This window comes from Leifsonia shinshuensis (genome assembly GCF_022606355.1).
GTDB lineage: Bacteria > Actinomycetota > Actinomycetes > Actinomycetales > Microbacteriaceae > Leifsonia > Leifsonia shinshuensis_B.
The window spans coordinates 57,672-170,968 of record NZ_JAHHZQ010000005.1 but is presented as its reverse complement, the minus strand read 5'-3'; the positions used below and the strand labels follow the sequence as shown (position 1 = coordinate 170,968).

The window sequence follows — 113,297 nt, the reverse complement described above, 5'->3', positions numbered from 1 at the left end:
GCGGCCCGGAGGTCGTCGACGTCGGCTGCGGCACCGGAGGAGACCTCGACGATGCGCGTTCCGCCGATCGTGACGGCCTGGTCGTACCGGCTCCGGTGGGCGCGCAGGATCACGCACTCGTCGCGGACCGCCGACGGAGCGCCGCTCGCTCCCGAAGCCCGGCTCGCCGCGGCGGCGATCGTGAGCCCCGCGGCGGCGCCCGACGTGACGCAGGCCGCCTCGACGCCGAGCAGGCGCGCGATCTCCTCGCCGGCGCGGCGGTGCAGCAGGTGCAGGTCCACGAACGACAGGGAGGCCTCGCGCATCGCCTCGACGACCTCCGGCGGCATCAGCGACCCGCCGACCGCGGTGACCGTGCCCCACGCGTTGATCAGCGGGGTGACCCCCAGCTCGTCGTAGATCCCCATGCCGCGGTGCTCAGCCACCCGATCGTGTCGCGCGCTCGAGCTGCTGCAGGATGTGCTCGTACCCGTGGCCCGTCGCGCGCGTCAGCCCCAGCTCGCAGGTGCGGTTGAGGGACGCGTAGGCGTCATGATCCCCCGCGACGACCTCCGCCGCCTCGCGTGCGGTCGCGGCCGCTGTGAGCTCGGGATGCAGCAGGCCGCGGTCGCCCGCGAACCCGCAGCAGCTCCAGTCGAGCGGAACCTCCACCCGGTCGGCGACGGCGTCGGCGATGGCGCGCAGGTCCGCGTCGATGCCGAGCTGCGCGGACGAGCAGGTCGGGTGCAGCACGAGCGAGCGCAGCGTGCGGGTGACGGTCAGCCGAGACAGGAGGCGCCGGCGCGCGAAGGTCACCGAGTCGACGACCTCGATGCCCGCCTCGCCGAGCGCCACGATCAGTCCCTCGGTGCAGCTGCTCGCGTCGCAGACGACCGGCAGCGCTCCGCCGTCGGTCGCGGCGATCAGCGCCTCGCGCAGACGGCCGGACATGTGCCCGTAGCCGCCGAGGTGCCCCTTGGACTTCCACGGAGTCCCGCAGCACAGCCCCGAGATGCCTTCGGGGATGCTCACTGGCACCCCCGCGCGCTCGCACAGCGCGAGGAAGGCCTCCGACACGTCGGGCACGCCCTGCTCCGTGCCGAACATGGTGCCGACGCACGCGGGGAAGAAGACCGCCTCGGCCTGCGCCGCCGCACGCGGACGCCTCCTGCGCCCTCCCCGGGGGAGGTCGGCGGAGTACGACGGCACCTGCTCGGCCCCCAGAACCGCCCGGCCGGCGGCGGCGAGCGAGCCGGCGACCGACGCCGGGGCGGCGTGTGCGACGGTCAGCGCCGCGCCAACGGCCGCGGTCGCCGGACCCCACACCCGCGACGCCCCCGACCACAGCGCGTCAGGCACGGGACGAGCCTGACGCGCGCGCAGACTGCGCACGAGATCGCCGGTGTTGATGCCGACCGGGCAGGTCGTGGCGCACATGCCGTCCACGGCGCAGGTCTGGACACCCTGGTACTCGAAGTCCGCCGCCAGGGTCTTCACGAGCTCGGTGTCGCCACGCGCCTCGGCGGCGGCCAGCTCGCGCCGGACGACGATCCGCTGACGCGGCGTGAGCGTGAGGTCGCGCGACGGGCAGACCGGTTCGCAATACCCGCACTCGACGCAGCGGTCGACGATCGGATCGACGGCGGGCGTGCCCTTCAGGTCGCGGAGGTACGCCGTGGGGTCGTCGGTGATGATGACGCCCGGATTGAGGAGGCCGTCGGGATCGAACAGGCGCTTGACCTCGCGCATGACGGCGTAGAGCTCCTGGCCGTACTGGCGCTCCACGAACGGCGCCATGACGCGCCCGGTGCCGTGCTCGGCCTTGAGCGCGCCGCCGAGGCCGAGGATGAGGTCGACCAGATCCTCGGTGAACGCCCGGTACCGGCCGAGGTCGCCGTCGTGGTCGAACCGCTCGGTGAGCATGAAGTGGACGTTGCCGTCTTTGGCGTGACCGAAGATCACGGAATCCTCGTAGCCGTGGTGCTCGAAGAGCGCGATCAGGGCGTCGCACGCCTCGGCCAGGCGCTCGACGGGGACGACGACGTCTTCGAGGAGGGCGGTCGTGCCGGTGGGACGCGCCCCGGCGACCGAGGTGTAGAGACCCTTCCGGATGTGCCAGAGCGCACTGCGACGCGTGGCATCGCGCGTCAGCTCCACCGGCGCGATGGCGTCGAGACCACCGACGGTCGCGGATGTCCGCTCGAGGACGTCGCGCAGCGCCTCCTCGTCCTCCTGCTGCAACTCGATCAGGAGGGCGGCGTGGCCGACGACGTCGAGCCCGGAGAGATCGGCCGGGCAGTCGGGCAGACGCTGCGCGACCCGCAGCGAGGTGGCGTCCATCAGCTCGACCGCGGCGAAGCCCGCCGCGGCGAGCGCGGGCGCAGCCGCCGCGGCGTCGGCGAGCGTGCGGAACACGGCGAGCCCGGTGGCGACGGCAGGCCGCAGCGGGACGGTCCCCAGCACGGCCTCCGCCACGAAGCCCAGCGTCCCCTCGCTGCCCACCAGGAGGTGGGCGAGGATGTCGACGGGCGCGGTGAAGTCGGTGAAGGCGTTCACGCTGTAGCCCATGGTGTTCTTGCGCGCGAACAGCCGCTCGATCGTGGCGACGGATGCCGGGTCGGAGCGCACGCGGTCGCGCAGCGCGATCAGTCCCCGGTGGAGGTCCGGCTCGTGCATCGCCAGTACCAGGTCGGCTCCCGGGTCTGCGGTGTCGAGCACCAGTCCGCTCGGCAGCACGACGGTCATCGATTCCACGGTGCGGTAGGCGTTGGACTCGATCCCGCAGGTCATCCCGCTCGAGTTGTTGGCGAGCACCCCGCCGAGCGTGCACGCGACCTCACTCGCCGGGTCGGGCCCGAGCATGCGGCCGTGGCGCGCCAGCGCCGCGTTGACCTGGCGGACCGTCGCACCGGGCTCGACCCTGACCCGGAGTCCGCCGTCGACGACCCTGATGCGGCGGAACCCGCGACGCGTGTCCGCGAGCACGGAGTCGGTGACGCCCTGCCCGCTGAGGCTCGTGCCTCCCGAACGGAAGGTCACTGAGCGCCCGGCGTCGCGCACCCGCCCGAAGAGCGCGGTCACGGCGGCCGTGTCCTCGGGGGTGACCACCTCCGCCGGAACGAGATGGTAGTGCGAGGCGTCCCTGGCGACGGCGTGCCGCCTGGTCGCGTCCGCCGGCGCAGGGGCCACCGCGGTCACGGGCCGGCGAGCTCGAACTTCGAGCTTCCCCCGCGCACGAAGCCGCACGCGCGGTCCACTCCGGCCAGACAGCCCTTGGCCGACATCAATGCCGTGTAGTAGTCGATGTAGCGGAAGCCGTAGGTCTCGCCGCGCGCGAACGCCTGGCCCTGGATGGCAGCGGCCCAGCGCTCGAACGCCTCCTCGGGGATCGGCACGTAGAGGTCGGGCACGAAGCCGTCGGCGTCCTCCCAGTTGTCGGCGTGCAGGAACGTGGCGACGCTATGGCGGCCGAGCGGGCTGTCGACGGGGAGCGACGCGAGGAACCGCGCGCGTTCGGCGAGCACGGCGGCGTGCTCGTGATCCCGGTGGATGCTCTTCGGCCAGTGCGTGATGATGGTGTCCGGCTTCTCGACCCGGATGATGTCCGCGATCTGGTCCGCCGCCGTGTCGTCGGCCGGGAGGAAGCCGTCGGAGTAGTCCAGCACCCGGAACTCGGCGCCGATGCCTGCAGCGAACTCCTCACCCTCGCGCACCTTCTGCACGCGGTACTCGTCGGGTGAGAGCCGGGGGTGGCCCCGCTCGCCGTACGTGCACGCCAGGATGATCGTCCGCGCGCCCTCGAGCGCCAGCTTCGCCAGCGTGGGTCCCGCGGTCAGGTCCATGTCACCGATATGCCCGCCGATGGCCAGCACTGTCCTCATACGATTCTCTCTCGTCTCTCGTGTCGTTCTCGGTCGGTTCACTTCATGCCGGACAGCACCACGCCGCGCACGTAGTACTTCTGCAGGAAGAGGAACAGGATCAGCACGGGCAGCGTGCTGATGACGATTCCGGCCATGACGATCGGCATCGTGCGGTTGGGGTCGATGAAGCTCTGCAGCAGCTGGATGCCGACCGGCAGCGTCATCAGGTCGGGGTTCGTGGAGGCCATCAGCGATGTCCAGATGTACTCGTTCCACTGCCCGACGAAAGTGATCAGGCCCAGGGTGATCGCCACCGGCTTGGCCTGCGGCAGCACCACGCTCCAGAACAGCCGCCACTCGCCCGCGCCGTCGATCCTGGCCGCTTCGAGCATCTCGTTCGGCACGCCCACCATGAACTGCCGCATCAGGAAGATCCCGAAGCCGCTGACGAGGAAGGGGAGCATGAGCGAGACGATGTTGGTCGTCATCCCGCCGTCGCCGCCCTGACCGAGGATGTTGTTCCCGCCGACCAGCGGCCAGTTCAGCATGATCAGGAAGTCCGGGATGAGCAGCAGGAACGGCGGCAGCATCATGGTGGCGAGGATGAAGCGGAAGATGACGTCCCGCCCCCGGAAGCGCAGCTTCGCGAGCGCGTAGCCGGCCATCGCCGAGGTGATGAGCACCGACGCGGTGACCGAGACCGTCACGATCACGCTCGTCAGGAAGAGCTTGCCCAGCTGCAGCTCGGTGAAGGCGGCGGAGTAGTTGCTCCAGGTGAACTCCTGCGGGAGGAAGTGATAGGGCAGGATGCCGTACTCCCCGGAGCCCTTGAACGAGCTCGACACCATGTCGAAGAACGGCAGGGCCATCGCGACCCCGCCGAGGGCCACGACGAGGTACGAGAACCAGGGCGTGCTGACGCGTTTGTTGCGGCGGCTCATCAGTCGTCGTCTCCCGCTCGTCGGCTGACCCAGAGCTGGATCAGGGTGATGATGAAGATGATCACGAACAGCACCATGGCCATCGCGCTCGCCGTTCCCCAGGCTCCGAACTTGAAGGCCTGCTGGTACATCTCGAACGCGGCGACGTTGGTGGAGTTGACCGGCCCGCCGTCCTTGGTCATCACGATGATGAGGGCGAACGACTGCAGGCCCGCGATGCACTGCGTGATGAACACGAACACCAGCGACGGCCGCAGCAGCGGCAGCGTGATGCTCCAGAACGTCTTCCAGCTGTTCGCGCCGTCGATCTCGGCCGCCTCGTAGACGCTGCGGTCGATCGCCTTGATGCCGGCGGTCAGGATGAGCACCGCCGCGCCGATGGATGCCCACGCCTGCACCACGGCGACCGACGGCAGCGAGATCTTGGGATCGGACAGGAATCCGATCGAGTTGATGTGCAGCGCGTTGAGCAGGCCGTTGATGAGGCCGGACGGCTGGTACATCATCTTCCACACGTTGCCGATCGCCACGACCGTGGCGACGACGGGGAGGAAGTAGAGGAAGCGCCAGAAGCCCTGGAACCTCAGCCGCTCGATGCACTGCGCGACGATCAGCGACCCGGCGACGGCGAGCACGACCGACAGTGCAGCGAACACCAGCGTGTTCACCAGGATCGGCGACACGAAAGTGCCGTTGAAGTTGAGGATGTCGGTGTAGTTCTGCACCCCGATGAAGTGGATCTGGGTGAGGTCGTACCCTCCCCACTTCGAGAGCGAGAGGAAGATCGCGAAGAACGACGGCAGGATCAGGAAGATCAGGAAGAAGAGCAGCGACGGGGCGAGGAACAGATAGCCCGCACGTCCCTCCCTCCGGAACCGCCGGCTCCTGGTCTTCGCCCGTGGCTCGCTGGCGTTGAGCTCGCTCACCGCTTCGCGGGTGGCGGTCGCGACTGTGCCTGTCATCTGTCTGTGCCTGTCATCTGCTGTCTCCGCGGTACGGGAGGGGTGGCATGGGGTACCACCCCTCCCGCGGGTCGTGTCCGGTTACTTGCGGTTGATCTCGGCGACCAGGCTGTCGAACGTCTGGCCCACCGGTGCGTTGTTCACGAGGATCTGGTCGAGCGCGTTGTGCAGCGACGTCTTCGCCTTGTAGGCGTTCGCGGCGTTCGACTCGGCCATCGCGTAGCCCGCGGCCTCGTAGATCGGCTTGAGGTTGGGGTCGGCCGCCTGGAGCTTCGGGCCGAGGATGTCGGCGTCGGCCTTGCGCGGCGGGATCAGACCGTTGGAGGCGAGGAAGTCGCCCATCTCGGTCACCCCCTCCTTGTTCTTGTGCGAGTTGAACCAGGTCAGGAACTGCCAGGCCTGCGCCTTGTGCTTGCTGCCGGCGTTCACACCGGTGAAGAAGGCGTACGCGAGCGAACCCTGCTCACCGGCCTTCGGGCCGGGCACCGGGGCCGTTCCGACGTTCTTGTACTCGTCCTTCATCTGGTTCTTGAGGCTGCCGATCCACCAGCTCGCCTGAATCGCCATCGCCACCTGGTTCGCGGGGAACGCCTTGGTCGGCATGATCGACGTCGTCGTCGCGCCCTTCTGTGCCAGCGCGGATTCCAGCTCCATGGTCGCCTTCGCCTTGCCGTCGAGGGCGGAGCTGCCGTCCGGCTTCAGGAACTTGCCGCCCGCCGCGTCGAGCAGCGACAGGAACGGGTGCGCCGTCTGGTTGTCGCCGTCCTGGATGAGCGACAGACCCTCGACCTGGTAGTTGCCCGACGCGTCCTTCTTGGTCGTCTTCTCGGCGACCTCCTTGAGCTGCGCCCAGTCGGTCGGCGGCGTGTCGTAGCCGGCGTCGGCGAGGATCTTCTTGTTGTAGTACAGGACGTAGGTGTTGAACTCCGTCGGGTACCCGAACACCTCGCCGTTTCCGCCGGTCACGGCCTGCGCGGCAGCAGGGCTGTAGTTGGACTTGATGTCCTTGGCGACGTCCGCCGGCGGCTTGTCGAGCACGTTGTTGGCGGCGAGCTGGCCTCCCCAGAGCGCGTACGAGCTCAGGATGTCCGCGCCGCGGCCGCCGGTCTGGCGCACGTTCAGCGTGGTCAGCAGGTCGTCGAACTTGACGGTCTGCTGCTTGACCTGGATGTCGGGGTGAGCCGAGTTCCACTCGTCGATGAGCTTGCTGATGCCGCTCTTCATGGGCTCGTCGCCGTAGTGGCTGAGGAAGGTCAGGGTGACCTTCCCGTTGTCGTCGCTGCTGGACGCCCCGCTGCACGCGCTCATGACGAGGGCGGTCGCGGCGGCGACGGCCGCCGCGGCGACGAGCCGCCGGCGACGTCCGGACAGAACTGTTCTCATGGTCTTCCTCTCGGTGATGTCGTCGCCGCTCAGACAGCGAGCGGCGCGTGCAGGATCGCGAAGGTGCGGGTGACGCTGAAGCCGGTCTTGAGGTACAGGTGGCCGGCGGCCGAGCTCTCCTCGGTCCACAGGAACCAGGCGCTGTGCGCGCCGAGCGCCCGCATCCGCTCCAGGGTGAGGTGGAGGAGGATCTCGCCGAGGCCGGTCCCCCGGCTCTCAGGGAGGACGCCGAACGGGCCGAAGCGCTCGAGCACGTTCTCGTACGTGCCGTGCATCGCCCAGCCGAGCATCCGGCCCTGCGGGTCGCGGACCGTGATGATCCGCTCGAGCGACTGGCCGCCCAGCACCCCCTCGCGGATGCCGCGTGCCCAGTCGGGATTGAACCGGGTGCCCGCGATGCGGATCAGCTCCGGCAGGTCGTCTCCGGTCGGCGAGCCGAAGCGCCAGCCGGCGGCGACGAGGTCGTCGGCCCTCTTCTGGATGCTCTCCGGCATCGCGTAGTCGTTGAGCGTGCGGTCCATGGCCACGGACTCGTACTGCGTCGTGAAGCCGAGCGAGGCGAGGAGCCGCGCCGCGTCCGGGTAACGCTGGCCGTCGAGGCCGGGCAGGAAGTAGTTGGGCGTGTACGACGAGAAGTACGCCGTCGTGGCGCCCTGCTCGGCGAGCCAGTCCATCGTGCGGCGCAGCAGCGCTGTGCCGATGCCGGAGCGGCGGGCCTCCGGAACGACGAAGAAGAACGGGATCCAGCCCGACTCCGCCTCGAGGTCGGCGCCGTCGGCTGCGATCAGGCGGCGGACGCCGTAGGCGGCTCCCACGATCGCGCCGTCCTGCTCCGCGACCAGCAGGCCGTCGGAGTCGAAGTTCCTGTCGAGCAGGAACATGTCGCGGAATCGCGACTCGGTGATCCCGTCGGCGGGGGCCGAACGGGTCCAGGCCTCGGCGATCCGCGATCCGTCGCCCGTGATGAACGAGCGGATCGTCGTTGTCGTGGTGGTCTGCAGCATGTCTCTCCTCGCGCTCACTTCGCTGTGGGGGCTCGACGCCGGTGCGATCGAAATTACCTTCATGGAAACGATCATGTCAAGCATTTTCAGCCAAGAAAACCATCTTGGCAATGATTTACGTGCTCGTTACACGGCCGAAACGCGTGGATAGAGCAGGACGTCCGGACCGTACACGTCCGTGACCCGGGGCGTCGGACCGAGGAGCCCGGCGGCCGGGAGGCCCGACTCCACCGCCGTGCGCAGCTCGGCCGACCCCCAGAGCAGGTCGATCGCGTGCCGGCGATCCGGGCCGTCCAGGCGCTCGCCCGGCGGCAGGAACCGGAACTCCTCCGGGTACAGCTCGGCGATCGCGTCGAGCACGGCGAGCCCCGTCGCGACCGGGCGGAACGTGCCCCGGTCGGTCACGTGCAGCTGCACACCGCGCACGGTCGACCCCGCGTACTTGTGGAACGTCGGAGCGAACCACACTTCGCGGAACAGCACGCCGGGCAGGTCCCGTTCGCGGAGCCGGCTCGCGAGCCGCCCGTCGATGTAGGGGGCGCCCAGCGTCTCGAACGGCCGCGTCGTCCCACGGCCCTCGCTCACGTTGGTCCCCTCGAAGATGCCCGTGCCGCTGAAGGCGAAAGCCGTATCGAGCGTCGGCATGTTCGGCGACGGAGGCACCCACGGCAGTCCCGTGCCGTCGAAGTCGTCGCTCGGAGCCCAGCCGTCGACCTCCACCACGTGCAGGTCCACCGTCAGGCCCCGCCTGGCGAGGTCGCGGGCGGCGAACAGCCGGGCGAGCTCACCCGCCGTCAGCCCGTGGCGCTGATGGATGTCGCTGCGCCCGACGAAGCTCGCGAACGCGGCGTCCGCCAGCCCGGGACCCTCCAGCAGCACGCCGCCGAGCGGGTTCGGCCGGTCCAGCACGACGAAGCGCAGCCCGGTCCGCGCCGCGCTCTCCAGCGCGTCGAACAGGGTCCAGATGTACGTGTAGTAGCGGACGCCGAGGTCCTGCATGTCGAACACGATGGTGGAGACCCCCGAGTCCAGGAACACCCTGTCGAGCTCCGCACCGGACTTCAGATACGTCTCGACGATCGGGAGGTCGGTCCGCGCGTCGTATGCCTCCGCCTCGGTCTCGCCTGCCTGCACGGAGCCGTTGAGGCCGTGCTCCGGCCCGAACAGCACGGTGACCGGAGCGCCTGCCGCGACGAGCGCGTCGGAGGTCCGCTCCAGATCCGGCATCGTCCCCGTGAAGTTCGTCAGCAGCCCGATCCGGCCGTCTCCGAGCAGCCGGATGTCGGCGGCGGCGCACTGAGCGCCCGTCCTGGTGCGGGTCATGGTCCTCTTCCTCTCGTGCGCCGCCGGACCCGCGCGGACGGCACAGGACGCGACGGCACTCAGCTGTCGCCGCGGAGTTCCTTGACGATCTCGTAGGTGCTCTTGAGTGCCTGCACGGTGCGGTCGTAGCGACCGCGCGCGACGCCCACGAACAGGTAGTCGATGATGGTGAGCTGGGCGATCCTGCTGGCCATCGCGCCCGAGCGGAACGTCGTCTCGCGCACGGCGGTGCGCAGCACGCTCTCCGCCTGCTCCGCGAGCGGGGAGTCAGGGACGTTCGTGACGGCGACGGTGTGCGCGCCGTTGCGGCGCGCGGCACTGAGGAAGGCCATCGTCTCGCGGGTACGCCCGTTGTGCGAGAAGCCGATCGCGACATCCCCCTGCTCGACGAGAGCGGCGGACACCAGCGCGTCGTGGGCGTCGTGGAAGGCGAGGGCGACGTGCCCGATCCGCAGCAGCTTCTGCGCCAGGTCCTGCGCGCCGGCGTTGCTCGCGCCGACGCCGAACAGCACGACGCGCTTGGCGCGCTCCAGCTTCCGGATCACCCGCTGGAGGACCTCCATGTCGAGGCTGTCGGCGGTCTCCCTGATGCCCAGGATCTCGCTGCCGGCGATCTTGGCGACCATCTCGGCGAGGGTGTCGGACGGACTGATGTCGGCACCGTAGGCCCCGTCGCCGTTTCCGCCGAACTCCGCGGACTCCTTGGCCAGCTCTGCGGCGAGCTGGAGCTTGAGCTGCGGGTAGCCGGTGAAGCCCAGCGCCCGGCAGAATCGCACGATGGACGCCTCCGACGTGTCGCAGGCGCGCGCGAGTTCGCTGATGGTGTTCTCCATCACGATCTGCGGGCGCTCGAGGATGACGTCCGCTACGCGCCGCATGGTGGGCGGGAACGAGTCGACGTGAGACTGGATGCTCGTCTGAATACTCACGGTGAGAACACTAGTGACGTTGTCGCTCAGTGCCACACGTCCCCCCTTCCAGCCTTGATGTCGTGTCACTGTACGGGGGATCGCGGAAATCTGTCAATCATTTACTTGTGAGCGAGAGATGTTGTAACTTGTCTTCATCCAGACCTCGGAGGAATCAGTGAGCCCAGAAGCCGGACCGCGCGTCGTGGCCGTCGACCTCGGAAAGACGACCTGTCGCGTGCGCCTCCACGGTCGCGGCGCGGGCGGCTCGCGCTCCGGGCACGGCGCTCCCGGGCTCGCGGCGCAGCTCGGCGCGGAGCAGGCGTTCGACGCGATCGCTCCCCTGCTCGACGGTCTCGGGCTCGGCTCCTCCTCCGCGCTCGACGCGATCGGCATCGGAGCGGCGGGCGCGGAGTCCGCCCCCGCCGCCGCGCGCCTTCTCGCGAACCGGGTCGCCGAGCGCTGGGCGGCGCACACCGTCGTCGCCTCCGACGTGCTGACGGCGCACCTTGGCGCGTTCGGCGGCGCGGCAGGAACCGTGCTCATCGCCGGCACGGGTGCCGTCGCCTTCCGCATCGACGACGCGGGTGAGCGGCGGCGCTCCGACGGGTGGGGGCCGTGGCTCGGGGACGACGGCAGTGGACGCTGGATCGGCCAGAACGGGCTGCAGGCCGCGCTCCGCGCCGCCGACGGCCGCGGCGAGCGCACAGCCCTCGTCGACGACGCCTCCTTGCTCGCCGGCGGCCTCGACGCCCTGCCCGCGCACATCGGCGGCGCCGACGCCGCCCGCCGGCTCGCCTCCTTCGCCCCGGCGGTCCTCGCGCGCGCAGCGGCCGGAGACTCCGTCGCGACCCGCATCGTCGCCGACGCCGCCGAGCAGCTCGCAGGCACCGCCGCGTCCATCACGCCGCCCGGCGGGGACGTCGCGGTGATCGGCGGCCTCGCGGACGACCCCGACTTCCTGAACCGCCTCACCGCCGCGCTTCACGCTCGGGGGCTGACCCCGCAGCGACCGCTCGGCACCGCCATCGACGGTGCGGCAGCGCTCGCTCTGCGCTCCGACCTGCCCCACGAAAGGTATGCCATCCGTGTCTAGACTGACCGACCTCACCGGGCGTCCGCGCGACGTCCTGCACCGCGAGCTGGACGCGCTGACCACCGAGATCGTTGCGTCTGACCTCGGTGACCTCGACACCTTCGAGACGTCGCGCCTGGTCTCCCTGATGAACGAGCACGACAGCGGGGTGCCCGCCGCCGTGCGCGAGGTGCTCCCCCAGGTCGCGGCGGCCATCGACGACATCGCCGCGCGGATGCGCGAGGGCGGCCGGCTCATCTACGTGGGCGCGGGGACCGCCGGGCGCCTGGGAGTGGTCGACGCGAGCGAGTGCCCGCCCACCTTCAACATCGACCCGTCGCGGGTGGTCGGCGTGATCGCCGGCGGCGACACCGCCATCCGCACCGCCGTGGAGGACGCGGAGGACGACCACGAGGGCGGCGGCGACGCGATGGCGGAGATCGAGGTGACGGCGCTGGACTCGGTCGTCGGGCTGTCGGCGTCCGGCCGCACACCCTTCGTCTCCGGCGCACTCGAGTTCGCGCGCACCGCAGGAGCACTGACCGTCGCGGTCGCCTGCAACCGCGACTCGGTGATCGGCCGCGGGGCCGACCACGCGATCGAGGTCGTGGTCGGCCCCGAGTTCATCGCCGGCTCGACGCGCCTGAAGGCGGGGACGGCGCAGAAACTGATCGTCAACATGATCTCGACGGTGACGATGGTCCGCCTCGGCAAGACCTACGGGAACATCATGGTCGACCTCCGGGCGACGAACGAGAAGCTGCGGGCACGCGCCGAGCGCATCGTCATGCTCATCACCGGGTGCACGGCCGACGAGGCCGGTACAGCGCTCGAGGATGCCGGCGGCTCCGTGCAGGCGGCCGTCCTGATGCTGCTGCGCGGCCTGAGCGCCGAGGACGCGACGGCCCTCGTCGCCTCCAGCGACAGCCTCCGCGCGGCGCTCGCCCGAGCGTGAGGGCGGGGGTGGGCGCGGCCGCCGGCGCGGCCGGTTTCGCGATCCGCCCGTATGCCGCGGGCGACGACGACGCCCTCCGCGACATCTGCCTGCGCACGGGCGACGCCGGAGGGGACGCGACCGGGCTCTACTCCGACGACGACCTGCTCGCGGACATCTTCCTGCTCCCCTACCTCCGCTTCGAACCGGAGCTCGCGAGCATCCTGGTCGACGGCGACGTGCCGGTGGGCTACCTCGTGGCGACGGCCGACAGCGTCCGGTTCGCCGATCGCTACCGCTCGGAGTGGCTCCCGGGATTCGCCGAGCGGCACCCCCGCGCGCGCCACGTGGAGACCTTCGCCGAACGCGTGCTGGAACTCGGACACGAACCGGAGCACTCGATCGGACCCGACCACACGCTCTACCCCGCACACCTGCACATCGACCTCCTCCCCATCGCGCAGGGCCACGGCTGGGGACGGAAGCTGGTGAACCGACTGCTCGGCCAGCTGCGCGCGGCCGGGGTCCCCGGCGTGCAGCTCGGGGTCGGCGAGCGCAACCGGAACGCGCAGGCGTTCTACCGGCGGCTGGGGTTCCGGCCGCTGCCGTCGGCGCCGGGGGATGAGTTCCGGGTGGGGATGCGGACGGGAGCGGGGGCCTGAGGCCCGCACAGATCCGGCGATCGCCCCGTCCTCACCGGGTCGACGTTTCGAAAGCGCCTCGGAAGAGCTCGACGAGCCCGTCTGGCATGCGGGGGTCAGTGACGTCGCGCGCTGCGACGATCGAGGGCCACCCGTCCCACCAGAGCGTGTCCAGAGCGTCGTTCGCCGCCGCCCTCCTGATGATGCTCTCTGGCACTCGCTGCGGGTCTGGCGCCCGGAGGTCGGCGAAGAGCTCACGATATGCGTCGGGCAGCACGGCAGATCGCGGGTCGAGTCCGACGACGACGAGGCTTCCGGTCGGATCGGTGTTGACCATAGCGCATGCAAGGTCCGGTCGCCGGTCGCGCAGGATGTCCACGAGCTTGAAGACGTCACCGGTCCAGTATTCGCTCGCCCGCTTCCGTGCGGCTTCCTCCGTGCGTCGCGGTAGCACGTCGTCGAGCACCACGACTGTGCCTGGCCCCGCGAGGCGCTCGACGTTGATGAAGTCGCGCAATGCGAACTCCGCGAGGTGCATCCCGTCGATGAACACGAGATCGGGTGGCACACCTCCGAAGAACGCCAGTGCATCGTCGCGACTGAAGAACTCGTCGCTGGTCTGCCGCACCAACTCGATGTCGGCGGGAAGCGTGCGGGAGATGCGTGGTGCGGGATCTACTCCGATCGTGACCGCTTTCGAGAGCTCGAGCCCGAATCCCTCTGCCACGCCGATCTCGAGGTAGGTGCGTGGGTGCAGGACCCGGTGCAGTCCGGAGAGGAACTCGTGCCGGGTCTGCCGCGGTGTCGGGTACAGGCACGAGTCGACACGATAGATCGGATACCCGTCGGCGGAGATGCCCTCGATCTCCGGCGACGGCACACTCATCGGCTCACGCCGTCGCTCTGCTGCGCGAGGGCGCGCCCGATGACCGCGCCGACGAGCAGCGCCGCCACCGCCGGTCCGCGGGTCGGCGCCGTCGGCAGGATCGAGGTGTCGGCGACGACGAGCCCCTCGACGCCCCGCACGCGGCCCAGGCCGTCGACGGGGGCGTCGCCGCCGCCGAACGGGATCGTGCCGCACGTGTGCAGCGACGTGCCGAGGCGTGCACGGATCCAGTCGTCGAGGAGGTCATCGTCGGCGAGCGTGCGGGGAACGGGTGCGGTGTCGCCTGTCGAGCCCTCGCTCCACGCCCTCGTTCTGAGCAGGTCGACACACAGCCGGACGGCGTCCCGCATCCGTCTTCTGTCCTCGCCGGAAGCCAGGTAGTGGTAGTCCAGTCGCGGCAGCACCGCGGGATCGGCGGAGGTGAGGGTGACGACACCGTGGTTGCTGGGCGTCATCACGCTCGCCATCAACGCGAGCGGACTCTCGTCGCGGAGGTGCTCGGCGTCGGTCAGCGCCGCCATCGGCTTGAGCGTGCCGAGCACCTCCACTCCGTCGGTGTGCAAGGCGCCCCCCAGCCACCCGCCCGGTGGAGCGGGTGATGGATTCCTCGGCCGCCACTCGATCGCGATCTGCGGGTGATCGCCGAAGGCCCGCCCCACCCGCGGCGCGTCGACCACGACAGGCACGCCGAGCGCCGAGAGCTTCTGCTCCGCCCCGATGCCGGAGAGCATCAGCAGCTGCGCGGACTTCACGGCGCCCGCGCACACGACGACCAGCGGCGCTCGGACGACATCGAGCGCCGCAGAACCGGACGTCCCTTCACCGCGCACTTCGACGCCCACCGTGCGCTCCCGGGCGAAGATCACCCGGGTGACCGTCGAGTCGCCACGTACCGTGAGGTTGGGGCGGTCGAGCGCGGGCAGGATGAACGATATCCCGGCATTGCGCCGCACTCCCCGGAAGATGTTGCACGGGACGGGACCGAAGCCGGGCGGCTGATCCGCGTTCTTGTCCGGGTCGGCCGGGAACCCCAGTTCACCGGCGGCGGCCCCGAAAAGCACCGAGGCGGGATGATGCAGGTCGGTGCGCTGGACGGGGATCGGACCGCTTCTGCCGTGGATCTCACCGGCGACGTGCGCGAGGAGGGGCGCATCGCGGTCGTCCTCGAGCGCGATGAGCTCGCCGAGCGTCGCCGCGGCACTCCAGCGTTCGCCGCCGAGGCGAGCCCACGCATCGAGATCGGCGCGTCGGGGACGGATGAAGTAACCGCCGTTGGTGGTCGACGAGCCGCCGAGGATGCGCCCCCTGACGATCCCGTAGGGGCGGCCCGAGGTCAGCAGCGAAGGGAACGTCCACGAGTAGGCACCGTCGGGCACCGCGCCGCGCACCGTTCCGGCGTCCAGCAGCTCAGTGGGGAACTCCGATTCGGCGAGCGGCGTCGGACCGGACTCCAGGAGCAGCACCCGTCGGCTGCCGTCCGCGGAGAGCCGTTCGGCGACGACGCACCCGGCCGATCCGGCCCCGACGACGATGACGTCGTACGCCTCCGTCGCGTGGGCGATCACTCGGAGTACCCGCCTGGCCGGCCCCCGAACAACACCGGAAGGTCGGCCAATGCTCTGTCGAGCACGTCGACCAGATCGCTGTCGTGGTCGCGCAGCCACTGCTCGTACGACGCGAGCGAGACGGCGAGGTAGATCCACGCGATCTCCTGCGGCCTCAGATCGAGCGGGTCGAGGCCGAGACGATTCGCCGCGAACTCCGCGATCACCGCACGCCACGACGCGTAGCGCAACGTCGAGTGCGCGACGAGCGTCGGCACGTTCAGCAGCAACTGCATGCGCTCGCGATGGTAGCCGAGTTCGTCGTCCGGGTAGCGGTTGAACTCCAGGATGGCGTCGTGGAGCGCCTGGAAGATCGGCATCTCAGCCGGCACGTGGGCGAGGCGCTCGCGCATCTCGTCGACGAGGATCTCGAACTCGCCCCACGGCAGATCGTTCTTCGACGGGAAGTAACGGAAGAACGTCCGCCGGCCGATTCCGGCCGCGGCGGCGATGTCGTCGACCGTCGTCTCGTCGAACCCGCGCTCGAAGAACAGCTGGAGACCGACATGGCTGAGGTGGGCGATCGAGGTCGTACGTCTCCCCGACGCAGGGGAGGCGGCCCGTTCAGTCATAACCCACATTCTTACCCAACCTGAAGACACGTGGCACCAAGTGTCAAGACGTGTTCGTCCGACTGTAGGGTCTGAAGATGGACCTCGTCGACACGCGTTGGGACGGGATCGAGCCGGGCTCGCTGGTGATCGTGCCGGTCGGCTCGACCGAGCAGCACGGACTCCATCTGCCGTTCGACACGGACACCCTGATCGCCGAGGCCGTGGCCCGCGGGGTCGCCGAACAGATGCCACCAGGCGGAACCGTGCTCGCCCCCTCGATCGCCTACGGCGCGAGCGGTGAGCACCAGGACTTTCCAGGCACCGCCTCCATCGGCACAGAGGCGCTGACCGCCGTGCTGATCGAACTCGGCCGCTCGATCGGCACCTGGGCCGACCGCACCGTGTTCGTGAACGGTCACGGCGGCAATCTCGAGGCGCTGACCGCCGCGGTCGACCGGCTCCGGTTCGAGGGGCGCGACGTCGACTGGGTCCCGTGCGTGCCGCCCGGCGGCGACGCGCACGCCGGCCGCGCGGAGACCTCTCTTCTGCTGCACCTGCACCCCTCGCGCGTGATGCCCGATCGCGCCGCGGCCGGACCTGTCGACCACATCGAGGCCCTGCTTCCGGAACTCCGCGAGAGGGGCGTGCGTGCGGTCTCGCCCAACGGCGTCCTGGGCGATCCGCGCGGCGCGTCCGCCGCTGAGGGCCGACACCTCCTCGAACGGATGGTCGCGGAGGCCGCCCGTCGCATCCGGCGCGAACCACAGGGCCGCGGATGACCGGGCTACCCGACGGCGTCGTGCTTCGGCTCCGAGCGGATGTGCGGGCCAGCGACGGCGGACGTGCCCTGGTCGGCGGGGCACCCACCCGGGTGCTCTACCTGAAGGACGCCGCCCGGGGGCTTGTGGCGAACCGTCGCCTCGACGTGCGGGACGCCCCATCGAGGGCGCTCGCGGACATCCTGCTCGACGCCGGACTCGCCGACCCGGTGCTGGAGACGCTCCCGACGTCCGCCGTCGGCACCGAGGATGTCACCTTCGTCATTCCCGCCTACGGCCGTGCGGACGGACTCGATCGTCTGCTGGCGAGCGTGCCGCCCGGTCATCCGCTGATCGTCGTCGACGACGCATCGCCCGACCCGGAGCCGATCGCGGCCACCGCCGCCCGGCACGGTGCGAAGCTCGTCGTGCTCGAACGCAACCTCGGTCCGGCCGGAGCGCGCAACGGCGGGCTCGAGCAGGTGACGACCCCGTTCGTCGTCTTCGTCGACACGGACGTGGTCATCGACGACGGGGTCGTCCCTACCCTGCTGCGGCACTTCGCGGACGAGCGCATGGCCGTCGTCGCTCCTCGTGTGCTCGGTCTGCGGGACGGCGCGGGGGCGAACTGGATCGAGAGGTACGAGGCCGCCCGGTCTTCCCTCGATCTCGGCCCGACCGGTGCGGCGGTGAAACCACGCGCACCGGTCTCGTGGGTGCCGGCCACCTTCCTGCTCGCCCGGGTCGAGGCGCTCGGCGCCGGTTTCACTCCCGGGATGCGCGAGGGGGAGGACGTCGACCTGGTCTGGCGGCTCGTCGCGGACGGGCTCAGAGTGCGCTACGAACCGGGCGTCGTCGTGCGGCACGAGCATCGCGCGACCACACGGGAGTGGCTGTCGCGCAAGGTGCTCTACGGATCGTCGGCGACCCCGTTGGAGCGCAGGCACGGAAACCTCATCGCCCCTGCGGTGTTCGCGCCGTGGAGCCTCGCGTTCATGCTCGCCCTGCTCGCACAGCGGAAGTGGTCACCGTGGGCGGTCCTGGCCATCGCGGGCTGGGCGACGGTACGCATCGCGCGCAAGCTGACACGCAGCGATCATCCGTACCGTGACGCGTCGCGACTCACGCTCAGCGGTATCGACGCCGCCGTGAAACAGACCATGGCGCTCCTGGTACGGCATTGGTGGCCCGTCGCCGTGCTGGCGGCCTTCGTCTCCCGGCGCGCGCGAAGAGCGCTCCTCGTCTCCGCCGCGCTGGACGCCGCACTCGAGTACCGCCGCACCCGTCCGCGGCTCGACTTCGGCCGGTTCGCGCTGGCGCGCAGGCTCGACGATCTGGCCTACGGCTTCGGGGTGTGGAAGAGCGCGTTCACCGGGCGCTCACTGCGAGCGCTGCTCCCCGACATCGTCCGCGGCCGCCGCCGTCCGCGGGGTGAGGAACAGGCCGATCCCCGGAGGGGTCTTGCGACTGGCACTTAGTGCCACCTAGAGTGGGCAGCGTCGCGGAGAACTCCACGATCGAACACGATCGCTGCACTGTCGCAAGGAGTAATACATGGATGCAATGCCTGAACCGGACAACGCCGCCAGTGACGTCGTCGAAGCCGACACCCTCGTCGAGGAGGTTTCGATCGACGGGATGTGCGGTGTCTACTGAGGCGCACGCCGAGGTCATCGACCTGGAGCGTTCCTGGCGATTGCACCCTCAGGTCTCGGTGCGACCGGAGCCCTTCGGTGCCCTGCTCTACCACTTCGGAACCCGCAAGCTCTCGTTCCTGAAGGACCGTCGTCTGCTGGCGGTGGTCGAGGCGCTTCCCACGCAGGAGACGGCACGCGACGCCTGCCTGGCGTCGGGGGTCGCTGAGGGGGAGCTGCCCCGGTTCGGCCAGGCCCTCGATGCGCTGCGCCGGTCGGAGATGCTCGTGGAGGCTGCGTCGTGACCGTTCTGGAGACCACCGGGGCGACACCCGGGACCGCGACGGGCAACCGCCTCGTCGACCTCTTCGAGTACGGGCTGGACGCGCCGATCTGCCTGACCTGGGAGCTCACCTACGCCTGCAACCTGTCGTGCGTGCACTGCCTGTCGAGTTCCGGCCGGCGCGATCCGCGCGAGCTCACGACGGAGGAGTGCAAGGCCGTCATCGACGAACTGGAACGCATGCAGGTGTTCTACGTGAACATCGGCGGCGGGGAGCCGACTGTGCGCAGCGACTTCTGGGAGATCGTCGACTACGCGACCGCCCACCACGTCGGCGTCAAGTTCTCCACAAACGGCGTCAAGCTCACTCCCGAGCGTGCCCGCCAGCTGGCGGGCAACGACTACCTCGACATCCAGATCTCCCTCGACGGTGCGACGGCAGAGGTCAACGACTACGTGCGCGGGCCCGGTTCGTACGACACAGCCCTCCGGGCGATGCGGAACCTCCAGGACGCGGGCATGAAGAACTTCAAGCTCTCCGTCGTCTGCACGCGCTACAACATTCCGCAGCTCGACGAGTTCAAGGCCATCGCAGACAGGTACGGTGCCCAGCTCCGGCTCACGCGCCTCCGCCCGTCCGGGAGGGGTGCCGACAGCTGGGACGACCTGCACCCGCTCCCCGAGCAGCAGCGCGAGCTGTACGACTGGCTGGTCGCGCACGGCGACGGCGTGCTCACCGGCGATTCGTTCTTCCACCTCTCCGCCTACGGGCAGGCGCTTCCGGGCCTCAACCTGTGCGGCGCCGGACGCGTCGTGTGCCTGATCGACCCGGTCGGCGATGTGTACGCGTGCCCGTTCGCGATCCACGAGGAGTTCCTCGCGGGCAACGTGCGGATGCCCGGCGGGTTCCAGCGGGTGTGGCGGGAGTCGGAGCTGTTCCTTCGGCTGCGACAGCCGCAGTCCGGCGGGGCGTGCACGTCCTGCGCCTTCTTCGACACCTGCAAGGGCGGCTGCATGGCCGCCAAGTTCTTCACGGGATTGCCGCTCGACGGACCGGATCCGGAATGCGTCCAGGGCTACGGCGAGGAGCTCCTGAAGAATGCGAAGGCCAAGGAGCGTTCGCTTCCGCGGCCGTCGATCGACCACTCACATCGAACGTCACCGCCCAGGCCGGTCTCCGGACTCGGTCCTGTGCGCCTCACGCTGAAGCGGCGTGACGAGCTCGGCAAGCCGACGGCCAACGCCTGCGAGCCCGACCCCCTGGCGGGCTTCACCGGCTGACCGCCAGCCTCACCGACACACGACGCCGCACCGCGGCACCCGAACGACGACACCGACCGCAACCAGGGGCACCACCCCGGGGCGGTTCACTGCGCCCTCGAGACGCGGAACACACTCCCGCCGCAGGCCGACCGGCACGCGGCGGGGAGAACAAGAGAAGAGGAAGAGAAATGGGAGTTCTCGAAGGCAAAGTCGCCTTCATCACCGGCGCAGCCCGAGGTCAGGGCCGGAGCCACGCCGTGCGCCTCGCCGAGGAGGGTGCCGACATCATCGCCGTCGACATCGCCGCTCAGATCGACACCGTCCCTTACCCGATGTCGACGCCGGATGACCTCGCGGAGACCGTGCGCCTCGTCGAGGCGCTCGACCGCCGCATCTACTCGCAGATCGCCGACGTCCGTGACAAGGCCGCACTCCAGAGCGCGTTCGACGCCGGCACCGCCGAGCTCGGCTCCGTCGACATCGTGCTCGCCAACGCGGGCATCGCGCCGATGTCGATGCATCCGGTGCAGCAGGAGTGGACCGACGTGATCGCCACGAACCTCACCGGCGTGTACAACACGGTGGAGGTCGCGAAGCAATCGCTCATCGACCGCGGAACGGGCGGCGCGATCGTCCTGACCAGCTCCACGGCCGGTCTGACCGGAATCGGCGGCGACACCCCCGGTGGACTCGGGTACACGGCTGCCAAGCACGGCGTCGTCGGGCTGATGCGCTCCTACGCCAACTACCTCGCGCCGTATTCGATCCGCGTGAACACGGTGCACCCCACGGGCGTCAACACCCCCATGGTCGTCAACGACTTCATGCAGGAGTTCCTCCAGAGCGACCCCGCGATGGGTCAGGCGATGGCGAACGCGCTCCCGGTCGCCATGGTCGAACCCGTCGACATCTCGAACGCGATCGTGTGGCTCGTGTCGGATGCCGCGCGATACGTCACGGGCGTCACGCTGCCGGTCGACGCCGGCTTCGTCAACAAGCGATAGCACGGATGAGCCTCGGCCGGCGTCTGTTCCGGCCGAGAGAGAAGGAAGGCACGACATGGGAATGCTGGACGGCAAGGTCGCCCTGATCACCGGTGGCTCGCGAGGACAGGGGCGCGCGCACGCCGTGACCTGTGCGCGCGAGGGCGCCGACGTGATCATCGTCGACACCCTCAGCCAGATCGGGAGCGTCGTCTACCCGATGGCGCAGCAGGCCGACTTCGACGAGACGGTCGAGCAGGTCGAAGCGCTCGACCGTCGCATCATCGCGGTGGAAGGGGATGTGCGCCAGCAGGCCGATCTCGACCGCGCGGTCGAGCGCGGTGTCGCCGAGTTCGGGCGCATCGACATCCTGATCGCGAATGCGGGCATCTTCTCGCTCGCACCGGCGCACGAGCTCACCGACGAGATGTGGGACGACATGATCGGCGTCAACCTCACCGGTGTGTGGAAGTCGGCCAAGGCCGTTCTGCCGCAGATGATGGCGCAGGGCGGCGGCTCGATCGTGATGACCTCGTCGATCAACGGACTGGAGCCCGGCGAGAACTACGTGCACTACTGCGCGGCGAAGTTCGGTGTCGTCGGCGTGATGAAGACGCTCGCCCTGGAGTACGCGAAATACGGCATCCGCGTCAACGCCGTGCATCCCGGAGCCATCCTCACGCCCATGACCAGCTGGCAGGGCGCGTGGGACATGATGTCCGGCAAGCCGGCGGGCGAGGGCACGGAGGCTGACATGCTCGAGGCCGGCTACTCGTTCCACGCCCTCAAGGGGAACGGCTTCCTCTCGCCGCAGCGCATCGCGGACGCCGCGCTGTGGCTCAACTCCGACCTGGCGTCGTCGGTCACCGGGATCTCGGTGCCCGTCGATGCAGGCCACCTCCTCATGCCGGGCTACAACAACGCACCGGTCAAGAAGTGATGAGCGCCGCTCGACCAGCGACGCGGTAGATAAGGAGTGCATGATCATGGCAGGACGTGTTGAAGGCAAGGTCGCGCTCGTCACGGGTGCGGCGCGGGGGCAGGGTCGCAGCCACGCGCTGCGGCTCGCCCAGGAGGGCGCCGACATCATCGCCGTCGACCTCGCCGGGCAGATCGACAGCGTGCCCTACGCGATGTCGACACCGGCCGATCTCGACGAGACCGTCAGACAAGTCGAGGCGCTCGACAGGCGGATCGTGGCGAAGCAGGCGGATGTGCGCGACTTCGCCGCGTTGAGCACCGCTGTCGACGAAGGCGTCGCCGAACTCGGTGGACTCGACATCGTCTCGGCGAACGCGGGGATTTTCAGCTTCGGCACCCTCGACGCCCTCACCGACGAGGAATGGAACGACATGATCGCCGTGAACCTCACTGGGGTGTGGCACACCGTCAAATCCGTTATCCCACACCTCCGTGCGAACGGCGGCGGCTCCGTCATCCTGACCAGCTCCACCGCAGGGCTCCTGGCGATCGAGAACATCGGCCACTACGTGTCGGCGAAGCACGGCGTCGTCGGCCTGATGAAGACGGCCGCGCTCGAGCTGGCGCGCGACGGCATCCGCGTCAATTCGGTGCATCCGACGAGCGTCGACACCGACATGATCCAGAATGCCGCCACCTACGCGTTGTTCGCACCCGACCTGCCGCCGGACGAGCGCACGAAGGACGTGCTTGCGCCGCGGTTCCAGGCGATGAACGTGCTGCCGGTGCCGTGGGTCGAGCCGGTCGACATCTCCAACGCCGTGCTCTGGCTCGCCTCGGACGAGGCCCGGTACGTCACGGGGCTCGAGCTGAAGGTGGATGCCGGCCAGACCCTCAAGTAGCGCAGAAGGCGCTGCACCCGAAACCCGCTCGACCGGAGCAAACCGAAACAGGAGGAACACCATGGCAGGACGTGTGGAAGGCAAGGTCGCCTTCGTCACGGGAGCGGCACGAGGACAAGGCCGCTCGCACGCCGTACGTCTCGCCGAGGAGGGAGCCGACATCATCGCGGTCGACCTCGTCGAGCAGATGCCGAACGTGCAGTACCCCTCGGCGACACAGGCCGACCTCGACGAGACCGTGCGTCAGGTCGAAGCCCTCGACCGCCGAATCATCGCGAGCAAGGCCGACATCCGCGACCGTGCAGCGTTGAAGACGGCGCTGGACGCCGGGGTCGCCGAGCTCGGCCACCTCGACATCGTCGTCGCCAATGCCGGCATCTGCGTCATCGCCGGCTGGGACGAGACGACGGAGGACATCTGGAACCAGACCATCGACACCAACCTCACCGGCACCTGGAACACCGTCAGCCTCGCGGCGCCGCACCTCATCGCCGCCGGCGGCGGCTCGATGATCCTCACGAGCTCGGCCGCCGGAATCAAGGGTCTGCCGTTCCTCAGCGCCTACGTCGCGGCAAAGCACGGCGTCGTCGGCCTGATGCGCGCCTTCGCGACCGAGCTGTCCGAATACGACATCCGGGTGAACACGCTGCACCCGACGGGCGTCGACACGCCGATGGGCGACATGGCGGACAACCCGTTCGGCCCGCTCCTCGAGAGGCACCCGAAGCTCGGCGGGATGCTGGTCAACCTGTTGCCGATCGAGGTCACGCAGCCGCGCGACCAGTCGAACGCCGTGCTGTTCCTGGCCTCGGACGAAGCGCGGTACATCACGTCGACCGAGCTGACGGTGGATGCCGGAAACACGCAGTACTGAGCGCGGCGTCACCACCACGAGCCGCGAGAGACGAGGGATTCGATGACCGACGGTGTGAGCGACGACCTGCGTCACCGCATCCTTTCGCGTGTCGTCGGCCGCGAGCACGAGCTCGAGCTCGCGCTCGCGGCCGTCGCCGCCGGCAGGGACGTGGTGCTGGAGGGCCCACCGGGAACGAGCAAGACCACGATGCTCAAGGCGATCACGGCCGAGTGGGGCATCCCGTTGCTCTTCGTCGAGGGGAACGGCGACCTGACGCCGGCGAAGCTGATCGGGCACCACAACCCCGCCCGCGTGCTGCGGGAGGACTACAGCGCGGAGAACTTCGTCGCCGGTCCCCTGGTCGAGGCGATGGAGAAGGGCGGCTTCCTCTACATCGAGGAGTTCAACCGTGCGCCCGAGGACACCTTGAACACCCTGCTGGCGGCGATGGCCGACCGTGCGATCGAGGTGCCGAGGGTGGGATCCATCCAGGCGGGCGCGACGTTCCGGGTCATCGCGTCGATGAACCCGTACGACAACGTCGGAACGACCAGGCTCTCCACGAGTGTGAGCGACCGCCTGAACCGCATCGTCGTCGACTACCAGGACGCCGCCAGCGAGGAGCGCATCGTCGCCTTGCGCTCCGGCATCACGGTCGAGCCCGCCGAGCGCATCGTGCCTGACGCCGTCGCGGTCACTAGGGCCACGCGCAGACATCCCGCCGTGCGGCAGGGCAGCAGCGTGCGCGGTGCGATCGACTGCGCCCTGATCGCGGCTCAGCTCTGTCGGCTGCGCGGCGTGACCGACGCCGGCGACGAGCGTTACCCGCAGCTGATGTTCGACGCCATGCTCGTCGCGCTTTCGGGTCGCATCAGGCTCGACGAGGCGGCGGAGACCACCCCTGAGGCGGTGCTGCGCGAGATCTGGGAGGACCGGTTCGTGCTGGAGCCCGCCGCGCACACCGGGCCGACGTGAAGAGCCGTTCCCGCCGACTCGCCGGTGCGACGGCAGAGGAACGAGCTGTCGCAACGTCCGCTGAGACGCACTCCCAAGCAGCTCACCGAGGAGCCGACCGTGTTCGAGTCCCGGGCCGGTAACGGCGGCTTCGCGCTGCGGGCCGGGCAACGCGGAGCGGGGGCGACGGCGAAGCCGCTGCCGTCTCTGCAGGAGGCGGGTTTCACGGACGAGCCGGGTGCCGTCGTCACGGTCGACGAGCAGATCGCGGCGGAGCCCGCCGTGCGCGAGCGTGCGCGACGGATCGCCGCGCGGCTCGCCGTGCCCCGCCCGCGTGCCGAACGCTCGGCGCGACGAGGGCAGGGTGTGCTCGCGAGCCTGCCGTATCGGGGAGTCGCCGACGACATCGATCTCGACGCCACCATCGAGGTGCTGACCGAGAGGCCCGTGCCCGAGGACGAGGACATCGTCGTGCGCGACCGGATCCGCACCGCACGCGCCGTGGTGCTGGCCGTCGATGTGTCAGGGTCGGCCAAGGGCGAACGCATCCGCACGGCCGCTGCCACTGTCGGCGCACTCGCCGGGGAGCTCGCACGGGACCGGCTGGGGGTCATCGCGTTCTGGTCGGATGCCGCGATACTGCTGCGTCTCGGGGAGCCGATCAAGCCCTTCGATCTGCTGGAGCAACTGCTGCGCATCCCGGCCCGCGGGCTGACCAATGTGGCCTTCCCGTTGCAGTTGGGAGCGGACCAGCTCGCCGGCGCTTCCGAGCGGGACGCCCGGGTCGTGCTGCTCTCGGACTGTGTGCACAACGCGGGCCCCGATCCGCGACGGATCGCGGCCGTGCTGCCGAGGCTGGACATCCTGCTCGACGCGAGCGGGGAGAAGGACGTCGAACTGGGGAAGGACCTCGCGCGCGCGGGGCGCGGTCGGCTGCGGCTCATCCGCGACTTCCACGACGTGCCGCCGGCGATCACTGAGATCTTCCGCGACGGGTGATGCCCGCCCCGACCCGCCGGTCGACGCACCGCCCCGCGCCGGCCCCATCGCCCTGGTACGCGGCACCATACGAAGAGACGAAGACGAGAACGAGGGAGCAAGACGATGCCCTGGAAGCAGAACCCGTGGTTCGAGACCGTGCTGGAGGCGCAGCGGCGCGCGAAGAAGCGGCTGCCGCCGTCGGTCTACGCGGCCCTGGTCGCTGGATCCGAGCGCGGGAGGACGCCCGACGACAACACGAACGCGTTCGGCGAGCTGCAGTTCGCGCCTCACGTCGCGGGTCACCAGACCGACCGCGAGCTCGGCACCAGCGTGCTCGGCATCCCGATCTCGATCCCGGTGCTCATCTCGCCGACAGGCGTCCAGGCGGTTCACCCGGACGGCGAGGTCGCCGTCGCGCGTGCCGCTGCGAACCGGGGAACGATCATGGGGCTCAGCTCGTTCGCGAGCAAGCCCGTGGAAGAGGTCGCCGCCGCGAACCCGAACACCTTCTTCCAGATGTACTGGACGGGCACGCGGGAGGCGATGGTTCAGCGGATGGACCGCGCGCGTGCCGCAGGGGCGAAGGCCCTGATCGCCACACTCGACTGGTCGTTCTCGATCGGGCGGGACTGGGGAAGCCCGGCCATTCCCGAGCGGCTGGACTTCAAGGCCATGGTGGACTTCGCGCCTGAGGCACTCGTGCGCCCGACGTGGCTGACGCAGTATCTCAAGTCGCGACACCTGCCGGACCTGAGCGCTCCCAATCTGCAGCCGCCCGGCGGCGAGGCCCCCACCTTCTTCGGCGCCTACTACGAATGGCAGCAGACCCCGCCGCCCTCGTGGGAAGACGTCGCGTGGCTGCGTGAGGCGTGGGGCGGACCCTTCGTCCTCAAAGGCATCACAAGGGTGGACGACGCCAAGCGCGCGGTCGACGCCGGAGTCGACGCCATCTCGGTGTCCAACCACGGCGGCAACAACCTCGACACGACGCCCGCCACCATCCGTTGCCTACCCGCCGTCGCCGAGGCTGTCGGCGACCAGATCGAGGTGCTGCTCGACGGGGGGATCCGTCGAGGCGGCGATGTGGCCAAGGCGCTCGCCCTCGGCGCACGCGCCGTGATGATCGGCCGGGCGTACCTGTGGGGCCTCGCCGCGAACGGCCAGACCGGGGTCGAGAACGTGCTCGACCTCCTGCGCATGGGCCTCGACTCCGCGGTGCTCGGCCTCGGGCACAAGTCCATCCACGAACTGAGCCGCGACGATCTCTACATCCCCGAGGGCTTCGAGCGCGTGCTCGGTGCGCAGAAGGAGGCGCCGACCTCTTGACTTACGGCCATTCGGCGGACTCAGGAAGACCCCGGAAGCCACTTCCTGCTCCCCTACCTCCGCTTCGAACCGGAGCTCGCGAGCATCCTGGTCGACGGCGACGCACCGGTGGATACCTCGTGGCGACGTCCGACAGCGTCCGCTTCGTGGTGCACCGACTGCTCGGCCAGCTGCGCGCGGCCGGGGTCCCCCGCATGCAGCTCGGTGTCGGCGAGCGCAACCGGAACGCGCAGGCGTTCTACCGGCGGCTGGGGTTCCGGCCGCTGCCGTCGGGGCCGGGGATGAGTTTCGGGTGGGGATGGGGATGCGAGGCGGCGGGCTGTGGCTTCGCCCTACTGCATGAGAGCGTCGAGGTAGATGTTCGGAGCGAACTCCGCCAACTCAGCCACGATGTCCGCACCAACGTCGATCCCTGCTCGCCCGTGCCACCCAAAGTTGCCATGCCAATTGCACCGTTTGACAACGAGAGCGTCCGATTGCTGCTCCGCGGGAGCCCTACGGATACTCGTCACCGATGGAATAGTCGTCGTAGGTGCCCTCATCCACCACGATTTCGGTAGATGCTTTCCCCGTTCGGATCGTCAGCAGCCACGATTCCGGCGCGACCCGAATGCCGCCCACTCCGACGCCGCGAGCAGGAAGTCCGAGCTCGCCGTGTTCATCGGTGTGGCGCTTGTCGACCACTGTGCCAGCGACACCTTCTCCAGTAATCGTTCGGCGTCGTTGCGCTTCCATCCGCCAGATGGCTAGTCCACCTATTGCCGCGACAACACACAGAACTATCGCAAGGATCAATAAGCCCGCCATGTGCCCGCCCCCATCCAGGAATCTACTTCAGCTTGGAAGTGCCATCACGCTACCGCCTGCATTGCCACGTCGACCGTGGGACTCACGCCGGATCAGGAACACTGCAACCCCATAGGTCACGACGCCAAGGAGGCGGAGCGGACCGGCCAGAGGGCGGCACGCGTGCCTCCCGCCGCACCTCCCCGCCCCTGCGAGTCCCCACACTCCCCAGCACCCCACCCCGCCTCCGAGCTACAGTTACCTCTGATCCGGATCCACCCTGCTGGACGGAGACGAGCACGGCGCCGGCGCCGTCGAACCTCCAGTTGGGACTGTCTAAACCGCCACCCGTGCCGGCGTCGATCCTGCCGCAAGGCCGGGAAACGCCTTCCCCGATACGGAGTTCTCGATGTTCTGCCGGTTCTTCGCCGCAACCCGCTTGCGGAACACCACGACGCAGATCCCGGCGACCACTGCTCCCGCCCCGGCGACCAGCATGATGATCGACTCAACTCGCACTGTACCGACCTCCCACCGCCCGACGCAGAACGCGCCTACCCTCGCGCGACAACACAATCGGCAGGTCGCCGAACTCGCTGTCCGCCACGACGATCACCGCCGGGTTCCTGCTCCGTCGCGATTGTCGTCGGGTCGGCTCGATTGCGGAGCTGAGCGCGACAGCGCGACCACTAATTGGTGTTAGGGGGCAGTAGATCACGAGGGAATCCTGAGAGAACGCGAGCCACACCTGTATGGCGGCTTGGTAGTAGACGCGGCCGGCATTGATGCGCGGGCGCAACGCTTGGTACGCCTTGCGCGTCAGCCTCGCGCGTATGACCGTCTCTGCCCCGGAAGCCGTCCGAACGGCTACCGCCTGTTCCTGATTTGACCATGCTCGAATCAGCCAGAAGAGGGCCAGGAAACCAATGCCCATACCGACGGCGATGGCGGTCGAACCCGGCTGGGACGTCATGATCGTCACGATCAGAATCGTGATCATCGCCACCGTCAGAAGCGCCAGAGGAACCAGGCGAGATCCGCGAGCGAGAACGAACACGGCCACCTGCTCTCAGAGTTCCCACCGGGGCGCCCCGGCCCATTCCGGAGATCATCCCGTCAGCCCCGCACGACGAGCATAGTCGGAGCGGAACCCACATCCTGAGTGGGAGTCTCGATGGCCCACGCCCATTCGCACCTCCCGTCCGGCCGCACACCGAAGGCCGGGCGGACCCTCCGCATCGTGGTCGCCGCGATCCTGATCGCCGCGGCGCTCGCCACCGCCGCCGGGCTCGCGCTGCTCTGGCCGGATAGCGGCACGGTCAGCAGCGTCTCGTCTCTGGCAGCGCGGATGCTTGATGAACCTTGAGGCAGTGCACCAGCCAGATCATTCGCGATGCCCGATATGTGCCGCCAATTGCCTGACAGCTCGAGGTGTGTCCGAGAAGGCAGTCATTCCGCGGTTGCGCATCACCGGCATCGGCAAGACCACGCGTCCACCGTCCGGTAGGTCAACCTCGATGAACACTCGAGTGCGCGCTGTGTAGCCCGCCGCCACTTCTCGGACCTCGACATTCACGATTTCGGCCGCTCCGACCGTCAGAAGGGGACGGCCTGCTCCGGACCCCCAGAACTCGAGCAAGCCGTCGTGCTCCACCACCACCAAGTACTTCGGCACAGGTGAGCCCGGAGCCAAGCCGAGCAACCGATTGATTCCATACCTGAAGTCGGGAGTCACCATGATTCTGGCCACGGTCCCGTCCGGAAACGACCTTTGCAGCGTTCGGAAGCTCACCACGCTGGGGTGCGCCTCGAGAACCAGTGCGCCGAAGAGAACTCCGATCCCGCCGGCGATGCCTACGACAGTCAACACCGCAGCCCATGCGCCTCCACGTTCGGCGGCACCAGTCAGCGCCCTGAAGGAGAACCAAACGACAAACACGAGGCCACCGACCAGGCCAACAGCGGTGCCGGCAGAACGCTTCATGGCGCCACAGGATTCTTCGCCGCCCAGGCACGTGCTTGCATCTGCCGCGACTTGCGCTCGACCTCGGAAAGATATTCGTCTCCAGCTGGACGAATTACGACGTAGGAAGCAGGGTCGATCTGATCGAGGTTTCTGAATTGATCCGACTGCCAGGTGTAGCCCTGGTTGCGCTCTCGAGCCGCCTGTACCTGATACCCGGCGATGGCAGCGACCAAGAGCACGGCCACGACGAAGATGCTGCCGAGGAGAGAGAAGAACACAACTGTCGCCGCCGCGTCTGGCTGGCTCGGTCGGGACACCACGGCCACGGCTGTCGAGAAACATGACAGCACGAAGACCCCGATCAGCCAGAGACCGATTCTCGAGAGTCTGAATGATGGTGGACCTGAAACCCGTACGACTCGTCGAAAGTCCGTCATCAAGGCCTCTTGCCATCAGGAGGGAACAGCCACGAGCCCCACCCCGCCACGTTGCCAGCTGCGCCGGTATTGAACCCAAAGGCACCGAGTCCGCCGGTGATCTGATCCGTCACAGTTCCCGATGTTCCCAGAAGTCTAGCCAGGGGGCCAGGGATTCCCGTGCCCAAGCCAACGAGGTCGAGGGCGCCGACTATCGGGTTCGAAGCGTAGGCCGTTCCCGACCGTTCCACTCAAATCCGATCCTTGATCGGGGTCTGAGACCCGCACTAGATCCAGCGATCGCCGCATCCTCACCGGGTCGATCGTTTGATGGCGGACTTGATCATGCTCCGCGTTCGGAAGTAGACCCAGGCGTATCCGAGGAGCACCAACAGGCCAGCTGCACCGAAGATCCCACCGAGGCCAGTAGGAGCGAAGATCGCAGCGACGAAGAGGCCCACACCACCCAGGAGAAGGGTCAGTCGGGCGCCGAGAATCATCCCCAACTGTCCCGCGGACATCTGCGTCCCCTCGTGCCTCTCAGTCACACCACGCATCATTCCATTCCGGGGACTCCCGGGGAACACCGCCGCGAGCATCCGGGCTACGGCACGAACGCCTTTCCGATCACCATCACCCCCGCGATCATGAGGATGACCCCCACCGGGACCATCCGCGACGGCGTCGATCCTGCCGCAAGGCCGGGAAACGCCTTCTCCGATACGGAGTTCTCGATGTTCTGCCGGTTCTTCGCCGCAACCCGCCTCCGGAACGCCACGACGCAGATCCCGGCGACCACTGCTCCCGCCCCGGCGACCATCATGATGATCGATTCAATTGTCACTGTGCTGGTCTCCCACCCAACGAGCTGAGCGACGCGACCACGGCGACCCTCGAGCACCTACCCAGCTGCATCACCGTGTCGCCACGTACACGGAGACACCGATCGCGACGACGACGAGCAGCACCACGAGCGACCCCACGGGCGCTCGACCGCGGGCCCACGCCATCGGGCGCCGATACCAGGGGAGGGTGCGAGGTTCACCCACCCATGTCCCACCGTCGTAGTACAGCCAGAAGTGTTCGTGGGGCGACGGGTACCGGTAGAAGGAGGCCACAGGCGCTTCCGGCGTGGGCGGCACCCCGAGACTCGCACGGGATGCGGGCGCGGTGGACGGTTCGTCGGCGTCCTCCCCACCGAGTCCGGAGCCGTGGGGCGACCGTCTGCTGTGCTCTTCTGCCGACATCTCCGTGACCTCCTCGCGCCTCACCGCGCCGAACCGCATCCTCCCATGTGATCGAACAGCGGGAACACCGCCGTGCTCGCATCCCGCCCCGCCTCCCCGCCCCTGCGAACCCCCACACGCCCCAGCGCCCCACCCCGCCTCCGAACTACAGTTACCTCTCGAACCCCCCGAACGGAGCTCCGATGGCCCACGCCCATTCGCACCTCCCGTCCGGCCGCACACCGAAGGCCGGGCGCACCCTCCGCACCGTCGTCGCCGCGATCCTGATCGCCGCGGCGCTCGCCACCGCCGCCGGGCTCGCGCTGCTCTGGCCGGATCACGGCACAGTCAGCAGCGTCTCGTCGAAGCTGGAGTTCGCGCCGAAGGGCACCGCCTTCCCCACCGGCAGGATCGTCGGCCTGCAGGACAGCTGCCCCGGCTATTTCTCGTCGGGCGCCGCGACCTCCGCCCCGGGCGACACCCGGGCGTGCCAGTTGGCGAAGGTGCTCCTTCTTGAGGGCAAGGAGCGGGGCCGCAGCGTCACGATCCCGCTGCTGTGGCCGTACGCGACGGCCGGGCTGCACGTCGGCGACCAGCTGGAGCTGGTGGTCCCGCCTCAGGCGTCGAGGTCGGACGGCACCCAGGGGATCACGGTGAACGGCGTCATCCGCGACCAGCCGCTGTGGGCGTGGGTGATCGTGTTCGCCATCGTCGTCGTCGCCGTCGGGCTGCTGCGCGGCTTCATGGCCCTCGTCTCGCTGGCGTTCGCCGGGTTCATGCTCGTGGAGTTCATCCTGCCCGCCTTGATCAGCGGGCAGCCGGGGCTGTGGGTGGGGGTGGTCGGGGGCTCCGCGATCATGTTCGTGGTGCTCTACCTCGCGCACGGGCCCTCGATCCGTACGAGCGTTGCACTGCTCGGCACCCTGTTCGGGATCGTGCTCACGGCAGGGATCGCCCAGCTCGCCGTCACGACGACCCACCTCACGGGCGTGACCGGGGATGTCGGCGGCATGCTCGCCGGCGCCTCGCAGATCGACTTCCGCGGCGTCCTCACCTGCGCGATCATCATCGCCGGCCTCGGCGTACTCAACGACGTGACCGTGACCCAGGCGTCGTCCGTCTGGGAGCTCCGCGCGGCCTCCCCCGCCCTGTCGCGTCGTCAGCTGTTCGCCCGGGCCATGCGGATCGGACGCGATCACATCGCCTCGACGATCTACACGATCGCGTTCGCCTACGCCGGCGCCGCCATGGTCGTGCTGATCATCCTCTACCTCTACAACCGCTCCGCCCTGAGCCTGCTCTCGCAGGAGGACCTGGCCGCCGAGGTCGTGCGCACCCTGTGCAGCGGGATCGGCCTGGTGCTGGCGGTGCCGGTCACCACGGCGATCGCCGCCGCCCTGGTGCCGGCCGAGGTCGTCGGTGCGGAGGAGAACAGGCTCCGCGACGCGATCCGGCTGCGCTGGTACGCGTTCTTCCCGCGGTCGGCGAAGCTGGAGGAGCCGGTGCGGCCGTACTGAGCGCGTGGGCCGGGCCGCGCTCAGACCCCGGCCAGCCCGCGCTGGAGGGACGTCGCCGCGCCTGAGCGCAACTCCCGCCGCGTCGTCACACCGAGCTTGGTGAACACCTTGCCCAGGTGCCACTCGACCGTCCGCGGGCTGATGAAGAGCTGGGCCCCGATCTCGGGATTGCTGCGTCCCTCCGCGGCGAGGCGCGCGATGAGCGCCTCCTGCTCGGTCAGATCGTTCGTCGTGTCGACCGTCCTCGCGCGTGCGGTCTCGCCCGTCGCCGCGAGCTCCCGGCGGGCCCGCTCGGCGAACCCCGCCATGTCGACCTCCTGGAAGAAGGCGAGGGCGGCGCGCAGCTGCTCACGGGCGTCGACCCTGCGACCCTGGCGGCGCAGCCACTCGCCGTAGACGAGCTGCGTGCGCGCCGACGCGACCCGGATGCGGGTGCGCGCCAGGCGTTCGAGCGACTCCCGGTACAGCACCTCCTGATCGTCGCCCTCCGAGAGCAGCGCGCGGCAGCGGGCGAGGACTCCGAGCGCCCACTCCGTCTCTGAGGCGCGTGCGATCTCGGTCAAGCGTTCGAGGGCGTCCGCCCCGGTCTCCGGGTGCTCGCCGCGGGAGGCGGCCTCGATCAGCTCGGGGTAGACCCAGGTCGAGAGCCCGAGCTCGAACGGATGGGTCGCGGCGCGCTCGGCGACGGCGAGCGCCTCGTCGTAGCGCCCGAACGCGTTCAGGAAGACGGAGCTGGTGAGCTCCGTCCCGGCGAGCCAGAGGCCCTCCCCGCGCGCGGAGACCTCGGCGCGGTTCGCGTCGAGCAGCGACCGCGCACGCGACTCGTCACCGCCCCAGGCCGCACGCAGGAACGCGATGTGCGGGCTCAGCCCGCGCCCGGTCGCCTCCGTCACAGCGTCGGCTTCGGCCGCGACGGCGAGCGCCGCCGGCAGGTCTCCGACGAAGAGGTCGACAGTGAACCGCTCGGTAAGGGCGATCGGGAGCATCGTCAGCGTTCCCGTGCGCCGGGCGAGCTCGACGCTCCGGGCGGTGAGCTCGAGCCAGCTCCGGTCGTCGCCCACGGCCCTGGCGGCCCGGGAGGCCGGCCACAGCCAGCGCAGCGCGTCGTCGTCGCCCAGCGGGTCGGCCCGCAGCGCGTCGAGCGCCCGGCGCAGCAGCGGGACCCCTGCGGCGTAGCCACTGGTGACGAGCTGAGCGAAGCCGTCGAGCAGCAGAGCGCACGCAGAGGAGGGGACGGCCGGGCGACTCCGCTGGGCGATCGCGGTCGCCACCTCCCGCAGAGCACCCCCGCCGTCGGCGAGGCGGCCGGCGAACAGCGCTGCTGTGAACGCGTCGAGATAGGTGTCGCGGGCGGTCGCGGGGTCCAGCGTCTCGAACCGGCTCGCCGCCTCCAGGAGCAGAGCCGGCGCCTCCCGCCCTCGCGTGGAGGCGAAGGCGAGCCGCGCGGCGATGAGCTGAGCCCGTGCGGCGTCGACGTCTCGGAGCGGACCGGCCTTCGCCAGCGCGAACAGGCTACGCGCCCGCTCGAGGCCGCCGGCCTGCATCCACGCGTCGGCGGCATCGAGCGCACGGCCTGCCCGGGCCGCCGGATCGGGCGTGAGCTCTGTCGAGCGGGTCAGGAACGAGGCCGCCGCCGCCCAGCCGCCGCGCGCCCGCGCGCGGTCCGCCGCCGCCTCCAGCTCCGCCGCGATCTCACCGTCCACACCGAGCGCCGCCTGCGCCCGGTGCCAGGCGCGGTAGTCGGCCTCGCCCTCCCCGACGACCGCCTCGGCGAGCGCGGAGTGCGCCGCGCGGCGCTCCCCGTCCGTCGCCGCGCGCACGACGGCCGACCGGAGCAGCGGATGTCGGAAGCGGACCTGCGCGCCCAGTTCCAGCAGCCCTGCCTCCTGCGCCGGAGCGACCGCAGCGGCCGGGACGCCGATCCGTTGGGCCGCACGCCAGAGCAGCGCGACGTCACCCGACGGATCGGCGGCCGCGATCAGCAGCAGCCGCCGGGTGTCCGCGGGGAGGCGTTCGAGTCGCTGGGCGTACCCGCGCTCGATCCGGGCGGCGAGGCGTCCGTCTCCTGGGGAGGAGCCGAAGGACAGCTCCGCCGCGCCCGGGTCGCGCGCCAGCTCGAGCAGGGCGAGCGGATTGCCCCGCGCCTCCGCGACGATCCTGCTGCGCACCCGGTCGTCCAGCGGGCCGACGGTGGCCTCCTCGAGGAGGGCCTCCGCGTCGGCGTCGGCCAGGCCGGGCACCCGGAGGCCCGGGAGGTCGTCGAACAGGTCGGACTCCGTGTCGCCTGCGTCGCCCTGCCGCACCGCGAACAGCATGCCGATGCGCTCGGCGGCGATGCGCCGGGCGACGAACGCGAGCGTCTGCGCCGACGCCGTGTCCACCCACTGCGCATCATCGACGACGCACAGCAGCGGAGCCGCCTCTGCGGCGTCGGCGAGCAGGCCCAGCACGGCCAACCCGACCAGGAACCGGTCCGGCGGCGCTCCGCTGCGGAAGCCGAACGCTGTGCCGAGGGCCTGCCGCTGCGGCTCGGGGAGGCTGTCGACGCGCTCCACGAACGGGGCGCAGAGCTGCTGGAGGACCGCGTAGGCGAGCTCGACCTCCGACTCGACGCCGTTCACCCGCGCGATCGTGAACCCGTCCGCCCGGTGCACGGCATCGTCGAGAAGCGCCGATTTGCCCGCGCCCGCCTCACCCCGCAGCACCAGCGTCGCACTGCTGCCGGAGGCCGCCCGTGCGAGCAGCGCATCCAGCCGCGCGCGCTCCTCGCCCCTGCCCCGCAACGCACGGTGCTCTTCCTCGATCGTCATGGCCCACCGCCGGTACCGACCCTAGGGATCCCGGCATCCGCTGGCAAGGGACCGGCCCGGGTACCGACGGGCCGACACCCGGGGGTCACCCGGGCGCGACGGGTGCCGCCGGCGACGAGCATTGCTGCCATCGAAACGAGATCCCGGCACAGACGGGATCCGAGGAAAGGGATCCATCATGAACACCACCACAACCACCACCGCTCGCTCGGCCCTCGGCATCGGCGTCGACCTGCGCGACGGCTTCGCCGAGGTCGCCGACGGCGTGACGCTGCACTACGTGGAGGCCGGCACCGGCCCGCTCGTCCTGCTGCTGCACGGCTTCCCGGAGTTCTGGTACGGCTGGCGCGATCAGATCGCACCGCTCGTGCAGGCGGGCTACCGCGTGGTCGCACCCGACCTCCGCGGCTACAACCTGTCGTCGAAGCCCGCGGAGTTCGAGGACTACACCGCCGACAAGCCGGCCGCCGACATCGCGGCACTGATCCGCGCTCTCGGCAGCGAGACCGCGACCGTCGTCGGCCACGACTGGGGCGGGTCGATCGCCTGGACCCTGGCGATGAACACCCCGGAGGTGGTCGAGCGGCTGATCATCATGAACGCGGCCCACCCGCGCAAGCTGAACGAAGGCCTGAAGAGCCCGCGTCAGCTCGAGCGCAGCTGGTACTTCTTCTACTTCCAGCTGATGGGGACGCCGGAGCGCCACGCGGCCAAGGACGACTGGCGGTTCTTCGCCCGGTTCTTCCGCGACGCGCAGCCGACCTACACCGACCAGGAGCTCGACCGCTACCGTGAGGCCTGGTCGCAGGACGGCGCCGCGAAGGGCATGATCGACTACTACCGCGCCGCCGTCCGGCTGGGGTCGAAGCAGCAGGTGCTCCCGGTCAGGGCACCCACGCTGGTGATCTGGGGCCAGCAGGACCGGTTCCTGGGGTCCGGCCTCGCCGAGCCGCACGCCGAGGACGTGCCGAACCTCGTCGCCGTCGAGCGGCTCGAGAACGCCTCCCACTGGGTGCACCACGACGAGGCGGAGCGGGTCAACGAACTGCTCCTCGGCTTCCTTCGCGAGGGTGAGGCGACTGCATAGTCCTGGCGACCGGTTGCGCAGCGAGCGTGGCCGAACGGGCGGGTGTCCCCGAGGGGAGCGCCCGCCCGCTGGTGTCACGGGTCGAGCTCCGGCTCGCGATGAACGACCTCCTGCTGGAGCTGGTCGACGACCCTGACGTCGTCGGCGACCGTGTCACGGTGGCGGAGATCACCGGGATCCCGCGGGCCGCCTCGCCGCGCTCGAGGAGGCCGCCGGAGTCAGCTGGTCCGTCAGTCGGCGAGTCGGCTGGTCGACCGCTCGGCCGCTCGGCCGCTCGGCGGAGGCGGGGCAGGAGTGTCGGTCAGCGGCTTCCGGGCGTCCGGCCGAACGCGCGCCGGAAGACGTCGATGAAGGTGCTCGCCGACGACCAGCCGCAGCGGTGCGCCACCTCGGTGACCGGCGCGCCCTCCGCTAGCAGGACCAGGGCGCGGTGGAGGCGGAGCTGCGTGCGCCACTGCGGGAAGGTCATCCCGAGGTCGGCGCGGATGAGCCGCGACAGCGTTCGGTCGCTCGCCCCGATCGCCCGCCCGAACTGCGCGAGCGTGCGGTCGGCCGCCGGATCCGCGTCGAGGAGCTCCCCGAGCCGGCGCACGAGCGGATGGGTCGCGGTCGGCACGTGGATGGCCTGGCCGGGCGCCGCGCGCAGCTCGTCGAAGAGCACGGCCCTCAGCCGTGACCGGGCGGCCGTCTCGGCGGTTCGGGCGGTGTAGGCGACGATGATCTCACGGAGCAGCGGGCTCACCGTCACCACCGTGGGTTGTGCAAGGCCCAGCGGGTTGTCCTCCACCGGGAGCCCGACGAACCGCAGCTCGAGCTCGCCGTACGCGCGGTGCGCGTGGACGGTACCGGCCGGCACCCAGATCGCCTGGGAGCCCGGCGTCACCCAGACGCCCGCGTCGGTCGTCACCGAGACCACCCCGCGACGTGCGTACACGAGCTGGTGCTGGTCGTGCACGTGTGCGTCGATGAGGCCGCCGTGCCCGAGGACCCTGGTCGTCGTCGGGGCGACCGGCTCGTGGCGGAATTCCTGCATGATCGGACAGGATAACGGAAGCGGGACACCGCGTCGCCTTGGGATTCTCGAAAGCATGACCCTTCGCTCCCCCATCACCCTGCTCGCCATCGGGCACGCCTGCGTCGACGTCTTCCAGGGTGCCGTCGCCGCGCTCGTGCCCTTCTTCGTCGCGGAGCGGCACTACAGCTACGCTCTCGCCGCCGGGATCGTCCTGGCCGCGTCGCTGCTCTCGTCCGTGGCCCAGCCCCTGTTCGGGCTGCTGACGGACCGCCGCGCGTTGCCCTGGCTGCTGCCGGCCGCGACGATCCTCAGCGGCCTGGGGATCGGCCTGAGCGGGCTCGCCCACGAGTACGCCCTCACCCTGGTCTTCGTCGCCGTCTCCGGGCTCGGCGTCGCCGCCTACCACCCGGAGTCGGCCCGCCTGGCCCGGGTCGCGAGCCGTGGGAGCCATGTCGGGATGGCCTGGTTCGCGACCGGAGGGAACGTGGGCTTCGCACTCGCTCCACTGCTGGTCGGCGCCACGGTCGGCACCCTCGGGCTGTCCTGGACGCCGGTCGTCGCGCTCCCGGCTCTCGTGGGCGCCTCCCTCGCGGTCCCCGTGCTCCGGATGCTGGCACGGCGTGGCGACGCCGCGATCGGGACGGACGGCACCGGGATGACGGACGACCTCCGGTCGTTCCTGCGGTTGACCGTCGTGATCATGACACGGTCCATCGCGTTCGTGGGCCTCGGCGCCTTCATCGCGAGCTATGCGGAGCAGCGGCTGCCCGGGTGGCCCGGCGTCGGCACGGTCGCGCTCACGATCCTCTACCTCGGCGGGATCGTCGGGTCCGTCCTCGGCGGCTACTTCGCCCGGCGGTGGGGCCGCGTCGCCGTCTCCGCGGCCTCGAACCTCGTCACCCTGGTCGCCATCGCGGGCGTCGTCTGGGTGCCGGGGCCGGCGCTCCTCGTGTTCGCGGCGACGACCTCGATCGGCCTCTACGTCCCGTTCTCGCTGCAGGTCACGCTGGGGCAGGACTACCTGCCCTCACGCGTCGGGACCGCGAGCGGCATCACGCTCGGACTCGCGGTCAGCATCGGCGGGATCGCCACGCCGCTGATCGGCGTCCTCGCCGACGCCGCCGGCCTTCAGCTCGCGCTCGCGACGCTGGTCGCGATGCCCGTGCTCGGCTTCGCCGTGCTCTGCACGCTGCGGGATCCGGCGCGGCGGCCGGTCGCGGAGGAGGCGACGGCCGTCGCGGTCTGAGCCCGCGACGGGCGGGGCGCTGTCAGCCTTTCTCCGCGGCGGCAGCCGCCCCCAGCTCCGCGAGCTGCGCCCGCGCGGCGGCCACCAGCTCCTCGTTCGTGTTGGCGTGCCCGCCCAGCCCCCAGCCGCCCTCGACCGCCTCGGTCAGCAGCACCCAGGTGCGCTGCTTCAGCGACGGGTCGCCCGCGGCCTCCGCGACGAGGTCGGTGAACCGCTCGACCACCGCGAGCTGCTTCGGCCGGTCGAGCGCACCGGCGTTGGTGAGCACCTGCACGCGCACGTAGTCCGAGTCGCCGTCCACATTTGAGATTGCGCCGGCGGGGAGGTCGTGGACGAAGGCCGCGGTGTTCGCGCGGAACATCGGGATGTCGGGCACCTGTTCGATCACTTTGAGGGTGTCGGCGAGGGTCCGGGCGAGCGCGTGCGGGTCGGAGAACGTTCCTGCTGTGGCGTAGACATCGATCATGGGCATGGGGATCAACTCCTCGAATCCGGGTGTGCGACCAAGTGTGGAGTATGATGAGCGTCATAGTCAACACCTCCTGACGGAAAGGGCCGGTGGATGGTCTCCGACGCGAAGTCACGGATGATCGAGGGTGCGGCCAGGCTGTTGGCCGAGAAGGGCCTCCAGGAGACCTCCTTCTCGGAGGTGCTGGCGGTCACTGGCGCTCCCCGTGGGTCGATCTACCACCACTTCCCCGACGGCAAGGCGAGCCTGGTCGCGCAGGCGCTCGCCCACCAGGGCGCCACGTCCAACGCGCTCATCGAATCGGCCCGCGGCAAACCGGCCGTCGAGGTCGCCTCGACGTTCATCGGAGCCTGGCGGAGCCTGCTGATCGTGTCGCACTTCCGCATCGGCTGCTCGGCCGTCGCCGTCACCGTCGCGGCCGACTCCGACGACCTGCTGCAGCGGGCCGGAGACGTGTTCCGCGGCTGGGCCCAACTGCTCACCGAGCTGCTGACGCTCGGCGGGATCGACCCCGGCGTGGCTCCCGCGACGGCCACCCTGCTCATCGCGGCCAGCGAGGGCGGCGTCATCCTCAGCCGTGCGCAGGCGAGCATCGACCCGTTCGACGCCGTCGCCGAGCAGCTGCTCGCCCAGGTGCGCGCCCTGAGCGGCGGGACACCGGGCTGATGCCGCAGTCCAGAGAGCTCGAGGCGGCGGCGAGGGAGCTCGGCGAGCGCGACCCGGTGCTCGCGCGCCTGCACGCGCAGCTCGGCATCCCGCACTTCCCCATCCCCTTCGAGAGCCCGTTCGCGTCGCTGGTCCGCGGCATCTGCTACCAGCAGATCGCCGGGGCCGCGGCCTCGGCCATCCATGGCCGCCTCGTCGCCGCGCTCGGCGACGTGGTGCCCGAGCGCATGCTCGCCCTGTCGGACGACGATCTTCGCCGCGTCGGGCTCTCGAAGAACAAGGTTGCGTCGCTTCGGGATCTCGCCGCGCGGGTCGTCGACGGCGACGTCGTGCTCGACACGCCCTCCCTCGACGCCCTCACCGACGACGAGGTGATCGCCCAGCTCTCGCGCGTGCGCGGGATCGGCCCGTGGTCGGCGCAGATGTTCCTGATCTTCCACCTCCACCGCCCCGACGTCTGGCCTGTCGGCGACCTGGCCGTCCGCAAAGGGTACGGCCGAGGGTGGGGCGTGCCCACCCCGACGCCGAAGGAGCTCCAGGCGGCCGGTGACGCGTATCGTCCCCACCGGACCCTCGTGGCCTGGTACTGCTGGGCGGTCGCGGCCGACTCCGCCTCGGCGAATCCGATCGCGGGGCCGGCGCCTCAGTAGCCCGCGGGCCAGGCGAAGGCCGGCGGTGCGGTGACGGCGGTCCCCTTCTTGGCGACCACGATGTCGATGTCCTCGTGGGAGGTGAGCTCGATGGAGCGCGGGTCGCCCGCCGTGGCCTTCCCGTCGACGAAGACGGTGACGGTCTGGCCGTCGGTCCCGTCGCGATACGGGCCGACCTGCCCCGGTCCCAGCTTCTGCTGCCACTCGTCGAACACCTGGCCGAGCGTGAACACCTGCACGGTGGGCGACTCGACGTGGATGATGCCCGACTCGTCGTGCGTGTGGATGGGCGAGATCCTCTGCCGGGCGACGTCGATGCCGAGCTCGGCGGGGACCACGACGGGCGAGCCGTCGACCGTGACGCTGAGATGCTGGTGGATGTGCAGGGCCGTGCCCTCGGCGGTCAGCATCTGGAGGCCGGCGGCCGTCACCCCCGACTCGACGTCGGTCGGGGCGGCCCACTGCGCGCTGCCCGCCGAAGTGCCGGAGGCCGATGCGACCGACGCCGACGGCTTGCCGCCGAGCACGACCGCGGTGATGATCCCGGCCACGACGAGCACGGCGACGACGACCCCGCCGGAGATCAGCCACTGCCGTCGACGCGCCAGGCGCGCCTGCTGCCGGCGCAGCTCCGTCGCACGCTTCTGCGCTTCGAGCCGCCTGTCGCGTGCGGGGGTGTCGTTCACTCCTTCAGTCAAGCAAGCTCCGGCTGTGCCGCTGCCGCGCGCTCGATCCGAAACCTCTGGGTATCCTCAGGTTCCCCGATCGCTGTGGCCCTGACCGTCGGCGGGAATGCGCCGATAGTGCAGGTATGCGCACACTCATCGCAGTGCTCGGCGCAGCTCTGGCCATGGCTGCGCTCCTGACGCCCCTCCCGCCAGCCGCGCAGGCGGCGCAGACCGCGCAGGCCGCGCCGGCGGCCACGGCCTCCCCTGCTGCCGATTCCGTCTTCGGCAGCCGGCTCTACGTCGACCCCACCAGCGACGCACGCCTGGTGGCCGACGGCCTGGCCGCCGCGGGAGACACGAGGCGGGCGGCACTGATCGAACAGATCGCCAGCCAGCCGACCGCGGTCTGGCTGGGCGACTGGTACGGTCCCGCGCTGCTCTCCAGCGTGATCCAACGGCATCTGCGCGCCGCCGCCGCACAGGGCGCGACGCCCGTGTTCGTCACGTATGCGATCCCCGATCGCGACTGCGGCGGCTTCTCCGCCGGCGGCTTCACCCCCGACCAGTACCTCGACTGGAACCGTCGGATCGCGACCGCGCTGGCCGGCAGCAGGGCCGTCGTGCTGATCGAGCCCGACTCCCTCGCCATGCTGCCCAGCCCGAAATGCGCAGGAGTCGCGGACACCCGCCTCCCCCTGCTCCGCTCCGCGGTCGGCATCCTGGCCGCCGCCGGACTCAGCACCTACCTCGACGGAGGCAACGCCCGCTGGCTGACCCCGGACGTCCAGGCCTCCTACCTGAACGCGGCGGGCATCTCCGACGCGCGCGGCTTCTTCACCAATGTCTCGAACTTCGACGCCACCCAGGCCGAACGCGACTACGCGGGCAAGGTGTCGTCGCGCGTCGGGTGGAAGCACTTCGTGATCGACGTCTCCCGCAACGGCAACGGCTGGACGGGGGACTGGTGCAACCCGCCCGGTGCCGCCCTCGGCCAGAACCCGCAGATCACCGAGTCCCCCACGGTCAAGCTCGACGCGCTGCTCTGGGTCAAGCACCCCGGGGCCAGCGACGGCCCGTGCTACGGCGGTCCCGCCGCCGGGCGCTGGTTCGAGAGCGGCGCGGAGGCGCTGGTGCTGGGGCGCACGCACGGTAGCCTCGGCATGTGAGTCGACCACGGGGGAAGTCGCGCGCAGCACTCGCTGTGCCTGTGCTGCTCGGTCTCGCACTGACGGGATGCACGCAGGCCGGCATGTGCGGACAGGACATCCGGCCGTCACCGCTGGTCAGCGTCGACGCGAAGCCGTGGATCGCGGCGCACCCCGACACCGACGTGCGCGTCTGCGCCGAGGGGAACTGCACCGACGGCTCCAGCGTCGTGGCGACGTACGGCGCCCTCCCGACCACGCCGTTCCACGACGGTGACAGCATCGAGGTCACGGTCCAGCCGATCCAGGGCTCGACGACGGTCGAGTCGTTCACGACGACGGCGCGGCTCGTCGACGGGCAGTGCGGCCAGTGGGGTGCGCGGCTGAAGCTCGACGGCGACGGCACGATCGCACAGGAGGACAGGTGAGCACAGCGGTCGGCGCCCGCGGCCGCAGCGTCGCGGCGCACATCCTCGTCGCGGTCGCCGCTCTCGTGCTCGCGGGGTTGGCGGTGGTCGCGGGCTTCCTGCTGGGGCAGTACAACTTCGTCACCCGGATGGTCTGGCTCGTGGGCACCATGGCGGTGGGCTGGGTGCCGCTGGTGCTCACGATCATCGCGGTCTGCCTCCGCACGACGTGGCTCACGGTCACCGCGCTCGTGGTGTCGGCGGCGGCGTTCGCGGTGCCGATCCTCGCGGTGGTGGTCGGGCCGGCGGGGTAGGGCCCCGAGGGCCTTCCGACCCTCAGCTGCGCGAGACGCCCCCACCGAGCTGCCGCGCCACCTCCGCGTAGAACTCGTGCAGCTCCGCCAGCGGGACGACCGCGCGCGTCACCGCGTTCGTGTCCTGCCCCTCCTCGGCGAACGGCGGCGGATAGAGTGCCCAGCCCTCGTCGGGCCGCAGCGGGCGGGTGTCGTCCTGCCAGCCGTCCCAGCGCAGCGAGCCGTAGAACTCGGGCAGCCCTCCGCCGACCGCCCAGGCGATGAAGGCGGAGTATCCGCCGCCGACGCCCGACCAGGCGGGCGAGTCGGGTCCCCAGTGGCAGACCTCGCCCGGGCCGATGCCCAGGCCGCCGCCGTCGACCGCGAACCGGCCGCCGATGGCGTCGAGAGCGATCACCAGGTGCGACCGGGCGGGGTCGCCGGCCGCCCACTCCGCCAGCCCGGGCAGCCCGGGCGAGCCGCCGCCGAGGATGCGCACCCAGCCGCTGTCGACGATCAGGCCGCCCGTGTGCGCGGCGATCGCTCCCATCGTCGATCGCTCGGTCAGCTGGAGCTCTTGCAGCGCTGCGCGGCCACGGGCAGGGTCCAGCGGGAGAACGTCGACGGCGGTCTGCGCCTCGTCCAGCCGACGGAGGACCGCCGGCCACACGGACTCGTCATCGGTCTCCGTCACACCGCGAGCGTACAGCTCACCGCAGCACGAACCCTGCCGACAGCAGGTCGGTCTCCCGCGACGACGGCCCGACGAGCAGCTCGAACTCGCCCGGCTCGACGTGGCGGTCGCCCGCTGAGTCGACGATCGTGCACTCGGCGACGGGCAGGCGGAGGCTCACCCTGGCGGTCTCCCCCGGCGCGAGGTCGACCTGGCGGTACGCCTTCAGCTCGATGTCGGCCCAACTGACACTCGTGATCTTGTCGCGCACGTAGACCTGCACCGTCTCGCGCACCGGGCGGTCGCCGGTGTTGCGGACGGTCACCTCTGCCACGATCTCGTCGCCGACACCGAGGGTGTCGGTCGCGAGCGCCAGGTCGGCGTACTCGACGGTCGTGTACGAGAGTCCCTGCCCGAACGCCCACGCGGGCGCCTGGGTGAGGTCGGCGTAGCGGTCGCCGTGCTGGCCGCGGATCTGGTTGTAGTAGGTCGGCTGCTGGCCGACGTGGCGGGCGAACGAGATCGGCAGGCGGCCCGACGGCTCGACGCGGCCGGCGATGATCTCGGCGATCGCCTGGCCGCCGAGCATTCCCGGGTTGGCGGCCCACAGCACCGCTGCCGCTTTCGCGGCCGACGGCGGCAGCACCAGCGGCTTGGAGGCGAGCAGCACGACGACGACCGGCTTGCCGGTCTCGATCAGGGCGTCGAGCAGCGCGTTCTGGCCGCCGATCAGTTCGAGCGTCGCCGTGGAGCGGCCCTCGCCGACCAGCTCGATCCGGTCGCCGACGACCGCGACGACCACGTCGGACGCCTCGGCGGCGGCGACGGCCTCCGCGAGGAGCTCCGCGGACGGCGGCGACGGCACGACCACGGGAGGCCGCGGCTGCCCGTCCGGGAACGTCGCGCCGCGCGGGTCGTCCTCCAGCGTCAGGATGTCTGCGCCGCGCGCGTACTCGACCGTCCAGCCGTCGATCGCCCGCAGCCCGTCGAACACCGTCGTGATCATCTCGCGCGGCTGACCGTCGAGCCAGCCGGCCTGGCCGGAACCGCCCGCCCAGTCGCCGAGCTGGGTCTGGGCGTCGTCAGCGAGCGGGCCGACGAGCGCGACGCGCAGCGGCGACGCCGGCGTCGCGGCCAGCGGCAGCGTCCCGTCGTTCTCCAGCAGCACGATCGACCGGCGCGCGATCTCCAGGTTGAGCTCGGCATGCGCTGCGCTGCCGACCACCTCGTCGAGGCGTGGCGACGGGAGGCGCGGGTCCTCGAACAGGCCCAGGTCGAACTTGAGCGTCAGGATGCGGGCGACGGCGGCGTCGAACGCGTCCTCCGCGAGCATCCCCCGCTCGACGGCCTCCAGAGCGCCCTCGAAGAACATCGGGGTCGTCATGACCATGTCGTTCCCCGCGGTCACCGCGGCGGCGGCGGCGTGCGCGTAGTCGGGCTGGATCCTCTGCTCCCAGACCATGCGGCCGACGTTGTCCCAGTCGGTGATGAGGGTGCCGGTGTACCCCCACTCACCACGCAGCACCTCGCTGAGCAGCCAGTCGTTGATCGTGATCGGCACGCCGTCGGTGCTCTGGTAGCCGAGCATGAACGTGCGGCAGCCCTCGCGGGCGACGCGCTCGAACGGTGGGAGGAACCAGCTGCGCAGCTTGCGGCGCGAGATGTCGGCCTCGCTCGCGTCGCGGCCGCCCTGCGTCTCCGAGTAGCCGGCGAAGTGCTTCGCCGTCGCCAGGATCGCGGTCGGATCGTCGAGCCCTTCGCCCTGGTAGCCGCGAACCATCGCGCTGGCGAGCTCGCCGATGAGGAACGGGTCCTCGCCGAACGTCTCGCTGATCCGGCCCCATCGCAGGTCGCGCGCGATGCAGAGCACGGGCGAGAAGGTCCAGTGCACGCCGGTCACGGCGACTTCCTCCGCGGTGGCGCGGGCGACGCGCTCGATGAGCTCGGCGTCCCACGAGGCGGCCATGCCGAGCTGCGTGGGGTAGATCGTGGCGCCCGGCCAGAACGAGTGGCCGTGGATGCAGTCCTCGCCGACGAGCAGCGGGATCCGCAGCCGGGTCTCCGCGGTGAGCCGGTTGGCCTCCAGGATGCGCTCCGGAGAGGTGTGCAGGATCGAGCCGACGTGCCGCCGCAGCACATGGTCGCGCAGGTCGTCGCGGGCGTCGAGCTGCAGCATCTGCCCGACCTTCTCCTCGACCGTCATGCGGTCGAGCAGGTCGGCGACGCGTTCGACGGTCGTCCGCGACGGATCCTGGTAAGGGAAGAGCACCTCCTGTTCTGCTTCGGTGGTCGTCGACGGGAGGATCGAGGTCATGCGGTGTTGCTTTCGGGTGAGGTCGTGACGGGCGCGGCGGACTCCGTGCGCACCTGGGTGACGGCGGCGTTGACATTCATGCCCTTGCGCTTCATCGCCCTGGCGCGCTCGCCGGCCGAGCGGAGGCGCGGGTTGACGTACTCGTCGATGCCGAAGTTGATGAGGGCGAGCGACACTCCGAGCAGGGCGATGCACAGCCCGGCGGGGACGTACCACCACCAGTAGTCGGGGAAGGCGTTGTTCTGCTGGGCCCAGAACAGGATGGTCCCCCAGTTCAGGTTCGAGACCGGGATGACGCCGATGAACGCGAGGGTCGTCAGGCCCAGCACGGCGGCCGTCATCGTGCCGACGAAGCTGGAGGCGATGATCGCCATCAGGTTCGGCAGCATCTCGACCAGGATGATGCGGTGCAGCGGCTCGCCGTTCGCCCGCGCGGCCTGGATGAAGTCGCGGTTGCGCAGCGACATCGTCTGCGCGCGCAGCACGCGCGCACCCCATGCCCAGCCGGTCAGCCCGAGGACGGCGGCGATGAGCGCGAGCGGCGGGTCCTGGAACTGGGAGGCGACGATGATCATGAGCGGCAGGCCGGGGATGACCAGGAACACGTTCGACAGGGCGGACAGCGATTCGCTCTTCCAGCCGCGCAGGTAGCCGGCGGTCACACCCACGACGATCGCCACGACGGTCGCCATGATGGTCGCCAGGAATCCGACGACGAGCACGCCGCGCGTCCCGTAGATCAGCTGGCTGAAGACGTCCTGGCCGATGTGCGTCGTGCCGAGGAGGTGCTGGAACGACGGGGGCTGCAGCGTCTCGTTCAGGTTCTGGGCGTTCGGGTCGTAGGGCGCGATCAGCGGGGCGAAGATCGCCACGAGCACGAAGACGCCCATGATGATGAGCCCCGCCGCGGACTTCGGGTTGCTGAACATCGCCAGCGAGACCTTCAGCTGCGACCAGAACGTGGTCTTCTTCGGGGGCTGCTGTCGGTTGACGGCGAGCACGGCCACGGTCTCCGGCGCTCCGGCGCCGGTCGGGGAGGTGGGGATGGTCACGATCAGGCCTCCGTCTGACGAGTGCGCGGGTCGAGGATGGCGTACGCGATGTCCGCGATGATGTTCGCGATCAGCACGGCCAGCACCAGGACGAGGAAGATGCCCTGCATCAGCGCGTAGTCCTTGGCGCTGGTCGCGTTGAGCAGCAGCAGGCCGATGCCGGGATACGAGAACACCATCTCCATCACGATCGTGCCGCTGACGATGAAGCCGATCGCGAGCGCGAAGCTCTGGATCTGCGGGAGCACCGCGTTGCGTGCGGCGTAACGCCAGAGCACGCGCCGGTTCGGCATGCCCTTCGCCTGGGCCACGGTGATGTAGTCCTCGTCGAGCACGGTGAGCATCATGTTGCGCATGCCGAGCACCCAGCCTCCGATCGAGACGATCACGATGGTGAACATCGGGAGGGCGGCGTGCGAGATCACCTGGCCGATGAAGTCCGCGTTCCAGCCGGGCTCCACGCCCAGCTCGTAGGCGTGCCCGGCGGGGAACCAGCCGAGGGTGGTCGAGAAGATCGCGATGAAGATCAGCCCGACCCAGAAGTACGGGACGGTGCCCAGGAACGTGGTGATGGGGATGAAGACGTCGAGCCGTCCCCCGCGCCGCCAGCCGATGACCGCGCCGAGGCTCGTCCCGACGAGGAAGGAGATGACCGTGGCGAAGCCGACCAGGCCCAGCGTCCAGGGCAGGGCGGAGGCGATCGCATCTCCCACCGGCGCCATGCCCGTGGAGATGGAGACGCCGAGGTTGCCGTGCAGCAGCATGTCCCAGTAGTTGACGTACTGCTGCCACAGCGGCACCGACTGGTCCACGCCGAACATGATGCGCAGGGCCTTCTCGGCGTCGGGGGTCAGCTGGCCCTGGCTCCGCGCCATGTAGGCGCTGACCGCGTCGCCCTTCATCAGGCGGGGCACGAAGAAGTTGATGGTGATGGCCGCCCAGAGGGTGAACGCGTAGAAGAGGACGCGCCCGCCGATGAAGCGCCACGGGATGCGGCGGCCCTTGCGTTCCGCCCGGGTGGCCGTCGTGCCGACGAGGGTCGGGTCGACGTGGGCGGATGTGGTCGTGTCGGCGCTCACAGGGCACCTCCTGCCGTCTGCGCGGCGAGCGCCGCGAAGTGCTTCTCTGGGTCGGGGGACGCGGCGCGGAGCTCGCGGGTGTACGGGTCCTGCGGGCGCAGGATGACGTCGTCGGCAGGGCCGTGCTCGACGATCCTGCCCTGGTTGAGCACGATGATCTCGTCGCTGAAGTGCCGGGCCGTCGCCAGGTCGTGCGTGATGTAGAGCACGCCCAGCCCGTCCTCGCGCTGAAGGTCGGCCAGGAGGTTGAGGACTCCGAGCCGCAGCGAGACGTCGAGCATCGAGACCGGCTCGTCGGCCACCAGCAGTGCGGGTCGCGACGCGAGGGCGCGGGCGATGGCCACGCGCTGGCGCTGGCCTCCGGAGAGCTCATGGGGTCGGCGGTCGATCACGGTGTCGGCGTCGAGCCGCACGCGGGTCAGGAGGCGGCGCACCTCGTCGTCGACCTCCGCGCCCGGGACGACCTTGTCCAGCCGGAGGGGACGCTCGATGTGGTGGCGGATCGTGTGCGACGGGTTCAGCGAGGCGAACGGGTCCTGGAAGACCATCCGCAGCTGCTGGCGGTAGCGTCGCAGCCGTTTGCCGCTGCGCGGGATCGGGGAGCCGTCCAGCAGCACCTCGCCGCTGGTCGGGGTCTCCAGCTGGGTGAGGATCTTCGCGATCGTCGACTTGCCGCTGCCCGACTGGCCGACGAGTCCGATGGTCTGCCCCGCGCCGAGCGTGAAGCTGACGTCGTCCAGGGCCTTGAGCTGACCGGATCCACGGACGTTGTAGATCTTGGTGATGTTCCTGAACTCGAGCGTGGTCATCGGACGACCACTCCTCTCTCGCCCGTGAGCCGCGGGAACGACTTCAACAGGGTGCGCGTGTACTCGTGCTGCGGGTCGGTCCAGATCTGCTCGGCCGTGGCCAGCTCGACGATCTCGCCCTCGCGCATGATGGCGATGCGGTCGCTGATCTCCAGCAGCAGCGGGAGGTCGTGCGTGATGAAGACGACGGAGAAGCCGAAGTCGTGGCGCAGCTGGGAGATCTGCTTGAGGATCTCGCGCTGCACGAGCACGTCCAGCGCGGTCGTCGGCTCGTCCATCACCATGAGCTGCGGGCGGAGCGCGAGAGCCATGGCGATCATGACCCGCTGGCGCATGCCGCCGGAGAGCTCGTGCGGATACGAGCGGACGCGCTGGCCGCCGACCTTCACGATCTCCAGGAGCTCGATCACCGCGGCCTTGCGCTCCGCGCGGCTCATGGCCGGACGGTGGACCACGAAGACGTCGTCGAGCTGGGAGCCGATGGTGGCCACCGGGTTGAGGGCGTTCATCGCCCCCTGGAAGACCATGGAGGTCTTGTCCCACCGGAAGCGGCGCATCTGCTCCGCGTCGAGCGCGTTGATGTCGATGTCCTCGCCGCTCTCGTCGTGGAAGACGACGCTGCCGCTCGTGATGACGGCCGGGGGCTTGAGGAGGCGCTGCACGCCGTAGGCGAGCGTGGTCTTTCCGGATCCGCTCTCGCCGGCGAGGCCGACGATCTCGCCGCGCTCGATGTCGAGGGTCACGTTCTTGACCGCTGCGACGGGCGGATCCACGTCGTACACGACAGAGAAGTCGCGTATGGAGAGAAGGGAGTCTGTCATGGTGCGCTTTCCGTCCGCGTGTCGCCCGGGGCGGGGATGGGCTGACCGCCTCCCCCGCCCCGGACGTGCTTGCTGATTACTTGCCTGCGGGCTTCAGCTTCATGAGCACCTGGACGGCCGACGGCTGCGTCGGGTCGGCGGTGGCGTACTGGTCGCTCTCGCTCGGCCAGCCGACGAACTTCCGGGTGTTGTACTCGGCCAGCTGCGGGTGGGTTCCGATCGCGATGGCCGGGACGTCGTCCACGAAGATCTTCTGCAGCTTGTTCAGCGCCGCGGTGCGAACGCTGTCGTCGGACGCCTGCGCGTACTCCTTGAGCAGGGCGGTCGCCTCCGGGTTGTTGTAGCGCCCGAAGTTGTCCGAGACCTTGCCGTCAGCGGCCTGGTCGAGGTAGCTGGAGTTCATGACGTCGTCGTAGATGTGCCACGGGTTCGAGCCGGAGCCGGTCCAGTGCAGAGCCGCGTCGAAGTTGCCGGAGGCCATGTTCGCGAACCAGGTGTCCGCGTCCGGAGTGGCCACCTTGGCGTCGGCGCCGAGCGTGTTCTTGATCTGCGTCGCTGCCAGCTGGATGCCGGTGACGTAGTCGTTCCAGCCCTGCGGGTCCTGCAGGGTGAAGGAGACCGGGGCCCCCTTCGGGTCGATCAGCGCGCCGTCCTTCCAGGTGTAGCCCGCGTCGCTGAGGACCTTCTTGGCGCCGGCGACGTCGATCTTGAACGTCTGGTCCTTGTACTCGGGGGCGATGTACTGGTCACCGGTCGGCTGCGGGATGCCGGTCACGCTCTTCAGCTCGGGGCCGGCGTTGCTGCGGGCCTTCTCGGCGTGCGCCTGGCGGTCGACGACCATGTTGACAGCCTTGCGGAAGGCGACGTCGTTGAACGGCGCCTTGGTGGTGTTGACCACGATCATGTCGGGGCTCAGGACGTTGGCGCCCCAGAAGACGTTGTGCTTCGGGTCCTTGTCCACGTAGTTCTTCTGGTAGTCGGTGATGAAGATCTGCGCCCAGTCGGTCTCGCCGCTCTGGAGGGCGCGGAGAAGACCGGTGTTGTCGTTGTACTCGAGGTAGTTCAGCTGGGCCACCGGGACGGTGCCGCCCCAGTAGTCGGTGCGCGACTTGAGCACGACGCCCTGCGACGAGAAGCTCTTGATCGTGTACGGGCCGGTTCCGACGGCGTCCTTGACCGCGTCCTTCGACGGGTCCGCGATGGACTTCCACTGGTGCTCCGGGACGATGGTGGTCCCCAGCACGTCGCCCTGCTTGACGTACTTGGACTCGCTGAAGCTCAGCACGACGTTGTCGCCGACCTTCTTCGCGTCGGTCAGCTTGAGACCGGCGAGGTCGAGAGCCGGGGTGTTCTTGATCAGGTTGAACGTGAAGACGATGTCGTCGGCGGTGAACGGCTTGCCGTCACTCCACTTGACGCCCTTGCGCGGGGTCACCGTCAGCTGCGTGTAGTCCGAGTTCCACTCGACCTTCGACGCCAGCCACGGGGTGGTCTCGTTCTTGCCGACCGGGTTGACGATCGCGAGGGGCTCGTAGATCATCCGGTCGTAGCCGAGCGACATGCCCGAACCGGTGGTGATGAACGGGTTGTTGATCTGGGTCGCCAGGATGGCCGCGCCGTCCGGCTTCGCCACGGTGAGCGATCCTGTGCTCGCGCTGCTCGTGCCCGACTTGTTGTCGGACGAGCAACCGGTGAGCGCGACCGCGCCGAGCGCGGCGATCGCCGTAGCGGTGATCAGGTACTTGCCAAGCCTCATTGCTTCTCCTTCGTGGCGGGCACATCCGTTGTGCCCTGGTGCTGCGGAATGTTGGCTGACCATAACTTGCTTACTGGTCAGAAAGCAAGTTGGCTGAGGCGAGGTTACTGGGTGGTAAGCTCATCCGCAACCAGCCTCCACGGATGCTGGGAGGATGCGATGACGGAGGGGCGAATGAGCGGCGGCAGCGCCAGTCCGCGCCCGGAAACCGAGCGCAAGCGCACGGAGATCCTCCGCGCGGCGATCGAGACGTTCGGCACGAAAGGCTCCACGAACGGCACTCTCGCCGACATCGCAGAGCAGGTCGGGATGACCCACGCGGGCGTCCTGCACCACTTCGGGTCCAAGCACAACCTGCTGCTCGAGGTGCTCGAGTTCCGCGACAGGGACGACGTCGCCCACCTCGCCGACCGCCACATCCCCGGTGGCCCAGCGCTGTTCGCGCACCTGGTCGCGACCGCTCAGCGCAACGCGCAGCGTCCCGGGATCGTGCAGGTCTTCACGGTGCTCTCCGCGGAGTCGGTCACCGAGGACCACCCGGCGACGGCCTACTTCCAGGAGCGGTACCGCAACCTCCGCGTCGAGGTCAGCGGTGCGTTCCGCGAGCTCTGTGCCCAGGAGGGCGTGACGGAGCCCGCCACGATCGACAAGGGAGCCGCCTCCATCCTCGCCGTCATGGACGGCCTCCAGCTGCAATGGCTCCTCGACCCGACCGAGGTCGACCTCGCCGGCGCGAGCGAGTTCGCCATCGAGGCGATCGTCAACGCGGTGCTGAAGGCGGGGCCGGAGTTGGGGTCGTACGTTCGGGAGGGGTGATCACTCCGCTACCGGCAGCCCGCGCGCAAGCGCTTCGAGCTGCTCCGCGATTCCCTGCGCGCGGTATTCCGGCCGGTCCAGGCCGTCCAGGTAGACTCCGTGCTCGGTCAGGACGAGCCGCGTCCCCGCCGGGTCGGGACGGAACTCGACCGACGTGAGCGACACCGAGATGCGGTCGCCGCCCCTCAGCATGTGGTTCGTGTACACGATCCGCTGGTCCAGGACGATGTCCTGGTAGTGCGCCTCGTACGTGTAGACCTCGCCGTCCGGCGCGGTGGACCGGGAGAACTCCTTGCCGCCGACCCGGAAGTCGAGCGCGTACTCCCCGGCGTCGTCGCCTCCTGTGAACCAGTCGCGCTTCACTCCGGGGTCGGCCCACGCGGCGAACACGCGCGCCGCGGCGGCCTCGTAGATGCGCTCGAGGACCATCGTGTCGTGCACCGTGCCGCGGTCCCTGGTGTGCTGCGTCATCGCCGTCTCCCCTGTTCGTGGTCGGTGGAGGAGAGGTACTCCCCCAGGTCGTCGAGGCGCTGATCCCAGACGCGGCGCTGAGCCGCGAACCACGACTCCGCCGCGTCGAGCACCTCGCGGTCGAGCTCGCACGTCCGCACGCGCCCGGTCTTGCTGCTGCGGACGAGTCCGCTGTCCTGCAGGATCCGCAGGTGCTGGACGACCGCCGGCATCGACATCGGCAACGGGCGCGCGAGCTCGCTCACCGTCGCCGGGCCGGCGGCCAGGCGCTCCACCATCCGACGTCTACTCGGATCCGCCAGCGCGTGGAACACGTCGTCCACATACTTAGGCATGTGCTTAAGTATCCATGACACGAACAGGATGTCAAGGAGTCGGCTCAGGCGTCTTCAGACCACCAGCGAGCGGATCGCCGAGGCAGCGGCCCCCCGCGCCCAGTCCTCGAACGTGTGCGGCCGCACCACGATGCGGCAGCGGTCGGCTGACGCGAACACATGCTCGGCGTAGGAGGCGCGCAGCGGCGCTTCGATGAGGTCGAAGTTCGCGACGCCCTCACCGCCGATGATGACCAGCTCCGGCCCGACCATGTTGACCAGGCTCGCGATGGCCTTGCCGATCACCGAGCCGGCCTCGGCGAAGGCGCCGACGGCGGCGGGGTCGCCCGAGCGGCCGAGCTCCACGACCTCGTCGACACCGACGGGTCGGCCGTGCGCGGCGGACACGGTCGCGACGATCGCGTTGGTCGCCGCGACGGCCTCCACACAGCCTCGACGCCCGCAGGCGCAGATGCGGTCGGGCGACGTGAGCGGCAGGTGGCCGATCTCGCCTGCGACGCCGTAGGCGCCCTCGACGACCTCCCCGTTCAGGTGCAGGCCGGAGCCGATGCCGCGGCCGACGGTCACGATCGCGAACGAGCTGGTCCCCAGTCCGACACCGAACCAGTGCTCGCCGATGGTGAGAGCGCGCACGTCGTTCTCGATGACGATGCGTGTGCCGAGCCGCTCGGTGAGGGCCGCGCCGAGGTCGACTCCGAGCCACGACATCTGGGCGGAGTCCCGGACGACGCCGGTCGCAGTGTCCACGTCGCCGGAGACGGCGACGCCGATGCAGGCCAGCCGCGAACCGAGGCCGCCGAGCTCGTCGCGCAACCGGGTGCACAGCTCGACGATGGCGTCGGTGACCTCCGCAGGCTCGTGCGAGGTGAGCGGGAGGCGGTCCGAGGTGATGATGCGCGTGGTCAGGTCGGTGGCGACGCCGATGAGTTCGTCCGCGTTCACCTTGACGCCGAGAGCGACGACGGCGTCGGGGACCAGCGCCACCGGGCTCACCGGACGCCCGGGCAGACCGGTGGGCTTGGGGTCCCTGGAGTCGTTCACGAGCCCGGCAGCCACGAGCGGGGCGACGGCCTTCGTCACCGCGGCCTGCGACAGACCGGTCAGCTTCGCCACGTCGATCCTGCTGATCGGGCTCCTGGTGAGGATCGTGGTGAAGACACGCGTGGCCGCGTCGGACGACGACCCGAGCAGCGCCGTACGCGTCCGCGTCTCGTCGTTCATGTGGTTCCCCCTCGTGTCGGGACGGTGCCGGCGGGCGAGGCCGTGTCCTCGCCCGCCGACTCCGGTGTGGCTACTTCTTGGCGAGGATCTCCTTGGTCTTCTCCTGCGCCGTCTTCAGGAACGACGAGGAGGTGTCTCCATTGAAGAATGCCTCAAACATCGGCTGGAGCGTGTCAGTGAGCTCCTGGCCGTTCGCGGTCGGAGGTGCCGGGTACAGCTCTCCGTTCTTCAGCGCGTCCACGAAGCTGGAGATGTCGACGCCGTCGGCCTTCTGCGCGTCGACGGTCGACTGCAGCGCCGACGCGATCGACGGCAGGAAGGTGGCCGTCTTGCCCGCGATGGTCTGGCACTCGGCGGTGCCCATGTAGGAGACCCACTTCCAGGTCTGGTCGACGTGCTTGGTGCCCACGAAGATGTTGTTCGCGTTCGAGTTGCTGATCATCCCCCGGGTGCCGTCCGGGCCCTTCACGGTCGGCGCGATGCCGACCTTCAGGCCGGGGACCTTGGTGATGGTGGTGGCGTTCCAGGTGCCGTCCTGCGCCATCGCGACCTGGCCCGCACCCATCTGCTCCGAGGAGGACACGGTGAACTGGCCGAACTTCGGCATCAGGCCGCGGTCGCCGAGACCGCGGATGTAGTCGAGCGTCTTCGCCAGGCGCGGGTCGTCGAACGGCAGCACCTTCGGCCACGCCTTCACGTCGCCCGCGAGCTTCCAGCCGAGCGTGGTGACGAACGGGTTCCAGGAGGTCTGGCCGTTGAAGTCGCCCGCGGCGAGCGTGCCGATGCCGTAGGTCTTGACGTTGTTCTTGTCGAAGCCCGCCTCGTCGCCGCGCTTGCCGTTCTTGTCGACGGTGAGGTGCGCCACGATCTTGTCGAACGTGCCGCCGTCATCCGGGTTCCAGGTCATGTTCTTGATGTCGTCGTCGGTGTAGCCGGCGGCCTTGACCAGGTCCTCGTTGAAATAGATCGCCGCGCCCGCCCAGTCGAGGGGGATGCCGTACTGCTTGCCGTCGGTGTACTTCCAGGAGTCGACACCGATGTTGAACTTCGACAGGTCGAAGTTCGTCTTCTTGATCAGGTCGTCGAGCGGCATGATCTGCTTCTGGCCGGCGTACTGGCCCAGCAGCGGGACGCTGTTCTGGAACGCGTCGGGGGCGCTGCCGGAGACGAACCCCGCGGTCAGCTTCGTGAAGTAGTCGTTCACGTTGTACTGCGTGATCTTGACCGAGATGTTCGGGTTCGCCTTCTCGAACGCGGGGATGCACAGCTTGTAGTTCGCTGCCTGGTGGTCGTCCCAGGTCCACCAGTTGACGGTGACTTTGTCGCTGGACGCGTTGTCCGACGAGCACGCCGCGAGACCGAGTGCCGCCAGTCCGGCGGCAGCGATGCCGGCGATGATGCGGAGCTTCTTCATGAGTTCCTCACTGTGATTGCCCGGACACCGTCGTCGGTGTCGGGGTGGGGATGGGGTGTTGTGGTGGGTCCGGTGACGACGGCCGACCCCCCGGCGGGGAGGCGGACGTCGAGGTCTGTTCCGCTCACGCGCACGCGCACCAGGCGCGGCTCGTCGTGCAGGTTGTGCAGCTCGGCCGACTCGAGGAGGCCGGCCGACCAGCGCAGGTCGACGGCGATGCCGTCACGCGCGTGCAGCCCGTCGACGCGGCCCTCCGGCCACGCCGTCGGCAGAGCGGGCAGCAGGTCGACGGCGCCGTCGTGACTCTGCAGCAGCAGTTCGGCGATCGCGGCGGGGAAGCCGAGGTTGCCGTCGATCTGGAAGGGCGGGTGGGTGCTGAACAGGTTCGGCAGGAGGCCGCCCCACTCCGAGCCGTCGACCGGTCCGTGGCGGAGCGCGTCGCCGCTGTACGGCGTCAGCGCCTGCTGCAGCAGCTCGTGGGCGGCCTCGCCGTCGCCGAGCCGTGCGCGCAGCGCGATCTTCCACGCCCACGACCAGCCCATGGCGCCCGGGCCCCTGGCGTCGAGGAAGCGGCGGGCGGCGACCGCGAGTTCCGGGGTGCTGCGCGGGGTGATCAGCTCGAGGGGATGCAGCGCGACGAGCGGCGAGAGGTGCCGGTGAGCAGGCTCGTTCTCCTCGACCTCCCTCGACCACTCGAGCAGGCGTCCGTCGGCGCCGATGCCGGGTTCGGGGATCGTCGCCAGCGCCGACTCCAGCTCCGCGCGCAGCGGGTCGGCGGGGTCGACGGTGTCGATCGCGACCAGCGAGCGCTGGAAGAGGGCGCGGATGAGCTCGACCTCCATGGTCGCGGTGAGCCCGAGTGCGCGCGGGTCGCCTGCGGCGTCCCGGTACTGGTTCTCGGGCGAGGTGGAGGGCGCGAGGAACGCGATGCCGGCCTCGTCGACCTGGAGCCAGTCGAGACAGAACTCGGCAGCGCCGCGCAGCAGCGGCCAGATGCGGTCGCGCAGGAGCGCCGTATCACCGGTGAAGGCGTACTGGTCCCACAGCGAGTGGCAGAGCCAGACGCCGCCCATCATCCAGATGGCCCAGCTCGGCGCGCCGTGACCCATGCCGACCGGCAGGCTCCAGCCCCAGAGGTCGCTGTTGTGGTGGGCGACCCAGCCCCGCGCGCCGTAGAGCTCGCGGGCGACGTCGGCGCCTGTGCGCGCGATCCGCTCGACCAGGGCGAGCTGCGGCTCGGCGTGATCGAGGATCCCGAGCGGGCCCGCCGCCCAGTAGTTCATCTGGGTGTTGATGTTGATCGTGTAGTTCGACGACCATGCCGGGCGCAGCTCGCCGTTCCAGATGCCCTGCAGGTTCGCGGCGGGGCCGCCCCGTCGTGACGACGCCTGGAGCAGGTAGCGGCCATACTCCGCCGCCACGGTCGCCCGCAACGCGTCGTCGTCGCCGCGCAGGATATCGGTGTCGACATCCCAGCGCCCCTCGCGCCGGCCGCCGATCGCGAACCGCGCAGCCGCCCCGCGACGCGGCGAGGCGTCGTGGGCGTGCGGGAGCGCGCTCTCGCCGAGTGCGCCGAGAACGCGCTCGCGCGCGCGGTTCCGGATCGTCTCGTGGGAGACGGTCCGCCACTCGTCGTCCGCGCCGGCCCACCACGACTCAGCGCGGGTCGACGACGAGAGGGCGATCAGCAGCCGACCGGCGCCACGGATCGTCAGACCGGAGTCGTCGGTCTCCGTGACACCGTCACTCCGCACCGCGAGGACCGCGGCGGCGAAGCCGTCATAGTTACCGTCGCCCTGCTCCGCGTAGCGCAGCGGAGGGACGACGGACTGCTCGTGCAGGGGCGCGCCGTCGACGGGGACGGCGATGTCGAGAGCGACCGTGCCGTCGCCGGCGCGGCGGCCGAGCTCGCGCAGCGGAGTGCTCAGCCGCAGCCGCACCTCGGGGAGCGGGCGGTCCGACTCGATACGGACGACGAGCGCGTGCCCGTCGACGTGGGAGGTGCGGACGATGCGCGCATCGCCGGCCGTCAGCCGCTCCTCGACCACGGCGCGGTCGAGGTCGAGGACGCGCGCCGGCTCCCCCGCCTCCGGCACCGCGCCGGGGAGCTCCACGAACAGGTCGGCGAACGGCAGGAACTCCTGGCTGTATCGTCCCTCGAACGTCATCAGCAGCCGCTCGGCCTCGTCCAGCTCTCCCGCCGCCAGTGCCGCGCGCACCTCGCGCAGCCGGTCCGGCCCTGCGCCCTGGGCGAGCACCCGGCGCAGCTCCCGGGCGGGGAGGTCGGGGGCGCCCGACCACACCGTCGCGTCGTTCACCTGGTAGCGGCCGTCGGCGCCGCCGAAGACCATCGCGCCGAGCCGGCCGTCACCGAGGGGGATGGCCTCCTCCCACGTCGCTGCGGGGCGGCTCCAGGCGAGCCGGAGGGTGTCGCCCGTGCTGTGCACTCCGGTCATTTCAGCCCCGAGAAGCCGATGGAGTTCACGATGCGCTTGCCGAACACCATGAAGAGGATGAGCATCGGCAGCGCCGCGACCAGCGTCGCCGCCATCAGGCCTGCCCAGTCCGGCATGGTCTGCGGCGAGGACTGCTTGAAGACGGCGAGGCCGAGCGTCAGCGGCTGCACCGAGGAGTCGGTGGTCACCAGGAGCGGCCAGAAGTAGTCGTTCCAGACGCCGATGAAGCCGAGGATCGAGAGCGTGATGATCGGGCCGCTGGTCATCGGGACGGTCAGCGTGAACAGGATGCGGAGCTTGCCGGCGCCGTCGAGCAGCGCGGCCTCCTCGATCTCGGTCGAGAGGCCGAGCATGAACTGCCGCAGGAAGAAGATGTTGAACGCCGAGAAGAGGGCGCCGGGCAGGATCATCCCGGCGAACGAGTTGAGCAGCCCGAGCTCCTTGATCAGGACGAAGTTCGGCAGCAGGGTCAGGATCCCCGGAACCATCAGGGCGGCGAGGAAGAGCGAGAAGACGAGCTCGCGCCCGCGCCACTGCAGCCGGGCGAACGCGTAGGCGGCGATCAGGGAGAAGAACACGATCAGCACGGTCGAGACCGTCGCGTACACGACCGAGTTCAGGAGGTAGTGGAGGATCTGCACGGTCGCGCCGGAACCGCCCTGCGCGATCGCCTCCTTGCTGTCCTCGAGCCCGAGCACCCGCAGGAACGGCCCGAAGGTGAACCCGACGGGCAGCGGCGACGACGGGTTCGCGATCATCGCGAAGTTGTTCGACAGGGCTGAGCGCAGCATCCAGTAGAACGGGAAGACCGTGATCAGCACGATGACGACCAGGTAGGTCCAGGCGATCGTGGGGCCGACGGTCGGGCGCTTGCGGGGGCGGCGCGCGGGGCGGGCGCCGGCGGACGGCCGGGCCGGTGCTGCGGGCGCCGGCGGGGTGGAGGTGGTAGCGGTCATCAGGCATTGTCCGATTCGCTCGCGCGCAGCAGTCTCATCTGCACGAAGGTGATCACGATGAGGATGGCGAACAGCGCCAGCGACATCGCCGACGCGTAGCCGAAGTCGAACTGCCCGAACGCCTTCTGGTAGATGTACATCTGCAGCACGTTGGAAGCGTGGGCCGGGCCGCCCTTGGTGGCCACCGAGACGATGTCGAAGACCTGGAACGCGCCGATCACGTTGAGCACGACGACCAGGGCGAGGATCGGCCGGAGCAGCGGGAGGGTGAGCCGGAAGAACATCTTCGGCTCGCTCGCCCCGTCGATCCTGCCGGCCTCGTAGATCGACGGCGGGATGGTCTGCATGCCGGCGAAGATGATGATCGACGTGTAGCCCATGTTCTTCCAGACGTGGATGAGCGCCAGCGACGGGATGGCCCACTCGCGTGAGGTGAGGAAGCGGATGCCGTCGCCGCCGAGCGCGTGCACGAGCTGGTTGACGATGCCGAGCTGTGCGTCGAGCATCCACGACCACACAGTCGCGGCGACGACGGCGGAGATCAGGAACGGCAGGATGATGAGGCCGCGAAGCACGGTCGAGCCGGTCACGCGGTGCAGCACGGCCGCGGTGAGGATGGAGACCGCGAGGGTGAGGATCACCGCGATGAACACGAAGTAGATCGTGATGCCGAGGGACTGCCAGAAGGTGTCGTCCTGGAACAGGTCGATGAAGTTCTGGACGCCGATCCAGGTCGGCGCGCTCAGCAGCCGGAAGTCGGTGAAGCTCAGGTAGATGCCGCGCAGGGTCGGGTAGAGCGCGAAGACGAGGAAGCCGATCATCGCCGGCGCGATCAGGATCCAGGCCAGCCGGGCGTCTCCGCGGTGGGACGGTGCCAACGCGTTCACCGGGCGGCGGGAGCGCCGCTTCCTGGAGGCGGGAGCCGACGCGGGCGGCTCGATCGCGGTGGGGACGTCTGAGATCGTCATTGGTCTTCCTTCTCGGACCCGACACGTCGTCGGGCGGGGGATCCGGGGTTGCAGAACACACAGTAGGCATGGTTAATTGACACTGTCAAGTAACCCCTTCTGCTAGGAGCCCCTCCATGCTCGACGGCTACGGCGCCGTTCTGGCCCTCCGCGCCTCAGGCGCCTCCCTCGTCATCGACGCGTCCGGCCGCGTGCCCCGCGTGCTGCACTGGGGCGCCGACCTCGGGCGCCTCGACGAGGCAGCAGCGGAGGCGCTCCGCGAGACGGCAGGGCCGGCCGTGCTCAACAACTCGCCGGACGTGCCGCGCACGTTCAGCCTGTGGCCCACCGAGTTCGAGGGCTGGGCGGGGACCCCGGCACAGGAGGGCCACGCCTCCGGCTCCGCGACCACTCCCCGGCCGCGGACGGCCGCCGTGCGCTACCGTCACGACGGCGCGGACGCCGACGAGGGCGGCGCGATCGAGATCGACCTCGTCGACGAGATCACCGCCCTGCGGTCGACGATGACGCTGACGCTCGACCGGTTCGGGGTGCTCGCGATCGACGTGTCGATCGTCCGGGATGCGCTCCTGTCGGCCGACGGCGCCGGCCTCCCGTACACACTCGACGCCCTCCGCGTGCTGCTCCCCGTGCCGGAGCGTGCCGTGGAGATCCTGGACTTCACCGGCAAGTGGTGCCGCGAACGCGCACCGCAGCGCGGACCGGTCTTCTTCGGCAGCCACGTGCGCCGCGCCCGCCGCGGCAAGCCGGGCCACGACGCCCCCTTCCTGGTCGTCGCCGGCACCGAGAACCTCGACTTCGGGCACGGAGAGGCCTGGGCGACCCACCTCGCCTGGAGCGGCGACGCCGAGTACGTCGTCGAGCGGCTGACCGAGGGCGCCGGGCCGTTCTCCGCGGTGCTCGGGGTCGGCGAGGGTCTGCGACCCGGCGAGATCGAACTCGCCGACGGCGAGCGCTACGACGCGCCGACCGCGCTGTTCGTCTGGTCGGGGGACGGCCTCGACGGAGTCGCCCACCGGCTGCACCGGCGCCTGCGGGCCCGGCCGTCGCACCCGCGCTCTCCGCGCCCGCTGACGCTCAACTCGTGGGAGGCGGTCTACTTCGACCACGACCTCGACCGGCTCGCGGCTCTGGTAGAGCGCGCCGGCCGCGTCGGCGTCGAGCGCGTCGTTCTCGACGACGGCTGGTTCCACGGCCGGCGCGACGCGAACGCCGGGCTCGGCGACTGGTTCGTCGACCGCGGGGTGTGGCCGGACGGCCTCTCGCCGCTGGTCACGCTGGTGCGCTCGCACGGGATGCAGTTCGGCATCTGGTTCGAGCCGGAGATGGTCAACCTCGACTCCGACCTCGCCCGGGCGCATCCCGACTGGGTGCTCGGCCCGCGGCAGGCGCTCGGTGCGACAGCGCGCGACCAGCACGTCCTCGACCTCACGCGTCCCGACGCGTACGCGCACGTGCTCGAGCGGGTCAGCGCGATCGTCGACGAGTACGGCGTCGACTACATCAAGTGGGACCACAACCGCGACCTGTCCGAGCCGGTGAGCGGTGCGGCCGGCATCGACCGACCGGCGGTCCACGCGCAGACGCTCGCGCTGTACCGGATGCTGGACACCCTGCGCGAACGGCACCCCGGCCTCGAGATCGAGACCTGCTCTGGTGGCGGCGGACGCGTCGACCTCGGCATCCTGGACCGCACGGACCGGGTCTGGGCGTCCGACTGCAACGACCCGGTCGAGCGGCTGCAGATCGAGCGCTGGACCCGGATGCTCGTGCCGCCGGAGCTGATCGGCTCGCACCTCGGCGCCGAGCGCTCGCACACCACCTCGCGCCGCACGGACCTGTCGTTCCGCCTGATCGTCGCGCTCACCTCCCACGCGGGCATCGAGTGGGACCTCCAGGAGGCGGACGAGGAGGAGCTGGAGCGCATCGCACGCTGGGGCACCGCATACCGCGAGCTGCGTGGGCTCATCCACACCGGCCGCGTCGTCAACGCCGACCTCGCCGACGAGGCGACGATGCTGAGCGGCATCGTCGCCGACGACGGCAGCAGGGCGATCTGCACCTGGGCGCGGCTCGCCACGTCGGCGCCCGGCCAGTCCGGCCGCGTGCGCTTCCCCGGACTCGACGCATCGGCGCGCTACACGGTGCGGATCCGCGACGATTTCGGCCCGTCGAGCAGGCACCAGAGCTCCGACCCCTCCTGGATCACCGCGGCGCTCGCTCCGGAGGGCGTGGAGCTGCCCGGCTCTGTGCTCGCGGTCGCCGGCGTCCCGATGCCCACCCTGAACCCGCAGCAGGCGATGCTGTTCGACCTGACGCGGCTGCCGTGACGCAGCCGCACGCCCGCGGACGGATCCGCGCCCTGGACGGCCCACCGCACTAACCCGCTCCCGCGCACCGCTGCGCCAGAGCGCTTCAGAGAGGAAGACGCATGACACGCCAGAAACGTGCACGCCGGGGGCTCACCGCCGTCGCCGTGACGATCGCGGCCCTCGGCCTGGTGGCCGCGGCCGCCGTGCCCGCGGGCGCGACACCGACACCGACGCCGACACCGACGCCGACCGCGACGCCGAGCCCCACCCCGGTGCCGTCGCCTGCCGCGACGCCGACGCCGACCGGCGCCACCCCACCCGCCGCCGCACCGACAGCGACCCCCGGCGCCGCCTCGTTCGACGCCTGGGCGGCGAAGCCCTACCTGGGCTGGAGCAGCTACAGCATGCAGGTCTACACCGGCAACCCCAAGTGGATCACCGCCGACCAGATCATCGCCCAGTCCGACGCCATGAAGGCGAAGCTGGGCAAGGCGGGCTACGACTACATCAACGTCGACTCCGGCTGGAACGACGGCGTCGACGCCTACGGCCGGCCCGTGCCGAGCGCGACTCTCTACCCCCAGGGCCTGAAGGCGGTCATCGACCACGTCCACGCGAACGGCCAGAAGTTCGGCCTGTACTTCATCCCGGGCGTCTCGCCCGCGGTGTACGAGGCGGCCTACCCGATCGCGAACGCGCCGGGGTGCACCACCCACGACATCGTGAAGCAGCCGCTGCAGCAGGCCGACTACTGGAAGATCGGCTACCGGATCGACTTCTCGAACCCGTGCTCGCAGAAGTACGTCGACTCCATCGTCGACCAGCTCGCGTCCTGGGGCGTGAACTTCGTCAAGTTCGACAGCGTGACCCCGGGCTCCGGCGTCAGCGACCTGTCCCTGGATGCACGCGACGACGTCGCCGCCTGGTCGACGGCGCTGAAGGCCAAGGGCATCTGGTTCGAGCTCTCCTGGGCGCTCGACATCGACTACGCCGACACCTGGAAGCAGTACGCGAACGGCTGGCGCGTCGAATGGGACGTGGAGGCGTACGCCCCCGGCGTCCAGCTGACGCAGTGGAGCAACATCGCGCGCCTGTTCCCGCGTGCCGCCGACTGGTGGCGCTACGCCGGGCCCGGCGGCTGGAACGACTTCGACTCCCTCGACGTCGGTAACGGCACCATGGACGGCCTCACCCGCGACGAGCGCCGCACGGCGACCACGCTCTGGGCCATCTCAGCGGCCCCGATGTACGTCGGCAACGACCTGACCGACCTCGACCAGTTCGGCGTCGACCTGCTCACCAACAGGGAGGTCGTGGCCGTGAACCAGGCGGGCACGCCTGCCCAGCCGGTGTCGACCTCCACCGACAAGCAGGTCTGGTACGCCCCGAACGCCGACGGCAGCTACACGGTCGCGCTGTTCAACCTCGGCCCGACGGAGTCCGACATCACCGCGAACTGGTCCGACCTCGGCCTCGACGGGCCCGCGAAGGTCCGCGACCTGTGGGCGGGCAAGGACCTCGGGACGTTCACGGGCACGTTCACCGGCCGGACCGTCCCCATCCACGGCGTCCGCCTGCTGCGGGTCACCCCGCAGAAGGGCACGACCGTCGCGCTGAACGACGACGCCCAGCGGGTCACTTACACGGGCACGTGGACGCGCAACGGCGGTGACGAGGTCGCGGCCTCCACGCAGCCGCTGCAGATCGCCGTCGGCGACTCGTCGACCGGCACCGTGCCGACGCCGCCCGCGTCCGGCCGGGTCGTCGCGGTCAACGACGGCGACCAGGGCATCACCTACACGGGCAGCTGGGGACAGAGCGGAGGTCGCGGGCTCGGCGACTACAAGGACGACGTGCACTACACCGAGGGCGACGGCTCGTCGTTCCAGTACACGTTCACCGGCACGGGCATCGACTACGTGACAGAGCTCGACCAGTCGCAGGGAAACGTCGACGTCTACCTCGATGGTCAGTACCAGAAGACCGTGGACACGAGCAGGGCCGCCGGCCAGCCGCGGCTCGCGCAGCAGGTGGTCTGGAGCGCCAGCGGCCTCCCGAACGGCTCGCACACCCTGCGCGTCGTCAAGAAGTCCGGCGCGTTCATGCTCCTCGACAAGCTCGACGTCACCCTGGCGAGCCTGCTCGACCCGGACACCGCGGTCTTCGACAAGGCGAAGCCCGCCGACGTGACGGTGACGCTGCAGCGCGACGGCGGCGAGCTCGCCGACATCGTGCGCGACGGCACCGCACTGAAGCGCGGCGCCGACTACACGGTGTCCGGCTCGACCGTGACCATCGCGTCGGCCTACCTCGCCGGCCTCGCCGACGGCACTGCCTCGCTCGGTTTCCGGTTCCGCGGCGACGCGCACGACGACATCCACGCGACGCGCACGAACGGGGATACCGTCGGGTCGACCTTCACCGGCACGGGTGTGTCGTGGATCAGCGCGACCGCGCCCGACCAGGGCTCCGCGGCCGTCTATGTCGACGGGAAGCTCGCCAAGACGGTCGACACCCACTCGGCCGGCCGCCGCACCGGGCAGAAACTGTTCGAGGTGACCGGACTGCGCGCCGGTCAGCACACCATCCTGGTGAAGAAGGTGTCGGGGGACGTTCTCCGGCACGATGTCTTCCAGTACACCGCGAAGTGACCAGCTAAGGAGCACCATGTCCCATCCCGCCCGATACGTCTTCGTCGGCGACTCCATCACCGACTGCAGCCGCGATCGGAGCGACCCCGCGTCGCTCGGCGAGGGCTATGTCCGCCTCATCGCGGACGCCCTCGCCGGGCGTGCCGGCGGCGCCGAGGTGCGCAACCTCGGCGTCTCCGGCGACCGCGCGGTCGACCTCGAGGCCCGCTGGGCCGGCGAGGTCGCCCCGGCCCGGGCCGACGTCCTCACGGTCTACGTCGGCGTCAACGACATGTGGCGCCGCTTCGACAGCGACGATCCGACCGAGGCCGCCGCGTTCGAGGCGACGCTGCGCCGTCTCCTCGACGCGCTCCCGGCACCGCGCCCGCGCCTGCTCCTCATCGAGCCGTTCTTCCTGCCGGTCACGCCCGACCAGCGCGCCTGGCTCGACGACCTCGACGGCAAGCGCGCAGCGGTCGTCCGGGTGGCCGCCGACTACGACGCCACTCTCGTGCCGCTGCACGACCGCCTGACCGCGGTGGCCCGCGCGCAGGGCATCCCGGCGGTCGCGCCGGACGGCGTGCACCCGAGCCCGGAAGGGCACCGGATGATCGCCGAGGCCTGGCTCGAGGCGGCCGGGCTCGACGCGACCGGGACCGACGCGGCCGGGCTCGACGCGGCCGGGACGGCCGCCGCCGGATGAGCGGGATGCCGGCGCACGCTCCCCTCCCCGCGCTGCTCGGCACCGCACCACTGCCGACGCCCGACGACTACCGCGCGTACTGGGACGAGGCGCTCGATCGCGCGCGCCGGCATCCGCTCGCGTTCGAGGCCGAGCCCGTCGACACCGGGCTCACCGCGATCGACGTTTTCGACGTCTCGTTCGCCGGCCACGGAGGACGCCGCGTGAGCGGCTGGCTGCGCCTGCCCCGGCACAGGGAGGGCGCGCTCCCGGCCGTCGTGCACGCGAACGGTTACGGAGCAGGCCGGCTCTCGCCGATCGACGATCTGACCTGGGCGGCCGCCGGCTTCGCGCACCTCGTGGTGAACACGCACGGGCAGGGCAACGCCAGCACCGGCCACCTGCTCGACGGCGTCCTCGAGCCCGACCGGTACTACTACCGCGGCGTCTTCGTGGACGTGGCACGCGCGATCGAGGCGGTCCGCACGCTCGACACGGTGGACCCCGGCCGGGTGGCGATGATCGGCAACAGCCAGGGCGGCGGCATCGCGCTCGGCGCGGGCGCACTCGTCCCCGACCTCGTGGCCGTGCTCGCCCAGGCGCCGTTCCTCACCGACGCACCGACGGCCCTGCAGCGCGCGGCGCAGGGACCGTGGACCGAGCTGCGCGGCTACCTGACCGAGCATCCCGACCGGGCCGACGCGGTCGCCCGGACGCTCGCCTACGTCGACGGCGTCACGTCGGCCCGGCACGCCACCGCGCCCGGCTGGATCTCGGACGGGCTCGACGACGACATCTGCCCTCCCGAGACCGCGCGCACCGCAGCCGTCGAGTACGCGGCGCCGATCACGATCCGCGAGTGGACGGGCGCGGGGCACGAGGCCGGCGGCACCGCCGACCGTCAGGCCGCGGTGCGCGTGCTGGGCGGGGTGTTCGGGGTCGCCACGGAGTCGACACCCTCCTCCAGCGGCCGCCGGATCTGAGCTCCGCTCACCCCACGTCGAACTCGCCGACCCTGGTTCGGCCGTCGGAGGCGAACACGGGCAGGTGGGTGACCGTGCCGGCGTGTTCGCGCTGCCACGCCAGCGCGTCCTCCGGGCTGCGGAACGACCGGCTCGCGGTGGTGCCGTCCGCGTCCTCGAGTCGGATGCGGTAGACGTAGCCTTCCCTGCCGTTGGTCGCCACGACGGCGATCAGGTCAGGAGTCCCCGTCTCGTTCTGCACGCCGTAGGTCTGGCCCGACGCGTTCACCCCCCACGCGGTGGTGTGCGAGCTGACCCAGGTGAGGGTGGCCGTCCACCGCAGCGACGCCGACGACGTGGTGATCGTGAACGATGTGCCGCCCGGGTCGAGTTCCTCACGCCGCAGGTAGTACGACGTCGCCGCGCGGTTCACGGACGAGGCCGATTCGGAACCGGGGAGGTCGGCGGCTCCCACCGTGAGCCCTGCGCCCCCGCGACCGAAGGAGTACGTGCCGGGGTCGTACGGCGTGAACTCGAGGAAGACCTGCGACGCGCCGTCCGGACGCGGGCCGAGCGCGATCGTGGCGGTGCCCGACGACGAGAGCCGGACGGGCGTCGCCAGCTCGGCGTGCTCCTCGCCGCCCGGCTGCACCCACACGTGCGCAGCGTAGGCGGTACCGCCGCCGAGCAGGCCGACGACGAGCACGGCGCCGATCCCCCACCGGCGGCGCGCCGCGCTGCGCCGCCGTGGCGTCGCGTCCGCGTACCGGATCAGCGACGCCCGCAGGCCGTCCGCGAAGGTGGGATCCATCGTCTCGCTCACCGTGCACCTCCCAGCTCGTCCGCCGCGGCGGGCGCTTGCAGTCGCGTGTGGGCCTCCCGGAGCCGGCCGCGCAGCCGGTGCAACCGCACCCGGGCTGCGCCCGCGCTGATCCCGAGGGCCTCCGCCGCCGCGACGGTGGAATAGCCCTCGAGTGCCGTCAGCACCAGGAGCGCACGGTCGCGGTCCGGCATCTCCCGCAGCTCGCGCGCCAGCCCGGCATGATCGACAGCGTCGTCCACCGCCTCGAAGGCCGCCGCGCCGTCGTCCACGCCGCGCGGGATCGCGTCGATCAGCCGGCGATGGCGACGAACGCTCCTGGCCTGGTTCCGCGCGGCGTTCGACGTCACCACCAGCAGCCACGGCAGCACCGACCCGCCGACGACGCGTACGCTCGCGCGCCGGCGCCACAGTTCGAAGAACGCCGCCGCGGTGACGTCCTCGGCGTCGTGGCGATCGCCGGTCAGCCTCAGCGCAGCACGGAAGACCCGCTCCCGATGCCGGTCGTACACGGCGGCGAACGCCGACGAGTCACCGGCGCACGCGCCGGCCCACTCGGCAGCCTCGTCCGGCTCGTCTGCGAAGGTCCCCACACTCCATACTGTCCGGCAGCGGGCGAAGTGTTACATCACTGCCGCAGCATCGCCGTCTGAATCCTGCAGGATCCGGATCAGCTGGTCGGCGCGACCGCTGTTGAGTGCGGCCTGCACGGGGTTGCTGTAGTCGCGCGAGTGCACGATCCTCCCGTCGCGGGTGGTGATCACCATGATGTAGTCGGTCGCGAACGCCCGGCCGTCGGCGCGTTCTCCGTGCAGGCGGTACTCCAGGACGGCGGTGTGCGGGTCGGCGCAGTCCAGGATGCTCACGTCGCTGACCGAGGTGTAGCGCGGGATGCCCTCCCGGCTGAACTGCGCCCTGAGCTCGTCGCGCGTGACGCGTCGCGAGGTCGGCGCGATTCCCGCCGCGAACGGCATCTCGATCACCACCTCCTCTCCGTAGACCTCGGCGAGCGCGCTCAGGTCGTCGACGGTCACCCGGAGGAACCGCCGTGCCGCCTCGGTGGCTTCTGACATCGTCATCTCCTAGAATTATGCGGAACCCAGTTTCCGCTTAAGTATACGGAGGATTGATTCCGTTTGGTGTCGACAGCTCGAGCACCGCGTTCCGACGCCGCGCGCAACCGCGCGAAGCTGCTCACCGCGGCCACGGAGCTGTTCCACGAGAGCACCGGCGCACTGTCCGTCGAGGAGGTCGCGCAGCGAGCCGGCGTCGGGGTGGGGACGTTCTACCGCAACTTCCCGACCAAGCGCGCCCTGCTGGAAGCGCTCATGGTTCAGGAGATCGACGCCCTCAGCGCCGTCGCCGAGCAGGGCGACGACTCGGGGAACGGACTCGCGGACTTCATCACGGCGACGTTCCGGGGGTCACGGTTCAAAGTCGAGCTGACCGCTGCGCTGGAGGGCGAGGACTCCGGGTTCGGCGAAGACGTGATGGCCGCGTCGGCCCGGCTGCGCGCGCACGCGGGCCGGCTGCTGGCCGACGCCCAACGCTCCGGCGAGGTCCGGGCCGACCTCCAGCTCGACGATGTGCTCGCCCTGCTGCGGGCGGCGTACTCCACCACGCGCAGCACGGAGAGCGGGGAGCGGATCGCACGCGTCATCGTCGACGGGCTGCGTGCCCGCCCGGTCGACGGCCGGCGGGACTGAGCCGGTCCGATCCGCGGGACTTGTCCTCCGCGGCCCTGCTGTGGAATGCTGAACGCCGTGATCCTCTAGCAGCGATACTCTTCCTCCCCACGACCGTGGGTGAGTCGATCGATCCTGCCAACAATGAGGTTTCATGTCATCCACAGATCACACCACCACGCTCTCCGGCTTCACCATCGAGCCGCTCGTCGTCCCTGCCCGCATCGACGCGGACGACGCGGCGGACTTCATCGCCTTCGCCGCCGTGCGCAACGCCGTCGAGGCGGAACAGCGCGGCCACACCGGCGAGGTGATGACCGCCGCCGAACTGCTGCCGGACTGGAAGGACGAGTCGCGGTCGATGATCGGACTCGTCGCCAAGGTCGACGGCCGCGTCGTCGCCCGAGGTAACCTGGCGCTTCCGGCCGACGCCCCGGAATGCTGGGGAGCTGTCTCCGTCCTCCCCGGGTTCCGCAGCCGCGGCATCGGCTCGGCGCTCTACGCCCGCCTGGAGCAGCTGGCCCGGGAGGCCGGCCGCGCGACACTTCAGAATCAGACGACCTATCCGGCCGGTGTCCAGGGCGAGGCGATCCCGGCGCCGACCGGGTTCGGGTCGGTGCCGATCGACCTCCCGTCGACCCGGTTCCTGCGACGCCTGGGCTTCTCGCTCGAACAGGTCGCGCGGATCAGCGCTCTGCCGCTGCCCGTCGACACGGACGTGTTCTCGGCCCACCTCGCGGAGGCGGCCGCCGCGGCGGCCGGCTACCGGACGGTCAGCTGGCACGGCCGGACACCCGAGGAGTGGGTGGACTCCATCGCGTCACTGCGCACGAGGATGAACACGGACGCGCCCAACGCCGGCATCGACCTGACCGACGTCTGGACCGCCGAACGCGTCCGCGCGGTCGACGACCTCTGGGCCGAGAGCCCGCGCGTCGCACTCACGTCGATCGCGGTCGAGGAGGCCACAGGAGAGGCGGTCGGCTTCACGGAGCTCGACGTCTCCACCGAGTCCGACCGGCCGGCCGAGCAGATGGACACGCTGGTGCTGCGCGAGCACCGCGGACACCGGCTGGGGATGCTGCTGAAGCTCACCAACCTCCGCGCGCTGACCGAGCGGTTCCCCGCCTGCACGCTCGTCGAGACGGTGAACGCCGAGGAGAACCGCCCCATGCTCGACGTCAACGACTCGATCGGCTTCGCCGCGGCGAGCTTCTCGGCGCGGTGGCGGAAGAACCTCGTCGGGTGACACCTGTGGTCCCCGCATGGTGGGCGCACCGTGCGGGGACTACCGTTGAACGATGACCACGCCCGGAGACTCGCAGAGCGAGACAGAGACCGACGACACACTGACCTTCTCCGACCTGGGGCTGGACGGCGCTGTGCTCCGCGCCCTGAAGGACGTCGGCTACGAGACCCCGTCCGCCATCCAGGCGGCGACGATCCCCCTCCTCCTGGAGGGCCGTGACGTCGTCGGGCTCGCCCAGACCGGAACGGGCAAGACGGCCGCGTTCGCGCTCCCCATCCTGTCCCGGCTCGACCTGGCGCAGAAGAACCCGCAGGCGCTCGTCCTGGCGCCCACCCGCGAACTGGCACTGCAGGTGGCGGAGGCGTTCGAGAGCTACGCGACGCACCTGAGGGGCGTGCATCTGCTGCCGGTCTACGGCGGACAAGGGTACGGCGTGCAGCTCTCGGCGCTGCGGCGCGGCGTGCACATCGTGGTCGGCACGCCCGGCCGCATCGTGGATCACCTCGACAAGGGGACGCTCGACCTCTCCGAACTCAAGTACCTCGTGCTCGACGAAGCCGACGAGATGCTGAAGATGGGGTTCGCGGAGGATGTGGAGACCATCCTCGCCGACACCCCGGAAGACAAGCAGGTCGCACTGTTCTCGGCGACCATGCCTGCGCAGATCCGCCGCATCTCGAAGAAGTACCTCCACGACGCCGAAGAGGTCACGGTCGCGACCAAGACCACCACGTCGGCGAACACGACGCAGCGCTACCTCGTGGTGTCGTACCCGCAGAAGATCGACGCCCTGACGCGCATCCTCGAGGTGGAGAACTTCGAGGGCATGATCATCTTCGTCCGCACCAAGAACGAGACCGAGAGCCTCGCGGAGCGGCTGCGGGCGCGCGGCTACTCGGCGGCCGCGATCAACGGCGATGTCGCCCAGACCCAGCGCGAGCGCACGGTCGACCAGCTGAAGTCCGGCAAGCTCGACATCCTGGTCGCCACGGATGTGGCCGCACGCGGCCTCGACGTCGAACGCATCAGCCACGTGATCAACTTCGACATCCCGATCGACACAGAATCGTATGTGCACCGCATCGGCCGCACGGGTCGCGCGGGGCGCAGCGGCGCCGCGATCAGTTTCGTGACCCCGCGCGAACGCCGACTGCTCACCGCCATCGAGAAGGCCACCCGCCAGCCGCTCACCCCGATGCAGCTGCCGAGCATCGAGGATGTCAACGTCACCCGGCTCGCTCGCTTCGACGACGCGATCACGGAGGCCCTCGCTCGCGAGGATCGCATCGCGCGGTTCCGCGAGATCATCGGCCACTACGTCGAGCACCACGATGTGCCCGAAGCCGACGTGGCCGCCGCCCTCGCCCTCGTCGCCCAGGGCGACGAGCCACTGCTCCTCAGCGCGGACGACGCCCTCGCGCAGCGCGTCGAACGCGACTCCCGGTCCGATGACCGCGGTGATCGCTCCGACAGGAACGGTGGACGAGGCGACCGATCGCAACGACGAGCGCGGAACGACACGCCCATGGCCCCCTACCGCATCGAGGTGGGCAAGCGGCACAAGGTCGAACCACGCCAGATCGTCGGCGCTCTGGCGAACGAAGGCGGCCTGAGTCGCGAAGACTTCGGGCACATCCGCATCATGCCCGAGTTCTCCATCGTCGAGTTGCCGGCCGACCTGCCCGCCGAGACGCTCTCCCGCCTCTCCGGCACGCGGATCAGCGGCAAACTGATCGAGCTCCGACCCGACCGCGGAGCCCGCCCGCGCCGCGACGCCCCGCCGCGCGACGATCGCCCGCCGCGCAAGCCGCGGCGTCGCTGAGCTTCCGCGGGGTGCTGAGCGCCGCGGGCACCGGCTGGGGATGCCGCTGAAGCGCGGTGCTGGAGGACCTCGCGCCGGTCAGGGGGTCCGGGTTGTTGCCTCGACCGCCCCCAGCGCGGCGGCCGGTCGCGGAAAGCCCGGGCTCGTGCCGCTCTCCCGCTCGAGTTGGGCGGCGATGTGGTCGAGCGCGAGCTTGAGCGCCCCGATGGCGACGGCATCGCCGCCCAGCGTCGACAGGACGAGCGGGACGGGACGGCCGGCGTACCGGTCCACATAGCCGGAGACGGGCCGCAGGATGGTCTCGCCGCCCTGGGAGACGCCACCGCCCAGGACGATCTTCTGCGGATCGACGGCCAGGGCCATCGCCGCGATACCCTTCGCGAGACTGCGGGCGAACAGGTCGAGGGCCGCCGCGGCGGCCGGGTCGCCCGCGGTCGCCGCGCGGAACATGGCCTCTCTGGTGGGTTCGAGCCCGGCCTCGCTGAGGCGCGCGACGTGGTCGGGAGCCTCGGCCCAGCCCAGCTCCGGGAGGGCGCCGACCAGGCCTGCGCCCCCGTTGTGCCCGCGGAACACCCGCCCGCCGATGAGGAGTGCTGCACTCGTCCGGTTGCCAGAGAGGATGTAGACCACGTCGTCCGCACCGACGGCGCTCCCCCGCCAGTATTCGGCGGCGAGCCCGAGGTTGTTGTCGCTCTCCACGAGAACCGGCACGCTCCACGCCGCGCTCAGCTCGCCCCGGATGTCCGTCCCCGCCCAGCCCGGCAGCCCGACACCCCCGTAGCGGGTGACCGTCCCTTCGGCGTCGACCTCCCCGGGAACCCCCACTCCGACGCACCACACGCCACCGGGCTCGAGCCCTGCCTCCGCGACGGCTTCTTCGAGCACGCGCCGGGCCGCGGCGAACCGCGTCTGGACCGTGTCCGACTCTTCGACGTCGGCCCGCCGGATGGCCAGAACCCGACCGTCGAGGTCGGCCACGGCGGCGAGGACCTTGTGCACACCGATGTCGACGCCGGCGACATGCCCCACCTCGGCCGCGAACACGTAACGCTTCGCGGGTCGGCCGGGACGCGCGCGACCGGCGGAGTCGTCTTCGGCCCGGATCCAGCCGAGCTCGAGGAGGTCGCGCACGATCTCCTCCACCGCGGTCCTCGACAGGCCGAGGTCGGCGGCCAGCGTCGTGACCGTCTGCGAACCGGCCCGGAGGACGGCGAGCGCCGCTCCGGTGTTCATCCTGCGGAGGAGCGACCTGTCTCCTGCTGCGCTTCTCGCGACTGTCATCGTCCCAAAATAGCAAAGTTGGTTATTTATCACCCCGGCACCGCTTGACAGGGAGTGTGTGCGTGTCTTAATTTAATTGCCAACTTGGATATTTATTAACAGGATCCACATCCCCAGATCGGAGTACCCGAATGAAACGACGAGCAGTACAGATCGCGGTCGCCGCGACCGCGGCGGCACTGGCGCTGACCGCATGCTCGGCTCAGTCCGGAGGGTCAGCGAAGACCACTCTCACTGTCGTCGCCGCAGACTACGGAACCGGCCCGGCGAACACCAGCCAGAAGTACTGGGAAGGCCTCGCCACCCAGTTCCACAAGACCCACCCGGACATCGACGTGAAAGTCCAGACGATCGCCTGGTCGGACTTCGACACCAAGGTGCAGACGATGGTGCAGAACCACCAGTACCCGGACGTCGTCGAGGGGGACTACTTCAATGCCTACGCGAAGGCCGGCCTGCTCTACAAGGCGGAGGACGTCCTCTCCCCCGCGACGCACGACAACCTGCTCTCGGCGTTCACGAACCTCGGGACCTACGACGGCGTCCAGTACGGGATGCCGTTCACGACCAGCGCCCAGGCCCTGTTCTACAACAAGAAGCTGTTCGCGCAGGCAGGTATCAGCACCCCGCCGGCGACGTGGGACGACGTCCAGGCGGACGCGAAGAAGATCGCCGCCCTGGGCAAGATCGGCCTGGGCCTGCCCCTCGGCCCGGAGGCCGCCGACGGCGAGGCGTTCATGTGGATGCTCGGGAACGGCGGCGAATACCAGACGTCGAGCGGCTCCTGGGTGATCGACAGCAAGGCCAACGTGGCCACGTTCGACTACCTCACGAAACTCACGGACGCCGGTCTCACGCAGCCGAACCCCGGCACCTCGAACCGGACCGACCTGTGGCAGCAGTTCGCCCAGGGAGAGATCGGCTTCATGAACGACGGCCAGGGCGCGCTCATCCCGATCATCAAGAAGGCCGGAGTCCTCACGGACGCCGATTGGGGCACCGCGCCCCTCGTCGGACGGACGAAGGCCCTCGACACGACACTCGGCGTCGCAGACCAGCTCTACGCGTTCAAGGGCGACGGCAGCAAGCGGGCCGCGCTCAAGCAGTTCCTCGACTTCACCTACCTCGACAAGAACCAGCTGGCGTTCGATCGCGAGTACATCCTCCTCCCCGCGACGACGTCCGCCGTGAAGGCGCTGTCGACGGACCCGGTCTTCGCCCCCTTCCTGACCGCCCTGCCGAACGCCAGGCAGCTGCCGAGCGACCCGGTGTGGACCTCGCTCCAGGGCAAGCTCAAGAACACGATCGGCACAGCCGTCACCTCCGACCCCGCCGCCGTCCTCGGGACGTTGCAGCAGGCAGCAACCGGCAAGTAGCCCGTGACACGCAGCGCCCTGGCCGGCGGGCCTCCCTCGCCGGCCAGGGCGCTGTTCTGCGTCCGGACCGAACCAGAGAGAGCACATGAGCACGACACTCTTCATCGAGACAGACATCCACGACGACGTCGACGATGTCGGCGCCCTCGCCGTCGCCCACGCACTGTCGCAGGCCGGACGTGTGCGTCTGGGCGGCGTCAACGTCAACACCCGCAGCGTGTGGGGTCCGCGCCTGGTCGCGGCGATCAACGACTACTACGGGCTCCCCGTGCCGGTCGGCGCCCTCCAGCCGCCGACCGAGACCCTCGGGTCACAGGAGTTCGTGCGTGGGACGACGCGGCTGTTCGGCTGGGACCGGCCGGTCCCGACAGCAGACCCGGTGCGACTCCTGCGGAGCGTGCTCGCCGCCGCGGGCCCGTCTGGGGTGACCGTGGCGTCGCTGGGCTTCTTCGACAACCTGGTCGGCCTCCTCCGGTCGGGTCCCGACGAGTTCTCCCCGCTCGGCGGCCGCGACCTGGTACGACGGTCCGTCGATCGCATCGTCGTCATGGGCGGCGCGTTCGGCGGTGCGCGACCGCCGGGGCCCGGAGGTGGCGAGTACAACTTCGCGGAGGACCCGGCGCTCACAGCCGAGTTCCTCGACGCGTGGCCGGGCAGGATCGACTTCGTCGGCTGGGAGGTCGGGCACCAGGTAATCTCCGGCCGGCGGATTCTCGAGTCGCACGGACGGGAGAGCCCGGTGGCGACCGCCTACCAGCTCCACAGCGGTTTCGGGAACGGGCGCCCGAGCTGGGATCCGATCGCCGTCCTGCTCGCGGTCGACCCCGCGTGGTCCGCGTTCGCCTGGAGCGAGGCCGGGGTCGTTAGCGTCGACGCGGAGGCCGCCAGCTCCTGGGCGCCGGCGACGGGCGGCCCACACCGCTACGCCGTGCGCACAGCCCCGGCGACCGACGTCGCGGACACCATCGACGACTGGCTGTGCCGTCCGAGCGATACCGCGACCGGTGCCGACCGCGTCCGGGAGGAGGCCGCCTCGGCCTGAGCGCCGGTTCGCGCACGAAAAGCGGGGTGGGGATCATTCCCCACCCCGCATTCGCGCGCCCGGCTAGTAGCCGCGATCCATCGCGAACACGTCGGTGTCCGCGACGGCCTTGCTCCAGATCCGGACGTCGTCGACCACGCCGTCCGCGGCCCAGCGGTACGACGTCCCGCCAGGGATGCCGATACCGATGTTCCAGCCTTGCGTCCCGTAGTCGCGTGCGGTCGCGCCGGGCGTGAATCGCGCCGTCGCCTGCCAGACGTCGTCGACATAGAGGTCGACCGTTCCCAGGGTCTTGCTCACGACACCTGTCACCGAGTGCCAGCCTCCCGGCGCGTACCTGCTCGAGGACTGGGCGTCGGCACTGCTTCCGTCGGACAGCAGGTGCACCATGTGGAAGTGCCCCTGGTTGTCGAAGTAGAGGCCCAGGTTGAAGCCGCTCTTCATGACGATCCCGTAGTCGGCGTTGTTGGCCGATCCGCTGCCTGCGGGGAGGCTGTTCGCCTTGAACTGCGCGGAGAGGGTGTAGTCGCCCGCCTGCACCTGCTGCAGCGCTGCGGTGTTCGGAAGCGCCACGTACCCGCTGCCGCCGTCGAGGGCGATGCCTGAGCCACGTCGGCCTGCGCCCCAGGACGCGCCGGCCGCGAGCGTTCCGACGACGGCGCCGTCGACGCTGGCCGTCGTCGTCCCGGTGCCTTCGTCGAAACTCCACTGACCCGCGAGCGCGTCGGCGAGCTTGGCGTTGTCGATGATGGTGATGTCGTCGACCGACATCGCCCCGCCGTTGTGGAGCCCCCAGATCAGCCGATAGTCGCCGAACGCATCCGTCGTGAACGTCACCGTCTTCGACCGCACCACCCCATCCGCCGGATCATTCCACGACGTCGCACCCACATCATGCGCGTTCCCACCCGCACCGGTCCTGGCCAGGAAGTAGTAACCCCCACCCGACCCCGGCGCCGCCAACGGCCGATACCGGAAGGTGACCGAATACGACGTCAACGGCTGCAACTGGATCTTCGACGTGTCCGAATACAAGAACTCGTAGTAGTCCGTCGTCGTCGCCGTCGACCCGTACGCCGAGTACGACCCCGCCACCACCTTCGACGGATCCGACGTCACCGTGCCATACGTCCCCCCGAAACCCGCCGTGTACGACGAACCCGCGAACGAACCACCCTCGAACGACTCCCTGGCGTTGTCGATGATGGTGATGTCGTCGACCGACATCGCCCCGCCGTTGTGGAGCCCCCAGATCAGCCGATAGTCGCCGAACGCATCCGTCGTGAACGTCACCGTCTTCGACCGCACCACCCCATCCGCCGGATCATTCCACGACGTCGCACCCACATCATGCGCGTTCCCACCCGCACCGGTCCTGGCCAGGAAGTAGTAACCCCCACCCGACCCCGGCGCCGCCAACGGCCGATACCGGAAGGTGACCGAATACGACGTCAACGGCTGCAACTGGATCTTCGACGTGTCCGAATACAAGAACTCGTAGTAGTCCGTCGTCGTCGCCGTCGACCCGTACGCCGAGTACGACCCCGCCACCACCTTCGACGGATCCGACGTCACCGTGCCATACGTCCCCCCGAAACCCGCCGTGTACGACGAACCCGCGAACGAACCACCCTCGAACGACTCGGTCGGTGCGGTCGCCGCCGCGCCTGAGCCGACGACGATGTTCCCGATCGGGTAGCGGCCCTGCGCGTCCTTACCGGCGATCGCGAGTGTGATCGCAGGGTTGCCCGCCGCGTCGACCATGGCGATCCTGAGCTGGTAGCTGCCGGCCGGAACGGTCGATGGGAGCGTGAACCGTGACGAGACGGGGTAGGACGACCCGCGGACGAAGTCGCGCTGATCGAACGCGGAGTCCGTGCCGCTCCACACCGTGGTGCCGGCGGAGTCGGTGAGGTACACCTTCAACGGATACTGCTTCCAGGCGCGGCCGACAGCCCGGTTCACCCAGTCCTGACGGAGTTCGAGCGTCGAGCCGGCCATGACCGAACGCGGGTAAGACGCCTTGGTGAGCACGAAGCGGTAGCCCAGGTTGTTGTTCGCCCGTGCGATGATCGCGGGTTCGTTGTCGGCGAAGGCACGCGCACCCCCGTCGCCGTCCCAGCCCATGACCGTGAGGTAGTTGGGGTGGAACCGGAACGCCTCGTCCAACCGAGTCGAGAGCGTGTACGGGAAGCCGGGCGGTAGCGGGTAGCCGTCGTAGAACTCGAGGGTCGTCGGCAGCCGGCGCGGACTCCGGAAGGCGTCCTGCAGCCCAGCCGCGTCGTACTCGTGCAGGCCGCCGGCGACACCGTCACGACGGAAGGTCACGTTCGGCGTGTTGTTCAGTGCGTAGTCGAACGCCGACCACTGCAGGAACTGCGAGTACGAGGAGGCGTTGGCCGTGGGCGGCTGGACCCCGTTGGGGCCGTCGCGGTACTCGTACGAATCGGACAGGTTGAGCACCTTGTCCGGAAAAGCGGTCGACCACTCGTGGACGATCTGCTGGAGGGTGGACTCCCGGGCGGCGATGCTGGAGAAGTCGTGCCCGCTGTGCCACTCCCCCCACTCGCCGTATCCGCGGAGGTCGACCGTGTCGATGGCCGGGTTGGAGTCGTAGTGCGCTCCGAAGGCCTGCATGAAGCTGTGCAGGCGCGTCATGTAGTTCGGATTCTCGTAGTCGGCGACCGTGTACGTGAACCCCGCGGAGCCGTTCGGCTGCAGGCAGGCAGGAGGGGTGAGCGTCGCGTCGTCGCACCGGGTCTGCAGCCCGACGTTGTACGGAGCGCTCGACAGCCAGCCCGGCGCGCCCTTCGCGTAGTTGTAGGGATAGATCACCATGGTGTCCGTCGAGATGCGCAGGTGGATGCGCTTGCCCTGGGCCGCCCAGTAGCTGATCGCGTTGTCGACCATCGACCAGTTGTAGACGCCGGGCGACGGCTCCAGCTCCGCCCAGTCGGACAGCACGGCGACGTTCGAGAAGTCGGGATAGGTCCCCGTCCTGCCCTCGTCGTTGTGCCCGGGGATCGCGTTGTCGATGAACACCCAGCCCATGCCCGGGTTCGTGATGGTGTCAGAGATCTCCGTCGGCCGGACGGTGACCAGTGACGACGCGTCCGAGGGACTGATCGAACCCGCTGCGTGCGCCGGGGCCGTGACGACGATCGAGCCGACGAGCGCCCCCGCCGCGATCACCGCCGTCAGGGCGGTCCGTGGTCTCATTCTGTGTCGCATACCGTCTCCTTCGAGGTCGGCGAGGGGAGGGGGAGGGTCGACGATTTGACGCGTCCCCGTCCCGTCACGTAATTTGATTGCCAACTTGGATATTTATTAATATCCTACGAAGACCCCCTCGACAAGAGGTGTCCGGATTCGACGTCGAACCGTGTGTCCCACGCTCGGCAGGAAGGACTGGTGACAGCCGTGGCGGCCCCTCCCATCTCCGCAGCGCCCGAAGCGCCGGCCGCGCCCATGCGGTCCGCGCCGCCCGAGGCACGGCGCTCGCCCGGTCGACGCGTCGGCGTCGCACGCCGGCTCGCTCCGCTCGTCTGGATCGGACCCGCGATCGCGCTCGTCGGCTTCGTCGTGATCTGGCCCGCCGTCGTGATGGTGCAGACGTCCGTGCAGACCATCGGACCGGACGGCTTCGTGCAGGGCGGAGCGGGATTCCGCAACTTCGCCCATCTGCTGGCCGAACCCGCGCTTGCCGGTGTCGTGGCACGGACCATCGTGTGGGTCGCCGGCGTCGTCGCCGCGACCATGATCGCCTCCCTCGCTCTGGCGCAGCTGCTCGACCAGCGCTTCCCCGGCCGTCGCATCGCGCGTCTCGCGCTGATCGCGCCATGGGCCGCCTCGGTGATGATGACGAGCATCGTGTTCCGCTGGGCTCTCAACTCGAACAACGGTGTGATCAACGTCTTCCTCCACGACATCGGCGTGCTGAAGGCGTTCAACACTCGCGAGGCCGACTGGCTCGGCAACCCGGCGACCGCGCTGCCCTGGATGATGGTCGTCGCGACGTTCGTCTCGATCCCGTTCACCACTTACGCCATCCTCGCCGGTCTGCAGGCCATCCCGGACGAGGTGAACGAGGCGGCCAGGATGGACGGCGCCTCCGGCTGGCGCATCTATCTCTCGGTGACCCTGCCGATCCTGCGGCCTGCCCTCCTCGTCGCCCTTCTCATCAATGTCATCAACGTGCTCAACTCCTTCCCGATCATCTGGACGATGACGCGCGGAGGCCCCGGCTATGAGACCAGCACCACGACGACCTTCATGTACCAGCTCAAGCAGTCCGACATCGGCGAGTCCGCCGCGATGTCGATCGTGAACTTCGCCCTCGTGATCGTGGTCGTGCTGCTGTTCCTGCGCATCAACCGATCCTCGAGGGAGGCCGACTGAGATGGCGACCACTCTGCTGTCCACGCCGTCGTCCGCGCCGCAGACCTCCCAGGCGCCGCGCGCGACGCGATCCCGTCGGCGGCGCGCGACCGGCCGCACGATCGTCCTGGCGACGGTCGCCTACCTCGTCGCGATCGTCTTCGTGCTCCCGTACGCCGAAATGGTCATCTCCGGCCTGCGACCCGCGAACGAGCTCTCCGCCAGGACCTACCTTCCGACAGCCCTCGACTGGTCGAACTTCGTCGATATCTGGTCGACCGGCCTCGCGACCAACCTGCGCGTGAGCCTCATCGTCGCGGGCGGAGCGACACTCCTGGTGCTCGCCGTCGCCCTCCCGGCCGCGTACTACACGGCCCGGCACCGGTTCCGCGGGCGCGGCGCGTTCCTCCTACTGGTGCTGGTGACCCAGATGTTCCAGCCCGCGGCGATGCTCGTCGGCATCTACCGCGAGTTCCTCAGCCTCAACCTGATCGACTCGATCGCCGCCCTGATCCTGGTCAACGCGGGGTTCAACCTCGCTTTCGCGACCTGGATCCTCAACGCGTACTTCGCCTCCATCCCTGTCGAGCTGGAGGAGGCCGCCCTCCTCGATGGGATGACCCGGCTGGGAGCGCTCCGGCGGATCACGATCCCGCTGGCGATGCCCGGGATCGTCACCGCGCTCATCTTCACCTTCATCGGAACCTGGAACGAGTTCCTCGTCGCGCTGACCCTGACGACGACTCCGGAGAACCAGCCCCTCACCGTCGCATTGAACGCCTACATCGGTCAGTATCAGGTGGATTGGGGGCACCTGTTCGCCGGCTCGGTCATCGCGACCATCCCGGTGATCGTGCTCTTCGCGTTCATCGAGGGCAAGGTCGTCGGCGGGCTCACGGCGGGCTCGGTGAAGTAGCTGCAGGTGCCTCCGAGGGCCGGCCAACGGTGCAGCGCCACCCATGAATTAGCACAACTGTGCTACTTTAACGACCATGGTCTTGGTAGCGATCGTCGTGTGCGAAGTGGCGTTCTGGGTGGCACTGCTGGGCGGGCTCGCGGTCCGCTATCTGGCGGGGAGGCCGCGGCTGGGGATGGCGTTGGTGTTCCTCGCTCCGGTGATCGACCTCCTCTTGCTGGGCTTCGTGGCGATCGACCTGCTCGGCGGCGGGACCGCGTCGTGGCATCACGGGCTGGCGGCCCTGTACATCGGCATCTCCGTCGCCTACGGGCATCGGATGATCGCCTGGGCGGATGCGAAGTTCGCCACCCGGTTCCGTGGCGCGCAGCCGCGGCCGAAGCCGGTCGGTGCGGCGTACACGATCGCGTGCTGGAAGGACGCGGCGCGGACGCTGCTCGCGGTGGCGATCGCGGGCGCGATCGTCGGGGGCCTGGTCCTGATCGTCGGCGCACCGGAGCGGACCGAGGAGCTGCTCGGGCTGTTCCCCCTGCTCGGGATCGTGCTCGGGATCGACGTGCTCTGGGCCGTGAGCTACACGCTGTGGCCGAAGAAGCCGGCACCCGGTCAGGCGGTGGGGTGAGATGCCGCGCCTGATCGACCACGACGAACGCAACGACGTCATCGCCCGTGCCGCGATCCGCGTGCTGACGCGCGACGGGTTGGCGGCACTCTCGGTCCGCAACCTCGCCGCGGAGGCCGGTATCGCCACCGCTTCGCTGCGCCGTGCGTTCCCGACACAGGACGCCCTGCGCCAGTTCTGCTTCGACCGGATCCGCGATGCGGTGGCGACGCGGATCGCTGCGCTGAGCGGGGAGGGCACCACGCTCGTCCTCGCGCTCCTCCTCGAGCTCCTCCCGCTTGATGCGACCCGCCGGGTCGAGTTCGTCGCCCAACTGCAGCTCGGCAGCCTCGCACTCACCGACGCGACCCTGCAGCCGAGTGTGGTCAGCCTGTCGCAGGATGTGCGCCGGGCGTGCACGTCCGCGGTGGCCGAGCTCGCACGGTGCGACGCGCTCTCGGCGGGGAGCGACGCCGAACTCGAGGCGGAGCGCCTCCACGCCCTCCTCGACGGGCTCGCCCTCCAGCTGCTGTGGGAACCGCGAGCCGACGCGACCGGCTACGCCACGAGGATCCTGACCCGCCACCTCGACTCGTTGACCGGTTGATCGGGACACCTCCACCCGGCCTCCACCCGCGGGGGGAGCCGGATCGTGCGCGGCGCACGTAGACAGGAGTGGTGACCTCGAACACCCGCTCCGCGCGCTCATCGCATCCCGTCCTTCGTGCCTCAGGCGGGGTGCTCCTCGCCCTCTGCGGCGTGCTTCTGCTGCTGCGCGGCATCATCGGCTTCGGCCCCGATGCTCCGCAGGGGGTGGGCCCGCACGTTCTCGCCGTCGCCATGCTCGTCGTGGGCGTCGCCGCGATCGGCTGCGCGCTGCTGATCGGTCGCACCGCTCGCGCCACGTTGGCGGCGGTCGTCGTCTGCCTGGGCGTGCTCACCGCCGGACTCGGGACCGGCGTCGCCGCCGCTCTCGTGCCGTGCTCGTTCCCGGTACCCTCACACAGCGGCCTGACCACCGACGACACGCAGACGACCGCCGGCGCACCCGCGCCGACCGGCGCGTTGAGCGCGAGCGATGGCACCCGGATCGCGTATTACGCCTTCGTTCCCGCCCACCCCGTCGCGAGCCTCGTCTTCTCCCACGGCTCTGGCGCCAACAGCGCCGCGGGCTACCTCCCGCTCGCTCGCGAACTCGACCAGGAGTACGGGATCGCGACGTACCTCGTGGACCTCCGGGGTCACGGCGCCTCCGGCGGCGCACGCGGCGACACCCCGAGCGTTCACCAGCTGCAGCGGGACGAGCAGACCGCCGTCGACTACGTCCACCGCGCACAGCCCGGCATCCCCGAGTTCGTCGGCGGTCATTCGGCGGGTGCAGGCGTCGTCCTGAACTCCGTCCCCGCGATCGCGCACGAGGTCGCCGGCTACGTTCTGGTCGCGCCCGACTTCGGGCTGCACTCCGGCACCGAGATCGACTCCGACGCATCCGACTTCGCGACGGTGTGCCAGCGACCACTCATCGCCGCCACCGTCACCGACGGCCTCCTCGACGCGCACGCCCCTGCCGTCGGGTTCGCCTACACGGCCGGCCAGATCGCCGGGGCGCACCTCGTCGACCGCTACACGGCCGAGATGGCGATCGCGCAGAACCCCGTCGACGCGGCCGGCACCCTCGCCCGGATCCGGCAGCCCGTCGGCGTCTGGGTCGGAGCGGACGACGAGGTGTTCGATCCGACCCGCCTGGTCGCCTACGCCCGCCACGCCCCGCACGCGACGACCGCGATCGTTCCCGGGGCCACCCACCTCGGCATCCTCGACACGGTCGCCTCGGGCATCGGGCCGTGGATCGAGGCGATCAGCCGCCCGTAGGTCGGAGTGCGGCGCGTCGTGGCACGACGGCAGGTTCCCCGTTCCGCCGCCTTCCCGCGGCGGGTCGTCACCCCTCGAGGCGGCCGAGGGTCGCGATCTCCGCTTCGAGGCGATCGGCCGCTCTGACCGCCCGACGGTCATGGATCACGGCGACCCCGTACGCGGCGAAGTAGAGCCCCGCTATCGGGATCGCCAGGAGGAACATCGAGAGCACATCGGCGGACGGCGTCGCGATCGCCGTGAAGAGGGCGATCAGGATGAGCGCCCAGCGCCACGACGCGATGATCGCCCTCGCGCTCAGCACACCGACGAAGTTCAGCAGCACGAGGAACACCGGCAGCACGAAGGCGACCCCCACGGCGATCACCAGCTTCATGATGAAGTCGAAGTAGGTCTTGGCCGCGATGATGGCCGAGTCCTGTTGCGAAGCGAAGCCGGTCAGGAGGCTCACGATGTGGGGGACGAGCAGCCAGCCGACCGTTCCTCCCGCGATGAACAGAGGAACCGCGGTGAAGAAGAACCCGAGGGCGTACCTGAGCTCCGTGCGTTTGAGCGCGGGAACGAAGAACGCCCAGATCTGCCAGAGCCAGACCGGGCTCGAGATGACGATGCCGACGGTGATCGCCACCTGCATCCGGAGGTCGAACGCGCCGGTGACGCTGTCGTAGTTCAGCATCGCCTCCCGGCCCTGCTCCTTCGCGATCGCGGTGATCGGCCCGCGCACGACGTCCATGACCGGGCCGGCCAGGAGCCAGCCGATGACGGCTCCGACGACGACCGCGAGGGCGCACCGGAAGAGCCGCTTGCGAAGCTCGACGAAGTGCTCGGACAGCGTCATGCGGCCTTCGCGGTTCGTGCCTCGCTTCGTGGAGGCCATGCGACTACGGCTGAGTGGGGACGTCTGCGACGGCATCACCGTCGGGGCCGTCCTTCTTCATCTCGTTGACCTCGCCCTTGAAGATGCGCATCGACTGCCCGACGCTCTTGGCGAGAGCGGGGAGCTTGGCCGCTCCGAAGAGGAGCAGGATCACGGCGAGGATGATCAGCAGGTGCCATCCGGTGAGTCCAGCGAACATGAGAGTCTCCGTTTTCTGTGTGGTGATGTGGTCGTGCAGTGGCTAGTTCTCGAGCTCGCGACGGGGATCGCTCCCCGCCGGCGGATCGCTCAACGCCTCGCGGATGATGCGCCGCGGGTCGTACTGCCGGGGGTCGAGCTTGGTCCACTCGATCTCGTCGACGGAGTCGCCGAGCTCTTCACGGGCGCGCTCCTTGGCGGTGTCGGCGAACCTCCGCATCGAGCGGACGGCCTGGCCGAGCCAGTGCGCCGCGACCGGGAGCCGCTTGGGCCCGAGGAGGAACACCGCGATGACAGCGATGATGACGAGCTTGTCCATGGTGAGACCGAGCAAGCCGTTCCCCTTTCCGAGTGGAACCCGTTTCGTCCCGGTGGGGTCACGGGGTCACGTAGGTGATGGTCGTCGCGAGCGGAGCGGCGGGCAGCTGCACGGTGAGCCCGTCCGACATCAGCGAGCTCCCGGACTGCGTCCAGGTGCTCCCCGAGCGGAGGTCCGCCAGCCGGTAGACGCTCGACCCGGTCAGTCCGCGCAGCCGCACCGTCTGATGCGCCGCCCCGTTGGACGGCCGCCGGAAGGCCTGCACGGCACCGGACGCCGCGCCGCCGAGCTGCCAGGCGACGAAGCGGTCGTCCGAGTCGCTCGGAGGTGTGAGGGCGTAGAAGTCCTCGACGTAGTGCTGCTTGATGGAGGACCACTCGGAGGCGAACGCCTTCAGCGTCGACCACGGCGCCGCCGGGTCGGTCGCGGCGAGCGCCTCGTGATAGACCGGCCCGAAGCCGGAACGGAGGTTGTAGGCGTCGTCCGCTGAGCCGGTCGCCCGCACGGCGCCGCCGTGGATGGGGACCCACGGCGTGAGCGCCGCGACATGCGACTGGTTGGACGTGGCGTCGAGCACGTCGTCGCTGCGCAGGAGGTTGATCGCGTACTGCAGCGTCAGCACGTCGAGCCGCCGGCCGCCGCTCGCGCAGCTGTCGATGAGCATCCCGGGGTGAGCGGCCTGCAGGGCCGCCCAGAACTGCAGGTGCCCGTCGACGTAGTGCGCCTGCGTCAGCCCCAGCCGCCCGGTCGGGTCGGCGTTCTGCCAGTACGGCAGTGGGCGGATGTTGAAGTCCTCGCGGTAGAAGTCGACGCCGAGGGTCGTCATCAGTCCGCTGAAGTAGCTGCTCGCCCACGAGAGCGCTGCCGGGTTGCCAAAGTCGAACAGATACGCCTGCCCGCCCCACTGCGTGTCGCCCGGTTTGGCGCCGAGCAGGTACGTCGGGTGGTTGGTCGCGATGTCCGTTCCCGGCATGACGCGCTCGGGCTCGAACCAGACGATGGCCGCCATTCCCAGCGCGCGGGCGCGGTCGGTCACGGGCTTCAGTCCGCTCGCGAAGCGGGTGCTGTCCGGTGACCAGGTTCCGACGGGGGTCCAGTCGGTCGACGTCTGGTACCAGCCGGCGTCGATCCACCAGTGATCCTGGATGCCGCCCGTCCCGGCCGTCGCGCCGTGAGTGCCGTAGGCGTTCATCCAGGTCAGCTCGTCGTTGGCGGTGTCGGTCTGGCCGGGGAAGTAGTCGTTCGCCTGCGTGGTGGCGAGCGGCTGAGCCGGCCCCGTGCCGGAGGCGGCTCGCGGCACGTGGTAGCCGAGCATCCAGCGGCGCCAGCCGGCCAGGGCGTCTTTCGCGTCGCCTCCATCCCACGGCTGGGTCACCACCATCGGGGTGCGGATGCTCTCACCGGCGGCCAGCCAGAGGTTCGTGAGTCCGAGCGTCGCGAGCTCCTGCCCGTTGCCGAGCCCGTCGAGGACGGTCATGCCGCCGGTGAGTCTCACCGTGGTCGCATCGGTGCGCTTGATCTCCGCGCCCCACTGCCCGGGCCAGCCGAGGGCGCAGACCAGGCCGGCTCCGACGAGATCCAGGTTCCAGAACGGCCAGCCGTTCGCGATGGCCGTCGCATTGGCGGCGCCCGGGCCGTAGCTGATCGCACCGTCCGTGTCGTTGTAGATCGTGTCGACGCCCGTCGAGACATACTCGAAGGCGTCGATCGGAACGAGGATTCCGATTCCCGCCGCGTTCTTCGTGCCCGTGTTCACGATCGTGAGGGTGTGCGCGCCGTCGGCGAACGGCCCTGCCGAGTAGAGGGTCTGCTGCTTGAGCCAGCTCGTCGCGTACAGGTCGACCGTCGCGACCTTGACGCCGTCGAGGTAGACGTCGGCGATGCCGCAGTCGATGTTCTTCGGGCCGATCCACGTCACGCCTGTGCCGCTGAACGTGAAGGTCGCGGTGTCCCCCGCCGCCGAGCTCGAGTGCTGCGTGCCGCCGAAGTATCCGGGCGAGCCGCCGCCCGGGCTGGTGTTCCACGACCCGCTGTAGGCGATCGACGACGAGGTGTCGTCGACCATCGTCGGGCCGCTCGAGGTGTAGACGAACGCGTCGATCGGCACGAACGTCCCCGTGCCCGCTGCGTTCTTCGTCCCGGAGTTGACGACCTGGATGGTGTGCGTGTCCTGCGTCAGCGCCGGCGACGTGTACACCGTCTGCTGCGTGAGCCAGGAGGTCGCGTACAGGTCGACGCTGGCGACCTGCACGCCGTCGATGTAGACGTTGCCGATGCCGCAGTCGACGTTCTTCGGTGCGATCCAGCTGACGGAGTTGCCGACGAACGTGAAGCTCGCGCTCGCACCGGCGGCCGAGCTGGAGTGCTGAGTTCCCTCGTAGTAGCCGGGCGATCCGCCGCCCGGGCTGGTGTTCCACGATCCGCTGTAGCTGATGCCGCTGACGGAGTCGTCCACGGTGACCGCGCCGGTGGCGTGGAACGAGAACGCATCGATCGCCACGTGCGTGCCGCTGCCCGCCGGGTTCTTGCGGCCGGTGTTCACGACCTCGATGGTGTGCATCGCGTCGGGGAGGGGGCCGGAGCTGAAGAGCGTCTGCTGCTTGAGCCAGGTCGTCGCGTACATGTCGACGACGGCGGCTTGCACGCCGTCGATGTACACCGCGGCGATGCCGCAGTCGACGTTCTTCGGGCCGATCCACGAGACCGACGTGCCCGTGAACGTGAACATCGCACGGGCGCCGGCTGCGGTCGTGGTGTGCTGGTCGGTGTTGTAGTAGCCCGGGGCCCCGGATCCGGCCGTGCCGGTGAGGTACTGCCAGTCGCTGCCGGGCAGCGCGAGGTCCGAGCCGTCGGTGGGCCGGCCTCCGCTCGTGGTGAACACGCGGTAGGAGCCGACGGGCAGCGCCAGGTCGAGTGGGGTGAAGTCGTCGCTCGCCGCGTGGCTGCCCCGGGCGGTGCGGACGGTCCAGTCGGTGCTGGGCAGCGCGGACACGGTCACGTCCATCGCCAGGACGTCGGCGAGCTGCCTGGAGTTCGCGCTGCCCGTGTTCGTGAAGTGAACCGTCCACGCCAGGGTCGTGTAGCCCGGGTACGCGTCGCCCAGCCACTGCACCTGCAGGCCGTCTGGCGCCGTCCAGGTGACGGTGTGCCGCTGTCGCCCGTCGGCGAGGGTGCTCGTGGAGGTCGTCTTGGGCCACGACGCGAGCAGTCCGGTCGAGCTGACGCCGTCGTAGGTGAACGAGAACGGAGGGGTGCTCAGCAGATCGGACATCGACAGGATGGTCGGAGGCGCATCGGCGGCAGCAGGGGCGCCGGCGAGCGGGCCCCACATCGGCAGGCCGCCGGCTGCGGCGAGGGTCGCGCCGAGTCCGAGGACCGATCGGCGGCTGATGGTGAATCCGGGTTGCGCCGGAGTGTTCGCTCTGGGGTCTGACGACTTTGTCATTGACGCCTCAATCTCATGGATTGGCCAACTATTGATTGTTAACTGTTTATCGTCGAGATTTTCCCGTGTCAAGAGTCGAGCGAGAAATCGCCGGTCGCGACCGCGACCTGGCGTCGATACGCCGAGTAGCGACGGCGGGCCGCGGCGTCGGCGGCCGCCTCCGCCCGGACCACGCGCACGTCAGCGCCGAGGCGCCGGTAGGATTCGGCGATCGGCTCCCCCGTCGCCCCGCTCCGGGCGAGCATCGCCGCCCCCAGCGCAGGGAGCTGCGGCTCGAGGTGGATCACCAGATCGACGCCGAGCGCCTCGGAGCGGGCGCGGCTCCAGCCGGGGCTGCCGACGTCGGAGCCGCCGAGGTGCACGGGCTCGCCGGCCCCCAGGTGCCCGCAGGCGTCGAGCACGTGCCGGTTGCTGAGGCCCACCCCGCGCATCGTGGCCAGTGCCAGCTCCGCGACCCCGTCGGACTCGGCGATGTCGCTGATGGAGGCGCGCACCGAGGGATCCCAGAGCGGAGCCCGCTCGCCACGGAGGTAGGGCAGGAACACCGCATCGGTCTCCGCGGCGCCGGCGGCCGCCGAGACCAGCTCGCTCGGGGTTCTCCCCGTGAGCCGGGACAGCCAGAGCAGGCTCGCTCCGCTCGACTGCGTCGGACCGTAGTCGATCGGGATCGGGCTGCAGGACGCCGGCACGCGGTAGACACCCGTTTTCGTGGCCTCGTCGGCTGCGAACGAGCGGCCGACGATGTCCGACGTGCCGGCGAGGACGAAGCCCCTGGGCAGCGCTGCGGCACCGATTCCGAGCATGCCGCCCATGGCGTCGCTCCACCCCACGACGACAGGACACCCGCTGGGCAGCCCGAACTCGGCGGCGGCCGCCGGCGTCGTCGTGCCGAGCACTTCCCAGGGGTCGAGCACGGGCGCCAGCAGGGCCTCGTCGACTCCCGCGGCGGCGAACACCTCGCGCGACGGACGGCCCTCCGCGATCGACCACAGCCCCTTGCTGGACCAGGCATCGGTCGCCGCAGCTCCGGTCAGCCGGAAGCCGATGTAGTCCTTCGGCGTCAGCAGCCATTCCGTGGATGCGAGCGCCTGCGGATCGTTGCTGGAGAGCCAGAGCAGCTTGGCCGGCAGTTGGCTGACGTCCCAGAGGTTGTCCACCCCGAAGACCTCCAGCGAGCTGCCGAAGGACCCCCTGAGGCGTTCGGCCTCCGCCGTCGGCCTGCCGTCTCGCCACGTGATGACGGGCCGGGCCGCTGTCGCGTCCTCCGCCGCGAGGACGAGGGAGGGCGTGTGCCCGACGATCCCGACGCCGTCCGGCTCCGTCTCGAAGTGCGAGATGGCGTCTCGGATGGCGTGGATGTAGTCCGCCGCCTGCTGCTCGTGAGCGGCACCGACCTCCGACGACGGATACTCGGCATGCCCGCGCTCGACGACGTCGCCGTCCTCGCTGACGAGGATCGCCTTCACCCCGGACGTTCCGAAGTCGATGCCCAACCAGGTACGCATTCGTCTCACTCCTCTTCGTTCACCCTACTATGATTGTCAACAATAAATTGTTGCGCGAGGAGGCGCCATGTCCGACACGAGAACGCCCGTACCGACCGGGGTCATCCTGGTGATCCGAACACACGATGCGAGGGAGGCGGTCGCAGCGGCCGAAGCGGCGATGGCCGCGGGCATCGATGCGGTGGAGATCACCCGCACCGTCCCCGGAACCGCCGAGGTCATCGCCGAGCTGACCGGCCGGGGCACACCGGTGGGCGTCGGAACGGTGCTCGACGCATCCGACGTGGCCCCCGCCGTCCGGGCGGGCGCGACGTTCGTCGTGGCCCCCGACACCGACGCGCTCGTCGTGCGTGCCGCGCGCGAACAGGGCATCGCCGTCATCCCCGGCGCGCTCACGCCGACCGAGGTGCAGCGGGCCCACAAGCTCGGGGCCGACGCGGTGAAGCTGTTCCCCGCAGGTGCAGCGGGCGGAGCGCGCTACCTGACGGAGCTCCGCGGGCCGCTCCCGCACATCCCCTTCGTGATCTCGGGAGGGGTCACCGCGGAGACGGCACCCGAATACTTCGCAGCCGGCGCCGTCGCCGTGTGCGTGGGCATCCGGATGTTCGATCCCGTCACTCTGGCCGAGCGGGATCACGCTCGCCTCGTGATCGAGGCGACCACGTTCCTCGATGCCGCGCGACGGCGGCAGCGCGTCGGCTGAGCGACCGCCCGGGGGTCCGCACCCCCGGGCGGGACGTCACATCAGGCGGCTGGTGAGCCCGCCGTCGACGGTGATCGCCGCACCCGTCACGAATGAGGCCTCGTCCGACAGCAGGAAGCGCACGGCCCCCGCGATCTCGGCGGGCGCCGCCATCCGCCCGACCGCACCGGCAGGTGGATCGACGTTCACGGAATCGCGGGCCAGCGCCCGGCCGTGCTCCTCCGACATCTTGGTGTCGACGGAGCCGATCACCACGGAGTTCGCGCGGATACCGGCGTCGGCGTACTCGACGGCGATCTGCCGAGACAGGGACACGATCGCACCTTTGCTCGCCGCGTACGCCCCGGTGCCAGGAACGGTCGCGACGGCGTGCACCGACGACAGGTTGACGATGCTGCCCCGTCGTTGCTCGATCATGGTGGGCAGAACCGCCCGGCAGCAACGGAACACTCCCCCGAGGTTGACATCGATCACGTCGTCCCAGAGCTCGTCGTCCAGGCGATGCAGCGGCGCCGTCCGGAGGATCGCCGCAGACGTCACCAGGCCGTCGATACGGCCGTAGGCCTCGCGCAGCTCATCGAACGCGGTGTTCACGGACTGCGTGTCGGACACATCGCACAGCCGGTAGTCGACGCCGTCCACCCGCGCATCCGGGTCCCGCCGCACGAGACCGACGACGGCCCAGCCCGTCGCCGCGAGCTCTGAGACGATCGCCTCGCCGATCCCGCCTCCCGCCCCGCTGACCACGGCGACCCGGTCGGTCGTCATCGCGCCCACGAGCCCTTGGCGATGATGCCGTCGCGGGCATAGGAGACCGCGTCCGACAGCGTCCAGAGGGCGAGGCGGTCTCCGGCTTCCTCCGAGTACCACGCGATGTGGGGCGAGAGCAGCAGGTTCGGGGCGGTGCGCAGCGGCGACGAGCCGGGAAGCGGCTCGGTCTCGAACACGTCGATTCCGGCCGCGGCGAGCCGTCCGCTGGTGAGTGCCGTCGCAAGCGCGGTCTCGTCGATGAGGCCGCCTCTCGAGACGTTCACGATCACGGCCCCTTCCGGCATCGTCTCGATCGCGGCGGCGTCGACGATGTGGTGGGTCTCGCTGGTCAGGGGCACGTGCAGCGACAGCAGGTTCGCCTGCGCGAACAGGTCCTGCGGCGATTCCGCCCACTCCACCCCGTCCAGCGACTCGTCGCGCAGGGCGTCGAAGACGACGACGCGACGGACGAACGGCTTCATCCGCTGGATCAGCGCCCTCCCGATCCGGCCCGTGCCGAGCACGCCGAGGGTCGCCTCCTGGAGCGCGTGGACCCGCCCGACCTGCCGCGAGGTGCCCCAGCCGTTGTCCCGTACGACATGATCCGCCGACCCCAGCCGGCGCCACGACGCGAGAGCGAGGGATGCGGCCTGGTCGGCCACCTCGTTCGTCGCGTAGTCCGGCATGTAGTACACCCTGAGCCCGTTGTCGGCGGCCTTCTCGAGATCGATGGTGTCCAGGCCGACACCGGCGCGGCCGATCACCGACACCGACTCCGACACGGCGGCCAGGTGGTGCTCCCGCAGCGGCTGGAGGGTGACGACGAGCGCACTGGCGCCCGCCGTGAGCTCCGCGACCTCGTCCGGCGTGCCGAGAGGTCCGACGCGGAACTCGGCCGCGTCGGCGAAGTCCTGCCGGATGGCGTCGAGGCCGGCGAACGAGTTCTCGGCCACGGCGATGATGGGATGGGATGAATTCGGCATTGGGGACCTTTCGAGAGTGTTCGAGTTCGGCTGAGCTGCGTGCGCTCACAGTGGAGGACCTGGCGAGACGGCCTCGACTCAGCCTTTGACGGCTCCGCCTTCGTAAGCGGCGGCGAGCTGACGTTGCGTGAGCGCGAGCAGGATGACGGCTGCGGCGACAGGGATGAGCAGGTAGACGGCCTGCTGCCCGGGCGTCGTCGTCGCCGTGAAGTTGTACGACGACATGTACTGCTGGAGGGCGGGCGGGAACGTCCGGATGTTGCTCTGACTGACGAGGGTCGTGGCGAACAGGTACTCGTTCCAGGTGTTGATGAGCGTGTACGCGGTCATCGCGCCGATGACCGGCCGGGCGAGCGGGCGCACGATCTGCAGGAGGATGCGGACCGGACCCGCGCCGTCGATCGCGGCCGACTCCTCGATCTCGCGCGGCGTCCCGTCGAAGAACACCCGGAAGAACAGTGTGGCCATCGAGAGGAAGATGGCGGTGGTCGCCAGGATCTGGCCCGGCTGCGATCCGAGGAGATGCAGCCAGCTCAGGATGTCGTAGAGCGGGAAGACCAGCACGATGACGGGTACGAGCTGGAAGAGCACCAGCGCGCCGACGACGGCTTTGGGCACCCATCCGGTCATCCGCGACAGCGCGTACCCGCCGAACAGGCTGAGCACGATCACGATGACGGTCACCGAGAAGGTGACCACGACGCTGTTCCAGAAGTTGTAGGCCAGCGGAGGGATCGCGATGTTGTTGGTGTCCCAGAGCGCGGGGGACCCGAGAACGGACGTGTAGTTCGCGAGCGACCACGTGCGCGGGAGCAGCGACACCGCCTCCGCGCCACCCGGTGTGCTGTCGAAGGACCGCGAGAGCGTGAAGAGGATCGGCGAGATGGAGATCAGCGCGAAGACGATCGCGGCGACGGTCCGCACGGCCGTGCCGGCGCCTTTCCCACGTCGGACGTCGGTGCGGGGCCGACGAGCACGGCGCGGCAGATGCCACTCGGGCATGGAGGGCTTGACGCGCCTCCAGACGCGCGCGACGAGCATCCCCACTCCGGCCAGGAGGGCGATCGCGATCACCATCACCACGATGCTGATGGTGGTCAGCGTGGTGGCGTAGCCCGAGTCGTAGTCGGAGAACGCGGACTTGTACGCACCGGTGGCGAGCGTCTGCGTCGCGCCCAGCGGCCCACCGGCCGTCAGGATGTAGATGAGGTTGAACTCGTTGAAGCTGTTGATGAAGTGGAGTCCGCACGCGGCCAGGGTGATGGCGGCGATCCCCGGGAGCGTGATGTGCCGGAAGCGCTGCCAGACACCCGCGCCGTCGACTCGGGCCGCCTCGAAGCGCTCCTCCGGGATTGCGCTGAGACCGGCCAGGAGCAGCATCGTATAGAACTGGAACGAGGCCCACGCGTTGATCGCGAGCAGAACCCACCAGACCGCGCCGGGATCGGTGAACACGCTCTGCGTGTGGAGGCCGAGGGCGGCGGGGATGCCGCTCTGCGGGTCGAGCAGCAGCTTCCACATCCCCAGCCCGACGGGCGCGGAGATCACGAACGGCAGCAGGATGAGCAGCCGCAGCGCCGTGCGTCCCTTCAGCGCCTTGTTGAGCGCGAGCGCGGCGCCGAGCCCCAGCAGATAGCTCGGGATCACGCCGCCGATGCCGCGGATGAAGGAGTTGACGACCAGTTGCACGGAAGCCGGGTCGGAGAAGAAGCGCACGTAGTTCGCCCCGCCGATCCACTTGCCCGACGTGCCCGCCTGGAAGCTGCTCATCACGCTGAGGACGATCGGGATCGCCACGAAGACGACCAGCATCGCCAGGAGCGGGAGGAGGAAGATGCCGTAGACGACGCTCGCCCGCCTCCCCAGGCGACCGGGCGTGCGGCGGCGGGCCGCCGACAGCCTGAGGGGGCTGCCGGCGACCGACCGGGTGAGACCTGAACTGTCAGCTGCCATGGTTGATCTGATCGAGCGCCTTCTGGAAGTTCGTCCGCAGCGTGCCCGCAGCGGCCTGGACCGAGGCCGAGCCGAGGCAGACGGACTCGATCGCGGGCAGGATCGCGTTGTTCATGAGCGGAGCGATGTTGATGGGTTCCGGGACGACGGCCGTGTCGAGGATCTTGGCGAAGCCCTTGAGCACATCATTCGTGATCGCGGTCGAGTTGACCTGCGGACGCACCGAGAGCTGGGCATCGCCCTCGCGGCCGGCGATCACCGTCTGCGTCTTCACGCTGCGCATGTTCTTGAGGAACTGCTCGGCGAGGTCTCGGTTCGGGGCGTCCTGGTGGATCATCAGGGTGTGCTCCTCCCAGAAGGAGGCGGGCGTCCCGGCGTTGGGCAGCGGTGCGACGGCGAGGTTCTTCTTCGTGTCCGGGTACTGCTCGACGTTGGCGAACACGAAGGGGCCGGCCGAGTACGACGCGAGGGTGCCCTTGGCGAACTTGCTGTCGGTCTCCTGGTAGCCCCAGTTGGCGACGTCCTTGGGGGTCGACTTCCAGGTGTAGACGGCGTCGTAGTAGAACTGCAGGACTTTCTGAGCCTGCTCGTCCGAGAAGCCGATCTTGAAGGAGCCCGCGCCGCCGGTGACCAGCGGCGCACCCGTCGACCAGAGGAGCGGGAGGAAGTTCGAGGACGCACGGCCGTCGCCGACCTTCGCCTCGAAGGCGAAGCCGTTCACCGAGCTCGAGTTGAGACCCGTGGCGAACTTCCCGAACTCGTCGAAGGTCCAGCTCTCCGGGGCGGTGAGCCCCGCCGCCTCGGCGATGTCCTTGCGGTAGACGAGCCCTCGCGTGTTGCAGCGGAAGCCCAGCCCGTAGAGCTTGCCGTCGATCGTGCTCGCCTTGTAGTTCTGCGCATAGAAGTCCGACCGGTTCTCGGTCTTGGCGTAGCTGGTCAGGTCGGCGAGCTTGACCCCTGCGGCCTGGAGGGACGGGATGCCCTGGGCGGTCCAGAAGATCAGGTCGGGCACCTGGCCCGACTTCTGAGCCGCTGCAGCCTGCGCCGGGTATGTGCCGTCGTCGACGGTCATGAGGTTGAGCTTGACGCCCAGCGGGTCGGCGGCGGACTTCTGCATGACGTCGCGGATGAACGATGCGTCGACCCACGAGGCCAGCATCAGGTTGAGCGTCTTCGTGCCGCTGCCGGACGTCGACCCCGAGGACGGAGTCGGCGCGCACGCCGCGAGGGCCGCAGTTGTCATCAAGCCGAGCGCGGCGACACCGCCCCCCTTGATCAGTTGACGCCTCGAGAAGCCAGAGGGGGCGGAACCGAGGGGTGATTGCATCAGCGTTCTCCTATCTCCATTGATTGAGCGGGCGTTGCGCCCTTGGCGACTGTGTGCTGTAAATTGAAAACAATTAACTCGCAGACACATTCTTGCCAGCAACGATGGCGGATGTCAATCCGAGGACCGAAGACCGCTCAGCGGCTCGACGTGATCACGAGAGTAAGGACCAACGATGACCCAACAGCTCGTCCCCGTGCGCGACCTCCTGGAGTGCGCGACCGAGATCCTCCGAGAACTCGGGACACCCGCCGCTCAGGCGCACGACGTCGCGGAGTCCCTCGTCGAAGCGAACAGGGTCGGGCACGAGTCGCACGGCGTCGTGCGGCTGCTGGAGTACACCTCCTTCGTCGAGCGCGGGATCCTGGATCCGGCGGCGGCTCCGCGGATCGTCCACCGCTCCGGCGCCGTCACGGTCGTCGACGGAAACCACGGCTGGGGTCAGCTCGCCGCCCGGTTCACCGCCGACCGGGCGGCTCAGGCCGCGCACGAATACGGCGTCGGCATCGCCACCCTCCGCAACGGCAACCACATCGGCCGCATCGGCGAGTACGTCGAGAGGATGGCGGCCGACGGCATCGCCTCGATCATCTGGTGCAACGCGGACCCGACCGTTGCACCGTTCGGCGGAAAGGAGCGGATGCTCGGCACCAATCCGTTCGCGACGGGAATCCCGGTGGAGGACGAGCATCCGTTCGTCATGGACATCGCCACCGCCACGGTCGCGGAGGGCAAGCTGCGGGTGGCGCGCGCCGCGGGCCTCGCCATCGAGCCTGGCGCCGTCATCGACGCAGAGGGCCACGACTCCACGGATCCGAACGCGTTCTACGACGGCGGGGCGCTGCGAGCGTTCGGCGGGCACAAGGGCTACGCGCTGAGCGCCTTCATCGAGCTCCTAGGCGGCGCGCTCTCCGGTAACCACCCTTCCGTCACCTCGCGCTATCGGGAGGGGAACGGCGTCGTGATGATCGGAATCGATCCCGGAGCCTTCGCGGCCGAGGACTTCGCCGTCGACGTCCGCGAGACCGTGCACGCGCTGCGCGCCTCGGCTCCGGCGCGCCAGGGCACGAGCGTCCTCATCCCGGGCGACATCGAAGCGTCGCTGCGTGCCGAGCGCTCCGTGGAGGTTCCGGTGAACGACAACATCTGGGCCGACGTGCTCGCGCTGCGCGAGCGGCTCGCTGCGTGATCCGGGTCTCGGCGTAGCCGCCGGCGGGGCGGGCGGGGCGTGCGGTGCGCGCGTCCCGCCTACTCGCCCTGTTCCATCGCCTTGACCACGCGGCCGTACGAGGCCTCGACGTGGTGCTGGATGCGCTCCACTGCGTCGTCGGCGCGCCCGGCGACGAGCGCGTCGACGATGGCGCGGTGGTCCGGCTCCCATTCGTCGTCGTAGTCCTTGCGGAGCGACATCCGCGTGACGAGGAAGGCGTAGATCTGCCCGCGCAGCCCTTCCCAGGCGCGCTGCAGACGCTGGTGGTGCGATGCCGCCACCAGCTCGTCATGGAAGGCGATGTCGACCTCGGCGATCAGCTCCGGAGTGCGCTCCTGCGCCGGCGTTGCTGCGAACCGGTCGAGGGTCGCACCGAGCTCGGCGAGCTCCTCGGCCGTGGCGTGGGTCGCCGCCCACTGCACCGCGAGGGATTCCAGGGCCTTCCGGAGGCTGAAGATCTCATCGAGGTCCGATCGGTACAGCTCGACGACGCGAGCGCCGCGGAACGGCTCGATCTGCACGAGGCCCTCGCGTTCCAGCTTCGCGAACGCCTCGCGTACGGGGCCGCGGCTCACGTTCATCTGGGTGGCCAGGCGGTCCTCCCGCAGCCAGGCGCCCGGCGGGAGGGCACCGGTCATGATGGCCTCGCGCATCTGATCCGTGACCTCGTCTGCGAACAGGCGCCGGCGTGCGGGGCCAAGATCAAGGGGGACGTTCTCCACGACAAAACCTTTCCCGCGCGTAGCGTCTGCTCGGCGTCAGCTCGATTGTCAACAGACTACAGTCAACGGGCTGAGAGTGCGCTCAGGCCGTCCGTTCCGCGTGGGACGAAGACATCACGGGCCACGGAGTGGCCGCAGGGCCGGAGCGCCCGACGTCCACGCGATGGAGCGCTCCTGCGGCCGGGCGGCGATGGCGCTCCTCGGCCGGGATGTCGATGGATGCCGTGGTGATGAACAGGGTCCTGCGCCCGTCTCCCCCGAAGCAGCAGCTCGTCACGTGCCGCGCCGGGACGATGACGATGGCGTCCACCCGGCCGTCCGGCGCGAACCGGATCACGCGTCCTCCGCCGTAGTCGGCGACCCAGACGCCCCCGTCGTCATCGACGGTGAGGCCGTCGGGCGCTCCAGGACCATCGATCAGCGCGAACGGCCTCCTGCGCGACACGGCCCCCGACCCGAGGTCGTAGTCGAACGCGTCGACGCGGCCCGTCGGTGTGTCCACGAAGTAGAGGGTCGCGCCGTCCGGCGACCAGCCGAGGCCGTTGGACAGGCTGACGCCCGGCACCAGCGTGCGCAGACCCGCGCCGGGCTCCCAAGTGTAGAGCGCCGACGCATCCGGGCGCCCGCTCAGGGACACGGTCCCCACCACCACCCGACCCGCCGGATCCGTCTTCCCGTCGTTGAAGCGATGGTCCGGCATCCCCTGCAGCGCATCGCTGACGATCTCGAGTTCCCCCGTGTCGTCGAGAAGGGCGAAGCCGTCTTCGGTGGCCAGCAGGATCCGGCCGTCGTCGGCCGGCATCGCCGTGCCCGGCATCACGGGCAGCGCGAAGGACCCCCGGTGCCGCCCGTCCGGGCCTGCGATGTGCACCGCCTTGCCGAAGATGTCGATCCAGATCAGCCGGCGGCGGCGCTCGTCCCAGACGGGCCCCTCCCCCAGAAGCGCGGGAGTGGCGTCCGCACGGGCGGCGTCGAATACGATCACGGTCGGACTCCTGACATGGTTCGGTCGCTCAGCGGCGCAAGGATCCGCCGGCGTGGAAGGCCATACTCCCACCGTCGATCGGCAGCGTCACTCCGGAGATGAACGAGGCCTGCTCGCTCGCGAGGAACAGCACGGCGTCGGCGACCTCGCCCGGACGGGCGAGCCGGCCGAGCGGGACGCCGGAGAGCGCATCCGAGAGCGTGTTGCCGGAGGCCACGTCCTCTCGCGCGATGAGCGGGCGGAAGCCTTCGGTGTCGACCTGGCTCGGCGCGAGAGCGTTCACCCGGATGCCGTAGGACGCCCACTCCACGGCGAGCTCCCTGGTCATCCCGATGAGCCCGGCCTTGGCGATGGAGTACACGTAGTTCCCCCGGCCGAGCGCTGCAAGGCCACCGATCGAGGCGAGATTGATGATCGACCCGACGGCTCCGCGGGCGATCATCGCCCGCCCCGCAGCGTGCGCGGCGAACGCCGCCGCACGCAACGACACGGACATGACGCCGTCCCACTCCGCGATCGTGACCTCCTCGGGAGGACGATGGATGCCGCGAGCCGCGTTGTTCACGAGCACGTCGACACCCCCGCTCTCCGCCTCGATGGCCTCGAAGACCGGAGCGATGCCCTCGGCGTCGGAGAGATCGCACCGGTGGAAACTCCCCCCGCTCAGTCGCGCGGTCTCCTCCCCCGTGCGCGCGTCGATGTCGATTCCCACGACGTGGTACCCGCGACGGGATGCAGCGAGGCTCACAGCGCGCCCGATGCCCTGGCCGCTCCCCGTGACGACGAGCGTCCGCCCGGCGCCGTCACCGAAACCGGTTGTGGCCGACTCAGCCATGCGCGACCACCGTGTTGCTCAGCGACGGCAGCCCGTCGATCGTCACCGTCGGCCGGTCACCCGGGCGGAGGAACCGCGGCGGGGTGTGCGCCGCGCCGATCCCGGACGGCGTGCCGGTGGCGATGATGTCGCCGGGACGAAGGTCGCAGACCGAGCTGACGTAGGACACGATCTGCGGCACGGTGAAGATCATGTCGCTGGTGCTCGCCTCCTGCATGACCTGGTCGCCGAGGGTCAGCCGGATGCGCCGTCCCGCCGGGTCGCCGAACTCGTCGGCGGTGATGAGATAGGGACCGGTCGGAGCGAAGGTGGGGAATCCTTTGCCCTGCGTCCACTGGCCCGTGCGGTTCTGGTAGTCGCGCGCGCTCACGTCGTCGAAGGTGAAGTAGCCCGCGACCGCCTGCAAGGCGTCCCCGACCGAGACCCGCGACGTCGGCGCCCCGATCACGAGGCCGAGCTCGGCCTCGAAGTCGGGCTGCGTGCAGTCCTCGGGGATCACGATCGGCGCACCGTGCGCCGAGATCGACGACGTGAACTTCGAGAAGATGACCGGGTACTCCGGGACCGACGCCCCGGTCTCCGACGCGTGGTCGACGTAGTTGACCCCGATGCAGATGATGTTCCGCGGTTCCGGTATCACCGGCAGCAGCTCCACCTCGCCGAACGACAGGCTCGGGCCATCCGGCACAGGGCGGTCGGAGTCCGATCGCGCCGCAAGGAAATCGGTGATGGTCGGCGGCGCACCGGGGACGTTCCGCGGGATGTCGACGACTCGGGCGGTCTCGAGGTCGTCGAGACCGCGGCCGCCCACCACGACGCCATAGCTCGTGACGCCGTTCAGCCGGTAGCTCGCGAGCCTCATGCCGTCTCCTCCAGCAGCCGACGCGTCGCGCGGACGACCCCGTCCACGCTGGGCAGGAGGGCGTCGATCAGCGGCGGGCTGTGCGGGATCGGCGCGTGCGCCGCCGTCACGGTGACGATCGGCGCGTCGAGGTACCAGAACGCCCGCGACTGCACCTCGGTGACGATCTGCGCGGCCACGCTGCCGAAGTGCGGCGACTCGTCGACGACGACCAGGCGCCCGGTGCGGCGCACGGACGCGGCGATCGTGTCGATGTCGAGCGGGAAGATGGATCGCAGGTCGATGAGGTCGACCTGCACCCCCGTGGCAGAGAGGGCGTCGGCGGCCTCGGTCGCGGTGATCATGCCGTGGCTGTGGCTCACGATGGTGACCTCGCCGCCGGAGCGCACGAGGTCGGCCACGCCGATCGGTGTGAACTCCCCGTCGCCGCCGACCGCGCCGCGCACACCCGTCAGCTTCTTGTGCATCAGGAAGACGACGGGGTCGGGCGAGCGGAGCGCCGTCTTGATCAGCCCCTTGGCGTCTTTCGCCGTCGACGGCGACACGACCGCCAGCCCGGGCATGCTCGCGAAGAGCATCTCCATGCTGTTGTTGTGCTGCGCACCGCCGAGGGCCACTCCGGACGTCGCCCGGATCACGAGGGGCACGTTGCGGTCCCACATGTAGCGCAGCTTGGCCGCCTGATTGAAGATCTCGTCCATCGCTCCGTAGGCGAAGTCGTCGAAGTTCAGATCCACGAGCGGGCGGGAACCGCTGACGGCGGCCCCGACGCCCGCAGCGACCATGGCCGCTTCGGAGATCGGCGCATCGCGGACACGATCGCGACCGAACTCGGGGCCCAGCCCCTTGACCTGGGCGAAGTGCCCGCCGCGCTCATAGAGGTCGGTGCCGAGGATGAAGATGCGATCGTCACGCAGCATCTCCTCACGCACACCCTCGCGGAACGCGTTCGAGTAGCTCATCGGCCGGCTCATCGCTTGCTCCCGTCGTTGTCGATCAGCCCGTTCGCGCTCCAGCCGAGCACGTTCCACTCGGACACGTTCTCTCCAGCGCTCGACGGGTCCGGCCATTTCGATTCCTCTGCGAAGGTCACGGCGTGATCGACGGTCTCGGCCACGCTCTTCTCGATCTCGGTCAGCTGCTCGGAGCTGAGGAGACCCCGATCGGTCAAGTGGGCGACGAATCGCTCGATGGGGTCCTTGGACGACCGCCACTGCTCGACTTCGTCGTCCGTGCGATAGGTCACGACCTCGCCGGCGTTGTGGCCGCGGTAGCGGTAGGTGAGCACCTCGATGAACTGAGCGCCTTCGCCGGCACGGGCGGCCTCGGCGGCCTCGCGGGTCGCCTCGTAGACGGCCACGACATCCTGGCCGTCGACTTGACGAGACGCCACCCCGAATCCCGCGGCCCGGTCGGCGACCGAGGTCCCTCCCGTCACCGTGGCCGACGGCGTCTCCACCGCGTAGAGGTTGTTCTCGCAGATGGCGATCAGCGGGAGCTTCCACACCGAGGCGAGGTTGACGAACTCCCACACGCGGCCGACGTTCGCACCGCCGTCTCCGAAGTAGCCCGCCGAGACCCGCGGGAGCCCCTGCAGTTTCGCGCCGAGCGCTGAACCCATCGCGAGCCCGAGCCCTCCCCCGACGATCGCGTTGGCTCCCCACAGCCCCTTGTCGAAGTCGGCGAGATGCATCGATCCGCCGCGACCCCCGATGGTCCCCGTCTCTTTGCCGAAGAGCTCGGCCATGGCCGCGGCCGGGTCGAGGCCCTTGGCGAGGGCGTGGTGATGCGAGCGGTGGGTGCTCGTGACGATGTCGTCGGGTCGGAGCGCCCGAGCGACACCCACGGCGCTCGCCTCCTGGCCGATGGCCGGGTGTATTCCTCCCGGCACGAGGCCGCGCAGCGAGGCCTCCTCGGCGGCCTCCTCGAATCTGCGGATGAGGAGCATGTCGGACAGCCAGCTGCGCAGGTCGTCGTCTGCGACGTCGCCCACGCTCGGTGTCGTCTGGGTCAGGGTCACGAAGATGTCCTTTCGACGGGTGGTCACGGCCCTCAGCGGCCGAACGAGGTGAGGAGGATCGGGTTGGCGGCGATGGCGGCGAAGCGCGACAGGATCTCCGCCGCATGCTGGCCGTCCCAGTGCCGATGGTCGACGTTGAGAGTCACCGTCATGGCGCGGCCGACCGCCAGTTCGCCGTTCTCGACGACCGGTCGGAGGCTTGCGGACCCCACAGTGAGGATCCCCTTCTGGCCGATCGGAACGATGCCGGTGAAGCTGTCGACCCCGTAGGCGCCGAGGTTCGACACCGTGCAGATCGGCTCGACGGCGTCGTCCGGGTCGAGGCGCGCGGCCTTGCTGCGCTCGATGGCGGCACGGCGGCTGTCGGCGATGCCGAGCACGTCGCGGCGCGCCACGTCGCGGAGGACGGGGATGGCGACGCCGCGATCCGTCGCGACCGCCAGGCCCAGGTCGAGCTCCGAGGTGCCCACCGTCTCGATGAGCGCGAGCCCGAACGCCTTGACGATGAGATCGGTGAACGTCACGTGACGGTGGACGGTGCGGTACCCGGCGAGCACCTCGTCGAGTCGCTCGACGCGAACCTCGCGCTCCACGGCGAAGTGCGGGATCTCCGCCCACGACCGCGAGACGGCGGCGGCCACGGCGGCACGGTGCCGGTCGGCCCCCCGGTCGCCGGTGGGCGCCGGGTCGGCGGGCGACACCGATGCGGCAGCTGTATGTGCGGGGGGCTGCGCGGCGCCGGGGGCAGCGCTCGGCGCAGCGCTCGGTGCGGCGATCGGCGCGGGCGTCCTGGTGGCCCCGGTGGCAGACCGCTCGGCGAGCAGGTCGGTGCGGCGGTGCGGACTCGCCACGTAGGGCTCGAGCTCTCCCGACTCGAGGCGAGCGCGGTCCGATCGCCTCAGCGGACCGGCCTCGTCACGGGGCCGGGCCACCGCGTCCTGCACCGCGGGGGCCGCCGCCGGCACCGTCGCCTCGGGTGCCGCCGCCGGCGCGTCGTCCGCGCGTTCGCCGGATCCGGAGTCGTCGACGACCTCCGACTCCCCCTCGTCCAGCAGGACCGCGATGGTCGCACCCGACGGCACCTCGGTGGCGTCGGGGAAGCGGTGGCGGCCGAGCGTGCCGGCGGCGGGAGCCTCGATCGACATCTCGGCCTTGTCGGTCTCGATCTGAGCGATCTCGTCCCCCGCTTCGATGCGGTCGCCGGGCTGCTTGAGCCACTCCGCGAGGTAGACCGTGTCGCTGGCCATCCCGAGTGCCGGGACGTAGATCTCTTGCATTCGCGCCTCCGTTGCCGTGAGTGACTAGACGTCTAACAAGTTGGAGCCTAGTGCGCGACCGCGCGCGATGTCAAAGTCCCGAGTCGCCGGCTCCACTGATCCACCGCTGCGTGTTCGCGAAGTGCTCGCGCATCGCCTCGGCCGCCGCCGCCGGGTCCCGCGACACGACAGCTTCGACGATCGCGCGATGGCGCTCCACAGCGTCCACCTCGTCCATCGACTCGGCCGGAATCGGCTTCGCCCAGGCGAGGGCCATCCAGAACGCCTCGAGGAGCTGACCCATCAACGGCAGGTCGAGATCGGCGTAGAGCTTGGCGTGGAACTCGCGGTCGAGGTCGTCCAGCGACTCGTGCGCCTCGGCCCGACGGCCCATCTCGTCGACGAGCTGCTCGAGGCGGGCGAGATTCGGTCCCGTCGCCCCGTTCGCGGCGACCCGCTGGATGAGCTCTGTCTCCAGGATCTGCCGCAGATCGGCGAGCTCGGTCGCCGTGCGGACGGCGCCCTCGCCCGACAGTCTGCTGTGGAAGATCAAGCCGTCGGCGAATCCGTCGAACGACAGCCGGCTCACGAAGGTGCCCGAGCCGTGCCGCGCCTCCAGGATGCCCTGCGCCTGCAAGGTCTTCAGCGCTTCCCGCAACGATCCGCGGCTCACGTTCAACCGCTCGATCAGCGTGTTCTCCGACGGGATCGGGTCTCCGGGGCGCAGGTCCAGCTCGAGAAGCAGTTGCGTGATCTCGCTTCGGAGAGAATTCGCATGGCCGCCGAAACCACGGCGCGACGTGTTCGGCTCTCGTTCGACTGCTGGCACGTCCGCATCGTACTATCGCGGCTCCTGCGGCTGCGAAACCGATGGCGTCACGACGAGGTCGAACAGCCGTCGCGCCACTCGACGGGCGCACATGCGACCGTCGAGGACCTCAAGACCGCGTTCGTCGGCGCGGGCGGCGTCTGCGCGCCTGGGAGGTCGGAGGCTGTCCTCTCCGTGTACAGCAACGCGGACGACGTGAAGCAGTCGATCGACGGGGCGAAGTCGCGCGCCGCCACCATGCGCGCGATCCTCTCGGGCGAGAACTGGATCGTGCAGGCGTCTCCCGATCAGATCGAGACCGTGCGCAGGAACCTCGGAGGCACCGTCACGACGTTGTCGGATTAGGCGACGCGCAGCACCGGCAGCAGAGGCAGCGTCGTACACCGTCTGCGGCGAGCACCAGCGACTCGACGTCGACGCTCCGCGCGGCGTCGCCGCTCGGTCAACCCCTTGCATTCGCGCGGCCATGGGCATTCGATCCGGAGGAGGCGAAGAGGGACTTCGCACGCACAAGGGAGGGGCCGTCGACGTCGTGACAGCAGACCAGCGCACCCCGCACCACACCTCGAGGATCCGGACCACGACCATGATCGGCGCGGGTCTGGTCGCCGCGGCGGCGACCGCCGCGCTCGGCCAGTGGGCGTATGCGGCGGCGGTCGGCTGGGCTGCCGCGTGCGCCGTCTACCTCGCGTGGGTCTGGCTCACCATCTCCCGGATGGGAGGCGCGGAGACCCGCCGTCGCGCGTCGGCCGAAGACCCCGCTCGAACCACCAGCGACACCCTGCTCCTCGTCGCCTCCATCGCGAGCCTCGCCGCGGTCGCGCTGCTCTTGGGCCAGACCAAGAACGCCGCAGCACCGGCGAAGGACCTCATCGCGGCACTCGGCATCGCCTCCGTCGCGCTGTCCTGGTTGTTCGTGCACACGCTCTACACGCTCCGCTACGCCGTTCTGTACTACAACGAACCGGGCAGCGGGCGGCACGGCATCGACTTCAACGAAGACACGGCACCCCGCTACCTCGACTTCGCGTACCTGTCGTTCACCGTCGGCATGACCTTCCAGGTCTCCGACACCGACATCTCCAGCCAGAGGATACGCGCCGCCATCCTGCGGCACATGTTGCTCTCGTACCTGTTCGGCGCGGTGATCATCGCCACGTCCGTGAACCTGGTCGCGAGCCTGGCCTCCTGACCGCGCGAGCGTCGTCGTTCTCGCGGTCACGACGTCCCGCGCAGCCGGGCATCGATCGCCTCGATCGACTCGCCGCGCCCGCGCGGCATGAGCACGATGCCCAGGATGCCCGATCCGACGGTCACCACGATCATCAGGACCGAGACGCCGGCGAGTCCGGACGCGAGCAGCGTCGGCACGAAGACGAGCGAGACAGCGGAGGCGATCCTCGCGACGCCGAAACTCAGGCCGAGCGCGGTGCTGCGCAGTTCCGTCGGGAACAGCTCCTGCGACCACAGTTTGTAATGGGCCTCCCCGGTCAGTGTGGTGCCGATGCCGTAGGTCACGAATGCGAGCACGAGCGTGCCCGCTCCGGCCGGGAGCAGCAGCGCCAAGAACCAGGCGCCCGCCTGGACGATGGCGCCCACGATGAAGATCGGCCGGCGCGCCGCGCTGTCCATCGGTCGCATCATCGCCACGACAGTGATCAGGATGATCGGAACCGTGACGAGGGAGTACAGGAGGGCGACCGCCGGGGGCAGTCCGCCGACGGTCTCCAGGGCGTAGAGCCCGAAGGAGCCGTAGAAGTTCGTGCCGATCGTCAGCAGCGTGTAGAACACGAGGATGAAGAGGGTGTTCCGCAGCAGCCGGCCGCGGAACAGGCCGCCGACCGTCTCACGGGTCGCGCCGAGGCTGCGCGCGTTCTTCCACACAGCCGGTTCCCCGATCCGGCGGCGCAGCAGCCAGGTGACGAGCGACAGGACCAGGAGGTGCCCGAACACGATGCGCGGCATCCACTCCCCCAGGCCCGTCGAGGCCAGGACGACGAGGATGACGATGAGCGGACCGAGCCCCCACAGCAGCTGCGTGAAGGTGACGAGCCGGCCCCGGCGCTTGCCGGGTGCGGTCTCGCCCACCACGGTGATCGAGGTCGGCACGTCGGCGCCGATCGCCAGCCCGACGATGATCACGCCGACGAACAGCATGGCGGGTACGACGGCGCACACGATCCAGAGCAGCCCGAAGGCGTAGAGCAGCAGGTCGAACGAGTACACGCGCTTGCGGCCGACACGGTCGCCGACGCGGCCGCCGACGATCGCGCCGATGCCGATGCAGACGGTGAGAGCCGCGGAGAGGAAGCCGAGCTGCCAGGCGTCGAGCGAGAACTGGCCCTTCCAGAGGGTGAGGCTCGCGCTGACCGCGACGATCGTCCCCGCATCGAGGTACGAGGCCATTCCGGCGAGGACGGCGGTGCGCCAGGGTGCGGGCGCCTGAGGTTCGGTGCCGGACGCGTCGGGTGCGGTGCCGGCGGGGGCGTGTTCGGTCATCGGGAGGTCTCCGTTCATCGGGGCTGCGCCCAGTGGGTTCATCGGCTCTGCGCCCACTGGGCGATCTGGGCGGCGAGGAGGGCGCGCAGGCCGCCGAGGTCGACGTTGTAGTCGACGACATGGAGCCCGAGCGCGGATGTGGAGGTGTCGGGCAGCATCCCACCGGGGTCGTCGATCTGCAGCCAGCTGGAGTTGGCGGTCGCGTCGCCGGCGAACGCGCAGTGCCCGGTGAGCGCACCAGGTGTCTCGCGGTAGCCGGTCGAATCGCCGGGCAGCGTGTAACCCAGGAGCAGGTGGGTGAGCGCGCCGTTCGGGGCGAGGACGTTGCCGCGGACGAGCGTGCGGGTCGGGAGGATGGGCTCCAGCGGCGTGGAGGTCCCGTCCGGCTTCGAGGCCAGCAGGGCGCCGGGGTTGACGCACGCGATCCTGTGGCCGGGGTCGAGGTTGGCGGCGAGGCTCCCCGACACAGGGGCCTGCCCCGCCGGCTGGCTGTAGCTCGAGTAGGCGATGACGCATCCCGTGGGCACCGAGCTCGGCTGCGGTTCGCACAGCGGAAGGTGCTGGAACGTCGAGCGGGGATCCGCCCCTCCCCCCGCCGCGGCGTCGAGAGGTACTTGGACCTGACCTCCGAGGACGACGGCGCTCACCAGTTGCGCGGTCGCCGCGGGGTTGCCGTCCACCGAGTGCTGGAGCAGTCTCTCGACGGCGACGCTGCCCTGCGAGTGTCCCAGCACGATGACCCCCCGGCGTTCTCCCGTCGCGGGGTCGACGTTGTCGTTCGTCCAGTAGTCGTCCCACGCCTGCTGCACATCGGCGAAACCCGGGCCCGGATAGGGATCCGCACCGGTCAGACCGCTCGCGGCGAGCTGCAGGAGGGTGCTCTGCCGATAGAGCGGAGCGAAGACGCGGCAGAGACCGGCGAGCGGCCCGAGCTGCGCGAGCATCACGGCCACCTCGTCGTCGCGGGCGGACGGCGCGGCAGAGCCGATCATCAGCGGCGGGTTCGGCAGCAGGTCGACCGTCGGGTAGACGTAGAAGCAGTCGACCGGCGGCGGGGTGCCACCGGTGGGCTGGACCACGGCCAGGGAGCCGCCGGTGGCCACCGTGGTCGAGAGGGGCACCGTGGTGCCGTCGGGGTAACGGCCCACGCCGTCGCCGCACGCCGAGGCGGCATCGCCGGGATGGCAGAGCCAGACCGGTGCGGACAACGGTGCGGTCAGGGATACGGACAGGGAAACGGATGGGGCATCCGGGGCAGGCGCCAGACCGACGGACGCCGTCAGCACGACGGCCGTCGCGATCCCGAGGAGCGGTGAAGGCATCGTCGCCTCCTTTCGTCGGCACACCGAACGGTGTGCGTATGGTCAGAGCCGCGTCGTCGCGGCTCCGGCGTGGTGCACGGTCTCCCGCCCGGCGCGATCCACGAACGTGAACGGGACGGGAGAGTGGATCTCGACCCGGTCGCCGTCGACGGAGACCTGCACAGGGCCGAACGGTGTGGCGGCGGCGCCGGAGACGCGCGAGAGCCGCCCGGGCCTGGGAGCGATCCGCATCCTGCCGCAGCCGGGCGTCTCGGGGCGGATGCCGAGCGTGAAGACGATCAGGTCGCGGGCCGGGGTGGCGCTCCAGCCGTGGCAGAACGAGCCGCCCTCCCAGCACTCGCGGAAAGCCGTCGGCGCGTCGTCGAGCAGCGCATCCCAGTCGAGCAGCAGGTCGGGCAGCCGATCGGTCTCACCGAGGAGGTCGAGGGCTTCGTGCACGATCGGGCGGAAGAACGGCTGCGCCCCCACCGTCAGCCGCTCGGTGTCCCAGTCGGGGGCATCGCGCACCGACACTGGCGTCCCGGCCACCGGGCCGAGGGCGTCCGAGCCGTGGTCGGCCAGCGGGCTGCGGGTGAACATGGCATCCCGGTCGAGGAGGAGGCGCCGCACGGCATCCCTCCGGTGCTCCGGCACGATCCCCGCGCAGATCGCGCTCGCAGCGGTGTGCTCGCTGACCGACGCTCCGCGTTCTCCGCCGACGATGGTGTCGCGGTAGGCGCCGCGCGCCTCGTCCCAGAACGCCTCGAACGCGGCGGCGATGGCGGCGTGCCGGCCGCGCGCCCGGCCGGCGCGGCCGTGATCGCCGAGCGCGTCGGCGAGTTCGGCGACATCGAGGAAGGCGCGGGCCAGCAACGCGTTCAGGGCGGCACTGCGGCCGGTCACCTGCACGGGCGACCAGTCGATGAGCACCCACCCCGGCACGTCGGCGACGAGACCGTCGTCGCCCGCGAAGCGGTCGAACCAGCGGAGCACGTTCTCGGCCACCGGCAGCAGCTCGGCCACGGCCTCCTGGTCACCCGTGTAGAGGTGCAGGCGCTGCACCTGGCGGATCCAGTGCAGCGACCAGTCCGGGATGGTGGGGACCTCCGGTGTGGCGAAGTCGCCCGCCGCGACCATCGGGAGGATGCCGTCGAGGCGCGGCTGGGCGAGCAGGCGGGGGCTCCAGCGCGGCAGGCTCCAGTCGAGGTTCGCCGCGAAGTCGACGGACTGGTGCACCACCGAGTCCCCCGTCCAGGCGCGCTGCTCCCGGGTCGGGCAGTCCACGTACGCGTCGTGCGAGCTGAGGTCGGCGGTGCGCAACGCCACGTCGTAGATGCGGTCGATCCGCGGGTCGTCGCAGCGGAAGGGCTCGACCGCCTTCCGGGGGCGCAGGCGTTCGAGAACCGCGACATCGTCCAGACACCAGCCGGCGGCCGCGTCGACGAGGAGCACCAGCCACCGGCCGCCCAGGCGCTCAGAGGACGTGATCTGGTCGTCTGCACCGCGGCAGATGTAGCCGAGCAGAGCGGCGGAGTCGAGCGCCGCCGGCGTCGGCGCCTCGAGCAGGCTCGCCGCCACCGTGGTGCCCGGTGGCGCGGAGAAGCGCAGCACCAGCCGGCCGCTGACGATCGCCCCGAAGTCCAGGACGATCAGGTGGCGGCCCGCCGGAACGTCGACCGGGTGCTCGAGCGCGCCCGGCGCACCGGGCGAGACGGCGGGAACCGCAGGGGCTTCGGCGAGCAGCGCGGCGACGAGGGCGCGAGCGGGTGCGAGGGCGGAGCCGTCCCAGGCCTCGGTCCCGCCGTCCGCGATGGCGAAGCCGACGGGATGCCGTGACTCACCGACGAGCCCGGGGACCGGCCGTCGACGAGGCGCACCCCACGGCTCGCCGCCCGGCGTCGTGCGCCCGGAAGGACCGACGATCGAGTGCTCGCTCAGCACCGTCGCAGCCTCCCACGCGGAATCGTCGTAGCCGCGCTGCGCCCAGTCCGCGTCGAGCCGGCGCGCGTCCAGGAGCTCGTCCGGCTGGGTGACGAGGAACCCGCGGGGAGCCGACGGAGCCCACGCGTCGGCAGCCGCCACCCGCCAGTTGTGGTCGGTGCCGACGATGGTCCCATCGATGGCGATCTCTGCTGCCAGACAGCCGCCGCCCAGAGTGAAGCTGGTCGGCGACGGCTCCCACCAGGGCGAGGGGTACCCGCGGAACCGGCCGATGACAGCGACCACGTTCGCCCCGGCGACGAGAGCCCCGTCGAGGCCGTACTCGTCGAACTCGATGCGCCGCGGCGCGTGGCGGATCGGGCCCGCCCCGAGTTCGCGCCCGTTGACGAAGAGGCGGTAGTCGGAGTCGGCCGTGATCCGCAGGCGGGCGGTGCGCGGCGCCGAGTCGAGGTGCAGAACACGCCGGAACAGCACTCGCGTGTCGAAGCGCTCGGGATCGGGCGCGCCGTAGGGACGGTCCGCTGTCGGTCCCGCCAGCGCAGGCCGGCTAGACCAGATCCAGCTTCCGATCCACTCCTCCGGCCACGGCGTCGATGACATGCGAATGATTTTACCGAGTGGTAAGTAAAATGCAAGCGGGCACAATAGGGACATGAGCGAGAGCAGCGACAAGGCGGCCCCGTCGCGCCGCCGACGGCACCGCGGCACCGGGCGCGGCGACTCCCGGCGCGACGAGTTGCTGCACGTGGCGAGCGAGCTCTTCGCTGAGAACGGCTACCGCGACACGAGCATCGCCGACATCGCCCAGCGCGTCGGCGTCACCCAGCAGGCCCTGCTCTACTACTTCGGGAGCAAGCCGGCCCTGCTCGACGCCGTCATCGACGAACGAGACGGCGCCGCCGTCGCGTTCGCCGAGGAACTCGCCGCGATCGGCGGATTCGACGCCATCCGCGCCATCCCCGCCTCGGCGCGCCGCAACGTCGCCGAGCCCAACCTGGTGCGGCTCTTCGCCGTCCTCGTCGCCGAGAACCTCCCGCAGCACGCGGTCGCCCACGATCACTTCGTCGCCCGGTATCGCCGACTGCGTCGCATCGTCGCGGAACTCATCGCCGAAGGTCAGCGCACCGGCGAGTTCGCCACCGACATCGACCCGATCCTCAAGGCCGCGGAGATCGTGGCCGTGATCGACGGACTCAACACGCAGTGGCTGCTCGACCCCGACGATGTCGACATCATCGGGGCCACCGAGCAATTCGCCGAGGGGCTGGCCGGCACGTTGCGCGCGCGCGCCTGACCCGGCGTACCGCCCACAGGATCATCCGACCGGCGCCGTGCGGGTCCGCGCGGCTCCCGGTGGCCGAGTCACCCACGCTCGCGCAGCCCGACGAGTTCGAGAGCCGGATGCGCTCCCCGTTCAGGAGCTCAACGCTGACGTGGGCGGAGTGGCGGACGCGCGCATCGCCGGATACAGGCCGGCAGCGGCCCCGATCACCAGGGTCGCGACGATGCCGATTCCGACCGCCGCCGGCGGGATCGCCACGGGCCACCCGTTGAGCACCGCGATGAGTGCAGTCACCCCCGAGCCCAGGAGTGCACCGAGAACGCCGCCGAACGCCGACAGCACGAGCGCCTCTGCGAGGAACTGTGCGCGGATGTGCCCCCGTGTCGCACCGAGTGCCCGCCTCAGCCCGATCTCGCGTCGCCGTTCGATGACCGAGATGATCATGGTGTTCGCGACTCCGATGCCGCCGACGAGGAGCGCGATCGAGCCGAGTCCGACGAGCAGGCCGGTGAACGCCTGGTCGGCCGCGTTCTTCGCCGCCAGCGCGTCCGACGGGCGGGAGACCGTGACGTCGCCGGGCGATTGGGGGCTGACCGTTCCCGGCAGGAGCCGACGCACGGAGTCGATCGACTCATCCGTCGACCGCTCGTACACCGTCGTCGGGTTGCCGGCGAAGCCGAACACCGACGTAGCGGCCGGGATCCCGATCAACGCGGACGTGTCCAGCTCCGGCGCCAGCGGCACGGGGTCGAGGATGCCGACCACCGTGAAGTACCGCCCGCCGAGCCACACCTGCGCGCCGGGTGCCACGACGCCGAGCCGCTGGGCCGCGGTCGCTCCGAGCACCACGGACGGGAACGCCCCCGTCGCCGCGTTCAACCACCCACCCGAGCGGACGGTGCCGCCGACCACGCGGAGGAGGTCGGTGTCCGCCGCCGCCACTTGGATGCCACCGGTGGCGGCGGGGTCGATCAGCTCGCTGCGGAACACGTTCACTCCCGAGAGCGTCGCGATGGAGCTCGCGCTCTCGACGCCGCCCACCATGCGGACCTTGCCGACGGTGTCCGGCGGGAGCTTGGTGTTCTCGCCGAAGATCGACGTACCCGCCTGCGCGGTGAGCAGGTTGGTGCCGAGACTCGCCAGCTGAGCGTTGAGCCGAGCCTGACTGGAGGCCGAGATGCCGACCACCGCGAGCATGGCCGCGATTCCGATCGCGATGCCCAGCGCAGAGAGCACCGCCCGCACCGGCCGGGCGCGGAGCCCTGTGGTGCCGAGGCGGAGGACATCGGCCGGCCGTACCGTGGAGCGCGAAGGCCGGAGGCGGCCCGCCGCCGCCTCGGTCGCCGCGGTCATGACGCCACCGCCAGTGCCGCCGAGTCGGAGACCACCCGGCCGTCGCACACGGCGATCTGCCGGGGGAACTGGTCCGCGATCGTCACATC

General features: G+C 70.0%; 108 protein-coding genes (2 of these 108 cut by a window edge). 44 read left to right on the top strand and 64 right to left on the bottom strand.

The window, feature by feature from the left end; genetic code table 11:
• The 9 genes from KNO15_RS19475 to KNO15_RS19435 all read right to left on the bottom strand — a co-directional run.
• Positions 1-425, bottom strand: the start of a protein-coding gene (locus KNO15_RS19475) for an aminotransferase class V-fold PLP-dependent enzyme (protein ID WP_241705477.1). Its footprint begins 712 nt before the window's first position; the window shows 425 of its 1,137 coding nt (coding positions 1-425); it begins with the start codon at positions 423-425; its stop codon lies beyond the left edge, outside the window.
• Positions 418-3,177, bottom strand: coding sequence for an FAD-binding and (Fe-S)-binding domain-containing protein (locus tag KNO15_RS19470; protein ID WP_241705476.1), 2,760 nt, complete (start codon positions 3,175-3,177; stop codon positions 418-420). The genes KNO15_RS19475 and KNO15_RS19470 overlap by 8 nt, the downstream gene beginning before the upstream one ends.
• On the bottom strand, positions 3,174-3,860 hold the full coding sequence (locus tag KNO15_RS19465) for a PIG-L deacetylase family protein (protein ID WP_241705475.1): 687 nt from the start codon (positions 3,858-3,860) through the stop codon (positions 3,174-3,176). The genes KNO15_RS19470 and KNO15_RS19465 overlap by 4 nt, the downstream gene beginning before the upstream one ends.
• Before the next feature lie 38 nt (positions 3,861-3,898).
• Positions 3,899-4,783 carry a carbohydrate ABC transporter permease gene (locus KNO15_RS19460; RefSeq protein WP_241705474.1) on the bottom strand — a complete coding sequence of 295 codons (885 nt, stop codon included), beginning with the start codon at positions 4,781-4,783 and terminating at the stop codon, positions 3,899-3,901.
• The gene (locus tag KNO15_RS19455) at positions 4,783-5,745 is read right to left on the bottom strand and encodes a carbohydrate ABC transporter permease (protein ID WP_241705473.1); all 963 of its coding nucleotides are present in this window, start codon (positions 5,743-5,745) and stop codon (positions 4,783-4,785) included. Before KNO15_RS19455 ends, KNO15_RS19460 begins: the two co-directional genes overlap by 1 nt.
• Positions 5,746-5,826: 81 nt before the next feature.
• Positions 5,827-7,128, bottom strand: coding sequence for an extracellular solute-binding protein (locus KNO15_RS19450; protein ID WP_241705472.1), 1,302 nt, complete (start codon positions 7,126-7,128; stop codon positions 5,827-5,829).
• Positions 7,129-7,157: 29 nt separating this feature from the next.
• Complete coding sequence (locus tag KNO15_RS19445) at positions 7,158-8,132, bottom strand: GNAT family N-acetyltransferase (protein WP_241705471.1); 975 nt, start codon at positions 8,130-8,132, stop codon at positions 7,158-7,160.
• A gap of 126 nt (positions 8,133-8,258) precedes the next feature.
• On the bottom strand, positions 8,259-9,455 hold the full coding sequence (locus KNO15_RS19440) for an exo-beta-N-acetylmuramidase NamZ family protein (protein ID WP_241705470.1): 1,197 nt from the start codon (positions 9,453-9,455) through the stop codon (positions 8,259-8,261).
• Positions 9,456-9,514: 59 nt separating this feature from the next.
• Complete coding sequence (locus KNO15_RS19435) at positions 9,515-10,384, bottom strand: MurR/RpiR family transcriptional regulator (RefSeq protein WP_241705469.1); 870 nt, start codon at positions 10,382-10,384, stop codon at positions 9,515-9,517.
• Positions 10,385-10,541: 157 nt separating this feature from the next.
• Here KNO15_RS19435 and KNO15_RS19430 point away from each other — a divergent pair, with 157 nt between their 5' ends.
• Genes KNO15_RS19430 through KNO15_RS19420 form a run of 3 tightly spaced genes read left to right on the top strand, consistent with a single transcriptional unit; the run spans position 10,542 to position 13,034 of the window.
• Positions 10,542-11,459, top strand: a complete 918-nt coding sequence (locus tag KNO15_RS19430) for an N-acetylglucosamine kinase (RefSeq protein WP_241705468.1) — start codon at positions 10,542-10,544, stop codon at positions 11,457-11,459.
• Positions 11,452-12,393, top strand: coding sequence for an N-acetylmuramic acid 6-phosphate etherase (murQ, locus tag KNO15_RS19425; protein ID WP_241705467.1), 942 nt, complete (start codon positions 11,452-11,454; stop codon positions 12,391-12,393). Before KNO15_RS19430 ends, murQ begins: the two co-directional genes overlap by 8 nt.
• 8 nt (positions 12,394-12,401) lie before the next feature.
• A complete protein-coding gene (locus KNO15_RS19420) occupies positions 12,402-13,034 on the top strand; it encodes a GNAT family N-acetyltransferase (RefSeq protein ID WP_241705466.1) in 633 nt (210 codons plus the stop codon).
• 31 nt (positions 13,035-13,065) lie between these two features.
• Here the strand turns inward: KNO15_RS19420 and KNO15_RS19415 are convergent, their stop codons facing one another.
• From KNO15_RS19415 to mftR, 3 genes are read right to left on the bottom strand one after another with little or no spacing between them, the layout of a single operon-like run.
• A complete protein-coding gene (locus KNO15_RS19415) occupies positions 13,066-13,899 on the bottom strand; it encodes a class I SAM-dependent methyltransferase (RefSeq protein ID WP_241705465.1) in 834 nt (277 codons plus the stop codon).
• Positions 13,896-15,464: a mycofactocin dehydrogenase MftG gene (mftG, locus tag KNO15_RS19410; protein ID WP_241705464.1), complete on the bottom strand. Its 1,569-nt coding sequence runs from the start codon at positions 15,462-15,464 to the stop codon at positions 13,896-13,898. The genes KNO15_RS19415 and mftG overlap by 4 nt, the downstream gene beginning before the upstream one ends.
• Positions 15,461-16,075 (bottom strand): mycofactocin system transcriptional regulator, encoded by a 615-nt coding sequence (gene mftR / locus KNO15_RS19405; protein WP_241705463.1) that lies wholly within the window; start codon positions 16,073-16,075, stop codon positions 15,461-15,463. The genes mftG and mftR overlap by 4 nt, the downstream gene beginning before the upstream one ends.
• A 77-nt stretch (positions 16,076-16,152) precedes the next feature.
• On the opposite strand from mftR, the gene mftE reads away from it, so the two are divergent.
• From mftE to mftD, 12 genes are all read left to right on the top strand, one after another.
• A complete protein-coding gene (gene mftE / locus KNO15_RS19400) occupies positions 16,153-16,836 on the top strand; it encodes a mycofactocin biosynthesis peptidyl-dipeptidase MftE (protein ID WP_241705462.1) in 684 nt (227 codons plus the stop codon).
• Entirely contained in the window at positions 16,833-18,293 is a 1,461-nt protein-coding gene (gene mftF / locus KNO15_RS19395) for a mycofactocin biosynthesis glycosyltransferase MftF (RefSeq protein ID WP_241705461.1), read from the top strand. The genes mftE and mftF overlap by 4 nt, the downstream gene beginning before the upstream one ends.
• Before the next feature lie 76 nt (positions 18,294-18,369).
• On the top strand, positions 18,370-18,471 hold the full coding sequence (gene mftA / locus KNO15_RS19390) for a mycofactocin precursor MftA (protein ID WP_241705460.1): 102 nt from the start codon (positions 18,370-18,372) through the stop codon (positions 18,469-18,471).
• Positions 18,461-18,754: a mycofactocin biosynthesis chaperone MftB gene (mftB, locus tag KNO15_RS19385; RefSeq protein WP_241705459.1), complete on the top strand. Its 294-nt coding sequence runs from the start codon at positions 18,461-18,463 to the stop codon at positions 18,752-18,754. The genes mftA and mftB overlap by 11 nt, the downstream gene beginning before the upstream one ends.
• The gene (gene mftC / locus KNO15_RS19380; protein ID WP_241705458.1) at positions 18,751-20,013 is read left to right on the top strand and encodes a mycofactocin radical SAM maturase; all 1,263 of its coding nucleotides are present in this window, start codon (positions 18,751-18,753) and stop codon (positions 20,011-20,013) included. The genes mftB and mftC overlap by 4 nt, the downstream gene beginning before the upstream one ends.
• Positions 20,014-20,183: 170 nt before the next feature.
• The gene (locus KNO15_RS19375) at positions 20,184-20,999 is read left to right on the top strand and encodes a mycofactocin-coupled SDR family oxidoreductase (RefSeq protein WP_241705457.1); all 816 of its coding nucleotides are present in this window, start codon (positions 20,184-20,186) and stop codon (positions 20,997-20,999) included.
• Positions 21,000-21,054: 55 nt separating this feature from the next.
• The gene (locus tag KNO15_RS19370) at positions 21,055-21,918 is read left to right on the top strand and encodes a mycofactocin-coupled SDR family oxidoreductase (RefSeq protein ID WP_241705456.1); all 864 of its coding nucleotides are present in this window, start codon (positions 21,055-21,057) and stop codon (positions 21,916-21,918) included.
• 46 nt (positions 21,919-21,964) lie between these two features.
• Positions 21,965-22,801: a mycofactocin-coupled SDR family oxidoreductase gene (locus KNO15_RS19365; protein ID WP_241705455.1), complete on the top strand. Its 837-nt coding sequence runs from the start codon at positions 21,965-21,967 to the stop codon at positions 22,799-22,801.
• A 61-nt stretch (positions 22,802-22,862) separates the two neighbouring features.
• Positions 22,863-23,675 carry a mycofactocin-coupled SDR family oxidoreductase gene (locus tag KNO15_RS19360; RefSeq protein ID WP_241705454.1) on the top strand — a complete coding sequence of 271 codons (813 nt, stop codon included), beginning with the start codon at positions 22,863-22,865 and terminating at the stop codon, positions 23,673-23,675.
• 42 nt (positions 23,676-23,717) lie between these two features.
• A complete protein-coding gene (locus tag KNO15_RS19355; protein ID WP_241705453.1) occupies positions 23,718-24,632 on the top strand; it encodes an AAA family ATPase in 915 nt (304 codons plus the stop codon).
• A 99-nt stretch (positions 24,633-24,731) separates the two neighbouring features.
• Positions 24,732-25,610 (top strand): vWA domain-containing protein, encoded by an 879-nt coding sequence (locus tag KNO15_RS23410; protein ID WP_241705452.1) that lies wholly within the window; start codon positions 24,732-24,734, stop codon positions 25,608-25,610.
• Positions 25,611-25,715: 105 nt separating this feature from the next.
• The gene (gene mftD, locus KNO15_RS19345; RefSeq protein ID WP_241705451.1) at positions 25,716-26,918 is read left to right on the top strand and encodes a pre-mycofactocin synthase MftD; all 1,203 of its coding nucleotides are present in this window, start codon (positions 25,716-25,718) and stop codon (positions 26,916-26,918) included.
• Between the two features lie 495 nt (positions 26,919-27,413).
• On the opposite strand, the gene KNO15_RS19340 is transcribed toward mftD, so the two are convergent.
• From KNO15_RS19340 to KNO15_RS19330, 3 genes are all read right to left on the bottom strand, one after another.
• Positions 27,414-27,602 carry a hypothetical protein gene (locus KNO15_RS19340; protein ID WP_241705450.1) on the bottom strand — a complete coding sequence of 63 codons (189 nt, stop codon included), beginning with the start codon at positions 27,600-27,602 and terminating at the stop codon, positions 27,414-27,416.
• A 438-nt stretch (positions 27,603-28,040) separates the two neighbouring features.
• Positions 28,041-28,223 carry a hypothetical protein gene (locus tag KNO15_RS19335; protein ID WP_241705449.1) on the bottom strand — a complete coding sequence of 61 codons (183 nt, stop codon included), beginning with the start codon at positions 28,221-28,223 and terminating at the stop codon, positions 28,041-28,043.
• Entirely contained in the window at positions 28,213-28,761 is a 549-nt protein-coding gene (locus KNO15_RS19330) for a hypothetical protein (protein ID WP_241705448.1), read from the bottom strand. Before KNO15_RS19330 ends, KNO15_RS19335 begins: the two co-directional genes overlap by 11 nt.
• Positions 28,762-28,878: 117 nt before the next feature.
• Here KNO15_RS19330 and KNO15_RS19325 point away from each other — a divergent pair, with 117 nt between their 5' ends.
• Positions 28,879-29,070 (top strand): hypothetical protein, encoded by a 192-nt coding sequence (locus tag KNO15_RS19325; RefSeq protein WP_241705447.1) that lies wholly within the window; start codon positions 28,879-28,881, stop codon positions 29,068-29,070.
• Between the two features lie 18 nt (positions 29,071-29,088).
• On the opposite strand, the gene KNO15_RS19320 is transcribed toward KNO15_RS19325, so the two are convergent.
• The 4 genes from KNO15_RS19320 to KNO15_RS19305 form a co-directional block, all read right to left on the bottom strand.
• Positions 29,089-29,688, bottom strand: coding sequence for a hypothetical protein (locus KNO15_RS19320; protein ID WP_241705446.1), 600 nt, complete (start codon positions 29,686-29,688; stop codon positions 29,089-29,091).
• The gene (locus KNO15_RS19315; RefSeq protein ID WP_241705445.1) at positions 29,685-30,107 is read right to left on the bottom strand and encodes a hypothetical protein; all 423 of its coding nucleotides are present in this window, start codon (positions 30,105-30,107) and stop codon (positions 29,685-29,687) included. The genes KNO15_RS19320 and KNO15_RS19315 overlap by 4 nt, the downstream gene beginning before the upstream one ends.
• Before the next feature lie 583 nt (positions 30,108-30,690).
• Positions 30,691-30,930, bottom strand: coding sequence for a hypothetical protein (locus tag KNO15_RS19310; RefSeq protein WP_241705444.1), 240 nt, complete (start codon positions 30,928-30,930; stop codon positions 30,691-30,693).
• Between the two features lie 70 nt (positions 30,931-31,000).
• Entirely contained in the window at positions 31,001-31,333 is a 333-nt protein-coding gene (locus KNO15_RS19305; protein WP_241705443.1) for a hypothetical protein, read from the bottom strand.
• A 182-nt stretch (positions 31,334-31,515) separates the two neighbouring features.
• Between KNO15_RS19305 and KNO15_RS19300 the strand changes: the two genes are divergently transcribed.
• On the top strand, positions 31,516-32,829 hold the full coding sequence (locus KNO15_RS19300; RefSeq protein WP_241705442.1) for a YibE/F family protein: 1,314 nt from the start codon (positions 31,516-31,518) through the stop codon (positions 32,827-32,829).
• A gap of 20 nt (positions 32,830-32,849) precedes the next feature.
• Here KNO15_RS19300 and KNO15_RS19295 read toward each other — a convergent pair whose 3' ends face one another.
• Positions 32,850-35,639, bottom strand: coding sequence for an AAA family ATPase (locus KNO15_RS19295; RefSeq protein ID WP_241705441.1), 2,790 nt, complete (start codon positions 35,637-35,639; stop codon positions 32,850-32,852).
• 178 nt (positions 35,640-35,817) lie between these two features.
• Between KNO15_RS19295 and KNO15_RS19290 the strand changes: the two genes are divergently transcribed.
• Entirely contained in the window at positions 35,818-36,726 is a 909-nt protein-coding gene (locus tag KNO15_RS19290) for an alpha/beta fold hydrolase (RefSeq protein ID WP_241705440.1), read from the top strand.
• A gap of 301 nt (positions 36,727-37,027) precedes the next feature.
• Here the strand turns inward: KNO15_RS19290 and KNO15_RS19285 are convergent, their stop codons facing one another.
• Complete coding sequence (locus KNO15_RS19285) at positions 37,028-37,759, bottom strand: AraC family transcriptional regulator (protein WP_241705439.1); 732 nt, start codon at positions 37,757-37,759, stop codon at positions 37,028-37,030.
• 55 nt (positions 37,760-37,814) lie between these two features.
• Here KNO15_RS19285 and KNO15_RS19280 point away from each other — a divergent pair, with 55 nt between their 5' ends.
• The gene (locus KNO15_RS19280) at positions 37,815-38,987 is read left to right on the top strand and encodes an MFS transporter (protein ID WP_241705438.1); all 1,173 of its coding nucleotides are present in this window, start codon (positions 37,815-37,817) and stop codon (positions 38,985-38,987) included.
• A 22-nt stretch (positions 38,988-39,009) separates the two neighbouring features.
• On the opposite strand, the gene KNO15_RS19275 is transcribed toward KNO15_RS19280, so the two are convergent.
• The gene (locus KNO15_RS19275; protein ID WP_241705437.1) at positions 39,010-39,459 is read right to left on the bottom strand and encodes a tautomerase family protein; all 450 of its coding nucleotides are present in this window, start codon (positions 39,457-39,459) and stop codon (positions 39,010-39,012) included.
• Between the two features lie 90 nt (positions 39,460-39,549).
• Here KNO15_RS19275 and KNO15_RS19270 point away from each other — a divergent pair, with 90 nt between their 5' ends.
• Both KNO15_RS19270 and KNO15_RS19265 read left to right on the top strand, forming a co-directional pair.
• Positions 39,550-40,122, top strand: coding sequence for a TetR/AcrR family transcriptional regulator (locus KNO15_RS19270; RefSeq protein WP_241705436.1), 573 nt, complete (start codon positions 39,550-39,552; stop codon positions 40,120-40,122).
• Complete coding sequence (locus KNO15_RS19265) at positions 40,122-40,772, top strand: DNA-3-methyladenine glycosylase family protein (protein ID WP_241705435.1); 651 nt, start codon at positions 40,122-40,124, stop codon at positions 40,770-40,772. Before KNO15_RS19270 ends, KNO15_RS19265 begins: the two co-directional genes overlap by 1 nt.
• Here KNO15_RS19265 and KNO15_RS19260 read toward each other — a convergent pair.
• On the bottom strand, positions 40,766-41,458 hold the full coding sequence (locus KNO15_RS19260; RefSeq protein WP_241705434.1) for a hypothetical protein: 693 nt from the start codon (positions 41,456-41,458) through the stop codon (positions 40,766-40,768). The two genes, KNO15_RS19265 and KNO15_RS19260, sit on opposite strands and share 7 nt — an antisense overlap.
• A gap of 125 nt (positions 41,459-41,583) precedes the next feature.
• Here KNO15_RS19260 and KNO15_RS19255 point away from each other — a divergent pair, with 125 nt between their 5' ends.
• From KNO15_RS19255 to KNO15_RS19245, 3 genes are read left to right on the top strand one after another with little or no spacing between them, the layout of a single operon-like run.
• Positions 41,584-42,606: a glycoside hydrolase family 6 protein gene (locus tag KNO15_RS19255; RefSeq protein WP_241705433.1), complete on the top strand. Its 1,023-nt coding sequence runs from the start codon at positions 41,584-41,586 to the stop codon at positions 42,604-42,606.
• Positions 42,603-43,013: a hypothetical protein gene (locus KNO15_RS19250; protein ID WP_241705432.1), complete on the top strand. Its 411-nt coding sequence runs from the start codon at positions 42,603-42,605 to the stop codon at positions 43,011-43,013. The genes KNO15_RS19255 and KNO15_RS19250 overlap by 4 nt, the downstream gene beginning before the upstream one ends.
• Positions 43,010-43,306, top strand: a complete 297-nt coding sequence (locus KNO15_RS19245; protein WP_241705431.1) for a hypothetical protein — start codon at positions 43,010-43,012, stop codon at positions 43,304-43,306. Before KNO15_RS19250 ends, KNO15_RS19245 begins: the two co-directional genes overlap by 4 nt.
• Before the next feature lie 22 nt (positions 43,307-43,328).
• Here the strand turns inward: KNO15_RS19245 and KNO15_RS19240 are convergent, their stop codons facing one another.
• The 7 genes from KNO15_RS19240 to KNO15_RS19210 form a co-directional block, all read right to left on the bottom strand.
• Positions 43,329-43,979 (bottom strand): DUF2625 family protein, encoded by a 651-nt coding sequence (locus KNO15_RS19240; RefSeq protein ID WP_241705430.1) that lies wholly within the window; start codon positions 43,977-43,979, stop codon positions 43,329-43,331.
• A gap of 16 nt (positions 43,980-43,995) precedes the next feature.
• Complete coding sequence (locus tag KNO15_RS19235) at positions 43,996-46,272, bottom strand: glycoside hydrolase family 3 N-terminal domain-containing protein (RefSeq protein ID WP_241705429.1); 2,277 nt, start codon at positions 46,270-46,272, stop codon at positions 43,996-43,998.
• A complete protein-coding gene (locus tag KNO15_RS19230; RefSeq protein ID WP_374113187.1) occupies positions 46,269-47,324 on the bottom strand; it encodes an ABC transporter permease in 1,056 nt (351 codons plus the stop codon). Before KNO15_RS19230 ends, KNO15_RS19235 begins: the two co-directional genes overlap by 4 nt.
• Before the next feature lie 2 nt (positions 47,325-47,326).
• Entirely contained in the window at positions 47,327-48,403 is a 1,077-nt protein-coding gene (locus KNO15_RS19225; protein WP_241705428.1) for an ABC transporter permease, read from the bottom strand.
• Complete coding sequence (locus tag KNO15_RS19220) at positions 48,400-49,212, bottom strand: ABC transporter ATP-binding protein (RefSeq protein WP_241705427.1); 813 nt, start codon at positions 49,210-49,212, stop codon at positions 48,400-48,402. Before KNO15_RS19220 ends, KNO15_RS19225 begins: the two co-directional genes overlap by 4 nt.
• Positions 49,209-50,033 carry an ABC transporter ATP-binding protein gene (locus KNO15_RS19215; RefSeq protein ID WP_241705426.1) on the bottom strand — a complete coding sequence of 275 codons (825 nt, stop codon included), beginning with the start codon at positions 50,031-50,033 and terminating at the stop codon, positions 49,209-49,211. The genes KNO15_RS19220 and KNO15_RS19215 overlap by 4 nt, the downstream gene beginning before the upstream one ends.
• Positions 50,034-50,109: 76 nt before the next feature.
• Entirely contained in the window at positions 50,110-51,789 is a 1,680-nt protein-coding gene (locus tag KNO15_RS19210) for an ABC transporter substrate-binding protein (protein WP_241705425.1), read from the bottom strand.
• Between the two features lie 174 nt (positions 51,790-51,963).
• On the opposite strand from KNO15_RS19210, the gene KNO15_RS19205 reads away from it, so the two are divergent.
• Positions 51,964-52,605: a TetR/AcrR family transcriptional regulator gene (locus tag KNO15_RS19205; RefSeq protein WP_241705424.1), complete on the top strand. Its 642-nt coding sequence runs from the start codon at positions 51,964-51,966 to the stop codon at positions 52,603-52,605.
• Here the strand turns inward: KNO15_RS19205 and KNO15_RS19200 are convergent, their stop codons facing one another.
• The 7 genes from KNO15_RS19200 to KNO15_RS19170 all read right to left on the bottom strand — a co-directional run bounded on the left by KNO15_RS19200 (position 52,606) and on the right by KNO15_RS19170 (position 60,426).
• Positions 52,606-53,076: an SRPBCC domain-containing protein gene (locus tag KNO15_RS19200; protein WP_241705423.1), complete on the bottom strand. Its 471-nt coding sequence runs from the start codon at positions 53,074-53,076 to the stop codon at positions 52,606-52,608.
• The gene (locus KNO15_RS19195) at positions 53,073-53,411 is read right to left on the bottom strand and encodes an ArsR/SmtB family transcription factor (protein ID WP_241705422.1); all 339 of its coding nucleotides are present in this window, start codon (positions 53,409-53,411) and stop codon (positions 53,073-53,075) included. Before KNO15_RS19195 ends, KNO15_RS19200 begins: the two co-directional genes overlap by 4 nt.
• A gap of 54 nt (positions 53,412-53,465) precedes the next feature.
• A complete protein-coding gene (locus tag KNO15_RS19190) occupies positions 53,466-54,632 on the bottom strand; it encodes an ROK family transcriptional regulator (protein WP_241705421.1) in 1,167 nt (388 codons plus the stop codon).
• Positions 54,633-54,702: 70 nt separating this feature from the next.
• Positions 54,703-56,046: an ABC transporter substrate-binding protein gene (locus tag KNO15_RS19185; protein ID WP_241705420.1), complete on the bottom strand. Its 1,344-nt coding sequence runs from the start codon at positions 56,044-56,046 to the stop codon at positions 54,703-54,705.
• Positions 56,043-58,502, bottom strand: coding sequence for a glycosyl hydrolase family 95 catalytic domain-containing protein (locus KNO15_RS19180; RefSeq protein ID WP_241705419.1), 2,460 nt, complete (start codon positions 58,500-58,502; stop codon positions 56,043-56,045). The genes KNO15_RS19185 and KNO15_RS19180 overlap by 4 nt, the downstream gene beginning before the upstream one ends.
• Positions 58,499-59,458: a carbohydrate ABC transporter permease gene (locus tag KNO15_RS19175; protein WP_241705418.1), complete on the bottom strand. Its 960-nt coding sequence runs from the start codon at positions 59,456-59,458 to the stop codon at positions 58,499-58,501. The genes KNO15_RS19180 and KNO15_RS19175 overlap by 4 nt, the downstream gene beginning before the upstream one ends.
• On the bottom strand, positions 59,458-60,426 hold the full coding sequence (locus tag KNO15_RS19170; protein WP_241705417.1) for a carbohydrate ABC transporter permease: 969 nt from the start codon (positions 60,424-60,426) through the stop codon (positions 59,458-59,460). Before KNO15_RS19170 ends, KNO15_RS19175 begins: the two co-directional genes overlap by 1 nt.
• A 116-nt stretch (positions 60,427-60,542) precedes the next feature.
• On the opposite strand from KNO15_RS19170, the gene KNO15_RS19165 reads away from it, so the two are divergent.
• The 4 genes from KNO15_RS19165 to KNO15_RS19150 all read left to right on the top strand — a co-directional run bounded on the left by KNO15_RS19165 (position 60,543) and on the right by KNO15_RS19150 (position 67,033).
• Positions 60,543-62,756 carry an alpha-galactosidase gene (locus KNO15_RS19165; protein ID WP_241705416.1) on the top strand — a complete coding sequence of 738 codons (2,214 nt, stop codon included), beginning with the start codon at positions 60,543-60,545 and terminating at the stop codon, positions 62,754-62,756.
• A 101-nt stretch (positions 62,757-62,857) separates the two neighbouring features.
• The gene (locus tag KNO15_RS19160; RefSeq protein ID WP_241705415.1) at positions 62,858-65,389 is read left to right on the top strand and encodes a X2-like carbohydrate binding domain-containing protein; all 2,532 of its coding nucleotides are present in this window, start codon (positions 62,858-62,860) and stop codon (positions 65,387-65,389) included.
• A 16-nt stretch (positions 65,390-65,405) separates the two neighbouring features.
• A complete protein-coding gene (locus KNO15_RS19155; RefSeq protein ID WP_241705414.1) occupies positions 65,406-66,071 on the top strand; it encodes an SGNH/GDSL hydrolase family protein in 666 nt (221 codons plus the stop codon).
• A 5-nt stretch (positions 66,072-66,076) separates the two neighbouring features.
• A complete protein-coding gene (locus KNO15_RS19150; protein WP_241705413.1) occupies positions 66,077-67,033 on the top strand; it encodes an acetylxylan esterase in 957 nt (318 codons plus the stop codon).
• A gap of 7 nt (positions 67,034-67,040) precedes the next feature.
• Here KNO15_RS19150 and KNO15_RS19145 read toward each other — a convergent pair whose 3' ends face one another.
• The 3 genes from KNO15_RS19145 to KNO15_RS19135 are packed head-to-tail and all read right to left on the bottom strand — an operon-like array spanning position 67,041 to position 68,905.
• A complete protein-coding gene (locus KNO15_RS19145) occupies positions 67,041-67,835 on the bottom strand; it encodes a peptidase M56 family protein (RefSeq protein ID WP_241705412.1) in 795 nt (264 codons plus the stop codon).
• A complete protein-coding gene (locus KNO15_RS19140; RefSeq protein WP_241705411.1) occupies positions 67,832-68,425 on the bottom strand; it encodes an RNA polymerase sigma factor in 594 nt (197 codons plus the stop codon). The genes KNO15_RS19145 and KNO15_RS19140 overlap by 4 nt, the downstream gene beginning before the upstream one ends.
• 30 nt (positions 68,426-68,455) lie before the next feature.
• Positions 68,456-68,905 (bottom strand): nuclear transport factor 2 family protein, encoded by a 450-nt coding sequence (locus KNO15_RS19135; RefSeq protein WP_241705410.1) that lies wholly within the window; start codon positions 68,903-68,905, stop codon positions 68,456-68,458.
• Positions 68,906-68,971: 66 nt separating this feature from the next.
• Between KNO15_RS19135 and KNO15_RS19130 the strand changes: the two genes are divergently transcribed.
• The 3 genes from KNO15_RS19130 to KNO15_RS19120 all read left to right on the top strand — a co-directional run bounded on the left by KNO15_RS19130 (position 68,972) and on the right by KNO15_RS19120 (position 72,588).
• The gene (locus KNO15_RS19130; RefSeq protein ID WP_241705409.1) at positions 68,972-69,538 is read left to right on the top strand and encodes a TetR/AcrR family transcriptional regulator; all 567 of its coding nucleotides are present in this window, start codon (positions 68,972-68,974) and stop codon (positions 69,536-69,538) included.
• Positions 69,539-69,671: 133 nt separating this feature from the next.
• On the top strand, positions 69,672-70,766 hold the full coding sequence (locus KNO15_RS19125; RefSeq protein WP_241705408.1) for a GNAT family N-acetyltransferase: 1,095 nt from the start codon (positions 69,672-69,674) through the stop codon (positions 70,764-70,766).
• 52 nt (positions 70,767-70,818) lie between these two features.
• Positions 70,819-72,588 carry a DEAD/DEAH box helicase gene (locus KNO15_RS19120; RefSeq protein ID WP_241705407.1) on the top strand — a complete coding sequence of 590 codons (1,770 nt, stop codon included), beginning with the start codon at positions 70,819-70,821 and terminating at the stop codon, positions 72,586-72,588.
• A 78-nt stretch (positions 72,589-72,666) separates the two neighbouring features.
• On the opposite strand, the gene KNO15_RS19115 is transcribed toward KNO15_RS19120, so the two are convergent.
• Positions 72,667-73,869: an ROK family transcriptional regulator gene (locus tag KNO15_RS19115; protein ID WP_241705406.1), complete on the bottom strand. Its 1,203-nt coding sequence runs from the start codon at positions 73,867-73,869 to the stop codon at positions 72,667-72,669.
• Positions 73,870-74,000: 131 nt separating this feature from the next.
• On the opposite strand from KNO15_RS19115, the gene KNO15_RS19110 reads away from it, so the two are divergent.
• The gene (locus KNO15_RS19110; protein ID WP_241705405.1) at positions 74,001-75,245 is read left to right on the top strand and encodes an extracellular solute-binding protein; all 1,245 of its coding nucleotides are present in this window, start codon (positions 74,001-74,003) and stop codon (positions 75,243-75,245) included.
• Positions 75,246-75,330: 85 nt separating this feature from the next.
• Positions 75,331-76,287 carry a nucleoside hydrolase gene (locus KNO15_RS19105; RefSeq protein WP_241705404.1) on the top strand — a complete coding sequence of 319 codons (957 nt, stop codon included), beginning with the start codon at positions 75,331-75,333 and terminating at the stop codon, positions 76,285-76,287.
• Positions 76,288-76,350: 63 nt separating this feature from the next.
• Here the strand turns inward: KNO15_RS19105 and KNO15_RS19100 are convergent, their stop codons facing one another.
• Positions 76,351-79,506, bottom strand: coding sequence for a LamG-like jellyroll fold domain-containing protein (locus KNO15_RS19100; RefSeq protein ID WP_241705403.1), 3,156 nt, complete (start codon positions 79,504-79,506; stop codon positions 76,351-76,353).
• A gap of 192 nt (positions 79,507-79,698) precedes the next feature.
• Here KNO15_RS19100 and KNO15_RS19095 point away from each other — a divergent pair, with 192 nt between their 5' ends.
• From KNO15_RS19095 to KNO15_RS19075, 5 genes are all read left to right on the top strand, one after another.
• Positions 79,699-80,685 (top strand): carbohydrate ABC transporter permease, encoded by a 987-nt coding sequence (locus tag KNO15_RS19095; RefSeq protein ID WP_241705402.1) that lies wholly within the window; start codon positions 79,699-79,701, stop codon positions 80,683-80,685.
• A 1-nt stretch (position 80,686) separates the two neighbouring features.
• The gene (locus tag KNO15_RS19090) at positions 80,687-81,580 is read left to right on the top strand and encodes a carbohydrate ABC transporter permease (RefSeq protein ID WP_241705401.1); all 894 of its coding nucleotides are present in this window, start codon (positions 80,687-80,689) and stop codon (positions 81,578-81,580) included.
• A gap of 76 nt (positions 81,581-81,656) precedes the next feature.
• On the top strand, positions 81,657-82,202 hold the full coding sequence (locus tag KNO15_RS19085; RefSeq protein WP_241705400.1) for a hypothetical protein: 546 nt from the start codon (positions 81,657-81,659) through the stop codon (positions 82,200-82,202).
• 1 nt (position 82,203) lies between these two features.
• The gene (locus KNO15_RS19080) at positions 82,204-82,788 is read left to right on the top strand and encodes a TetR/AcrR family transcriptional regulator (protein WP_241705399.1); all 585 of its coding nucleotides are present in this window, start codon (positions 82,204-82,206) and stop codon (positions 82,786-82,788) included.
• Positions 82,789-82,859: 71 nt separating this feature from the next.
• Positions 82,860-84,053 carry an alpha/beta hydrolase gene (locus tag KNO15_RS19075; RefSeq protein ID WP_241705398.1) on the top strand — a complete coding sequence of 398 codons (1,194 nt, stop codon included), beginning with the start codon at positions 82,860-82,862 and terminating at the stop codon, positions 84,051-84,053.
• Between the two features lie 67 nt (positions 84,054-84,120).
• Here KNO15_RS19075 and tatC read toward each other — a convergent pair whose 3' ends face one another.
• From tatC to KNO15_RS19050, 5 genes are all read right to left on the bottom strand, one after another.
• Positions 84,121-84,891: a twin-arginine translocase subunit TatC gene (gene tatC / locus KNO15_RS19070; protein WP_374113193.1), complete on the bottom strand. Its 771-nt coding sequence runs from the start codon at positions 84,889-84,891 to the stop codon at positions 84,121-84,123.
• A gap of 43 nt (positions 84,892-84,934) precedes the next feature.
• On the bottom strand, positions 84,935-85,129 hold the full coding sequence (gene tatA / locus KNO15_RS19065) for a twin-arginine translocase TatA/TatE family subunit (RefSeq protein ID WP_241705396.1): 195 nt from the start codon (positions 85,127-85,129) through the stop codon (positions 84,935-84,937).
• A 42-nt stretch (positions 85,130-85,171) separates the two neighbouring features.
• Entirely contained in the window at positions 85,172-85,462 is a 291-nt protein-coding gene (locus tag KNO15_RS19060) for a twin-arginine translocase TatA/TatE family subunit (protein ID WP_241705395.1), read from the bottom strand.
• A 43-nt stretch (positions 85,463-85,505) separates the two neighbouring features.
• Positions 85,506-88,892 carry an alpha-galactosidase gene (locus KNO15_RS19055; RefSeq protein ID WP_241705394.1) on the bottom strand — a complete coding sequence of 1,129 codons (3,387 nt, stop codon included), beginning with the start codon at positions 88,890-88,892 and terminating at the stop codon, positions 85,506-85,508.
• 68 nt (positions 88,893-88,960) lie between these two features.
• Positions 88,961-90,397, bottom strand: a complete 1,437-nt coding sequence (locus KNO15_RS19050) for a xylulokinase (protein WP_241705393.1) — start codon at positions 90,395-90,397, stop codon at positions 88,961-88,963.
• A 67-nt stretch (positions 90,398-90,464) separates the two neighbouring features.
• On the opposite strand from KNO15_RS19050, the gene KNO15_RS19045 reads away from it, so the two are divergent.
• Positions 90,465-91,100: a bifunctional 4-hydroxy-2-oxoglutarate aldolase/2-dehydro-3-deoxy-phosphogluconate aldolase gene (locus KNO15_RS19045; RefSeq protein WP_241705392.1), complete on the top strand. Its 636-nt coding sequence runs from the start codon at positions 90,465-90,467 to the stop codon at positions 91,098-91,100.
• A 36-nt stretch (positions 91,101-91,136) separates the two neighbouring features.
• Here KNO15_RS19045 and KNO15_RS19040 read toward each other — a convergent pair whose 3' ends face one another.
• The 4 genes from KNO15_RS19040 to KNO15_RS19025 all read right to left on the bottom strand — a co-directional run bounded on the left by KNO15_RS19040 (position 91,137) and on the right by KNO15_RS19025 (position 96,029).
• Positions 91,137-91,868, bottom strand: a complete 732-nt coding sequence (locus tag KNO15_RS19040; protein WP_241705391.1) for an SDR family NAD(P)-dependent oxidoreductase — start codon at positions 91,866-91,868, stop codon at positions 91,137-91,139.
• Positions 91,865-92,833, bottom strand: a complete 969-nt coding sequence (locus KNO15_RS19035) for a C-terminal binding protein (RefSeq protein WP_241705390.1) — start codon at positions 92,831-92,833, stop codon at positions 91,865-91,867. Before KNO15_RS19035 ends, KNO15_RS19040 begins: the two co-directional genes overlap by 4 nt.
• A 78-nt stretch (positions 92,834-92,911) precedes the next feature.
• A complete protein-coding gene (locus KNO15_RS19030) occupies positions 92,912-94,786 on the bottom strand; it encodes an ABC transporter permease (protein WP_241705389.1) in 1,875 nt (624 codons plus the stop codon).
• Complete coding sequence (locus KNO15_RS19025) at positions 94,776-96,029, bottom strand: ABC transporter substrate-binding protein (RefSeq protein WP_241705388.1); 1,254 nt, start codon at positions 96,027-96,029, stop codon at positions 94,776-94,778. Before KNO15_RS19025 ends, KNO15_RS19030 begins: the two co-directional genes overlap by 11 nt.
• 259 nt (positions 96,030-96,288) lie before the next feature.
• On the opposite strand from KNO15_RS19025, the gene KNO15_RS19020 reads away from it, so the two are divergent.
• Complete coding sequence (locus KNO15_RS19020; RefSeq protein ID WP_241705387.1) at positions 96,289-97,302, top strand: Ldh family oxidoreductase; 1,014 nt, start codon at positions 96,289-96,291, stop codon at positions 97,300-97,302.
• A gap of 59 nt (positions 97,303-97,361) precedes the next feature.
• Here the strand turns inward: KNO15_RS19020 and KNO15_RS19015 are convergent, their stop codons facing one another.
• The 8 genes from KNO15_RS19015 to KNO15_RS23405 form a co-directional block, all read right to left on the bottom strand.
• A complete protein-coding gene (locus KNO15_RS19015) occupies positions 97,362-98,045 on the bottom strand; it encodes a GntR family transcriptional regulator (RefSeq protein ID WP_241705386.1) in 684 nt (227 codons plus the stop codon).
• Positions 98,046-98,127: 82 nt separating this feature from the next.
• Positions 98,128-99,030 (bottom strand): SMP-30/gluconolactonase/LRE family protein, encoded by a 903-nt coding sequence (locus KNO15_RS19010; protein ID WP_241705385.1) that lies wholly within the window; start codon positions 99,028-99,030, stop codon positions 98,128-98,130.
• A 28-nt stretch (positions 99,031-99,058) separates the two neighbouring features.
• On the bottom strand, positions 99,059-99,865 hold the full coding sequence (locus tag KNO15_RS19005) for an SDR family NAD(P)-dependent oxidoreductase (RefSeq protein ID WP_241705384.1): 807 nt from the start codon (positions 99,863-99,865) through the stop codon (positions 99,059-99,061).
• Positions 99,858-100,727 (bottom strand): fumarylacetoacetate hydrolase family protein, encoded by an 870-nt coding sequence (locus KNO15_RS19000; RefSeq protein ID WP_241705383.1) that lies wholly within the window; start codon positions 100,725-100,727, stop codon positions 99,858-99,860. Before KNO15_RS19000 ends, KNO15_RS19005 begins: the two co-directional genes overlap by 8 nt.
• Entirely contained in the window at positions 100,724-101,689 is a 966-nt protein-coding gene (locus KNO15_RS18995; RefSeq protein ID WP_241705382.1) for an alpha-ketoacid dehydrogenase subunit beta, read from the bottom strand. The genes KNO15_RS19000 and KNO15_RS18995 overlap by 4 nt, the downstream gene beginning before the upstream one ends.
• Positions 101,690-101,697: 8 nt before the next feature.
• The gene (locus KNO15_RS18990) at positions 101,698-102,747 is read right to left on the bottom strand and encodes a thiamine pyrophosphate-dependent dehydrogenase E1 component subunit alpha (RefSeq protein WP_241705381.1); all 1,050 of its coding nucleotides are present in this window, start codon (positions 102,745-102,747) and stop codon (positions 101,698-101,700) included.
• A gap of 32 nt (positions 102,748-102,779) precedes the next feature.
• On the bottom strand, positions 102,780-104,024 hold the full coding sequence (locus KNO15_RS18985; RefSeq protein ID WP_241705380.1) for a 2-oxo acid dehydrogenase subunit E2: 1,245 nt from the start codon (positions 104,022-104,024) through the stop codon (positions 102,780-102,782).
• Positions 104,025-104,094: 70 nt separating this feature from the next.
• On the bottom strand, positions 104,095-104,832 hold the full coding sequence (locus KNO15_RS23405; protein WP_241705379.1) for a FadR/GntR family transcriptional regulator: 738 nt from the start codon (positions 104,830-104,832) through the stop codon (positions 104,095-104,097).
• A 174-nt stretch (positions 104,833-105,006) separates the two neighbouring features.
• Between KNO15_RS23405 and KNO15_RS18975 the strand changes: the two genes are divergently transcribed.
• Positions 105,007-105,177 (top strand): hypothetical protein, encoded by a 171-nt coding sequence (locus tag KNO15_RS18975; RefSeq protein WP_241705378.1) that lies wholly within the window; start codon positions 105,007-105,009, stop codon positions 105,175-105,177.
• Between the two features lie 187 nt (positions 105,178-105,364).
• Positions 105,365-106,024: a DUF1345 domain-containing protein gene (locus KNO15_RS18970; protein ID WP_241705377.1), complete on the top strand. Its 660-nt coding sequence runs from the start codon at positions 105,365-105,367 to the stop codon at positions 106,022-106,024.
• A gap of 26 nt (positions 106,025-106,050) precedes the next feature.
• Here the strand turns inward: KNO15_RS18970 and KNO15_RS18965 are convergent, their stop codons facing one another.
• Genes KNO15_RS18965 through KNO15_RS18955 form a run of 3 tightly spaced genes read right to left on the bottom strand, consistent with a single transcriptional unit; the run spans position 106,051 to position 111,173 of the window.
• A complete protein-coding gene (locus KNO15_RS18965; protein ID WP_241705376.1) occupies positions 106,051-107,331 on the bottom strand; it encodes an MFS transporter in 1,281 nt (426 codons plus the stop codon).
• Between the two features lie 38 nt (positions 107,332-107,369).
• Positions 107,370-108,653 (bottom strand): DUF3089 domain-containing protein, encoded by a 1,284-nt coding sequence (locus KNO15_RS18960; protein WP_241705375.1) that lies wholly within the window; start codon positions 108,651-108,653, stop codon positions 107,370-107,372.
• A 42-nt stretch (positions 108,654-108,695) separates the two neighbouring features.
• Positions 108,696-111,173, bottom strand: coding sequence for an alpha-L-rhamnosidase-related protein (locus KNO15_RS18955; RefSeq protein WP_241705374.1), 2,478 nt, complete (start codon positions 111,171-111,173; stop codon positions 108,696-108,698).
• A 52-nt stretch (positions 111,174-111,225) separates the two neighbouring features.
• Between KNO15_RS18955 and KNO15_RS18950 the strand changes: the two genes are divergently transcribed.
• Positions 111,226-111,867, top strand: coding sequence for a TetR/AcrR family transcriptional regulator (locus tag KNO15_RS18950; protein WP_241705373.1), 642 nt, complete (start codon positions 111,226-111,228; stop codon positions 111,865-111,867).
• Between the two features lie 120 nt (positions 111,868-111,987).
• Here KNO15_RS18950 and KNO15_RS18945 read toward each other — a convergent pair whose 3' ends face one another.
• Positions 111,988-113,208 (bottom strand): ABC transporter permease, encoded by a 1,221-nt coding sequence (locus KNO15_RS18945; RefSeq protein ID WP_241705372.1) that lies wholly within the window; start codon positions 113,206-113,208, stop codon positions 111,988-111,990.
• Positions 113,205-113,297 carry the final stretch of an ABC transporter ATP-binding protein gene (locus KNO15_RS18940; RefSeq protein ID WP_241705371.1) on the bottom strand. The gene runs 600 nt beyond the window's last position, so 93 of the gene's 693 nt are visible here — the last part of the coding sequence; its start codon lies beyond the right edge, outside the window — the gene reads right to left on this strand; the stop codon is at positions 113,205-113,207. The genes KNO15_RS18945 and KNO15_RS18940 overlap by 4 nt, the downstream gene beginning before the upstream one ends.

Bases quoted from the DNA above. Each gene is read 5' to 3' on its own strand.
- KNO15_RS19025 (WP_241705388.1), bottom strand. From the start codon at position 96,029: ATGACAACTGCGGCCCTCGCGGCGTGCGCGCCGACTCCGTCCTCGGGG.
- KNO15_RS19220 (WP_241705427.1), bottom strand. From the start codon at position 49,212: ATGACCACGCTCGAGTTCAGGAACATCACCAAGATCTACAACGTCCGT.
- KNO15_RS19440 (WP_241705470.1), bottom strand. From the start codon at position 9,455: ATGACCCGCACCAGGACGGGCGCTCAGTGCGCCGCCGCCGACATCCGG.
- KNO15_RS19105 (WP_241705404.1), top strand. From the start codon at position 75,331: ATGAGCACGACACTCTTCATCGAGACAGACATCCACGACGACGTCGAC.
- KNO15_RS19050 (WP_241705393.1), bottom strand. From the start codon at position 90,397: ATGCGTACCTGGTTGGGCATCGACTTCGGAACGTCCGGGGTGAAGGCG.
- KNO15_RS19365 (WP_241705455.1), top strand. From the start codon at position 21,965: ATGGCAGGACGTGTTGAAGGCAAGGTCGCGCTCGTCACGGGTGCGGCG.
- KNO15_RS19160 (WP_241705415.1), top strand. From the start codon at position 62,858: ATGACACGCCAGAAACGTGCACGCCGGGGGCTCACCGCCGTCGCCGTG.
- KNO15_RS19020 (WP_241705387.1), top strand. From the start codon at position 96,289: ATGACCCAACAGCTCGTCCCCGTGCGCGACCTCCTGGAGTGCGCGACC.
- KNO15_RS19175 (WP_241705418.1), bottom strand. From the start codon at position 59,458: ATGACCGCTACCACCTCCACCCCGCCGGCGCCCGCAGCACCGGCCCGG.
- KNO15_RS19460 (WP_241705474.1), bottom strand. From the start codon at position 4,783: ATGAGCCGCCGCAACAAACGCGTCAGCACGCCCTGGTTCTCGTACCTC.
- KNO15_RS18960 (WP_241705375.1), bottom strand. From the start codon at position 108,653: ATGCCTTCACCGCTCCTCGGGATCGCGACGGCCGTCGTGCTGACGGCG.
- KNO15_RS19170 (WP_241705417.1), bottom strand. From the start codon at position 60,426: ATGACGATCTCAGACGTCCCCACCGCGATCGAGCCGCCCGCGTCGGCT.
- KNO15_RS19375 (WP_241705457.1), top strand. From the start codon at position 20,184: ATGGGAGTTCTCGAAGGCAAAGTCGCCTTCATCACCGGCGCAGCCCGA.
- tatA (WP_241705396.1), bottom strand. From the start codon at position 85,129: ATGTTCGCTGGACTCACCGGATGGCACCTGCTGATCATCCTCGCCGTG.
- KNO15_RS18945 (WP_241705372.1), bottom strand. From the start codon at position 113,208: ATGACCGCGGCGACCGAGGCGGCGGCGGGCCGCCTCCGGCCTTCGCGC.
- KNO15_RS19000 (WP_241705383.1), bottom strand. From the start codon at position 100,727: ATGAGGCTCGCGAGCTACCGGCTGAACGGCGTCACGAGCTATGGCGTC.
- KNO15_RS19290 (WP_241705440.1), top strand. From the start codon at position 35,818: ATGAACACCACCACAACCACCACCGCTCGCTCGGCCCTCGGCATCGGC.
- KNO15_RS19235 (WP_241705429.1), bottom strand. From the start codon at position 46,272: ATGACCTCGATCCTCCCGTCGACGACCACCGAAGCAGAACAGGAGGTG.
- KNO15_RS19360 (WP_241705454.1), top strand. From the start codon at position 22,863: ATGGCAGGACGTGTGGAAGGCAAGGTCGCCTTCGTCACGGGAGCGGCA.
- KNO15_RS19205 (WP_241705424.1), top strand. From the start codon at position 51,964: ATGAGCGGCGGCAGCGCCAGTCCGCGCCCGGAAACCGAGCGCAAGCGC.
- mftR (WP_241705463.1), bottom strand. From the start codon at position 16,075: ATGACTGAACGGGCCGCCTCCCCTGCGTCGGGGAGACGTACGACCTCG.
- KNO15_RS19415 (WP_241705465.1), bottom strand. From the start codon at position 13,899: ATGAGTGTGCCGTCGCCGGAGATCGAGGGCATCTCCGCCGACGGGTAT.
- KNO15_RS19100 (WP_241705403.1), bottom strand. From the start codon at position 79,506: ATGAGACCACGGACCGCCCTGACGGCGGTGATCGCGGCGGGGGCGCTC.
- KNO15_RS19210 (WP_241705425.1), bottom strand. From the start codon at position 51,789: ATGAGGCTTGGCAAGTACCTGATCACCGCTACGGCGATCGCCGCGCTC.
- KNO15_RS19255 (WP_241705433.1), top strand. From the start codon at position 41,584: ATGCGCACACTCATCGCAGTGCTCGGCGCAGCTCTGGCCATGGCTGCG.
- KNO15_RS19115 (WP_241705406.1), bottom strand. From the start codon at position 73,869: ATGACAGTCGCGAGAAGCGCAGCAGGAGACAGGTCGCTCCTCCGCAGG.
- tatC (WP_374113193.1), bottom strand. From the start codon at position 84,891: ATGACGCTGTCCGAGCACTTCGTCGAGCTTCGCAAGCGGCTCTTCCGG.
- KNO15_RS19135 (WP_241705410.1), bottom strand. From the start codon at position 68,905: ATGTCAGAAGCCACCGAGGCGGCACGGCGGTTCCTCCGGGTGACCGTC.
- KNO15_RS18995 (WP_241705382.1), bottom strand. From the start codon at position 101,689: ATGAGCTACTCGAACGCGTTCCGCGAGGGTGTGCGTGAGGAGATGCTG.
- KNO15_RS19270 (WP_241705436.1), top strand. From the start codon at position 39,550: ATGGTCTCCGACGCGAAGTCACGGATGATCGAGGGTGCGGCCAGGCTG.
- KNO15_RS19215 (WP_241705426.1), bottom strand. From the start codon at position 50,033: ATGACAGACTCCCTTCTCTCCATACGCGACTTCTCTGTCGTGTACGAC.
- KNO15_RS19300 (WP_241705442.1), top strand. From the start codon at position 31,516: ATGGCCCACGCCCATTCGCACCTCCCGTCCGGCCGCACACCGAAGGCC.
- mftD (WP_241705451.1), top strand. From the start codon at position 25,716: ATGCCCTGGAAGCAGAACCCGTGGTTCGAGACCGTGCTGGAGGCGCAG.
- KNO15_RS19280 (WP_241705438.1), top strand. From the start codon at position 37,815: ATGACCCTTCGCTCCCCCATCACCCTGCTCGCCATCGGGCACGCCTGC.
- KNO15_RS19320 (WP_241705446.1), bottom strand. From the start codon at position 29,688: ATGAAGCGTTCTGCCGGCACCGCTGTTGGCCTGGTCGGTGGCCTCGTG.
- KNO15_RS18950 (WP_241705373.1), top strand. From the start codon at position 111,226: ATGAGCGAGAGCAGCGACAAGGCGGCCCCGTCGCGCCGCCGACGGCAC.
- KNO15_RS19370 (WP_241705456.1), top strand. From the start codon at position 21,055: ATGGGAATGCTGGACGGCAAGGTCGCCCTGATCACCGGTGGCTCGCGA.
- KNO15_RS19185 (WP_241705420.1), bottom strand. From the start codon at position 56,046: ATGAAGAAGCTCCGCATCATCGCCGGCATCGCTGCCGCCGGACTGGCG.
- mftA (WP_241705460.1), top strand. From the start codon at position 18,370: ATGGATGCAATGCCTGAACCGGACAACGCCGCCAGTGACGTCGTCGAA.
- mftF (WP_241705461.1), top strand. From the start codon at position 16,833: ATGACCGGGCTACCCGACGGCGTCGTGCTTCGGCTCCGAGCGGATGTG.
- KNO15_RS19035 (WP_241705390.1), bottom strand. From the start codon at position 92,833: ATGCCGAATTCATCCCATCCCATCATCGCCGTGGCCGAGAACTCGTTC.
- KNO15_RS19150 (WP_241705413.1), top strand. From the start codon at position 66,077: ATGCCGGCGCACGCTCCCCTCCCCGCGCTGCTCGGCACCGCACCACTG.
- KNO15_RS19295 (WP_241705441.1), bottom strand. From the start codon at position 35,639: ATGACGATCGAGGAAGAGCACCGTGCGTTGCGGGGCAGGGGCGAGGAG.
- KNO15_RS19085 (WP_241705400.1), top strand. From the start codon at position 81,657: ATGGTCTTGGTAGCGATCGTCGTGTGCGAAGTGGCGTTCTGGGTGGCA.
- KNO15_RS19090 (WP_241705401.1), top strand. From the start codon at position 80,687: ATGGCGACCACTCTGCTGTCCACGCCGTCGTCCGCGCCGCAGACCTCC.
- KNO15_RS19080 (WP_241705399.1), top strand. From the start codon at position 82,204: ATGCCGCGCCTGATCGACCACGACGAACGCAACGACGTCATCGCCCGT.
- KNO15_RS19045 (WP_241705392.1), top strand. From the start codon at position 90,465: ATGTCCGACACGAGAACGCCCGTACCGACCGGGGTCATCCTGGTGATC.
- KNO15_RS19165 (WP_241705416.1), top strand. From the start codon at position 60,543: ATGCTCGACGGCTACGGCGCCGTTCTGGCCCTCCGCGCCTCAGGCGCC.
- KNO15_RS19285 (WP_241705439.1), bottom strand. From the start codon at position 37,759: ATGCAGGAATTCCGCCACGAGCCGGTCGCCCCGACGACGACCAGGGTC.
- KNO15_RS19200 (WP_241705423.1), bottom strand. From the start codon at position 53,076: ATGACGCAGCACACCAGGGACCGCGGCACGGTGCACGACACGATGGTC.
- KNO15_RS18985 (WP_241705380.1), bottom strand. From the start codon at position 104,024: ATGCAAGAGATCTACGTCCCGGCACTCGGGATGGCCAGCGACACGGTC.
- KNO15_RS19450 (WP_241705472.1), bottom strand. From the start codon at position 7,128: ATGAGAACAGTTCTGTCCGGACGTCGCCGGCGGCTCGTCGCCGCGGCG.
- KNO15_RS19120 (WP_241705407.1), top strand. From the start codon at position 70,819: ATGACCACGCCCGGAGACTCGCAGAGCGAGACAGAGACCGACGACACA.
- KNO15_RS19325 (WP_241705447.1), top strand. From the start codon at position 28,879: ATGGCCCACGCCCATTCGCACCTCCCGTCCGGCCGCACACCGAAGGCC.
- mftE (WP_241705462.1), top strand. From the start codon at position 16,153: ATGGACCTCGTCGACACGCGTTGGGACGGGATCGAGCCGGGCTCGCTG.
- KNO15_RS19315 (WP_241705445.1), bottom strand. From the start codon at position 30,107: ATGACGGACTTTCGACGAGTCGTACGGGTTTCAGGTCCACCATCATTC.
- KNO15_RS19110 (WP_241705405.1), top strand. From the start codon at position 74,001: ATGAAACGACGAGCAGTACAGATCGCGGTCGCCGCGACCGCGGCGGCA.
- KNO15_RS19465 (WP_241705475.1), bottom strand. From the start codon at position 3,860: ATGAGGACAGTGCTGGCCATCGGCGGGCATATCGGTGACATGGACCTG.
- KNO15_RS19265 (WP_241705435.1), top strand. From the start codon at position 40,122: ATGCCGCAGTCCAGAGAGCTCGAGGCGGCGGCGAGGGAGCTCGGCGAG.
- KNO15_RS19455 (WP_241705473.1), bottom strand. From the start codon at position 5,745: ATGACAGGCACAGTCGCGACCGCCACCCGCGAAGCGGTGAGCGAGCTC.
- KNO15_RS19125 (WP_241705408.1), top strand. From the start codon at position 69,672: ATGTCATCCACAGATCACACCACCACGCTCTCCGGCTTCACCATCGAG.
- KNO15_RS19180 (WP_241705419.1), bottom strand. From the start codon at position 58,502: ATGACCGGAGTGCACAGCACGGGCGACACCCTCCGGCTCGCCTGGAGC.
- KNO15_RS19355 (WP_241705453.1), top strand. From the start codon at position 23,718: ATGACCGACGGTGTGAGCGACGACCTGCGTCACCGCATCCTTTCGCGT.
- KNO15_RS18955 (WP_241705374.1), bottom strand. From the start codon at position 111,173: ATGTCATCGACGCCGTGGCCGGAGGAGTGGATCGGAAGCTGGATCTGG.
- KNO15_RS19190 (WP_241705421.1), bottom strand. From the start codon at position 54,632: ATGAACGACGAGACGCGGACGCGTACGGCGCTGCTCGGGTCGTCGTCC.
- KNO15_RS19155 (WP_241705414.1), top strand. From the start codon at position 65,406: ATGTCCCATCCCGCCCGATACGTCTTCGTCGGCGACTCCATCACCGAC.
- KNO15_RS18965 (WP_241705376.1), bottom strand. From the start codon at position 107,331: ATGACCGAACACGCCCCCGCCGGCACCGCACCCGACGCGTCCGGCACC.
- KNO15_RS19445 (WP_241705471.1), bottom strand. From the start codon at position 8,132: ATGCTGCAGACCACCACGACAACGACGATCCGCTCGTTCATCACGGGC.
- KNO15_RS19040 (WP_241705391.1), bottom strand. From the start codon at position 91,868: ATGACGACCGACCGGGTCGCCGTGGTCAGCGGGGCGGGAGGCGGGATC.
- KNO15_RS19275 (WP_241705437.1), bottom strand. From the start codon at position 39,459: ATGCCCATGATCGATGTCTACGCCACAGCAGGAACGTTCTCCGACCCG.
- KNO15_RS19030 (WP_241705389.1), bottom strand. From the start codon at position 94,786: ATGGCAGCTGACAGTTCAGGTCTCACCCGGTCGGTCGCCGGCAGCCCC.
- KNO15_RS19005 (WP_241705384.1), bottom strand. From the start codon at position 99,865: ATGGCTGAGTCGGCCACAACCGGTTTCGGTGACGGCGCCGGGCGGACG.
- KNO15_RS19305 (WP_241705443.1), bottom strand. From the start codon at position 31,333: ATGTCGGCAGAAGAGCACAGCAGACGGTCGCCCCACGGCTCCGGACTC.
- KNO15_RS19055 (WP_241705394.1), bottom strand. From the start codon at position 88,892: ATGACAAAGTCGTCAGACCCCAGAGCGAACACTCCGGCGCAACCCGGA.
- KNO15_RS19195 (WP_241705422.1), bottom strand. From the start codon at position 53,411: ATGCCTAAGTATGTGGACGACGTGTTCCACGCGCTGGCGGATCCGAGT.